The sequence below is a fragment of the Thalassospira alkalitolerans genome (genome assembly GCF_002115745.1).
Lineage (GTDB): Bacteria > Pseudomonadota > Alphaproteobacteria > Rhodospirillales > Thalassospiraceae > Thalassospira > Thalassospira alkalitolerans.
This window is the reverse complement of the sequence record NZ_JFKB01000007.1, coordinates 173,015-265,644: the sequence shown is the minus strand read 5'-3', so window position 1 is coordinate 265,644 and position 92,630 is coordinate 173,015. Positions and strand designations below refer to the sequence as shown.

Annotated in this window: 77 protein-coding genes (1 of these 77 cut by a window edge); 27 read left to right on the top strand and 50 right to left on the bottom strand. The window is 52.5% G+C overall.

Annotation, left to right across the window (positions count from 1 at the left end; translation table 11 throughout):
• Positions 1–236: 236 nt before the first annotated feature.
• Positions 237–1,280 carry a proline racemase family protein gene (locus TALK_RS12215; protein WP_085619229.1) on the top strand — a complete coding sequence of 348 codons (1,044 nt, stop codon included), beginning with the start codon at positions 237–239 and terminating at the stop codon, positions 1,278–1,280.
• Positions 1,281–1,382: 102 nt separating this feature from the next.
• Here the strand turns inward: TALK_RS12215 and TALK_RS12210 are convergent, their stop codons facing one another.
• The 5 genes from TALK_RS12210 to TALK_RS12190 all read right to left on the bottom strand — a co-directional run bounded on the left by TALK_RS12210 (position 1,383) and on the right by TALK_RS12190 (position 7,048).
• Positions 1,383–2,069, bottom strand: coding sequence for a GntR family transcriptional regulator (locus TALK_RS12210; protein ID WP_085619227.1), 687 nt, complete (start codon positions 2,067–2,069; stop codon positions 1,383–1,385).
• Positions 2,070–2,247: 178 nt separating this feature from the next.
• On the bottom strand, positions 2,248–3,249 hold the full coding sequence (locus TALK_RS12205) for a 4-hydroxyproline epimerase (protein ID WP_085619225.1): 1,002 nt from the start codon (positions 3,247–3,249) through the stop codon (positions 2,248–2,250).
• Between the two features lie 17 nt (positions 3,250–3,266).
• The gene (locus TALK_RS12200) at positions 3,267–4,562 is read right to left on the bottom strand and encodes an NAD(P)/FAD-dependent oxidoreductase (protein ID WP_085619224.1); all 1,296 of its coding nucleotides are present in this window, start codon (positions 4,560–4,562) and stop codon (positions 3,267–3,269) included.
• Positions 4,563–4,756: 194 nt separating this feature from the next.
• Complete coding sequence (locus TALK_RS12195; protein ID WP_085619222.1) at positions 4,757–5,653, bottom strand: dihydrodipicolinate synthase family protein; 897 nt, start codon at positions 5,651–5,653, stop codon at positions 4,757–4,759.
• 213 nt (positions 5,654–5,866) lie between these two features.
• Positions 5,867–7,048 carry a glycosyltransferase family 4 protein gene (locus TALK_RS12190; protein ID WP_169715018.1) on the bottom strand — a complete coding sequence of 394 codons (1,182 nt, stop codon included), beginning with the start codon at positions 7,046–7,048 and terminating at the stop codon, positions 5,867–5,869.
• Positions 7,049–7,187: 139 nt separating this feature from the next.
• Here TALK_RS12190 and TALK_RS12185 point away from each other — a divergent pair, with 139 nt between their 5' ends.
• Positions 7,188–9,275, top strand: a complete 2,088-nt coding sequence (locus TALK_RS12185; protein ID WP_085619218.1) for a bi-domain-containing oxidoreductase — start codon at positions 7,188–7,190, stop codon at positions 9,273–9,275.
• A gap of 17 nt (positions 9,276–9,292) precedes the next feature.
• Here the strand turns inward: TALK_RS12185 and TALK_RS12180 are convergent, their stop codons facing one another.
• On the bottom strand, positions 9,293–10,231 hold the full coding sequence (locus TALK_RS12180) for an AEC family transporter (RefSeq protein WP_085619216.1): 939 nt from the start codon (positions 10,229–10,231) through the stop codon (positions 9,293–9,295).
• A gap of 149 nt (positions 10,232–10,380) precedes the next feature.
• Positions 10,381–11,874 (bottom strand): glycerol kinase GlpK, encoded by a 1,494-nt coding sequence (gene glpK, locus TALK_RS12175; RefSeq protein WP_085619214.1) that lies wholly within the window; start codon positions 11,872–11,874, stop codon positions 10,381–10,383.
• Positions 11,875–12,147: 273 nt separating this feature from the next.
• Here glpK and TALK_RS12170 point away from each other — a divergent pair, with 273 nt between their 5' ends.
• Positions 12,148–13,251 carry a UDP-N-acetyl glucosamine 2-epimerase gene (locus TALK_RS12170; protein ID WP_085619212.1) on the top strand — a complete coding sequence of 368 codons (1,104 nt, stop codon included), beginning with the start codon at positions 12,148–12,150 and terminating at the stop codon, positions 13,249–13,251.
• A gap of 88 nt (positions 13,252–13,339) precedes the next feature.
• Entirely contained in the window at positions 13,340–13,852 is a 513-nt protein-coding gene (locus TALK_RS12165; RefSeq protein WP_085619210.1) for a hypothetical protein, read from the top strand.
• 85 nt (positions 13,853–13,937) lie between these two features.
• Here TALK_RS12165 and TALK_RS12160 read toward each other — a convergent pair whose 3' ends face one another.
• Complete coding sequence (locus TALK_RS12160) at positions 13,938–15,398, bottom strand: NAD-dependent succinate-semialdehyde dehydrogenase (RefSeq protein WP_085619208.1); 1,461 nt, start codon at positions 15,396–15,398, stop codon at positions 13,938–13,940.
• Positions 15,399–15,974: 576 nt separating this feature from the next.
• Here TALK_RS12160 and glpD point away from each other — a divergent pair.
• The 8 genes from glpD to TALK_RS12115 all read left to right on the top strand — a co-directional run bounded on the left by glpD (position 15,975) and on the right by TALK_RS12115 (position 24,617).
• Positions 15,975–17,516 carry a glycerol-3-phosphate dehydrogenase gene (gene glpD / locus TALK_RS12150; protein ID WP_085619204.1) on the top strand — a complete coding sequence of 514 codons (1,542 nt, stop codon included), beginning with the start codon at positions 15,975–15,977 and terminating at the stop codon, positions 17,514–17,516.
• Entirely contained in the window at positions 17,513–18,613 is a 1,101-nt protein-coding gene (locus TALK_RS12145; protein ID WP_085619202.1) for an ABC transporter ATP-binding protein, read from the top strand. The genes glpD and TALK_RS12145 overlap by 4 nt, the downstream gene beginning before the upstream one ends.
• A gap of 14 nt (positions 18,614–18,627) precedes the next feature.
• Positions 18,628–19,722, top strand: coding sequence for an ABC transporter ATP-binding protein (locus TALK_RS12140; protein WP_085619201.1), 1,095 nt, complete (start codon positions 18,628–18,630; stop codon positions 19,720–19,722).
• A gap of 13 nt (positions 19,723–19,735) precedes the next feature.
• Positions 19,736–20,608, top strand: coding sequence for a carbohydrate ABC transporter permease (locus TALK_RS12135; RefSeq protein ID WP_085619199.1), 873 nt, complete (start codon positions 19,736–19,738; stop codon positions 20,606–20,608).
• 1 nt (position 20,609) lies between these two features.
• Complete coding sequence (locus TALK_RS12130; RefSeq protein ID WP_085619197.1) at positions 20,610–21,413, top strand: carbohydrate ABC transporter permease; 804 nt, start codon at positions 20,610–20,612, stop codon at positions 21,411–21,413.
• Positions 21,414–21,438: 25 nt separating this feature from the next.
• A complete protein-coding gene (locus TALK_RS12125; RefSeq protein ID WP_085619195.1) occupies positions 21,439–21,711 on the top strand; it encodes a DUF2160 domain-containing protein in 273 nt (90 codons plus the stop codon).
• A gap of 138 nt (positions 21,712–21,849) precedes the next feature.
• A complete protein-coding gene (locus TALK_RS12120; RefSeq protein ID WP_139833813.1) occupies positions 21,850–23,604 on the top strand; it encodes an ABC transporter substrate-binding protein in 1,755 nt (584 codons plus the stop codon).
• A 137-nt stretch (positions 23,605–23,741) separates the two neighbouring features.
• The gene (locus TALK_RS12115) at positions 23,742–24,617 is read left to right on the top strand and encodes a tetratricopeptide repeat protein (protein ID WP_245829858.1); all 876 of its coding nucleotides are present in this window, start codon (positions 23,742–23,744) and stop codon (positions 24,615–24,617) included.
• A gap of 6 nt (positions 24,618–24,623) precedes the next feature.
• Here TALK_RS12115 and mobA read toward each other — a convergent pair whose 3' ends face one another.
• The 8 genes from mobA to aptA all read right to left on the bottom strand — a co-directional run bounded on the left by mobA (position 24,624) and on the right by aptA (position 33,658).
• A complete protein-coding gene (gene mobA / locus TALK_RS12110) occupies positions 24,624–25,280 on the bottom strand; it encodes a molybdenum cofactor guanylyltransferase (protein ID WP_245829856.1) in 657 nt (218 codons plus the stop codon).
• 216 nt (positions 25,281–25,496) lie between these two features.
• Positions 25,497–26,954: a dihydropyrimidinase gene (hydA, locus tag TALK_RS12105; RefSeq protein ID WP_085619191.1), complete on the bottom strand. Its 1,458-nt coding sequence runs from the start codon at positions 26,952–26,954 to the stop codon at positions 25,497–25,499.
• 145 nt (positions 26,955–27,099) lie between these two features.
• Positions 27,100–28,089, bottom strand: coding sequence for an ABC transporter substrate-binding protein (locus TALK_RS12100; protein WP_085619189.1), 990 nt, complete (start codon positions 28,087–28,089; stop codon positions 27,100–27,102).
• Between the two features lie 61 nt (positions 28,090–28,150).
• Entirely contained in the window at positions 28,151–29,326 is a 1,176-nt protein-coding gene (locus TALK_RS12095; protein ID WP_085619187.1) for an ABC transporter permease, read from the bottom strand.
• Complete coding sequence (locus tag TALK_RS12090; RefSeq protein WP_085619185.1) at positions 29,323–30,252, bottom strand: ABC transporter permease; 930 nt, start codon at positions 30,250–30,252, stop codon at positions 29,323–29,325. Before TALK_RS12090 ends, TALK_RS12095 begins: the two co-directional genes overlap by 4 nt.
• Entirely contained in the window at positions 30,242–31,033 is a 792-nt protein-coding gene (locus TALK_RS12085) for an ABC transporter ATP-binding protein (RefSeq protein ID WP_085619253.1), read from the bottom strand. Before TALK_RS12085 ends, TALK_RS12090 begins: the two co-directional genes overlap by 11 nt.
• Positions 31,034–31,284: 251 nt before the next feature.
• The gene (locus TALK_RS12080; protein ID WP_085619183.1) at positions 31,285–32,151 is read right to left on the bottom strand and encodes a nitrilase-related carbon-nitrogen hydrolase; all 867 of its coding nucleotides are present in this window, start codon (positions 32,149–32,151) and stop codon (positions 31,285–31,287) included.
• 175 nt (positions 32,152–32,326) lie between these two features.
• Positions 32,327–33,658 (bottom strand): omega-aminotransferase AptA, encoded by a 1,332-nt coding sequence (aptA, locus tag TALK_RS12075; RefSeq protein ID WP_085619181.1) that lies wholly within the window; start codon positions 33,656–33,658, stop codon positions 32,327–32,329.
• Positions 33,659–34,082: 424 nt separating this feature from the next.
• On the opposite strand from aptA, the gene TALK_RS12070 reads away from it, so the two are divergent.
• Both TALK_RS12070 and TALK_RS12065 read left to right on the top strand, forming a co-directional pair.
• Entirely contained in the window at positions 34,083–34,724 is a 642-nt protein-coding gene (locus tag TALK_RS12070) for a TetR/AcrR family transcriptional regulator (protein WP_085619179.1), read from the top strand.
• A gap of 188 nt (positions 34,725–34,912) precedes the next feature.
• Positions 34,913–35,668, top strand: a complete 756-nt coding sequence (locus TALK_RS12065; protein WP_245829854.1) for a substrate-binding periplasmic protein — start codon at positions 34,913–34,915, stop codon at positions 35,666–35,668.
• Positions 35,669–35,739: 71 nt separating this feature from the next.
• On the opposite strand, the gene TALK_RS12060 is transcribed toward TALK_RS12065, so the two are convergent.
• The 8 genes from TALK_RS12060 to TALK_RS12025 all read right to left on the bottom strand — a co-directional run bounded on the left by TALK_RS12060 (position 35,740) and on the right by TALK_RS12025 (position 44,805).
• Positions 35,740–37,017, bottom strand: coding sequence for a Zn-dependent hydrolase (locus TALK_RS12060; RefSeq protein ID WP_085619175.1), 1,278 nt, complete (start codon positions 37,015–37,017; stop codon positions 35,740–35,742).
• Between the two features lie 39 nt (positions 37,018–37,056).
• Positions 37,057–38,334 (bottom strand): NAD-dependent dihydropyrimidine dehydrogenase subunit PreA, encoded by a 1,278-nt coding sequence (preA, locus tag TALK_RS12055; protein ID WP_085619173.1) that lies wholly within the window; start codon positions 38,332–38,334, stop codon positions 37,057–37,059.
• A gap of 20 nt (positions 38,335–38,354) precedes the next feature.
• Complete coding sequence (locus TALK_RS12050; RefSeq protein WP_085619171.1) at positions 38,355–39,722, bottom strand: NAD(P)-dependent oxidoreductase; 1,368 nt, start codon at positions 39,720–39,722, stop codon at positions 38,355–38,357.
• Between the two features lie 403 nt (positions 39,723–40,125).
• Positions 40,126–40,995, bottom strand: a complete 870-nt coding sequence (locus tag TALK_RS12045) for an ABC transporter permease (RefSeq protein WP_139833811.1) — start codon at positions 40,993–40,995, stop codon at positions 40,126–40,128.
• 50 nt (positions 40,996–41,045) lie between these two features.
• Complete coding sequence (locus TALK_RS12040) at positions 41,046–42,116, bottom strand: extracellular solute-binding protein (protein ID WP_085619170.1); 1,071 nt, start codon at positions 42,114–42,116, stop codon at positions 41,046–41,048.
• Positions 42,117–42,141: 25 nt separating this feature from the next.
• The gene (locus TALK_RS12035) at positions 42,142–43,212 is read right to left on the bottom strand and encodes an ABC transporter ATP-binding protein (protein WP_085619168.1); all 1,071 of its coding nucleotides are present in this window, start codon (positions 43,210–43,212) and stop codon (positions 42,142–42,144) included.
• Complete coding sequence (locus TALK_RS12030; protein ID WP_085619166.1) at positions 43,209–43,994, bottom strand: ABC transporter permease; 786 nt, start codon at positions 43,992–43,994, stop codon at positions 43,209–43,211. Before TALK_RS12030 ends, TALK_RS12035 begins: the two co-directional genes overlap by 4 nt.
• A gap of 157 nt (positions 43,995–44,151) precedes the next feature.
• Positions 44,152–44,805, bottom strand: coding sequence for a TIGR00725 family protein (locus TALK_RS12025; protein ID WP_085619164.1), 654 nt, complete (start codon positions 44,803–44,805; stop codon positions 44,152–44,154).
• A 96-nt stretch (positions 44,806–44,901) separates the two neighbouring features.
• Between TALK_RS12025 and TALK_RS12020 the strand changes: the two genes are divergently transcribed.
• Positions 44,902–45,684, top strand: a complete 783-nt coding sequence (locus TALK_RS12020; protein WP_169715017.1) for a DeoR/GlpR family DNA-binding transcription regulator — start codon at positions 44,902–44,904, stop codon at positions 45,682–45,684.
• A gap of 81 nt (positions 45,685–45,765) precedes the next feature.
• On the opposite strand, the gene TALK_RS12015 is transcribed toward TALK_RS12020, so the two are convergent.
• A complete protein-coding gene (locus tag TALK_RS12015) occupies positions 45,766–46,221 on the bottom strand; it encodes an Lrp/AsnC ligand binding domain-containing protein (protein WP_085619160.1) in 456 nt (151 codons plus the stop codon).
• Positions 46,222–46,469: 248 nt separating this feature from the next.
• Here TALK_RS12015 and TALK_RS12010 point away from each other — a divergent pair, with 248 nt between their 5' ends.
• Together TALK_RS12010 and TALK_RS12005 are read left to right on the top strand one after the other, a co-directional pair.
• Positions 46,470–46,907: a universal stress protein gene (locus TALK_RS12010; RefSeq protein WP_085619158.1), complete on the top strand. Its 438-nt coding sequence runs from the start codon at positions 46,470–46,472 to the stop codon at positions 46,905–46,907.
• 54 nt (positions 46,908–46,961) lie between these two features.
• Complete coding sequence (locus tag TALK_RS12005; protein ID WP_085619156.1) at positions 46,962–48,509, top strand: alanine/glycine:cation symporter family protein; 1,548 nt, start codon at positions 46,962–46,964, stop codon at positions 48,507–48,509.
• A 65-nt stretch (positions 48,510–48,574) separates the two neighbouring features.
• Here TALK_RS12005 and TALK_RS12000 read toward each other — a convergent pair whose 3' ends face one another.
• The 3 genes from TALK_RS12000 to TALK_RS11990 are packed head-to-tail and all read right to left on the bottom strand — an operon-like array spanning position 48,575 to position 51,767.
• Positions 48,575–50,128, bottom strand: a complete 1,554-nt coding sequence (locus TALK_RS12000) for a DHA2 family efflux MFS transporter permease subunit (RefSeq protein WP_085619154.1) — start codon at positions 50,126–50,128, stop codon at positions 48,575–48,577.
• On the bottom strand, positions 50,125–51,270 hold the full coding sequence (locus TALK_RS11995; RefSeq protein ID WP_169715016.1) for an HlyD family secretion protein: 1,146 nt from the start codon (positions 51,268–51,270) through the stop codon (positions 50,125–50,127). The genes TALK_RS12000 and TALK_RS11995 overlap by 4 nt, the downstream gene beginning before the upstream one ends.
• A gap of 17 nt (positions 51,271–51,287) precedes the next feature.
• Positions 51,288–51,767, bottom strand: coding sequence for a MarR family winged helix-turn-helix transcriptional regulator (locus TALK_RS11990; RefSeq protein ID WP_139833810.1), 480 nt, complete (start codon positions 51,765–51,767; stop codon positions 51,288–51,290).
• 278 nt (positions 51,768–52,045) lie between these two features.
• Here TALK_RS11990 and TALK_RS11985 point away from each other — a divergent pair, with 278 nt between their 5' ends.
• Entirely contained in the window at positions 52,046–53,692 is a 1,647-nt protein-coding gene (locus TALK_RS11985; RefSeq protein ID WP_085619150.1) for a U32 family peptidase C-terminal domain-containing protein, read from the top strand.
• 86 nt (positions 53,693–53,778) lie between these two features.
• Here the strand turns inward: TALK_RS11985 and TALK_RS11980 are convergent, their stop codons facing one another.
• Positions 53,779–54,372 (bottom strand): DedA family protein, encoded by a 594-nt coding sequence (locus TALK_RS11980; RefSeq protein ID WP_085619148.1) that lies wholly within the window; start codon positions 54,370–54,372, stop codon positions 53,779–53,781.
• Positions 54,373–54,633: 261 nt separating this feature from the next.
• Between TALK_RS11980 and TALK_RS11975 the strand changes: the two genes are divergently transcribed.
• A complete protein-coding gene (locus tag TALK_RS11975) occupies positions 54,634–56,244 on the top strand; it encodes a hypothetical protein (RefSeq protein ID WP_139833809.1) in 1,611 nt (536 codons plus the stop codon).
• Between the two features lie 63 nt (positions 56,245–56,307).
• Here the strand turns inward: TALK_RS11975 and TALK_RS11970 are convergent, their stop codons facing one another.
• The gene (locus tag TALK_RS11970; RefSeq protein ID WP_085619144.1) at positions 56,308–56,724 is read right to left on the bottom strand and encodes a DUF3830 family protein; all 417 of its coding nucleotides are present in this window, start codon (positions 56,722–56,724) and stop codon (positions 56,308–56,310) included.
• Between the two features lie 597 nt (positions 56,725–57,321).
• Between TALK_RS11970 and TALK_RS11965 the strand changes: the two genes are divergently transcribed.
• Both TALK_RS11965 and TALK_RS11960 read left to right on the top strand, forming a co-directional pair.
• A complete protein-coding gene (locus tag TALK_RS11965; RefSeq protein WP_085619142.1) occupies positions 57,322–58,455 on the top strand; it encodes a type III PLP-dependent enzyme in 1,134 nt (377 codons plus the stop codon).
• Between the two features lie 11 nt (positions 58,456–58,466).
• Positions 58,467–58,973, top strand: coding sequence for a GNAT family N-acetyltransferase (locus TALK_RS11960; RefSeq protein WP_085619140.1), 507 nt, complete (start codon positions 58,467–58,469; stop codon positions 58,971–58,973).
• 69 nt (positions 58,974–59,042) lie between these two features.
• Here TALK_RS11960 and TALK_RS11955 read toward each other — a convergent pair whose 3' ends face one another.
• The 7 genes from TALK_RS11955 to TALK_RS11925 all read right to left on the bottom strand — a co-directional run bounded on the left by TALK_RS11955 (position 59,043) and on the right by TALK_RS11925 (position 70,996).
• Entirely contained in the window at positions 59,043–63,902 is a 4,860-nt protein-coding gene (locus TALK_RS11955) for a VCBS domain-containing protein (RefSeq protein WP_085619139.1), read from the bottom strand.
• A gap of 245 nt (positions 63,903–64,147) precedes the next feature.
• A complete protein-coding gene (locus tag TALK_RS11950) occupies positions 64,148–65,713 on the bottom strand; it encodes a YbaY family lipoprotein (RefSeq protein ID WP_245829852.1) in 1,566 nt (521 codons plus the stop codon).
• A gap of 116 nt (positions 65,714–65,829) precedes the next feature.
• Positions 65,830–66,918: an ABC transporter ATP-binding protein gene (locus tag TALK_RS11945; RefSeq protein ID WP_085619135.1), complete on the bottom strand. Its 1,089-nt coding sequence runs from the start codon at positions 66,916–66,918 to the stop codon at positions 65,830–65,832.
• A 1-nt stretch (position 66,919) separates the two neighbouring features.
• Positions 66,920–67,969 carry a carbohydrate kinase family protein gene (locus TALK_RS11940; protein ID WP_169715015.1) on the bottom strand — a complete coding sequence of 350 codons (1,050 nt, stop codon included), beginning with the start codon at positions 67,967–67,969 and terminating at the stop codon, positions 66,920–66,922.
• A 5-nt stretch (positions 67,970–67,974) separates the two neighbouring features.
• The gene (locus TALK_RS11935) at positions 67,975–68,823 is read right to left on the bottom strand and encodes a carbohydrate ABC transporter permease (RefSeq protein WP_085619131.1); all 849 of its coding nucleotides are present in this window, start codon (positions 68,821–68,823) and stop codon (positions 67,975–67,977) included.
• A 1-nt stretch (position 68,824) separates the two neighbouring features.
• Positions 68,825–69,625 carry a carbohydrate ABC transporter permease gene (locus tag TALK_RS11930; RefSeq protein ID WP_211274809.1) on the bottom strand — a complete coding sequence of 267 codons (801 nt, stop codon included), beginning with the start codon at positions 69,623–69,625 and terminating at the stop codon, positions 68,825–68,827.
• A 132-nt stretch (positions 69,626–69,757) separates the two neighbouring features.
• A complete protein-coding gene (locus TALK_RS11925; RefSeq protein ID WP_085619129.1) occupies positions 69,758–70,996 on the bottom strand; it encodes an extracellular solute-binding protein in 1,239 nt (412 codons plus the stop codon).
• A gap of 126 nt (positions 70,997–71,122) precedes the next feature.
• Here TALK_RS11925 and TALK_RS11920 point away from each other — a divergent pair, with 126 nt between their 5' ends.
• Complete coding sequence (locus TALK_RS11920; RefSeq protein WP_169715013.1) at positions 71,123–72,334, top strand: ROK family transcriptional regulator; 1,212 nt, start codon at positions 71,123–71,125, stop codon at positions 72,332–72,334.
• A gap of 30 nt (positions 72,335–72,364) precedes the next feature.
• Here the strand turns inward: TALK_RS11920 and TALK_RS11915 are convergent, their stop codons facing one another.
• From TALK_RS11915 to TALK_RS11900, 4 genes are all read right to left on the bottom strand, one after another.
• Positions 72,365–73,255: an SMP-30/gluconolactonase/LRE family protein gene (locus TALK_RS11915; protein ID WP_085619125.1), complete on the bottom strand. Its 891-nt coding sequence runs from the start codon at positions 73,253–73,255 to the stop codon at positions 72,365–72,367.
• 358 nt (positions 73,256–73,613) lie between these two features.
• Entirely contained in the window at positions 73,614–74,441 is an 828-nt protein-coding gene (locus TALK_RS11910; protein WP_169715012.1) for a capsular polysaccharide export protein, LipB/KpsS family, read from the bottom strand.
• 161 nt (positions 74,442–74,602) lie between these two features.
• Complete coding sequence (locus TALK_RS11905; protein ID WP_085619121.1) at positions 74,603–75,646, bottom strand: cupin-like domain-containing protein; 1,044 nt, start codon at positions 75,644–75,646, stop codon at positions 74,603–74,605.
• Entirely contained in the window at positions 75,636–76,712 is a 1,077-nt protein-coding gene (locus TALK_RS11900) for an MvdC/MvdD family ATP grasp protein (protein WP_139833808.1), read from the bottom strand. Before TALK_RS11900 ends, TALK_RS11905 begins: the two co-directional genes overlap by 11 nt.
• 746 nt (positions 76,713–77,458) lie before the next feature.
• Here TALK_RS11900 and TALK_RS11895 point away from each other — a divergent pair.
• From TALK_RS11895 to fhuB, 4 genes are read left to right on the top strand one after another with little or no spacing between them, the layout of a single operon-like run.
• On the top strand, positions 77,459–78,235 hold the full coding sequence (locus tag TALK_RS11895) for an ABC transporter ATP-binding protein (protein WP_085619117.1): 777 nt from the start codon (positions 77,459–77,461) through the stop codon (positions 78,233–78,235).
• A gap of 10 nt (positions 78,236–78,245) precedes the next feature.
• A complete protein-coding gene (locus TALK_RS11890) occupies positions 78,246–79,175 on the top strand; it encodes an iron-siderophore ABC transporter substrate-binding protein (protein ID WP_085619115.1) in 930 nt (309 codons plus the stop codon).
• 4 nt (positions 79,176–79,179) lie between these two features.
• Positions 79,180–80,118: an ABC transporter substrate-binding protein gene (locus TALK_RS11885; protein WP_085619113.1), complete on the top strand. Its 939-nt coding sequence runs from the start codon at positions 79,180–79,182 to the stop codon at positions 80,116–80,118.
• Positions 80,115–82,100, top strand: a complete 1,986-nt coding sequence (fhuB, locus tag TALK_RS11880) for a Fe(3+)-hydroxamate ABC transporter permease FhuB (protein WP_085619111.1) — start codon at positions 80,115–80,117, stop codon at positions 82,098–82,100. Before TALK_RS11885 ends, fhuB begins: the two co-directional genes overlap by 4 nt.
• Before the next feature lie 36 nt (positions 82,101–82,136).
• Here the strand turns inward: fhuB and TALK_RS11875 are convergent, their stop codons facing one another.
• The 9 genes from TALK_RS11875 to kdgD form a co-directional block, all read right to left on the bottom strand.
• On the bottom strand, positions 82,137–82,562 hold the full coding sequence (locus TALK_RS11875; RefSeq protein ID WP_085619110.1) for a hypothetical protein: 426 nt from the start codon (positions 82,560–82,562) through the stop codon (positions 82,137–82,139).
• A gap of 68 nt (positions 82,563–82,630) precedes the next feature.
• Positions 82,631–85,039, bottom strand: coding sequence for a TonB-dependent receptor (locus TALK_RS11870; RefSeq protein WP_245829850.1), 2,409 nt, complete (start codon positions 85,037–85,039; stop codon positions 82,631–82,633).
• 88 nt (positions 85,040–85,127) lie between these two features.
• Positions 85,128–86,198: a FecR family protein gene (locus TALK_RS11865; protein WP_085619243.1), complete on the bottom strand. Its 1,071-nt coding sequence runs from the start codon at positions 86,196–86,198 to the stop codon at positions 85,128–85,130.
• 75 nt (positions 86,199–86,273) lie between these two features.
• Positions 86,274–86,798 carry an RNA polymerase sigma factor gene (locus TALK_RS11860; protein ID WP_085619108.1) on the bottom strand — a complete coding sequence of 175 codons (525 nt, stop codon included), beginning with the start codon at positions 86,796–86,798 and terminating at the stop codon, positions 86,274–86,276.
• 140 nt (positions 86,799–86,938) lie between these two features.
• Positions 86,939–87,733: an NAD-dependent epimerase/dehydratase family protein gene (locus tag TALK_RS11855; RefSeq protein WP_085619106.1), complete on the bottom strand. Its 795-nt coding sequence runs from the start codon at positions 87,731–87,733 to the stop codon at positions 86,939–86,941.
• A gap of 33 nt (positions 87,734–87,766) precedes the next feature.
• Positions 87,767–89,050: a TRAP transporter large permease gene (locus tag TALK_RS11850; protein WP_339859394.1), complete on the bottom strand. Its 1,284-nt coding sequence runs from the start codon at positions 89,048–89,050 to the stop codon at positions 87,767–87,769.
• Positions 89,051–89,056: 6 nt separating this feature from the next.
• Positions 89,057–89,602 carry a TRAP transporter small permease gene (locus TALK_RS11845; protein WP_085619102.1) on the bottom strand — a complete coding sequence of 182 codons (546 nt, stop codon included), beginning with the start codon at positions 89,600–89,602 and terminating at the stop codon, positions 89,057–89,059.
• A gap of 105 nt (positions 89,603–89,707) precedes the next feature.
• On the bottom strand, positions 89,708–90,700 hold the full coding sequence (locus TALK_RS11840) for a TRAP transporter substrate-binding protein (protein ID WP_085619100.1): 993 nt from the start codon (positions 90,698–90,700) through the stop codon (positions 89,708–89,710).
• 201 nt (positions 90,701–90,901) lie between these two features.
• A complete protein-coding gene (kdgD, locus tag TALK_RS11835; RefSeq protein ID WP_085619098.1) occupies positions 90,902–91,828 on the bottom strand; it encodes a 5-dehydro-4-deoxyglucarate dehydratase in 927 nt (308 codons plus the stop codon).
• 287 nt (positions 91,829–92,115) lie between these two features.
• On the opposite strand from kdgD, the gene TALK_RS11830 reads away from it, so the two are divergent.
• Positions 92,116–92,630: the 5' portion of a 2-keto-4-pentenoate hydratase gene (locus tag TALK_RS11830; protein WP_085619096.1), read on the top strand. The gene runs 250 nt beyond the window's last position; 515 of the gene's 765 nt are visible here — the first part of the coding sequence; it begins with the start codon at positions 92,116–92,118; its stop codon lies beyond the right edge, outside the window.

The following is a 92,630-nucleotide window of genomic DNA, read 5'->3' as shown; positions in this document are numbered from 1 at the left end:
CAAAACCTGTAAACACCTTTTTTAAGAAAAAGTGACAGAATTCGCGAGACGCAAAGATTTTGCGTGAAAGTACATATAAGTTTCACTTTTATGACCCGCAAGGGGGGGAGTGTAACGCCAAAACCCGGACGAACGCCTATTGCGCAGATGTTCAAGGCCGCTAAGATGCACTGATCCTGCCATCAACACGTCAGAAACCACGTTGATTGCGGCCATAAAAATTCCGGAACATCGAAATGATTCGCACAAAAACCGATAATTGCCCCCTGCCGGAACGACAATCCCCGATAAAAGTCATCGATATGCATACCGGTGGCGAGCCACTTCGGATTATCACATCAGGATATCCGACAATTCCGGGTGACGATATTCTGGCCAAGCGTCGATATGCCCGTGAGCATCTTGATCATCTGCGCAAGTTTCTAATGTTTGAACCGCGCGGCCATTACGACATGTATGGCGCGGTTCTGATCGCCCCCAGCCTGCCGGATGCCGATCTGGCGGTATTGTTCATACATAACGAAGGGTATTCGACCATGTGCGGCCATGCCATTCTGGCCCTTGGTCGCTATGCCGTTGATTACGGGATGGTCACGCCGGTTGAACCGATCACAAACGTCAATATTGAATGCCCTTGTGGATTGGTCCGGGCCGAGGTCGAAGTTACAAAAGGGAAAACCGGGGCCGTTCGATTTAAATCCGTGCCGTGCTTTATGTTTGCCGGTGATCAGGTACTAACACTGGCCAATGGCAAAACATTCAAAACCGATATCGGATATGGTGGTGCGTTCTATGCCATTCTGGATGCCGAGCAGTTTGGGCTAAAAGTTGGCGTATCGCCGGTACGGGAATTGGTCGATATAGCGCAATCGGTGTGCGAAACGGTGAATGCCAACATCAATCTGAGCCATCCTGACCATAAAGATCTGGCATTCCTGTATGGTGCGATCCTGACCGATGGCAAGGACGCATGGTCAGAGGAGCCGACACGTAATATATGTGTGTTCGCCGACAACCAGGTTGATCGTAGCCCGACCGGATCAGGTGTCAGCGCCAGACTGGCCATTCAGCATGCCAAGGGATTGATTGCCCCCGATATGACACGGCACTTTCACAGCGTGATCGGATCAGGGTTTGCCGGACGGGTTACCGGGACCACACAGTGCGGTTCCTTGCCCGCAATCATCGCCGAAATATCAGGCCAAGCTTATTACAGCGGCGAAGCGACGTTCTGGCACGAAGAAGATGACGGCATCGGACGCGGCTTCATCGTGCGTTAGGGCATCGCTTAACAATGCCCTGCTCCTAAAAAAGAAAGGGATGCGACACTTGCCTCATCCCTTTTCCATTTTCGCGTGATGCAAATATACGTTCGTCTGCGATTAGCTGGCCGTGCCATCACTCGGGCGCGCACCACGCAGGCAATCTATCAGGCTGGTTTTCGAATTATCGATGTGGGATGCAAGCAATTCGACCGCACAATCAACATCACGTGCCTTGCAGGCATCCAGAATATGGTGATGCTCGCGTTCTGCCCGATCAGTTGCCCCGGAAAGGGCCAATTGCGCCTGTGTAAAGCGGACCGTGTTATTGCCAATCATACGAACGATTTCAAGGGTCTTGGGACGGTTCGACGCACGATAAAGCCGATCATGGAATTCACGGTTAAGTTCGCCCCATTTGGAAATATCGCCAGACCGGAAAGCTTCGTCGTAGACGGCCAGAATATCTTCGATTGATTTGATGTCTTCAGGCGTCATGCGCGGCACAGCATGACGGAGCAATTCACATTCCAGCAATTTGCGGGCTTCAAACAATTCTTCGATCTCGTCCAGCGACAAATGGGCGACAATTGCCCCTTTATGCGGCTGAAAAGACACCAATCCTTCGGCATCAAGGCGCTGCAAGGCTTCGCGGACCGGAATACGCGACACATTATACTCGGCCGCAATCGCATCCTGACGCAACTGGAACCCGGCGGGGAAATCACCCGACAGAATGCGGGCGCGCAGATCCTCGGTAACCTGATCGGTAATGGTGCGGCGGGTAAAGCGCGGTGATGCGGTCATTTGTGCTCTTTATATTTGTCCAGCGCGATGACGAGCGGCTCAAGGTCCCAAAACATCACCGCCCGTTTCCACGGTCTGAAGCTATTCATACCGAGGCGTTGGTTTTCGCGCAATATAATTGCAACCCTGCCGCTACGGCATCCCAGCCTTTGAAGCAGAGAATGCCTCGGTATCGCACTTATTTCACAACAAACCCATGGGCATAGGGATCGCGATCATCAATAAAGATCGTGTTGTAACCATGCTTGCGGGCCCAGCCTTCAATGCCCGGCACCACCGCATCATAATCACCGACCTTTGTCTGTTCGACGACAGAAACGCGGAACTGTGATCCAATAATGCTTTCATGCACCAGTTCATGCGCCGGATTCCACTGCCCCTTGCCAACCAGCTGAGCCAAACGGGCAGATGATCCCGTTCCACAAGGTGAACGATCAATCCCTTTGTCGCCATAAAACACAGCGTTGCGATGCGTGCTTTCGGGCTGGGTTGGTTTGCCTGTCCATTGGATATGGGAAAGCCCCTTGATATCGGGGTGAAGCGGATGGACAAATTGGGCAACTTCGTTCAGACGGCGACGAAGTTCGGGACTAATACGTTGCAAATCGCCAACGGTATAATCCGCCATATCGCGGAAGTTTTCCTGTGGCTCGACAATCGCATAAAAATTACCGCCATAGGCCACATCGACTATGATTGGACCAAGATCAGGGCAATCGACTTCGATCCCGGTTTTATACAGGAAGGATGGCACATTGGTCAGCTTAACCGATTCCACATAATCGCCGACCTGTTTGTACTCGGCAATCACAAGCCCTGCCGGGGTTTCCAAGCGTAAAACGCCCGGTGTTTTCGGTTTTACCAAACCTTCCTCTATCGCCATGGTCACCGTACCGATGGTGCCATGGCCGCACATCGGCAAACAGCCCGACGTTTCAATAAACAGGATGGCAACATCGCAATCATCGCGGGTTGGCTCATACAGGATCGATCCCGACATAATGTCGTGGCCGCGCGGCTCAAACATCAGCCCCGTGCGGATCCAGTCATATTCAGCCAGAAAATGCGCCCGCTTTTCAAGCATGTTAGCGCCTTCAAGCTTTGGCCCGCCCCCTGCAACAACCCGCACCGGATTGCCACAAGTATGTCCATCAATACAAAAAAAGCTGTGTTTTGCCATTTGGGGCGACCTTGTCCTTAGAAACGATCAATACGATACGGGGTCATGTTAAGTGGCGCACTGTCACCATTAGCAAGATCGGCAATCAGGCGCCCTGTAGTCGCCCCCATGGTCAGGCCAAGGTGACCATGGCCAAACGAGAAGAAGACATTGTCATGCTTTGGGCTTGCAGAAATGACCGGCTTTGAATCGGGCATTGACGGGCGGAAGCCCATCCATTCGATACCGCCTTCGGAATTCAGCTTGGGCAGGACTTCGCGACCCTTGGCAAACAAAGCCTTGGCGCGATCATAATTCGGAGCAGCAACCAGCCCGCCAAGTTCAACCGCCCCCCCAACGCGAATACCCATTTCCATCGGGGTCAGGATGATGCTGTCATCGGCACTAATCACCGAACGTGATAATTTGGCATCACGATAGGGAACAGTGGTGTTATAGCCCCGCTCCGTATCAAGCGGCACACCATTGCCCAGACGCTTGGCAAGCGTTTTTGACCATGCGCCACAGGCAACGACTAGCGTATCAAATATAATCTGATCCCCGCTTGCGGTCATGACGGCACGCGGTTTGCCATCGCGATAAACGAAATCGGTAACATCAGCAGTCTGGAACTTGCCGCCGCGATCCAGAAAATGTTTGTACAGACCGGTGACGATCTTGAACGGATCAAGCACACGCCCCCAGTCTTCCTCGATCACACCACAGGGGAAGATCGGCGCAAGACCGGGTTCGAGGTCTTTGATCTCGTCCTTGGTCACATCACGAATTTTAATCCCGTTGCGACGCCGCAAGTCGATGCTGTAATCAGCCGCGCGGCGACTTTTTTCGCTGCGATAAACCGCAAGAGCGCCTTCTTTTATAAAGACAGCATCGCCAAGACCGGCTTCGGCAATGACCGGTTCATAATCTTCCCAAACACGATTAAGAATGGCCGCAATTTCGACCGTGATTTGTTCGACGCGTGGTTTGCGACTTGCCGCAAGAAACCGCAGCAACCAGGGCATCATTTTCGGCAAATATGCCCAACGGATCGAAAGCGGGCCATAGGGATCCATCAACCAGCCCGGCACATTCATCAATGTTCCCGGCATGGCAATCGGCGCACATTCACTGACTGCGATGCCCCCGGCATTACCAAAGGAAGTCCCCCGCCCCGGTTCCCCGCGATCAAGGATCGTCACCTCGAACCCTTTTTTTAAAAGTGCCAAACCGACATTGACGCCAACAATACCCGCACCGATGACAACGGCATGTCTGGCGGTCGTTTCAGAGGATGCAGGGGATGTGGAGGATGCTTTGGGTGGCTTTGACATTTCGGGGCCTCGCCTGAATTGATGTGCGTATTGTTGAAGTTTGGTTTGCTGCGGATGTCATGTCGCTGGTTTCAGATGGCAGCAAACTCCCTTGCGATGATCACAAGAGAGTTCACTGTTGCCACTAAATCACACACACATGCAATCACGCGTTGCAGGTCGGATGCAATAAATACGTTGATTCCAAACCGAAATCAGATTTTCGGGCGCGTATCGATGGCTTTTTGGATGGTTGCGCGGATGCGTTCCATTTCCTCGCCCACCAATGGCAAGCGCGGCGCGCGGACATGGGCTTTGCCAACCCCCGTCATCTCCTGAGCAAGCTTGATGTATTGTACGAGTTTGGCATGGACATCCATATGCAGAACCGGGGTGAACCAGCGATATATTTCAAGAGCTTGCTTATACTTTCCTTCGGAAAGCAGCTTCCACAGGGCAACAGATTCCTTCGGGAAGGCATCGGTAAAACCGGAAATCCAGCCAACCGCGCCCAGAACCTGTGTTTCCATGACAAGATCATCCATGCCACAGAACAGAACAAACCGATCACCGCAGGCATTGTAAATATCGGTGATACGACGCGGATCGCCCGAGCTTTCCTTGATCGCGACAAGGTTTTTAACATCGGCAAGCTGATTGAATTCTTCCGGCTTGATGTCGATGCGATAAGCACCCGGATTGTTGTAAATCATGATCGGCAGCTTGGTCTTCGCCGCAACCGACCGGAAATGTTCAATATTCTCACGCGGATCAGCGGTATAGATCATCCCTGGCAAAAGCATCAGACCATCAGCACCAAGTTCTTCGCATTTCTGCACGTAACGAATGGCCGCCGGGGTTGAATTTTCGGCCACCCCGGACAGAACTGGGATGCGCCCTTTGGTTACCTCGACAGCAAGCTTTAGGACCGCAATTTTTTCGTCCGCTTCGAGGGCAGCGTTTTCACCGACCGACCCCAGCATGACAAGGCCATCAACACCGGCCGTGATCAGGGCTTCGATTTGATGGGCGGTCATATCAAAATCAATTGAACCGTCTTCGAACATCTGGGTGGCAACGGCGGGGAATACGCCAGTCCAATTTACCTGCATGGAAAAATAACCTCCTGATTTGGCCAGACCCCCGGAAATGGGCAGACCGCTTGACCATCAACGCCCGCATGATTACGGACCAGAATGACTTGATGTATATTGTATACAAAAATTCAAATCCGATGGCAATGCGGAATTTTGCCCAAACTTAAAGGCCCCGGAAACCGGAGCCTTTTCAATTCGATAGTATCAACCTTGCTTCAAATCTTAGGATTAGGACCGGCTTGGCGCGACTGACACGCTGCTTGGCTCGCACGTAATAACATCAAGCGTTTTTCGAATGATAACAGCGTCGCAAAGCTCCTGCTCGACCATGGTGCGAGCATTACGCCCAAGTTCAAGGCGCTTTGCATCATCTTCCATCAATGTTTCAATGGCATCGGCCAAGGCAGGCGCATCACGCAACGGCACCAAAAGTCCCGTCTGATCCTGTTTTACGATTTCACGACACCCCGGCACATCGGTTGCCACTATGGCAAGACCGCAGGCCGCAGCTTCGAGCAATGATTTCGGCAACCCTTCGCGCCAGGATGGCAAAACAGCCAGATCGGATTGACGCAAAAGATCGGCAATGTCGCGACGCTTGCCCAACCACTCAACCAAACCATCCTGTTGCCAAGCAGCAAGACTTGCATCATCAGCACTGTCCGGATTTGCCGGATCGGCATCCCCAACCAACAGGATGCGATAATCCTGCCCCCTGTCTTTCAAAATGCGGGCAGCCTCAACAAGTTCGGCCAGCCCCTTGGACCATAGCATCCGGGCGACGAAAATTGCCGTTTTGCGCGGATCACTTTTCGTACCCACCGCAGATGGCGAGAATAGCGAAACATCCACCCCGGACCCCCGGATCAAAGACAAGCGGCTTTCGCGAAAGCCAAGCCCGCGCATCAGGGTAAAATCATCTTCATTCTGAACGATGACATGGATCGACTTGCACCGCGCATAAAGCCACAACAATACCGAAACCACAGAACGCACCAAGCGCGCCTTTCGCCCGTTTGAAACAAACATAAAGCCAAGTCCGGTGACCATATTGACCGACCGGCGCGCACCAACCAGTAATCCGGCAAACGCCGAAAGGACAACGCACTGAATTGCGATATTTACAATGACATCAGGATTTTCACGACGGATCAAACAGGCAAGTGCCTTGATTGTCTTAAGTGACTTAAGGGGACTAAGCCCACCACGGGCAATCGGCACATCAACAACACGGAAACCTTCGGCGCGCAGTTGTGCTGCTGCCTCATTGGCATTGCAGGCCACAACGACATCATCCCCACGGACAAGTGCGGCGCGCCCCAAACCAATACGGTGCGAAACAAAATACCAATCCTCACCACAGACAAACAATAACTTGCGCCTATGTTTTGCAGAGACAGTTTGTTGCATGTTTGCCGGTTCCATTATGAGGTTATTGGCTTTGCTAAACGCCCATCAGGCTTCCGTCAATGACGGATCGACGCGCCGGTGACGATATGATTTAATTCTGCCAACAAACTTCACCCTTAACCTGCACCAGGATCGCGCCATGACGGACATGAAGGCACTTTTGCGATTTCCCGGTGAACGACGGATTGCCATCGCCGATTGCCCAATTCCAACCTTGTTGCCCGGTACGGTTCTGGTTAGGACCGAAATATCGGTCATTAGCAACGGCACCGAACGACGGCAAACCCGACAAACGCAAAGCTCGCTGGTACAAAAGGCATGGCAACGCCCTGATCTGGTTGCCTTGACAATCAACAAATTACGGCGCGACGGATTAAGTGCGGCTGTGAATGCAGTTAACAACCGGCTTAACACCCCGATGCCAACCGGATATGCCAATTGCGGAATTATCGAAGCGATCGCATCGAATGTGACAGATTTAAAAGTCGGTCAATCGGTTGCCTGTGCCGGGTTGGGTTATGCCAATCATGCCCAGTATAATATTATCCCGCGCAATTTGGTTTGTGCCGTACCCGGAACGGTTACGGCACAAAATGCTGCCTTTACGACATTATACGCCATTGCCCTGCATGCAATTCGGCAATCAGAGATTGCAATCGGTCACCAAGTTGGTGTTGTTGGATGCGGGATCATTGGGCAACTTGTGACCCAGACGGCAATGACGGCGGGTGCCATTGTCACAACAATTGATCCATCTATGGCACGCCGCACCCTGTCAAAGACTGTCGGAGCCATCGAAACATTTAGCGAAATCAATCTCGTTACCCCGGACAAGTTTGATGTGATCTTTCTGTGCACGGATGATAACGGCACAAAAAAACTGATCGAGGCGGCGACACGTCTTTGCCGGGATCGCGGGATAATCGTTTGTGTTGGCGACGTTGCGGCCAATGCAGCACGCGAAACGCTTTATCGCAAGGAACTAACAATCCGCCAGGTACGGTCCTATGGCCCCGGCCGATATGATCCGAATTACGAAGAACTTGGCCATGATTATCCCATCGGGCATGTCCGTTGGACCATCAATCGCAATATGCAGACGGCCCTTGCCCTGATGGCCTGCGGCAAGCTTGACCCTGCACCACTTATTACCCATGAAATTGAGCTTGAGGATGCGGCAGATTTCCTTTCAAAACCGTCTTCACTCGATAACGTTGCAACCCTTATTCAATACAAGCGATCACCACCCCAAAAACCTAAAAATGACGCATATCCGGCAACAACACCGACCAGCGGCACCATCCGGATCGGATTGATCGGTGCGGGTCATTATCTTGGTGGAACATTGCTGCCCCGCCTGACGCACCATCAAGGCGTTGCCATTCGCATGGTTACATCACAACGCGGCCTGTCGGCATTGGCAATCACCCGCAAGATTTCTGGTGCAACTGCCGTTTCCAATGCGGATGAAATCTTTGCCGATGACACCATCAATACCGTTATCATTGCAACCCGCCATGACAGCCACACCGATATTGCCGCCAAGGCATTGAAAGCTGGCAAGCATGTCTGGCTGGAAAAACCGCTTTGTGTAAACCACGAACAGATCAACACCCTGAAAGAAGTCGCAGCCCAAAACGGGCCACAGGTCTTTATGATCGGGCACAATCGCCGTTACGCACCAATGGCAACGATCCTGAAAACCCATTTGCCAAACAGCCCAGTACAATACCGATATCAGGTTAGAACCAGCGACCTGCCCAAAGACCATTGGCTGCATCAACCTTCACAAGGCGGCCGCACAATCGGAGAAATCAGTCATTTCATCGATCTGATCTGCTTTCTTGAAGGCACGACACCAATCGAATTACGGTGCGAATGGATTGATCGAAAGGCGGGTGACAGCATCTGGCATTTTGTCTTTGCTGATGGATCACGTGGCGAGGTTTCCTATCTGCAAAAGGCAGGGAAAAACACACCGAAAGAAGTTCTGGAAATATCCGCCCCCGGCTTTGATGCCAAACTTACCGATTGGCGCAAACTTGATATCCACGGAAAATCACCCCTGCACAAGCGCAACTGGCTTGGCCCGAACAAGGGCCAAAACGATGCCATCACATGCTTTATCCGCGCCATCCGCGATGGAGCACACGATACAAGGATGCCCGGCTTGCACGCGGAAATCAGTCTTATGGACATGATCCTAACCGCAGCAGAAAACAGTTGATCGATCCGGCTACCACCCTATGGAGCGGCGTAAAGCACAAGCAGAGGCAAGGTAATCACACTGATCAGCGTTGTGATCAGGATTGTTGTCGATGACCGATCAATACAAACGTTATAGCTGCCCGCAATGATCGCAACATTGGCACCAGCCGGAAGGGCCGCAATCAATGTCACAATCGTTAGCCAAAGCGGCTCAAGATCAAAAACAAAATGCCCAACGGCAAACACAACAAGCGGCTGGATAAACATCTTTGAAACCGTGCACAGCAAACTGGCACTGATATTACCGCGAACCGACTGGCCATAAAGCCCTGCACCGACAAGAAGCAAGGCAATCGTCGGCCCAGCCGTCCGGAAACGTTCCAGCGTGCCATCAACCATTTCAGGCAACCGCAATTTGACGAGCGAGGCAATCGTACCAAGGATAATGGCGATAATGATCGGATTACGTAAAACGCGTAAAACACTGTGACCGACACTTGGCAGCCAATGCCCGCCAGATGAGCGTGAACCTTCGACAATCATAATCGTCAGACCAAGCAGGGTCAGCGGATGGATCGACAGGATAATCAAAAGCGGCACAAGGCCTTCTTCGCCGTAAACGGCCTGGATCAGCGGAATACCCAGAAGAACAATGTTGGAAAACACACCGCCAACAGCGGTTACCGCCGCCTCGTCGGTGCGGGCCTTAAGAAAGCTTCGCGCGATAAAGAACACCAGCGCGAAATTCAACAGAACGCCGATATAGTAACTTCCCCACAGCCGAAGATCGAAATGTGCACTGATATCGGATTGCGACAGGGTCTGAAACAGCATTGCCGGAATAAAGGCATTCATGGCGATACGCGCCAGAAACGGGATACCCTCGCGGCTGATGATCCGAAAACGGGTCAAGCCATAACCACACAGGATCGTCAGGAAAACAGGCCCGACTTTTCCGACAATCAGATCAAGCATTATTCCCCTGCCCGGCTTTGTGATTTCATATGAGGTACGGGGTAATCGAACCCGTAAAAGAAAAGGCGACGCATTTCAGCGTCGCCCGATATTAACCAGCAAATTCAATGCTGACCAGCCTGTTAAATCACATAACAACCGGCAATGGATTACGATGGATCGGTTTGAACCCGTTTGACCGCATCTTTCCACCCGGCCAACAGATGATCGCGGCGCCTACTTTCAAGGTTGGATTTGAATTCGGCATCAAGGTGCCAATTCGCAGCAATATGATCAAGATCGTGATAAATACCCGCTTGCAATCCGGCAAGATAGGCCGCCCCAAGGGCTGTGGTTTCCGTCACCATCGGGCGCTGAACCGGAATTTCAAGGATATCAGACAGATATTGGCACAGCCAATCATTGGCAACCATGCCGCCATCAACCCGGACCGCCTTTGGGGAAACCCCATCTGCCGCCATGGCTTCAAACAAGTCAAAGGTCTGATAACAAACGCTTTCAAGTGCCGCACGGACGAATTCGCGTGGTCCGGTATCACGCGTCAGGCCGAAAATGGCTCCGCGTGCATCCGGGTCCCAATAAGGTGCACCAAGACCGGTAAATGCCGGGACAAGATAAACCCCGTGATTATCATCAAGTGATTTAGCCAGTCCTTCGCTTTCGGCCGCGGATTTGATAATGCCAAGCCCATCCCGCAACCATTGCACCGCCGCCCCGGCAACAAAGATCGCCCCTTCGATGGCATAGCTGGTTTTACCGTTCAGGCGGTATCCCACAGTGGTCAGCAACCGATGTTGCGATGTCACCGCCTCATCCCCGGTGTTGAGGATCACGAAACAGCCGGTGCCATAGGTGCTTTTGATATCGCCGGGTTCAAAACAACATTGCCCAAAAGCCGCTGCCTGCTGATCACCGGCCATGCCCAGAACCGGGATTTCACGCCCGAACAGCGCTGCATCAACCATCCCGAAATCAGCCGCGCAATCCTTGACCACCGGCAACATTGCCTTGGGCACCCGGAAGATGTCGCAAAGCTTATCGTCCCAAGCATTTTTGCGGATGTTGAAAAGATTGGTCCGTGCCGCATTCGTCGCATCGGTCGCATGGGATGTGCCGCCGGTCAGACGCCACAACAGAAATGAATCGACCGTGCCAAAAGCAAGGTCACCTTGCTCGGCGCGGGCGCGGGCGCCCGTCACATGATCCAAAATCCATGCAACTTTGGTTGCCGAGAAATATGGATCAATCAAAAGACCACTTCGATTATTCACATCTGCTTCAAGCGCCGGATCGTGCTTTTTCAATTCATGGCAAACCAATGCCGTGCGACGATCCTGCCAGACAATGGCGTTATAAACCGCCTTGCCAGTTTTTCGATCCCAGACCACCGTGGTTTCGCGCTGATTGGTGATGCCGATGGCGGCAACATTGGCAATATCGACATGGGACAACGCTTCGCGGCACACCGCGACCACAGTATTCCACAAATCTTCAGGGTCATGTTCGACCCAGCCGCTATTGGGAAAATGTTGCGGGAATTCCTGTTGCGCGACCGCCACCGAGCGTCCATTGGCATCAAAAACAATGGCGCGCGAACTTGTGGTGCCTTGGTCGATCGCCAGAATATAGCGCGTATCGGTCATTTTGGTATTCCTCCCAAGCCGACAGTTGATCTGCCGTACTGTCACAGCCCATCGCGACAAGTGATTTTCACCTCGTCGTCGGCCGGTTCAACTGATTTTGTCTTTCTATTTAGAAAACATTTGACCGAAAAAACAATTCGTTTTCGAACATTTGATCAAATTTCTTGATCCGCAGCCCATCAAGTTTGGCAGCACGAATACAAAAATGCTATCAAAGACAATCAGTTACAACACAGTATCCCGGCTCGATCATTCATCAGGAAAATTACCGCAATGATCATTGATCTGGTCTATGGCACCCGTCCCAACCTGATCAAGGCTGCCGCCCTTTATCTGGCTTGGCAGGAAAAACGAGATGTTATGCCGTTTGCATTGCGTCTGATTGATACAGGCCAACATTGGGACCCGACGCTTTCGGATGGGTTACGTATGGCCCTTGGCCTTCCTGCCCCGCATTACCGATTGGGAATCGGACAGGCAGGCATTGATCGTCCTGCCATCATTGCAAAAGCCAGCGCCGCCTATTGTACAATCCTGCGAAAGTCCCCTGCTCACGCCACCATCGTGATTGGCGATGTGAACGGATCGCTGGGCATTGCCAAGGCGGTAAAGTCCGCCCCAAACGACAAGATGCCCCTAATCCATCTTGAAGCCGGTTTACGTGGTGGTTTTGATGCAATTGCCGAGGAAACCAACCGCATCAAAATCGATGCCCTGTGCGATATACATTGGGCACCAGATACCTCATCTGTCGAAAACCTGCTTGCCGAAGGGATCACGGCCAATCATATCCACCAGGTCGGCAATATCGTTATCGATGCGATGGTGCGTTTTGGCGGTCAGAAGATCGAGGGACCATCGCTCGATAAGGGCAACGGCCCCGTGCTTTTGACACTTCATCGAGCAGAAAACATTGATGATATCGTTCGGCTTTCATCAATCATAGAAGCCATCATCACCCTTTCAAAAAACACCAAAATCATCTGGCCGCTTCATCCGCGTGCGCAAGATGCTCTTGCGCAAAGCGGTCTGTGGCGCCGCATCCGTGATACGGCAAACATCCAGATTAGCGCGCCAATGCTTTATCCGGCATTCCTGAGCGCGCTTGCTGATTGCGCCTGCGTGATTACGGATTCCGGCGGGATCATTGATGAATGCGCATGGCTTGGAAAACCGGGTTGTATCCTGCGTCCCACCACTGAACGGGCTGCAACGCTGCGCGCATCCGGATTGCGCTTGTGCGAGCCCGCCAATCTTGAACAAACCGCAATTGATTTAATCAACAACCCCGATCCGCCCGCGCCCTATCGTCCGGAATACTGGGATGGCAAGGCGGCAGACCGCATGCTGCAGACGCTTATGATGCTTGCCCGGTAAATTTTGCGCCCTAATAGCGGCACGGGATTTGCAACTGCAAGACGAAGGTTTCCGTTTTATCGGCAGTATTTTCCCATGGAGGATCGGGATGGCATTATTTGACACCCTGATGAGCATCACCAACACCGCGTCCAGCGCCAAAAGCACCTATGCATCGGCCAAGACCATTGCTTCGAATAGCCAGCCCCTGCCCGAGGACGACAAGGAAGAAAATTCCGAGATCGCCTATATCAAAGAGCATGGCTTCACGACCTATGTGAAAGAGATCGAAGACCGCAAGATCGAAGAAATGCGCCGCAAGATCCTGCAATCCATGGGACTGGACGAAAACGCGCTGTCCGAAATGAGCGCGACCGAGCGTCAGGCCCTTGAAAAAGCCATTGCCGATGCGATTGAGCAAAAGCTGAATGGCGCGACACTGGTCAATCAGCAAAATAGCGGTGACGAAACTCCGTCCGAGCACCGTGACCGCATGCAGGCCGAAATTGCGTTTAACCCGCGCATGTTTGACGTATTCACCAGTCTTCAGTCGGAACTATCAGACGGTTCGGTTCAAGCCATCACCCCCGATGACAAGAAAGAACAGGATGACGCCGCCTGATTGGCATATTCCTAGCAAGATGCACAAAGGGCGCTGCAATAACGCAAGCGCCCTTTGTTCTTAAAATCGAAAATGCCCGGAAAGCTTAATCGTCAATGCCCGCCATGCAGACATATTTGACTTCGAGGTAATCTTCGACACCGTATTTCGATCCTTCGCGACCGATCCCCGATTGCTTGTAACCACCAAACGGGGCGACCTCGGTCGCAATCACACCAGCATTGACACCGACCAAACCACTTTCAAGCCCTTCGGCCATTTTCCAGATACGGCTGATGTCGCGCGAATAGAAATAGGACGCCAAGCCGAACTCGGAATCATTGGCCATTTCAAGCGCTTCATCATCGCTATGGAAGCGGATCAGCGGTGCCATCGGACCAAAAGTTTCTTCACGGAAAACCAGCATATCGCGGTTGGCATCGGCAATCACGGTCGGCTCAAAGAAGCTGCCGCCCTTTGCATGACGTTTACCACCAGTCAGAATACGACCGCCCTTTGACAGGGCGTCTGCGATCTGGTTCTCAACCTTTTCAACAGCCTTTTCCGTGATCAGCGGGCCAAGAACAACGCCGTCCTCGGCACCATTGCCAACTTTCATTTCTGATACCTTGGCGGCATATTTTTCAGCAAACTCGTCATAAATCGCGTCATGGATGAAAAAGCGGTTAGCACAGACACAGGTCTGGCCGCTATTGCGGTATTTCGACGCAATAGCCCCATCGACGGCCGCATCAATATCGGCATCTTCGCACACGATAAACGGCGCATTGCCGCCCAGTTCAAGACTGATTTTTTTGACCGTATCGGCACATTGGCGCATCAACAAACGACCAACGGCGGTTGACCCGGTAAAGGTCAGCTTGCGAACCGTCGGGTTTTCGGTCATTTCGGCACCGATTGTCTTGGCATCGCCAGTAACAATCGACAAAAGCCCCTTGGGCAAACCGGCGCGTTCGGCCAAAACCGCCATGGCAAGGGCCGAAAACGGCGTTTCGATTGCCGGTTTGACAACCATCGCACAACCAACCGCCAATGCCGGCGCGGCCTTGCGCGTGATCATTGCAGTTGGGAAGTTCCACGGCGTAATCGCCGCACAGACACCAACCGGTTCCTTAAGCACGATCACACGTCGGCCCTGCGCGAACGTCGGGATCACATCACCATAGATACGTTTGCCTTCTTCGGCAAACCACTGCAGGAACGATGACGCATAGGCAATTTCACCACGTGCTTCCGCCAATGGTTTGCCTTGTTCGGCCGTCATCAGGCGGGCGAGGTCTTCCTGATTTTCCATCATCAGGTCATACCATTTCATCAAAACGGCGGACCGTTCCTTGGCCGTGCGTTTCTTCCACTGCTTTTGCGCTTTTTCCGCGACATCAATCGCATGCGCAACCGCATCACGGCCCAGAACCGGCACAGTGCCAAGCACTTCGCCAGTTGCCGGGTTGGTCACCTGTTCGGTCTTGCCATCAGGTGCATCAACCCATTCACCGCCGATATAGGCCTGCTGGGTGAAGAGTGACGGGTCTTTAAGAGAAACCATAGGAATGCCTCCGAAATATTGCTTTTGGGATCGACGCAAGAAAATCATGACCATGATCTAGTTCGATCCGTGATGGTTGCCACATCTTCGCAAGGAAAAAGCAGGTTTGGCAATCGCAAACACCTTGGCGACGACGCTTTGCAACAAGATTGCGTGGATGATGCGATCCATCCCGTTTTTTCGCAGAACCGGCCAAGATCATTCAATTCCATGTGCCCAACTGCCATTTCCGGGCAAAGGTTGCATTAGAAACACATCTTTTGGGCGCGTGGTTTGTGCCCAGCCGGCACAACCTATGCTGATTATTTTTTTTCGGATTCAAACGATTCTCGACAAAACCTCTGATCGAAACAGTGCGAGTTCAACACAAACGCCAAGATCATCCACAGGTCAACCGAACAAGTATCTCCATAAATACAACAACTTAAACCCTACTCACCTTATTTCATTCGCGAAAATTAAAATTCTAAATAATTTTCGCTTGCAATTATTTTTGGTGGTTCGTAACGTTTTTGAAAGAATAGAACGACAGTTGAGAACATCTGTCACAAATCAGGGCAATCAGGGAGGAATCGGTTGCTCAATTCCGAGACATACGACATTGCCATTATCGGCGGCGGCATCAATGGCGCAGGCATTGCGCGTGATGCTTCTGGCCGCGGCCTTAAGGTCTTTCTTTGCGAAAAGAATGACCTTGCGAGTGCGACATCGTCGGCCAGCACCAAGCTGATCCATGGCGGGTTGCGCTATCTTGAACATTACGAATTCCGGCTGGTCCGCGAGGCCCTGATTGAACGTGAAGTGCTTTTGAATGCTGCCCCGCACATCATCTGGCCCCTGCGTTTCGTTCTGCCCCATGTCAAAGGATTGCGTCCGGCATGGATGATCCGGCTGGGCTTGTTCCTGTATGATCATCTTGGCGGTCGTAAAAAACTGCCCGGTTCCAAAGGTATTCGCCTGAAACAGCATGTTGCCGGTGCGCCATTGATGCCCGGCATGGAAAAGGCATTCGTCTATTCCGATTGCTGGGTACAGGATGCCCGCCTTGTTGTCCTTAATGCGATGGATGCCCGTGATCGTGGTGCCGATATCCGGGTTGGCACAGAATGTATTTTTGCCAAACGCCAAGGTGACCTTTGGTCCGTGACGGTCCGCGATCATGCGGGCGAGCACGTGATCAAGGCCCGTTCACTGGTGAATGCATCCGGTCCATGGTGCGCCGAAGTTTTGGAAAATCGTGTCGAAGCCAAAAAGAAACAGGGCATTCGCATGGTTCAGGGCAGCCATATCGTGGTGCCAAAACTGTTTGACCATGATTATTGCTATATCTTCCAGAACCCGGACGGGCGCATTGTTTTTGCCATTCCCTATGAACAGGATTTTACCCTGATCGGCACCACGGACCGCGATTACAAAGGCGATCCGTCCAAGGTCGCGATCAGTGCGGATGAAACAAAATATCTGTGCGAACTGGCCAACACCTATTTCGCACATAAGATTTCACCAACCGACGTCGTTTGGGCCTATTCGGGTGTCCGACCGCTTTATGGCGATGGATCAGAAGACGCATCGCAAGTCACCCGTGATTATGTCCTTGAAATTGACAATGGTGACAAGGGTGCGCCGCTACTGAACATCTATGGCGGCAAAATCACCACCTATCGCAAACTTGCCGAAGCCGCGATGAGCAAACTTTCCCCCTGTCTCGGGGTGGATGATGATCGCTGGACCGATCAGGTGGCACTTCCGGGCGGCGATATGCCCGACGGTGATTTCGACAGCTATCTTGCTGCAACGCAAAAGAAATTTCCGTGGATTCCATCTGCACAACTCTACCGCTACGTGCGAAACTACGGCACACTGATCCATACCATCATTGGCGATGCATCCGACCTTGCGGGGCTGGGTACGCATCTTGGTGATGATATTTACGAATGCGAACTGCGCTATCTGGCGGATCAGGAATGGGCACGCACAGCCGAAGACGTTTTGTGGCGTCGATCCAAACTTGGCCTGCATCTGTCAAAAGATACCCAAACCGCCATTGCGCAATGGTTTGCAACTGCAACGAAATCGAATAACGCCGTGAAAACGGGCGAAGGAACAAATGTGAAATGACCCTTACGCTTGAAAACATAACCAAGACCATGGGGGCGGAAACCCACATCGACGACGTGTCAATATCGCTGGAGCCGGGATCGTTTAACGTCCTTTTGGGACGGACGCAGGCAGGCAAGACAACGTTGATGCGCATTATGGCGGGGCTTGAACCGCCAACCAAAGGTCGCATTCTGGTTAATGGGAATAATGTTACGGGCATGCCCGTCCAAAAGCGCAATGTCGCCATGGTCTATCAGCAATTCATCAATTATCCGTCGATGAACGTCTATGACAACATTGCATCCCCCTTGAAATTGCAGGGTGTAAACACGGCCGAAATCGAACGTCGCGTAAAATCCACCGCCGAGTTGATGCATATCGAACATCTGCTGGATCGTCTGCCACAGGAACTTTCCGGTGGTCAGCAACAACGTACCGCCATGGCACGTGCCATGGTCAAGGATTGCACCTTGTTGCTGCTTGACGAGCCACTGGTGAACCTGGATTACAAATTGCGCGAAGAATTGCGCGAAGAAATTCCGAACCTTTTGGCCAAACGCGACACCATTGTTGTCTATGCCACAACCGAACCGATGGAAGCTCTTCTTTTGGGCGGGAAATGTGCCGTCATGCACGAAGGCCGCGTAACCCAGTTCGGACCAACCACACAGGTTTATCACAACCCGGCCTATGTCGAGACCGGCCTGATTTTCTCCGATCCGCCGATCAATCTGGTCAAGGCCGAAATCCGTGACAAGGCGCTTTATCTGGCAAGCGGCCATCAGGTTCCACTTGCCGGGCATTTGTCGAACCTTGCGAACGGCAATTATACCATCGGTGTGCGCGCCAACCATCTTTCGGTCGATGCAACCGGGCCCGATTGCATTGCGATGCAGGGACAGGTCGAACTGGCCGAAATCACCGGTTCGGAAACCTTTGTCCATGTTCACTTCAACGATGTTTCGTGGGTGATCCAGGAAGAAGGCGTTCACAACCCGCGGCTTGGCGAAGCCACCACGTTCTATGTCGATCCCAAACGTCTGTTTGCCTATGACGCCAATGATCGCCTTGTGGCAGCGCCGCCTGTTGAAATTCAAAACGGCAAGGCCGCCTGAGGGAATGAATTAAAATGGCACGTATCGATCTTAAAAACCTTGCGCATTCATACTTTCCCGATCCCAAATCGGACGAAGACTATGCCCTTCGCCGGATGGAACATGTCTGGGAAGATGGCGGTGCCTATGCCCTTTTGGGGCCATCAGGCTGTGGCAAGACCACATTGCTTAATATCATTTCCGGGCTTCTGGCACCGTCCGAGGGACAAGTCCTGTTTGACGGCAAGGATGTTACCAATTTGGCGCCCGAAGAACGCAATATCGCACAGGTTTTCCAGTTCCCGGTCATCTACGACACCATGACGGTTTATGAAAACCTTGCCTTTCCCCTGCGCAACCGTGGTGTTGATCCCAAACGGGTTGACGAACGGGTTCGTGAAATCGCCGAGATGCTTGATCTTACCGGAAAGCTAAAGCAAAAAGCGCGCGGCCTTGGCGCCGATGAAAAACAAACCATCTCGCTTGGTCGTGGTCTTGTGCGCGATGATGTGTCGGCCATCCTGTTTGATGAGCCACTGACCGTGATCGACCCGCATCTGAAATGGGTATTACGCCGCAAATTAAAGGAAATTCACAACAAACTGCGCCCGACCATGGTTTATGTCACCCATGATCAGGTCGAAGCCCTGACCTTTGCCGACAAGGTCGTTGTCATGTATGGCGGCAAGGTCGTGCAATTGGGCACTCCGCAGGAACTGTTTGAAAATCCGGCCCATACCTTTGTCGGTTATTTCATCGGCAGCCCGGGCATGAACATCTTACCGTGCAATATCGATGCCGGTGCGGCCTGGATCGATGGTAAACGCATCGCCCTTTCCGATCACCACATGAATGCCATTTCCAAGGCATCAGGCCCGATTGAACTTGGCATTCGTCCCGAATTCCTGCGCATCGACACCGATAACAGCACCGAAGGCGACGACGGAATCGAGGTCAATATCATCAAGGTCGAAGACCTCGGCCAATATAAAATCGCGACCACCCGGTTCGGCAATGCCGAACTGAAGGTCAAGATTGGCGAAGATCAACAGATCCACGGCCAAAGCGGTATCCTTCGGTTTGCACCGAAATGGACCAAGCTTTACGCCGACAGTCAGCTGGTCGCATGAGGGGGATGGGGAAATGAACAAGATTACCAATAACAAGGCATGGTTCCTCGTCCTGCCGGTCTTCTTTATCGTCGCGATTAGCGCGATCATCCCGTTGATGACGGTGGTGAACTATTCGGTTCAGGATATTTTCGATCCGCAAACGCGCTTCTTTGTCGGTACGGACTGGTTCCGTCAGGTTCTTGAAGACAGTCGCCTGCATGATGCCCTGATCCGTCAGATCGTCTATACCGGCAGCGTCCTGTTTATTGAAGTTCCGCTGGGCATCGGCATCGCGCTTACCCTGCCGCGCAAGGGTTGGGGTGTGTCGGCCTGCATGGTTCTTTTGGCTCTGCCGCTGCTTATTCCATGGAACGTTGTCGGCACCATCTGGCAAATCTTTGGCCGTGCGGATATCGGGCTTGGCGGCTATACGCTGAACCTGCTCGGGATGGATTATAATTATAGCCAGAACCCAATGGATGCCTGGGTCACCGTACTTGTCATGGATATCTGGCATTGGACCAGCCTGATTGTTCTGCTGTGCTATGCGGGGCTGCGGTCGATCCCGGACGCCTATTATCAGGCGGCAAAGATTGACGGCGCATCGAACTGGGCCGTGTTCCGGTTCATCCAGTTACCAAAAATGCAATCAGTCCTCGTGATCGGTGTCCTGCTGCGCTTTATGGACAGTTTCATGATCTATACCGAACCCTTCGTCCTGACGGGCGGCGGACCGGGTACTGCCACCACATTCCTCAGCCAGTTTTTGGTGACTGTTGCAGTCGGTCAGTTCGATCTTGGTCCGGCGGCCGCATTCTCGCTGATCTATTTCCTGATCATTTTACTGGTTTGCTGGGTTTTCTATACCGTCGTGATGAACGCCGGAAAGCGGGAGGAACAATAAAATGCGGTTCCAAAAACGTCATATCGCACTTCTTGTCTATATCGTGTTCCTGTTGCTGCCGATTTATTGGCTGTTCAACATGTCGATCAAGACCAATACCGAAATCCTGGGCGCTATGACCCTGTTTCCCGACAATCCGACACTGGCAAACTATGCGACCATCCTGACCGATCCGGCATGGTATTCGGGCTATATCAACTCGATGATTTACGTCGGGATCAACGTTGTGATCTCGCTTCTGGTGGCATTGCCTGCTGCCTATGCATTTTCGCGCTATAACTTTACCGGCGACAAGCATCTGTTCTTCTGGCTTTTGACCAACCGCATGGCACCACCGGCTGTTTTCCTGCTGCCGTTTTTCCAGCTTTATTCAAGTGTCGGTCTATTTGATACCCATATCGCGGTTGCCCTTGCACATTGCCTGTTTAACGTGCCGCTTGCGGTTTGGATCCTCGAAGGCTTCATGTCGGGTATCCCCAAGGAAATCGACGAAACGGCCTATATCGACGGTTATTCCTTCCCGCGCTTCTTTACCACCATCTTCATTCCGCTGATCCGTTCAGGCATCGGTGTGACGGCCTTCTTCTGCTTCATGTTCAGCTGGGTTGAACTGTTGCTGGCCCGCACCCTGACATCGGTTAATGCCAAACCGATTGTGGCGACGATGACCCGTACTGTTTCGGCATCGGGACTTGATTGGGGTGTTCTGGCGGCAGCAGGTGTTCTGACAATCGTGCCGGGTGCGTTGGTGATCTGGTTCGTTCGCAACTACATCGCCAAAGGCTTCGCGATGGGCCGCGTGTAATCGGAAAACAGGAAGGAATAAAACAATGACTTGGATGGCCTGGACCCCGATTACCGCCGTGTTCTTCACCTGCATCTTTCTGACGCTGATCGGGATGGGAATTTGGCAGGCAATTTCACCGACAATTCCGCGCCGTGGCTTTTTGCCGCTGGAAACAACACGCGGGGATCGCCTTTTTATCAGTTTGCTTGGTGCGGCTTATATCCATCTTGGCTTTATGGTCGTTAGTGACGCCAGCATTTGGATCGCCTCAATCATCGCCCTTGTGTGGCTCTTTCTTGTGATGCGCTGGGGTTAGAAAATCAAAGAATAGCCGGGTGTCCTACTGCCCGGTCATTCCTGTTCACCATTTGCCAGACCGGGTATCGGTCTTCCCCTGTTCTGGCAAACCGGATTTTTCCGGAAACTCAAAGGAAGACAACCAGGGAGGAACGATATGATCGTCAAAGCCAAAGGCTCCTCTGCCATAATCAAAGGCAGTGCAGTTGCGGTTGCACTTGGTCTTGCCGTCTTTGCCAATCCGGCATCGGCAGACCAATACACCGACGCGGCAAAAAAATGGATCGATAGCGAATTCCAGCCGTCGAGCCTGAACAAAGATGCCCAGATGGCCGAACTTGATTGGTTCATCAAAGCAGCCGAGCCGTTCCGCGGCATGGAAATCAACGTGGTGTCGGAAACCATCACCACGCATGAATACGAAAGCAAGGTTCTGGCAAAGGCCTTCTCGGAAATCACCGGGATCAAGCTGACCCATGACCTGATCGGTGAAGGCGACGTAATCGAAAAGTTGCAGACCCAGATGCAATCTGGCCGCAACATCTATGACGCCTACATCAATGACTCTGACCTGATCGGCACGCATTCGCGTTACGATGCGGTTATTCCGCTGACCGATTTCATGGCTGGCGAAGGCAAGGCGGTTACATCGCCAACGCTTGACCTTGAAGATTTCATCGGTCTGTCCTTTACCACGGGCCCGGATGGCAAGCTTTATCAGCTTCCGGACCAACAGTTCGCGAACCTTTACTGGTTCCGTTATGACTGGTTCCAGCGCGCAGACCTGCAAAAGCAGTTCAAAGACAAGTTCGGCTATGACTTGGGCGTTCCGGTCAACTGGTCGGCCTATGAAGACATCGCCGAATTCTTTACCAATGACGTCAAAGAAATCGACGGTAAAAAAGTCTATGGTCACATGGACTATGGCAAAAAAGACCCGTCTTTGGGGTGGCGCTTCACCGACGCATGGCTTTCGATGGCTGGCGCTGGCGACAAAGGCATCCCGAACGGTCTTCCGGTTGATGAATGGGGTATCCGTGTTGAAGGCTGCGCACCGGCAGGTTCCAGTGTAACACGCGGTGGTGCGGCAAACGGCCCGGCGGCTGTTTACTCGCTGACCAAATACATCGACTGGCTCAAAGCCTATGCCCCGGCAGAAGCCGCAGGCATGACCTTTGGCGAAGCCGGTCCGGTTCCGGCACAGGGCCAAATCGCCCAACAGATCTTCTGGTACACTACCTTTACCGCCGATATGGTCAAAGAAGGTATCCCGGTTGTGAACGAAGATGGCACGCCGAAATGGCGTATGGCGCCGTCCCCGCATGGCCCGTACTGGGAAGAAGGCATGAAGCTTGGCTATCAGGATGTGGGTTCCTGGACCTTGATGAAGTCGACCCCGCCAGAACGTCGTCAGGCAGCATGGCTTTATGCGCAATTCGTAACAGCAAAAACCACGTCGCTTAAAAAGACCCTGACCGGTCTGACCCCGATCCGTCAGTCTGACCTGGATACTCAGGCCATGACCGACATCGCTCCGCAGTGGGGTGGTCTGGTCGAGTTCTATCGCAGTCCGGCACGTGTTTCCTGGTCGCCGACCGGCACCAACGTTCCCGATTACCCGAAACTGGCGCAGCTCTGGTGGCAGAACGTTGCCGAAGCTGTGACCGGCGAACGGACCCCGCAAGAAGCCATGGACAATCTTGCCAGCGCCATGGACAAAGTTATGCAACGTCTGGAACGTGCAGGTATCGGTGGCGATTGTGCACCGAAACTGAACGAAGAACGGGATGCCCAATACTGGTTCGACCAGCCGGGCGCACCGAAACCAAAACTCGCCAACGAAAAGCCGCAGGGTGAGACCGTCAAATATGACGATCTGATCGCGGCATGGCGTGCGGGCCGCGTCAAGTAACGGCCCACTGGGGGTGCCGGGGGCATTTATCGTTCCCGGCCGTCCCATCTGATTTCTGTTTTAGCAATTTTTCCAAAACACCATTTCGCACATATAAAATCGTCCCCGATAAACGGGGCTTATCCTGTGGGGCAGACGTGATTTATTCTTTTAAAACAATACGGCCTTCAAGCCCGATTGCTGTTTTTCTTGGGCTGGCAATTGCCTTTACCGGCATAGCAACCGCAACCACCGCCATTGCAGCATCGCCGCTTGACGAAGGCATGACGTCATATCGTCACGGCAATTTCGAAGATTCTGCCAAAACATTTACCCCGCTGGCCCAACAGGGCAATGCAACGGCGCAATATTTGCTGTCTTGTCAAATGATCAACGGCATTGGCGTTTCAACAGATCAACCGGGCGGCTGGACGATGATGGAGGCCGCAGCCCAAAACGGCCATCCCGATGCCAATATGGTTCTCGCCCGCCGGTTGGAAGCCACAAATGGCGCCCAAAACGATATCAAATTGCATTACACCATCGCAGCTCAGAAAAACCAGACTCAGGCCATGCTATGGCTTGCCCTTGATGCCATTGATCAAGGCGATGATACCACCGCGCGTAATTTCCTGACCAAGGCATGGGACGAAGGCGATCCGCGTGCAGCAACCTTGCTTGCCACCCGCTTTGCCGAAAATGACGCCGAACGCATTGAATATCTATCGGCAGCAGCAAAAATGGGGGAACTGCGTGCCGCGGCTTATCTGGCCGAAATATCACGGGAACAGGATGACCGCGTTGGAGCGGTCGGCTGGTGTGCGATTGCATCCGGCCTGCCCGGCCATGCTGCCAATGTCGATTGGAAAGAAATCGGTATGGCCGTCGAAAAGACCTGTGCGCAGTATGATGAAGACCTTAAACCGGCCGCACGGGCGCAGAACCGCAGCAATGTTGATCAGTTCCTGGCTGATTTCTTTGCCGGGTATAAACCTTGGAAACCTTGGCGGCCCTGCACGATACGCGAACCCTAAAAAGGTTTACCGATCAGCTAAACCGATCAGACTGGCCAAAACCGCCTCCACCGCCGTCAAATCATCCGGGGTGTTGATATTGGTAAAAGGTGCGGCTTGACCCGCCCCGACAGGAAAATCGACCCCAACCGCACCGACTGCGCGCAATGCACCGCCCACCCGGCGGTCATCGGATGCCAATTGCCCCGCAATGATTTCGGCAGCATCCCGATGCCAGACCGCCGACAGAAAATGATCCCGCCCAACATGGCTGGCAAAGGCCGCAGGTTTACCGGCATCAATTGCGGCGCCAATCAACCGACTAACCATATCATCGGGCACAATCGGGCAATCGACCGGAAATGTTGCCAGCCAGTCAACACCATCGGGCAATGCGGGCAATGCGGATAATCCACCCAAAACACCGCCCAACGGCCCCTGCCCCGGTTCGGGTTTGTCAACAACGACCAACAGGCTAAATTCCGCAAACAACGATACGTCTTCATTACTTGAAATCATCAGATGATCACATTGCCGGGATGCGGCATTGATAACATGCGCGATCAACGGTCTGCCTGCGAGCTTGCGAAACGGCTTGTTCCCGCCCATGCGCTGTCCCTTGCCCCCGGCAAGGATCAAACCGGCGACTTTGGGAATAACGGGTATATTGGGTTGCTGTGACACGGCAGGTTCCGTCTGTATGGATAAGAATTTATCAACAATTGGCCCTGTTTTCCTTCTCGCCGATATGGAGCGCGAAGACAATGACGGTTTTGCTTTTTCTGTGACCGCAACAATCATCAGACAAATACCGCCCGCCCTGTGTCCACCAGTCGCAAAACAAGACGGGCGGCCCGAAAGCCGCCCGTTTGTCTGGTTTTAATTGTCTGATGATTTCGATCAGACGCCGGCAGGCATATTTTCAGCTTTGCGTTCAACCTTGCGCGGCGCAGTGATTTCTTTCCATTTGGAAAGCGCCTTATTCACCGCAGGATAGGCATCCCGACGAATAAATTCACCGTCCCCACATTTGGCAAGGACGACGCCTTCTTCGGCGGCAATACGGCCGCGGCTGATGGTGTAGCGCGGAAGGCCGGTGACTTCATGGCCTTCAAACACGTTGTAATCAATGGCTGATTGCTGATGATCGGCCGTAATGGTTTTCGATGCTTTCGGGTCCCATACCACCAGATCGGCATCCGCACCGACAAGGATCGCGCCTTTGCGCGGATAACAATTCAGGATCTTTGCGATATTGGTCGAGGTCGCGGCGACAAATTCATTCATCGTCAAACGACCGGTATTGACCCCATAGGTCCACAAAAGCGGCATACGGTCTTCAAGACCGCCCGTACCATTCGGGATTTTGGTGAAATCACCAACCCCGAAACGCTTTTGCTTGGTGGTAAAGGCGCAATGATCCGTGGCAACAACCTGAAGGCTGCCCGATGCCAGACCATTCCACAGGCTGTCCTGATGTGATTTGTTGCGGAAAGGTGGCGACATCACACGACGGGCGGCATGATCCCAATCTGCATTGGCATATTCGCTTTCATCAAGCACCAGATGCTGGATCAGCGGTTCACCAAACACACGTTTACCATTCTGACGCGCCCGACGGATGGCTTCGTGGGCCGGTTCGCAAGACACATGCACGATATAAAGCGGCACATTGGCCATATCGGCAATCATGATGGCACGGTTACAAGCCTCGCCCTCGACATCGACAGGCCGGGAATAGGCATGGGCTTCGGGTCCGTTATTGCCCGCGTCAAGCAAACGTTGCTGAAGGGTGGCAACCACATCACCGTTTTCGGCATGCACCAATGGCATCGCGCCCAGTTCCGAACAGCGCGAGAACGATGCAAACATTTCATCATCATCGACCATCAACGCGCCCTTATAGGCCATGAAATGCTTAAAGGTGTTGATACCCTTTTCCTCGACAACAATTTTCATCTCGTCAAAGACCTGCTCGCCCCACCAGGTCACCGCCATGTGGAACGAATAATCGCAAACGGCCTTGGTCGATTTATTGTCCCACGCCTGAAGCGCTTCAAGCAGCGATTGGTTTGGTGATGGCAGACAGAAATCGACCACCATGGTCGTACCACCGGCAACCGCGGCCTTGGTGCCGCTTTCAAAATCGTCTTCGGAATATGTGCCCATAAAAGGCATTTCAAGATGGGTATGCGGATCAATCCCGCCGGGCATGACATAGCAGCCGTTGGCATCAATAACCTTGTCCCCGGTCAGGTTCTGGCCAATAGCGGCAATCTTGCCATCTTCGATCAGGATATCGGATTTATATGTCAGATCGGCGGTAACGATGGTTCCGCCACGAATAACCATGGACATGGGTGGCTCCTTGTCTTTGTCGTCTGTCTTGATGACCGGAAAGTTGCGGGACGCCCCGGCATTCCTGCCCATTCGCATTTATCGTCTTCAAAGGGATCGTTTGCCCGGCAGGTTTCTATCCCTGCCGGGCAACAGGATCGGATCGTTACATCGACGCCTTGTCGGTAACAACATGGGTCCATGCGCCTTCCGGCTTTTTGGTAATCACCGGATCAGAACCACCCGACAGCAAGCTGTCGACGGTCCGCTGATAGGCTGCTTCGTCAAGTTTGCCACTGGCATCACCCAGAAGTTTGCCAATTTCCTTCATCATGCGGATCTGATGTTTTTCGGTTTGAGCACCAGTCGCATCGTTTTCAAGAATGATGTTGGCGGCTTCTTCCGGATTGGCCTTGGCATATTCCCAGCCCTTCATGCTGGCTGAAACAAAGCGGGCCATCTTGTCGACAAAGGCCGGATCCTTGAGGTTGTCTTCAAGAACATAAAGACCGTCTTCAAGGGTCGCGACACCCTGATCTTCATATTTAAAGACCTTTATCTGATCTTCGGTAATACCGGCATCAATCACCTGCCAATATTCGTTATAGGTCATGGTCGAAATACAATCGGCCTGTTTCTGGATCAAAGGATCAACGTTAAAGCCCTGCTTAAGGACCGTAACGCCCTTGTCGCTGCCATCGGTCGGAAGACCAAGTTTCGACATCCAGCTCAGGAACGGATATTCGTTGCCAAAGAACCAAACACCAAGCGTCCGCCCCGGAAAATCTTCCGGGCTTTCAACACCGGTTTCCTTAAGGCACGTCAGCATCATGCCCGATTTGGCAAAAGGCTGTGCGATGTTAACAAGCGCCACACCCTTTTCACGTGACGCCAGAGCAGACGGCATCCAGTCAACCACAACATCGGCACCACCACCGGCAATAACCTGCGGCGGGGCAATATCCGGGCCGCCCGGATTGATCGTGACGTCAAGATCGGCTTCGTCATAGAAACCCTTGTCCTGTGCCACATAATAACCGGCGAATTGTGCTTGGGTTACCCATTTAAGCTGCAAGGTTACTTCATCTGCTGCCATCGCCGAAAACGATGTCAAACCAATGCCCAACCCTAGCGCAGTCGCAAATATTTTCTTCATTCGTCGATGTCTCCTCAAGGTTACAGTCAAGTCCTCCCGACGGATCGTCTTTTTGATGCCTTTAATGGCGACGTACCCGAAATGACGGATGCCATGATGTTGCCTTGCGCTCGGCAAAGGCCACAGCTCCGTAAAAGGCGGTCCCCGCCAGGGCCGCCAATGCAATTTCAGCCCAAACCATATCGACATTCATCCGCCCGACCTCGGTCGAGATACGGAAGCCCATGCCAACGATCGGGGTACCGAAAAATTCGGCGACGATTGCGCCAATCAGTGCAAGCGTCGAATTGATTTTAAGCGCGTTGAAAATGAACGGCATTGCAGCAGGCAGCCGCAACCGCAAAAGCGTTGACCAATACCCTGACGCGTAAGTCGCCATCAGGTCTTTTTCAAGTTTCCCCGCCGCATTCAACCCGGTCACAGTATTCACCAGCATCGGGAAAAAAGTCATGATCACAATCACGGCGGCCTTGGATTGCCAGTCAAACCCGAACCACATCACCATGATCGGCGCAACACCGATAATCGGAAGGGCCGAAACCATATTACCCAAAGGCAATAGCCCGCGTTTCAGGAACGGCACCCGATCGACCGCAATCGCAACGATAAAGGCACTGCCACAGCCTATGACATAGCCACTGATCACCGCCTTGATAAAAGTCTGATAGAAATCAGCCGCAAGTGTATCGGTCGAATTGATGAACCGCACACCGATTGCACTGGGTGCCGGTAACAAGACCTGTGGCACACCAAAACCGGCAACGATGACTTCCCAAACGAACAGCAACCAAATACCAAAGGCGATGGGCACCAGAATATTGGCTGATTGCTGTTTTGCTGTTTCCAAACTGCGATAGCGCGCAACCACGTCAATCCCGCGCCAGACAAACGCCCAAAGCGACAGGATAAACAACCAGAACCCGCTGGTCGCATGCCCGGCAAGACCATGATCATAAAGGGCTGTGACCGCCTGCCAGCAACCAAAGACCGCCACCGCCAAAATGATCGCGGCATATTGAATTTTGCCAACGCCAAGCCAGGTAAAAGCCGCCCCGACAATGACACACAGCGCCATCGCAATCGCCAACCCCGGAATATCACCGACAAAGGCAATCTGTTTGCCGGTCTCGGCATCAATTCCGGTTAAAGGAAAGATCAAAGACAACAGCGCCGCAGTCGCCGCCACCAGACAGAATTTATCAAGTTTGACCGAATGCGTCCCGGTTACCTGTTTCATGATCTGGCCCCCATCCGTACAAGAACACGACGTTCACACCAGCCAACCAGCACCACCATAATTGCGGCAACGAATGCCGCCGTCAAAAGTGCTGACCAGATTTGAATGGTTTGCCCATAATAAGACCCGGCCAAAAGCCGCGCCCCAAGTCCGGCCTGCGCCCCGGTTGGCAATTCGCCCACAATCGCACCGACCAGACTGATCGCAATCGCAACCTTCAGGCTGGCAAACAAATAAGGCATCGCCGATGGCAGGCGCAGCGACCAGAATGTTTGCCATTTCGAGGCATTATAAGTCCGCATCAGATCAAGCTGGATCACCTGCGGGGAACGTAGCCCTTTGACCATGCTGATGGTTACCGGGAAAAAGCACAGATAGGTCGAAATGATCGCCTTGGGCACCAGCCCCTTAAGACCGATTGCGCCCAGCACCACAACGACCATCGGCGCAATCGCCAGGATCGGAATGGTTTGTGATGAAATTACCCAAGGCATCAGGCTTTTTTCAAGTGTCACCACATGAACAATCCCAATCGCCAGCAAAATGCCAAGCGCCGTACCAAAGACAAAGCCCAGAAGGGTCGAGGAAAGCGTCACCCAGGTGTGATAAACCAGCGAGCGTTTGGACGTGATCTTGGTCGCAAAGATGGTCTTGTACATTTCCTGCGCCACCTGATGCGGGGCCGGAAGGATCGGGCGTTCCTGTGCCAGGGTATCCTCGATCAACTGCATCTTCGTCCATGTTTGATCGGCACGGTTATATTTATCGATCTGGGTCGGCGCATTCATCAGAACCGCACCGCCATACCAAATCACAAACAGTGCCATCAAAACCACGGTGACCGGACCAGCCTGCCCCGACATCATCCGCGACCACAGCGACGGCCCCGCAATCGCACCATTCATCGTTGCGGTGTTACTCGTCATAGCTATGCCCCGCCCGCAATCCTTCACGTACACGATGGGCCACTTCAAGGAATTCCGGTGTTTCGCGGATATCAAGACCGCGATCCTTGGGGAAATCGGTTTTGATCACGTCAATGATCCGGCCCGGGCGCGGTGACATCACAACAATCTTGGATGACAGATAAACCGCTTCGGGGATCGAATGCGTCACAAAGGCAACCGTTTTATTGGTCCGCGCCCATAGTTTCAAAAGCTGTTCATTCAAATGATCGCGGACAATTTCATCAAGGGCACCGAACGGCTCATCCATCAACAACAGATCGGCATCAAAACTTAGCGCACGTGCAATGGATGCCCGTTGCTGCATGCCGCCCGAAAGCTGCCATGGGAATTTCTTTTCAAAGCCGTTTAATTCAACAAGTTTAAGCGCCTCATGCCCACGACGAATGCGTTCTTCCTTGGAAATTTCCATGATTTCCAGCGGCAGGGTCACATTGCGTTCAATCGTGCGCCAAGGCAGCAATGCCGGGGCTTGAAACACATAACCATAGGCGCGATTTTCACGGGCTTCCTGTGCGGAAACGCCATTGATCGAAATATCACCGCCCGTGGCTTTTTCAAGATCGGCAATCACGCGTAAAAGCGTGGTTTTGCCACAGCCGGACGGACCGATAAACGAAACGAAATCACCACGTTCAATGGTTAAATCAACATCAGACAGGGCATAGACCGGCCCGTCAGCGGTTTGAAAGGTCAGTGACAGCTTTTGAATATCAACAACTGCGTCGGTAGATGCGGGCATTTTCGCCACATTATTGACGACTGCTTTTAACGTCATGGGGTATCCCCTGGTCGAATGTCTCTCTCGCTTCGCCCCGGCCGTGATGGCCTAAGACGAAACACAACAGTGGAAAGCCTCCCTCAGGGTCGTTGCCCTGAAACCTTGCCGACTTGATTATTTTCCGGTCGTTGCCGGATTGCGGGTCAAATGCCCATTTTGTCGATCAAGGCAAAACAGCGAACAGCACAAATGCACCGTTCACCGCAGAATTTCTAGTTCCCGTCGGTCAAACGGGTATAGGTTGAAGGCCGACGATCACGGAAGAATTGCCAGGAATTTCGCACGTCACGCACCATGGACATATCCATGTCATGAACAATCAATTCATCCTGATCGCGTGATGCTTCTTTTTCGATCTGGCCGCGCGGATTGACGAAATAGCTTTGGCCGTAAAATTCGCCGATATTCCACGGTTCTTCACGTCCAACCCGGTTGATCGCCCCGATATAACAGCCATTGGCAACGGCCGATGCGGGTTGTTCCAGCTTCCACAGATATTCCGAAACCCCGGCCACCGTGGCCGACGGATTGACGATATATTCCGCCCCGTTCAGTGCCAAGGCACGCCAGCCTTCGGGGAAATGACGATCATAACAAATATAAACGCCAAGCTTGCAATACTGGGTATCAAAGACCGGCCAATCCGAAGCGCCCGGCTTGAAAAAGAACTTTTCCCAAAAACCGGCAACCTGCGGGATATGCGTTTTGCGGTATTTGCCAAGATAACTGCCGTCGGCATCAATCACGGCAGCGGTATTATAATAAACGCCCGTCATATCCTGCTCGTAGATCGGAACAACGATGACCATCCTGTGCTTTTTGGCCAGTTCGCACATCAATTGTGTGGTCGGGCCGTTCGGAATTTCTTCAGCGGCCGCATACCATTTCGCATCCTGACTGGGACAGAAATAGGGCTGGGTAAAGACTTCCTGAAAACACAGAACCTGCACGCCCTTTTTACCTGCCTCTTCGATATAGGGCAGATGCGCGTCGATCATGGTCTGACGAATTTCGGCGGGCGACTGTTCGGTCGAGGCCTTAAGCCCCATTTGAATCAATCCGCCTCTCAGCATAGACATCCGAGATACCTCCTTGATCTGATATATGCCATCTGTCGACTTTTGCCGATCTTGTGGCTTTGTCAGTTTGCGCCCCCAATTCCCGTGATGGGGCGCAAACCAAAAATATTGAAACGTAACGTTTCCCATGGGCCAAAGCCCTACCCTGCCCGCATCGGGGCAGAGTTAAAAACCCTTAGTCGATTTCTTTAAGCACGTCGCGCAACGTTCCGAACAACTGATCGATATGCGATTTTTCAATGATCAGCGGCGGCGACAGGGCAATGATATCACCCGTGGTGCGGATCAGAATGCCTTTTTCAAACGCCTTAAGGAACGCATTAAAGGCGCGTTTGGTCGGGAATCCTTCGATGCTTTCAAGTTCAATCGCACCGATCAGGCCAAGGTTACGGATATCCTTGACCATCGGCAGATCGGCCAAGCTATGCACCGCATCTTCCCAATATTGGCCCAATTCCTGACCCTTGGTGTAAAGACCGTCTTCTTCATAGGTCTCAAGCGTCGCAAGACCCGCCGCACAGGCAACAGGGTTGCCGGAATAGGTATAACCGTGGAACAGCTCGATCATGTTTTCCGGGCCGGTCATGAACGCATCATGGATAGTATCGGTGGCAAACACAGCGCCCATCGGAATGGTACCGTTGGTCAGGCCCTTTGCCGTGGTAACAAGGTCAGGCTGAACACCAAAGTAATCAACGGCAAACGGCGCACCAAGGCGGCCAAAACCGGTAATAACCTCGTCAAAGATCAAAAGAATACCGTGTTTGGTGCAGATATTGCGCAGACGTTCCAAATACCCCTTTGGCGGGATCAGAACACCGGTCGAACCGGCAACCGGTTCGACAATCACAGCCGCAATGGTCGAGGGATCATGCAACGCGCAAAGACGTTCAAGATCATCGGCCAGATCGGCACCATGTTCGGGTATGCCGCGCGTCATGCCATTTTGTTCGGGCAAATGGGTATGGCGAATATGGTCAACACCCCCCAGCATCGTGCCAAAGGTCTTGCGGTTGGTTGGAATACCCCCGACGGAAATACCGCCAAAGTTCACCCCGTGATAGCCGCGTTCACGACCAATCAGGCGGGTCCGCTGGCCTTCGCCGCGTGCGCGATGATAGGCAAGTGCAATTTTAAGCGCGGTTTCAACCGATTCAGAACCTGAATTGGTATAGAAAACATGATTAAGATCGCCCGGCATAAGCTGTGCCAAGCGGCTGGCAAGCTCGAATGCCTTGGGATGGCCCATCTGGAATGCCGGGGCATAATCCAGTTCATCCATCTGGGCTTTGACGGCTTCGACGATCTTGGGGCGTTTGTGACCGGCGTTGCAGCACCAAAGACCGGCGGTACCATCCAAAATCTGGCGGTTATCGTCGGTCTGGTAATACATGCCTTCGGCACTGACAAGCATGCGTGGGGCCTGCTTGAACTGGCGGTTGGCTGTAAACGGCATCCAAAATGCCGAAAGATCGTTCGGACGGCTAACTTTTGTGGTGGCTGTCATAGAAAAAGGTCTCCCGTACCTTTCTTGTGCATCCCTGACATCGTTTTGGCAGAACAAATCGATGCCCGACTTTATTTAACGCCCCTCATTCCCGATTGCGCGACTGGTCGCACACAGGGCGGTTTGGGCGGCACCGGTTTAACGGCGCGTAAAAATCGTTAGCATGAGACGAACCCATGCACTAGAGCTTTAAGTCACTTGGGATTTGTTTCGAATTTTCGACTGCCAAATGCCATTTCTGCGACCCTGATTTTTGTTTACGGCACCAAAATTCTGTTTATCTTTCACCGGCGCCATCCAAGGTCTTGGACAATTCCGGTTTGGTTTGGCGCGTATTTTGTGCTTGCTTTTTAGTATCTAAAGTAGAGATTATTTTAACCTGACCAAACGGTCAAGATAAATGACGTAATTTCGGGGAACGTGAATGACTGCAAGAAAATCCGGGCAGAACGGGGCACATAAAGCCGCCATTCGTCAGGAAAACGAAGCGCAAATTCTCGCCGCTGCCGAGCTGGTTTTTGCCGATTACGGCTTTAAGGGTGCGACCACCGCAAGGATCGCCGAAATTGCCAAAGTGCCCAAGGCAAATGTGCATTACTATTTCAGCACAAAAGAGGCGCTTTATCGCCGCATCATGGAAGATGTCTGTGACCATTGGCTTCAGGCGGCATCAACATTTGATAACAGCACAAACCCGGCCGAAACGCTGCGTGGCTATATCGAAGCCAAAATGGATTTATCACGTGCCCGGCCACATGGTTCACGCATCTGGGCCCATGAAATCATTCGTGGTGCGAAATTTTCATCCGATTACATTTCGACCACAGTCAAATCATGGCTTGATAGTCGCGTCGTGGTGATCAATCGCTGGATCGCCGAGGGCAAGATGGACAAGGTCGAACCCTATAGTCTGATGTATATGATTTTCGCCACAACCCAGCATTACGCCGATTTTTCCCGCCAGATTGAAATCTTTAACAACAACAATCCACTAAGTGATGAACAGTTCACGGATGCCAAGGAAAACGTTGTCCGCATCATTTTAAAGGGTGTCGGTTTGGCATGATCTGCAACTGCTAATTTATGTATTCAGATCCACCACCCCACACTTCCGGATAGTTGAAAGAAGCCGTTACACGGCTAACCTGAAATCATAGGTCTTCATCAAAATCTCCGGAGCAAAAGAACAACATGGCCACAGGGCGCAGTTTGTTACAGTGCACCGCTCGATTTACAATGATTTCAGCTTGCATATTGGCTGGCACCGTAATGGCGGCAATCCCCAATCATGCCCAAGCCGCATCGAATGAATGCACCAGCATGGTGGTTGGTGGCGCATTTGGCTGGGAACCTGTTTCCTATTACGATGCCATGGAACGCCCGCAAGGCATTGCGATTGATATTCTTCGCCAATACACACAGGAACATGACATCCCCCTTCAGGTTCGCTTTGACATCCCGTGGAACCGGGCGATGCGCATGCTCGAAGCCGGTGAAATTGATGCGATGGCCGGTGCCTATTTCACCCAGGAAAGAGACGCGACTTTCATCTATTCCCTGCCCTTTGCGTCGGATGACATCATGGTGTTTCAGCACGTTGACCGTCAGTTTCCCGTCACCAGCATTGAAAACCTGATCGGACACCCTGGCGCCAGACCGCAGGGCGGCAGTTACGGCGATTTCATTGATCGTTTTGCCCTTGAACGGCTTGATATGATCTATTCACCGACCGGCAACCGAATATTCGATATCCTTTTAAATGGCAGGGTCGATTATGTATTGCTTGGTCGTTATGACGGCTTGGCAAATATTGCCAAAGACGGCATCGAAGATGTCATGCACATGGTCGAACCACCCATGATTAGGAATCAGGTTTACTACCTGTTTTCCAAAAACAGTCCCTGTGTTTCCCATATCGTTCAGATTAATGATCTGATCCGCGAGCTCGACAAAACGGGCCGATTGGACGATCTGGCCCGACTTCATCAACCCGCCTCAAAAAACAACTGAACCTATCGCAAAAAAAGACCGGCACAAAGGCCGGTCCAGTCTGGAGTATGGGATAGGTGATCGCAATCCGCCTAGGCCGATTGCGTCATCACTGTTTCATCGGCCTTGGCCAAAACGGCATGCAGCAAAACCTGTCCGCCTGCATCTGACCAGTGCTTGTGAACTTCCTCGATCTCGTTGTGGCTAATACCATCAACGCACGGGATAAAGATCATTGCAGTCGGGGTGACTTGCGCAAGATAACAGGCGTCATGCCCCGCACCCGACACGATTTCGCGTGCCGAATACCCACCAATTTCGACCCCGCTCCGCACCGCATCGACACAGGTTTTATCAAAGGGTACCGGCGCGTAAGAAAATATCTGATCAATTTCGGCCGTCAGGCCGATATCATCGGTGATCACGGCAACGCCTTTGCGAAGTGCCGCATCCATTTCGACCAGAACCGCATCGACAGGATGACGGAAATCAACCGTCAAAAACACATGCCCCGGGATCACATTGCGTGAATTTGGATGGATCTGCATCATGCCAACCGTGGCACAGGCCAGCGGCGACCGATCCAGACCAATCTTGTTAACCAGATCAATAATCCGGGCCGCCCCCAACAATGCGTCCTTGCGGGTTTTCATCGGTGTCGGACCGGCATGGGCTTCGACCCCGGTCAGATTGATTTCATACCAGCGCTGTCCCTGTGCATCGGTAACAATCCCGATATCCTTGCCTTCATCTTCAAGGATCGGACCCTGTTCAATATGGGCCTCGAAATAAGCCCCCATCGGATGGGCATCGATGGTGGGGTCATCATCGCCCAAATATCCGATGCGCTTAAGTTCCTCGCCCATGGTTTTGCCATCGACATCGGCACGTGAATGGCCGTAATCAAGATCAAAAACCTTGGCAAAGACGCCCGATGCAACCATCGCCGGGGCAAAGCGCGACCCTTCTTCATTGGTCCAGCTCACGACCTCGATCGGGGCTTCGGTTTCGTATTTGGCTTCGTTCAGCGCACGGATCACTTCAAGTCCGGATAAAACGCCATAAACACCATCATATTTGCCGCCAGTTGGCTGACTATCAAGATGGCTTCCCATCACGATCGGTGGCAAATCGGGGTTTTTGCCTTCGCGACGGGCAAAGATATTACCCATCTTGTCAATCCGGATCGAACATCCTTCGGCCTTGCACCATTTGATGAAAAGGTCGCGGCTTTCACGATCCAGATCGGTCAGCGCCAGACGGCAAACACCGTCCTTGGCCGTTTTACCAATCTTGGCCATTTCCATCAGGCTATCCCAAAGCCGGTCGCCATTGATCGACAGGTTACGAACATTTGGTTGAACAGTCATAAATCATTCCTTCTCATTGCGGGTGGCGCAGATAACAAATTATTCAGCAGCCTGTTCCATCGTGTTCAGTGGATGTTCCGGCCATGTCATATAGGGTTTGTCGGTCGGGACGGGTTCCATGGTGATGCAATCTGGAACCGGGCAGATGTGATAGCAAAGGTTACACCCAACGCATTCCTCGTCAATGACGACGAATTCGCGATGGCCGTCTTCCTTAACATTCATTGCAATCGCCTGATGCGATGTATCCTCGCACGCAATATGGCAACGACCACATTCAATACAATTATCAGGGTTGATCACCGCCTTGGTATCGTAATTCATGTTCAACTCGTTCCAGTTCGCGACCTGCGGCACCGCCGCACGCGTGAACTGTTCGACGCTGGTGTAACCCTTGTCATCCATCCATTGGCTCATGCCATCTATCAGGTCATCAACAACGCGGAAACCATAGATCATCGCCGCGGTACAAACCTGAACCGCATTCGATCCAAGCGCCATAAATTCCACCGCATCTTTCCAGGTGGTAATGCCACCGATCCCGGAAATTTGCAGATCGCGTGTTTCCGGTGTGCGGGCAATTTCGGCAACCATGTTAAGCGCAATCGGCTTAACCGCCGATCCGCAATACCCGCCATGCGTACCCTTGCCATCAACCACCGGCTCGGGAACCATGCTGTCAAGATCAACAGAAATGATCGAGTTAACAGTGTTAATCAACGAAACAGCATCCGCTCCGCCCTTTAACGCCGCCTCGGCCGACCACAAGATATTGGTGATGTTTGGCGTTAATTTGGTAAAGACCGGAATATCAACCGCGTCCTTGACCCAACGCGTGACCTGTTCAACCATTTCAGGCACCTGACCAATCGCCGATCCCATGCCACGTTCGCACATGCCATGCGGGCAACCAAGGTTAAGCTCAATCCCGTGCACACCGCTTTCGGCAATCTGCTGGGCAAGGTCCTTCCAGGCGCGTTCTTCAATCGGGGCCATCATCGACCCGATGATGACATGATCAGGATATTCCACACGGCATTCGCGGATTTCCTGAAGGTTGGTCGCCAGCGGCCGGTCGGAAATCAGTTCGATATTATTAATGCCCAGCAAACGACGGTTCTGGTCGTGATGCGCGCCATAGCGCGATGACACATTGACCACGGGGGGATCAATCCCCAGCGTTTTCCAAACAACACCACCCCATCCCGCCTCAAACGCACGAACGACGTTGTACTTTTTGTCCGTCGGCGGTGCGGATGCCAGCCAGAACGGGTTCAGTGAATCGATCCCGGCAATTTTACAGCTTAGATCAGCCATTTTCTCTCTCCCTTTCTGGCTTATGCGGATTTCAGGAATGCATCGATGGCAATCGCGGCCTGTTTGCCGTCTTCGACCGATTGCACAGTCAAATCTTCACCACTTTTAATGCAATCCCCACCGGCAAAGATGCCAGGGGCGGTTGTCTGGTATTTGTCATCGACGACGATTTTGCCGCCGGAAATCTCCATGCCGGCAAGGTCGTCGGTTTTGATTTTTTGCCCGATGGCTTTCAGGATCTGATCGGCACGGATGTCAAAGGTTTCACCGGTCCCGACAAGTTTGCCATCGCGGAGTTCGGTTTTTTCGAACTCCATGCCAATCAACTTTCCATTGGCCTTGATCGCAACCGGCTTGGCCCAATAACGCACGATAACGCCGTTGATCTTGGCCAATTCCTGTTCAAACTCGGTCGCCGACATATGTTCAGCCCCGCGACGATAGACCAATGTGACTTCGTCCGCGCCAAGGCGCTTGGCCTGAACCGCGGCATCGATTGCGGTATTGCCGCCACCAATCACGATCACATTATGACCAACCGGCATGTCCGATTTCGGTTCGGTCTGGCGCAACTGTTCGATAAAGGAAATCGCATCATCGACACCGTCAAATGCCTCGCCCGGAAGGCCAAGGTTATTGCTTGATCCAAGGCCAACACCGACAAACACGGCATCATAACCATCGCGCAATGCCCCAAGGGTAATGTCACGCCCCAATGCCTTGCCGTATTCAATGCGAATGCCGCCAATCCCCAACAGGAATTCAACCTCTCGCTGGGCGAAATCATGGGTCATTTTATAAGCCGCCAATCCGTATTCGTTCAATCCGCCCGGCTTTGCCTTGGCTTCGAACACGGTCACGTCATGGCCCAGCATTGCGGCGCGATGCGCACATGAAAGCCCCGCCGGACCGGCACCGACAACGGCAATCTGTTTGCCGGTTGCAGCCGCACGTTTGAACGGATGGGGCAATTCATCGCGCGCCATCAAATGATCGACAGCAAAGCGTTGCAAACTGCCGATTTCAACGGCGACGTCTTCGGAAACATTCCGCACACAGGCCTGTTCACACAAAACCTCGGTCGGGCAGGCACGCGCACATGTCCCACCCATGATATTGGCCGACAAAATAGTTTTTGCCGCCCCATCCGGGTTCCCGGTGCTGATTTTGCGAATAAAACTTGGGATATCAATGGATGTCGGGCATGCGGTGACGCATGGCGCGTCATAGCAATACAGACAACGATTGCTTTCGGCCATGGCCTGCAAGGTGGAATAGGCCGGATGCAGATCGGAAAAATTGCTGTCAACATCACCGGTTACGGATGCGTGAGCACCACCGGGCATTGCACCTGATTTCGAAGCTTGCTTGGCCTGCAAGTTAGTCATGTTTTGTCTCCCTGCCAAAAAGGCGTCCTCTCCTGGCGTCAGCGAGAGACAAAACAAGAATGACATCCTAAATGACCAAGTTCGCCCCGGAAAACCCCAATGGGGACCGGATGTATTTATGGCGTATGTGAACGGGCGGGCCCGGCCAACTCTGGGTCTTCTAACAATGACATTCTTGGCGTATCCGTCCGGCTTGCGGCCGAACTATTTCCCAGTATTTGATCTGTCGTGTTTTTATAAGCATCGGGTTATCCCCGGTTGATTACACGTACAGATGCCTCTCTCTGACAGATACAGCATGTCCAATCCTGATCATTTGGTCAAGATTAAAATACATACCTGTTTCCATCACCAGAAAACAGTCCGATCAGACAACGGCGATTGCGTTGGAATTTACGGTGTATCAGCCTGCCACCATGGCTGATTGCACCGATTTTCCGCCTTTGGCAGATCTCGATCCCTTACGCGCAGTGACGGTTTCAGCCACCGTAATGACCAAAATGCAGATCGACATCAGAACCACCGATATGGCCGAGGCCGCCGGAAGGTCGTTACCGGTTTCAGCAATCTTGGAATACAGCACCAACGGCAGAATATTGACCTGGGTCCCGACCAGCGCAAGCGCCGTCCCATAGGCCCCAAAGGCAACAGCCGATGTCAGACAGAATGCCGAAATAAATCCCGGGACAAGCTGGGGCAACAGGATATCAAAATGTGCGCGAAAGCCCGACGCCCCCATTGATTTGGCCGCCAAAATCTGGCTGTGGTCGAAATTGATCAGCGGCGGCAACAAGATCATGACCACACGCGGGATCAAATAATATGAATAAGCAAAACCAAGTCCAAGCGGCGAAAAAATAAACCCGCCAATCACTGCCGGATCGGCACCAAGCTTGGCAAGAAGCGTGGTTACAAACCCGGCCCGGCCGAATGTCAGGATAAAGCCATAGGCAATGACAAGCCCCGAAAATGTCAGAGGCAGGGAAATCACAAACATCATGGCGGCACGAAATCTTTCAGATTTCCGTGCCATATGCAGCGATACGAAATACCCGATCACCAGGGAAAAAAGCGGTGCGGAAATCCCGATTGCCATACTCCCCCGAAGCCCCGACCAAAAGATGGGGTCGGCGGCGACCCTGCCAAAGGCAGCGCCGCCATCCGACAAAGAGTCTCCAACAACAAAGATCAATGGCAAAATGAAGAACACCGCAAGAAATACCGTTGCCGGTAAAGCAAGCCAGAGCAGTATATGCGCGCGGCGTCCCATCATTTATTCAATCTCCTTGTCGTGTGCATCTCAGTCTGTTTCTGAACAGCGTCTTAGTTACCGAGAACAGCCTTGGACCAGCCACTATCGATTGCAGCTTTAAGTGCGGTTGCCTTGACAATGTCCATTGGCCGGATCTGAGGGGCATCAGGCATTTTCTCCGCCACATCCGCCGACAGTTTCACCCCCGGAACCGACGGACGAACAAAGCCCTCTGCAAAAGTCGCCTGACCTTCATCGGTCATGATGTAGTTCAGCCAGAGTTTCGCCGCCGACGGGTTCGGTGCATTCTTGACCATGCTGATCGCATAGGGGGCCGCAGCAGAGGCTTCTTTTGGGATGACAACGTCAATGTCGTCCCCCATGCCGTCCTTGTATTTAGCTTTCAGACCGTCATTCTCGTAACCGATCCAGATCGGAATTTCACCCTTGAGGAACTGGGCATAAGGCGTCGCACCAACTGTGCGCAGCACATTACCCGCTTTATGCAGACGACCAAGAAAATCGATGCCCGGCTCGATGTCATCCATGCTGCCACCATTGCCAAAGGCCGCGGCAAACACGACAACCTGTCCCTGACCGGTCGACCGCGGATCAAGATACACGATCGAATTATGATATTCCGGCTTCAAAATATCCGCCCAGCTTTCCGGTGTTTCCTTGACCAGTTTCTTGTTGACCAAGAAGGCCACATTAAGCTTGTGAATGGCGAACCATTTACCATCCTTTTCACGCAGCTCGTCCGGCAGCTCGTTGAAATTAACCGGCTGAAATGGTGCAACCACATCCTTTTCCACCGCATCAAGTGCCGAACCGGCAAAGTAATATGCGGTATCTGCCTGCGGACGATTGCGGGCCTTGTCCAAAGCAACGACCGTCGCGGCCGATCCAAGATCGTTATAAACCATTTCAACGCCCGGATAGCGAGACTTGAAATTCTTGAACTGCGCAGCCCAATTAGCCCAGGTTGGGCCGGTATCGAACGAAACGACCAAGCCTTCTTCTCTGGCTTTTCCGTAAAGCTCCTGTTCACCCTGATACAGTTCCGGACCGTCAAAGGCGCTGGCGGTGGCCGGAACCAGTGAAAGTGCAGCGACAACCGCTGCCTTGATCTTGAATCCCATTGCTGTCTCCTGCTGTCTGAAAGGTCTATGCTGGAAGAACCCGAACATCGTCCGGGGAGATCGTGACACCGGAAATGATGCCTCGGTAACCTGTTTCACCCGTGATCACACCATCGCCAACCACCAGGTCATAGCGCCGAACCGCCCCCAAGAAACGGTCCTGTGTCAGCGTGCCATTGAACCTGTTGATCGGACGACCGGGCTGTTTGTCTTCCTGCCGGGGCCCCTTCCCCTGCCCGTCATCATCGGTGATCGGCATAACCGCCTCGGGCCGGATCAAAAGGGTGACCGCCGCACCGATCTGCCAGGCAGAAGCAACACACTCAATGTTGCCAAATGCGGTTGCGACCAACGTCGGAGACACAACCCTGCCTGGCCAAAGATTGGCCTTGCCGACAAAAGCCGCGACAGTGGTATCAACAGGTGCATCATAAAGCTCGCGGGGTGGTGCAAGCTGCAGCAGCCGCCCTTCATGAATCATCGCGATCCTATCGGCCATCGACAGGGCTTCTTCCTGATCATGGGTAACGTGAATGGTGGCGATATTGGCCGCACGCTGAATATGGGTGATCAAATCGCGCATATCGGTACGCAAGCCAGCGTCAAGGGCCGACAACGGTTCATCAAGCAGCAGCGCCTTTGGCTTGTAAACCAGCGCACGCGCAAGCGCGACGCGCTGCTGCTGCCCGCCGGACAAAGTCCCGGGCAACCGATCCCCCGCATTGGCAAGACCAACCTCACGCAAAGCATTTCGGGCCCGTTCGATCCGTTCATCGCGACCAACCCGACGCAATTTCAACGGATAGGCAATATTTTCAAGCACCGTCATATGCGGAAACAGGGCGTAGGATTGAAATACGATGCCAAGATCCCGATGCTGGGCGGAAACCCCCCGTATGTCCTGCCCCGCAATCAGTATCCGACCAGCCTGTGGCTCCATGAACCCGGCCAAAAGTTTCAAAAGCGTGCTTTTTCCTGAACCGGACGGACCGATCACCACAAGCAGTTCGCCCTTGCCGACCTCAAGGCTGATATCCGACAAACCGCCTTTGCCAGTCGCATAACGATAGGTGACATTGTCAAAACGAATGGTCATGCGCGAACCTTTTGGCGAAGCTGTGCAAGATGCGCCCCGGCAGCACCACCAAAGGCCGCCAACAGGGCAAGAATGATGAGGATAACCGTCGCCGCACAGGCAAGGCCGGTGGCCCCGTAAAAGGCCTGCAACAACACGACGGGATAAGGACGCGACAGAAAACCGGCCACGAGGTTCGATATCTGGAATTCACCGATAGAAATCGCCGTCACCATCATCAGCCCCGACAAAAGGCTATAGCGCAGCGACGGCAAGACGATGTCACGGAACCGCTGCCAAAAACCGGCCCCCAGCGTTTCGGCGACCTTTTCCATATCGGCAATGCCAAGCCGATCCATATCGCCCAAAAGCGTCGCGACGAGATAGGGCAGCGTCAGAACTATATGGGCGCAAATCAGAAGCCAAGTCGTCCCCAACCAGGGCAAATAGTCGCTTGAGAAGACGATGATAAAACCGAAACCCAAAACCAGTTCCGGCACAGCAACCGGCAGCAGCGTAAATATTCTGGCTGCCAGCCGAACACCGCGATTTGCCGCCGAAAAAACGGCATAGGCAAAGGGAACCCCCAGCACCACATTGACGACGCAAGTTGCCGCAACCACTTCGAGGCTGGTCATGAATGCCCGTCGGAAACTCGCATCGCCAATCACCTCGCGATACCAATCCAGGGTGAACCCGGTCGGCAGCAAACTGTTGGTCCAGCTTGTTCCAAACGAACCGACCAGCAAAAGCGCGATCGGTGCGATCAGATAGAGGGTGTAAAGAAAGGTCACCAAACCCATGCAAACAGTCCTTCGGGAAAATCCGGTCTTGTTCGGCAAATAACAGACATCTGTCCGACAAGATCGGCCCGACGAACATCATGCGAGGGCCAATTTACAGAGTGTAAGAATTTACACCAATGTAAGTTTTATGACATTTAAGATAACACAATCAGGATCAAGCATCATCCCGATCCAAAACCCCAAGAAAGGCACAGGCAATACCGGCCATAACAGCAGGAACATCCTTGCAGCGCACAATATCAGGAACTTCAGGCGCACTCGGCAGGGCAAAGACCGGACGATTGTAATGCAGACCATAAGCCATCTCGGTAATGGTGCCGTACCCCCCTCCGACCGCGACCAGAACACGCGCCGAACGCGCGATCACCGAATTACGAGTCGGCCCGATTCCAGTCGCCAACGGTACGCTTACATATGAATTAGCAGTGTCAAATTCATCTCCCGGCAACAGACCCAGAACCAAGCCCCCCGCCTGATACGCCCCGCGTGATGCGGCCTCCATGACGCCTGTGCGCCCACCGGTCAGCAATGTATATCCAACATTGGCAAGTGCCGCCCCCAATGCTTCGGCATCGGAGCATTCCTGATCACTGGCGTCCTTTGCACCGATCACAGCCACCGGAACCTGACGCACCTTTTGCGTCTCAAACAACCAGCGCATTGCGTCTTCTGCCGATACAGGGCGCAAATCACCCGCACCTTTATCGACCGACACGGATGCATCATCTATCCAGCAAAGCCCCCAAGGATCAAATATCCTTCCTTCGCAACGCAGCAACATTTTTTCCGTATCAATATAAATTGGCATGTTGCAATATCCTTTTCTGATCAAAACCCAGCGCCCAGATATGTAAGTTAATTTACATTCATGTGCCAGCGAAGATTAAAAGGCCGGATCATAACATTGCCGAATACACCCGAAACCGAAACCAGCGTTAACATACGCCAGCGCGATATCCTGCATATCGTTCGCAATCAGGGCTTTGTCACACTTGATGCGCTGGCTGAAAAGTTCGACGTATCGACACAGACCGTGCGCCGCGATGTCATTGACCTAAGCAAACAGGGTCTGTTGCAGCGCTTCCACGGTGGGGCGGGCCTGCCCAACAACATGGTGCGGCTGGGTCACGAGCAAAAAAATCGCCTTTCACCCAAGGCCAAGCAACTTATCGGCGAAAAAACCGCCCAATTAATCCCCAACGGGTCGGCGGTTTTCCTTGATGTCGGCACCACGGCCGAGGCAGCGGCACGCGCCCTTGGCAATCATCGTAATCTTCGCATCGTCACCAACAGCCTGCTCTGCGCTTCTATCGTTTCGGCACAATCCCATCTTGAAATCCATGTGATTGGCGGCATCGTGCATGGCAACGACGGATCACTGGTCGGCCCGGAATCCGGTCAGTCTCTACGCCGCTTTGCGCTCGATTACACCATTATCGGCTGCTCCGGACTGGATGAATTTGGCGCACCACTTGATCATGACCGGCAAAAAGTGGCTATCAAACATGCGGCAATCCATGCGGCACGACACAGCATCCTGATTGCCGATCAGTCCAAATTCCACGCCCGCCCCTTCATGCGCATTGCCGAACCGACCGATTTCAAAAGCTTCGTGACCGATCATACTCCACCAGAACATATTGCGTCGGCCTGGCATGCGGCTGGCGCCAACATCATCGTCGTCTGACCCATTACGTGCATGACGATGACAGTTCGAACAATATGCCGAACCGGGAATTCGCCGGTATGATCGAAATCACGATCCGCCTTAAAGCGAATAACTGTCTTTGACCGCCTCCATCACGACAAAGGTCGATGTGTGCGAGACATAGGGCAATTCTGAAATCTTTTCCCCCAAGACACGACGATAATCGCCGATATCGCGGCTGCGTACCTTGATCAGATAATCAAAGGCGCCTGCAATCATGTGGCATTGCTCGATTTCGGGAATTGCGCGCGCGGCTTTGTTAAACGCATCAAGCGCCTCGGTCTTGGTATCTGTCAGGATCACCTGAACGAATGCGATATGGCTGGCACCCATTTTTTCCGGATGCAAAATGGCGCGATAACCAAGGATATGTTCGCTTTCTTCAAGCCGTCGCAACCGAAGGGCGCAGGGCGTTTTTGAAAGCCCCACACGATACGCCAGATCCGTGACCGTAATCCGGCCATTAACCGCCACTTCGCGCAGGACGGCCAGATCAATCTTGTCCAAGACTCCCATTTGGTCCCCCTAATGTAATCTTTTTCCCTAACAACCAAGAAATAATAAGTGAAATTACCCAAGGATCAAATCAACTTTAGGGAAAATTACCTGTCATAAAGTCGTATCATTGGTTGAAGGCAGCCCAACGGCGAAATAGCGGGTGATAAAACCCGCGGCCGCATGTTGCCAAGAAGACCGGACCAAGTCCGGCGATATGGGAGTGAACAAGCCGACAACGAACAACTATCGCAAAAAGGGACTTCACCATGTCAGAGACAACACCGATCCTGATCGGTTATGACGGTACAGATGCCTCAGACCGCGCCGTCCAGTTCGCCGCGAACCGCGCCAGTGCCGAAGGTTGCCCGGTTCATGTCATTCATGTTCTGGAATGGTCGCCATACAGCTTTCTGTCGACCAAAGAACTTGAAGAACGTCATCAACGCCGTACCGAAGAACTCTCTCGTGCCGAGGCCACCATTGCCCCGGCACTTCGTGTTTTTACCGACCGCAACATCCCCGTAACGTCCGAAGTCCGTTATGGCCATTCCGGTGAATTGATGTGTCAGATCGCCACAGAAAAAAAGGCGACACAGATCGTCATCGGCCGCAAGGGCGGCACGGCTCTTGGTGCGCGGCTTATGGGCAGCCTTGCCCTGACACTTGTGCAAGCCAGCCCCGTGCCCGTCACCGTGGTGCCCTGAACACCAACAGGTTTGCAGTCAAAAACATAAAATAATCAAAATCGGAGAGTTCTCATGTCTTGCCAGAAATACGTCCCGGCATGGGCCGCAGGCTTAGCCACATCCATTTTCCCATTCATGACGATGGCGCAAGAAGTAACACTTGATCAGCGCATCAATGAAACCATTGCCCCGGTTTCAAATGTCATTGCCAGTATCATTTTTTATTCTGTTCCCATCGGTGACACCAACTTCCCCCTGATCGTCGGCTGGCTGGTGCTTGCCGCTGCGATCTTCACCATCTATTTCGGCTTTGTGCAGTTCCGCAAATTCGGGCATGCCATTTCGCTAGTCAAAGGCGATTATTTCCATCCCGAAGACGCTGGCGAGGTTACCCATTTTCAGGCCCTTGCCACCGCCCTTTCGGGCACTGTCGGACTTGGTAATATTGCCGGTGTGGCCGTTGCAGTTTCCATTGGCGGGCCGGGTGCAACATTCTGGATGATCCTTGCCGGGTTAATGGGCATGGCATCGAAATTCACCGAATGTACGCTTGGCGTGAAATACCGCACCGAATTGCCCGATGGGCGCGTTTCGGGCGGACCAATGTATTACCTGTCCAAAGGCTTGGCTGAAAAAGGCAAACCGGGCCTTGGCAAAACACTGGCGATCATCTTTTCCGTCTGCTGCATCGGTGGTGCTGTTGGTGGTGGTAATATGTTCCAGGCCAATCAGGCGTTCCAACAGATGGTCAATGTCACCGGTGGCGACAGCAGCTTCTTGGTCGGCAATGGCTGGTTGTTTGGTTTGGTTATGGCCGTGATCGTTGGCTCGGTCATCATTGGCGGCATCAAATCCATCGCCAAAGTCACCGAAAAAATCGTGCCGTTCATGGCGGTTATTTATGTCACCGCCGGTCTTGTCATCATCATCAGCAATATCGGCATGGTCGGTCAGGCCTTTAGCGACATCTTTGTCGGCGCCTTTACCGGTGCCGGTGTCGCCGGCGGGGTTGTCGGTGCGCTTATTCAGGGCTTCAAACGTGCAGCCTTTTCTAACGAAGCCGGTATTGGTTCTGCTGCGATTGCACATGCGGCTGTCCGGACCAAGGAACCGATCACCGAGGGATACGTTGCCCTGCTTGAACCGTTTATCGACACGGTGGTGATCTGCACCATGACTGCCCTTGTCATCACCATCAGCGGTGAATTGAATTCCGGATTGACGGGTGTCGAATTGACATCGGCGGCCTTTGCCTCGGCCTATACCTGGTTCCCGCTTGTTCTGGCATTGGCCGTTGTACTGTTTGCCTTTTCCACCATGCTGTCATGGTCCTATTACGGGCTTAAATCATGGACCTATCTGGTTGGTGAAGGCAAAGGCAAGGAGATCGTCTTTAAACTGTTCTTCTGCCTGTGCGTTATCGTCGGAGCCAGCATGAGCCTTGGCCCTGTGATCGATTTCTCGGATTCCATGATCTTTGCCATGGCCATTCCAAACGTCATTGGTCTTTACCTGCTGATGCCCGTTGTCCGCGCAGAAATCAAGCAGTATTGGGCCAAGATCGACAGCGGTGAAATCCGCAAGGTCGATAAAGCAATCACGGCCAAAGCCCAAGCCTGATCCTCTCTCACTAAAAAGCCCCCCCCTGCTGCTAACAGGGGGGGGCTTTTGGTATTTGTGGTACTCTATTCCATGACTTCGATATGATCGTCCTTGCCCGGCACCTTGCGTTTGGGCCCATGCATCAAGAGCAAAAGCGGCACCACGCCAATCACGATCCACATCATCGCCTGAAAGTCATCCAGATAGGCAATCGCGCTGGCCTGCTTTGTCACTGCCGCGTTTAGCAACACCACACCGGTAGTTGTTTGCCAATCCCAGATATCAGGCAACCACGGTGACTGCATTGCCAATCTGAACGGCGTTAACACCGCGGCCAAGCTGGCATGCACCACCTGCGTGTTTTGGGTCAGCATGGTGGTCATCACCGAAATGCCGATGCTTGATCCGATATTGCGCATCAAACTGAACATCGCCGTGCCTTCGGTGCGGTAATGCGGATCAAGGGTTGCAAAGGTGATCGTGCTCAGCGGCACGAAAATAAAACCAAGTCCGATCCCCTGAATAATCCCGGTTCGGATGATGGTGAATTCACTGACATCCGTCGTAAAGCCCATCATCTGATATAGCGACAAAGCTGTCATAAACAGGCCAAACAGGATCAGAATTCGGGTATCGATCTTGCCGACAAGTCGCCCGACAAACATCATCGCAATCATGGTCCCCACTCCGCGTGGGGCCAATAATATGCCCGCCGTTACCACCGGGTATCCCATCAAATTTTGCAAAAACGGCGGCAGAAGGGCCAATGTCGCAAGCAACACAACACCGACGATAAAGATAAAAAGCAACCCGATGACAAAGTTGCGGTCGGTAAACAGCCCTGGCTCCAGAAACGGGTTCTTTGCCGTGAACATATGCACAATGAACATATAAAGGCATACCGCTGCCAATCCCGTTTCAATCAGGATTTCAATCGACGAAAACCAGTTCTGGCTTTCACCGCGATCCAGCATCATCTGCAATGCGCCGATTGAAAGGCTAAGCAACGCAAAACCGAACCAGTCAAAGGACAGACCATTGCGCTTATCGGTTTCCGGGACAAACGCCATGATCCCGCCAAGTGCCAAAAGCCCGACCGGCAGGTTGATATAAAACACCCAGCGCCAGTTATAATATTCCGTCAGATACCCGCCCAATGTCGGCCCCAAAATCGGCCCCAACATCACCCCCATACCCCACATCGCCATGGCTGAACCGTGCTTTTCCTTGGGGTAAGTATCTAACAAAACCGCCTGCGACAGTGGCACAAGCCCGGCCCCGAATGCGCCTTGCAGCAACCGGAACATCACCATTTCAGGCAAGGATACGGCCGCGCCGCACAGCATGGAGGCAATGGTAAAACCGGTTACCGACACCAAAAAAAGCTTCTTGCGGCCAAACCGCGCGGCCAAAAACCCGGTCGGCGGCGTCATGATCGCGGCGGCAACAATATAAGAAGTCAGCACCCAGGAAATCTGATCCTGGGTGGCCGCCATACTGCCCTGCATATGCGGCAAGGCAACATTGGCAATGGTGGTATCAAGTGCCTGCATGATGGTGGCAAGCATGATCGAAACGGTGGTCAGACCGCGTTCAAGCGGCGTGGTCGTGCTGGCCGCCGTCGCGGCTGCACTCATTGCAGCGAACCTTCGGTGCCCGCTTCGGCCTGATTGATCCCGATCCAGCCCAGCGCGACCGTGGCAAAGGCTGGAATTTCGCGTTTGTGATGGGTATCAACCTCGATCTCGGTGCTCATACCGGCGCGCAATTCCGGGCCGCCGTTTTCAATATCAACGGCAATCCGCACCGGAACACGTTGCACAACCTTGACCCAGTTTCCCGTCGCGTTCTGGGCCGGAATAACCGAAAATTCCGCACCTGTTGCCGGGGCAAGCGAATGAACCGCCCCATGCCAAACCTTGCCCGGATAGGCATCGACCGAAATCTCAGCCTCCTGCCCCGGCTTAAGATAGGTCAGGTCGACTTCCTTGAAATTGGCGTCGATCCAGATGACGTCACTTGAAACCAGACTTGCCATCGCCTGCCCGGCTTTGACATAAGCACCTTCTTCGGGCTTGTTGCTGATCACACCGCGAAACGGTGCGGTGATTTCGGTATGGGTCAGGTCAAGTTCTGCCTGCTCCAGCGCGAATTTGGCTTGTTGATATTGCGGCAAATCCTCGACCGGGGTGTCAAAACGCCCGCCCAATTTTGCCAATGTGGTTTTCATTGCTCGCTGATCCAGAACAATGCGCTGTTTCGCAGCCAAAAGGGCGTTTTGTGCCTCGTCCAATGACGCCTGCGACGTCACATTGCTTTTGCGAAGGGCCAATTGGCGATCAAACTTCTTTTTGGCGAAATCCAGATTGATCTTCGCCAGTTCAAGGCTGCCCTGAAGTTCTTCATAACTTTGTCTCAGGGCCTCGATTTCCTGCCTGGTGGCGGCAAGATCGGCATGCGCACGTTCAACCGCAATCTGAAAAGGTCGCGGATCAATGCGGAACAGAACATCGCCCTTTTCCACGCGCTGGTTTTCATGGATCAGGATCTCTTTGATCGGGCCATCGATCTGCGGGCTGATGGCGACCATATCGGCATGGATATAGGCGTTTTCAGTGCCGATAAACCGCCCGCCAGAATAATACCAGTATGCACCGCCCGCGATCACCGCAAGCGGGCCAACCAAAAGCAACACCGGACGCAGCCAGCGTTTCTTGCGTTTGGCAACATTTTGTTCGTTACCGGCGGATGCGCCAGCATTTTCCAAATTCTGTGTCATGGTCATGGGGCCTTGGGTTATTTGTCTGCCGATGCGGTTTCCGTCTGACTTTGCGCCTGTTCGGCGCGTGTCAGATTGTCGTACATCTGGCCAAGTGCGGTGACGAGTATTTCTTGGGTTTCCGGCGACAGGCCTGCCAGTGCTTCTTCACGTGTCTTTGCGGCATGCACCCAAATCCGATCAATCAGCGCGCCTGCCCGCTCCGTCAGATAAAGCAGAACAGCACGCCGATCACTTGGATCAGGACGACGTTCAACCAAACCTTGCTCTTCCAGCTTGTCGATCAGACGTGCCGTCGTTATGGGCTGAATTTCCAGCATCTCGGCAAGGGTAACCTGCCGAATGCCTTCGTTCCGCGCAAGATAGGCCAAGGCCTGCATCTGCGCCTGAGTCAGGCCAAAATCATGGGCGCGCCGCATGAAATTACGACGCATCAAACGCGTCACATCCTTCATCAGAAAACCGATATTCTGCTTGGGATCATGAAAAGACGGCACCTTTGTGCCTCCGTCAATTTTAAAGATGATTTGTATATAATAAGCAATATATACTATTTTTAATTTTGACCACAAGTTAGATATTTTCGCTCCGCCCTGCAGTCGATGAATGGCTGGTGCCCCCATCGCCTGCTTTGCTTTTGCCCCGAAATATGCGATTTTGATCGGCAATAGATGCGCGTTTGTGTTATGAACCGCGCAAAAGCTCGACTGACTTTGATATAAGTCGGATCAGGCAGAGAGTTTCCCGCATTTCCCGAAAAGAAGACCCGCAAGTGATGAGTGATCAACCGCACCGTTCCGAATTACTGATGCCCGCAGGCTCGCTCGAAAAGCTGAAAGTGGCCGTACTCTATGGTGCGGACGCCGTTTATATGGGCACGCCTGACCTGTCGCTTCGGGTTAAAAGCCAGATGTCGCTTGATGATGTTGTCGAAGGCATCGGTTTTGCGCATGAAAATGGTGTTCGCGTTTATCTGACGCTGAACCTGTTCTCGCACAACAAGGATATCGACAAACTGCCGGAATATGTCGATACGGTGCGCAAGGTCAAACCCGATGGATTGATCGTTGCTGATCCGGGCGTGTTCATGTTCGTCCGCGAACATGCGCCCGAACTTGACCTGCATGTCTCGACCCAGGCCAATGTCTGTTCCTGGCAAAGCGTCAAATTCTGGCAAAGCATCGGGGCAAAGCTTGTCGTACTGGGCCGCGAGGTTTCATACGAGGAACTGACCGAAATTCGCGCCAAATGCCAAGACATCAAGATCGAGGCCTTTGTCCATGGGTCGATGTGCATGACCTATTCGGGTCGTTGCCTGTTGTCGAACTTCATGGCCGAACGTGGTGCGAACCAGGGAGCATGTGCCAATTCGTGCCGCTGGAAATATAAAGTCCACATGAAGCTTAAGGACGGCACGGTCAAAGAACTGCACCTGACCGAAGAAAACCTCGAGATGTTTGATTTCTTCCTCGAAGAAGAAATGCGTCCGGGCGAACTGATGGAAATTCAGGAAGACGAACGTGGCTCATACATCCTGAATTCACGTGATCTTTGCATCATGCCGAAACTTGAAGACTACCTTAAAATCGGCGTCGATAGCCTTAAGGTCGAAGGTCGCGGCAAAAGCCCGTATTACGCCGGTCTGGTTGCCCGTGCCTATCGCATGGCGATTGATGACTGGTACGAAGACCCGGAAAACTGGTCAGCCGAACCTTATATGAAGGAACTGGCGACCATTCCGAACCGGGGCTATACCCTTGCCTTCCACGACGGCCGCCTGACCAATTATGCCCATGGCTATGACACCAACGTTAATGTGGCTGATTGGGAATTTGCCGGGGTCATCGAAGAAGTTCAAGATGATGCGTTTATCATGACGGTCAAAAACCGCATGTTGGTCGGTGACGTGATCGAAATCGTCCCGCCACGGTCGCGTCAGACCGTTTTCATCCGCATGTATGAATTCATCGATGCCAAAACCGGCAATATCGGCGAAGCGGTCCACGCCAACACCCAGCCGCGCATCCGTCTTCCGTTTTCCCTGTTTGAACAGGAAGACCCGGAATTCCTGCGCACCGAAATTCTGCCGATGACCATCGTGCGCAAGGAAAAAGCCCTGTCCGAAGACGAATGGCAACGCCTGAAACTCGATCAGGAAGCGCATCGGATCGAAATGGGCAAAGGCAACGAAGAACGTTACGACGTCAAACGCGAAGCGCTTCAAACCGCCCTTGATGATCGCCAAAAAGAACGCACCTTCCGCACCCCGCGTGTCGGCACCAAGGGCTGTTGTGGCCGGGGTTGCAATGGCTGCCTGATCTTCTGGCACGACGAAAGCTACGCCAAAGCCCGCGAAATCCTTGCCAAGCGCAAACAGGGCGAGATGCTTGAAAGCGACGGCAAGACGATTGCTGCGGAATAGTCGCAACAACTCTGATCCAAAATAAAACGGCAGCATTTCAAATGCTGCCGTTTTATTTTGCCCGGATTAATCCGCACAATGAATGCTTAATCGGCCACCTTCATCGCCCGGGCTTGCAGCCGGTCAATCCGGCGAAGCGCCAACCAGCCCACCGCAACAAATACCACCAACATCGCCATCCCCGCCAGCGCCAGATTATATTCAAGCAACTCGACCATACCCGCACCAAAGCTATAGCCAAACATGAAATAAATTCCGATCCATGCCAGCATAGAGACAACGCTTAACACCAAAAAACGGCCCAAACCCATGCTGCTCATACCGACCGGAAACACCCCGATCGACCGGATCGAATTCGGATAGCGGCAGAGCATGATATAAGCCACACCATAATGCTCAAACAGGCGCATCGTCTTGCCAATCATGATGCCAACAGCATCCGGCAACTTGCCAACAATTGTATCACCATACCGCCGCCCGATGAAAAACCGCACCATATCGCCAACAAATCCTCCCGCCACCATCGCGGTCAGCGACGGCACCAGCAACAGACTTTCCATCACAACAAAAATACCGACAAAGATCGGCAGAAAACTGCTCTTGCTGACGCAATAGGTAAAGATCAGCGTATAGACCAGTTGCTGATGATCATGAATCCAAAGATTGATCGTCTCGAACACTTCAAATCTCGCCTGCTTGGACAAAAGGTTTGAAGGCTTCTAGATCAGTCAGGTCATATAGGCGAGTGTGCGGCTTCACACTCCGCTCCTTTCATCCTAGAGAAAACCAACTAATCATCGGAACAAGTTATTGTGATTAAACAACGCTTAACAGCAGCCTTGAATACGAATGGCTTGAAACATACAATCTCAAAATAATTTATAATAGTAAATCACTCAAAAATCGCATCCTATTAGGGAATTCAGCGGGGTAACGTATTGTTGGAAGATGTCCTTAACAAAACTATAATCAACTCAACAAGGTCGATTAAGGAACATGAGGTACTCAGATTCTCAGCCACAATTGGTGACGCACCAAATGAAACAACTGTAGATATTGCGCGAAAGGAAGTTCTCCGCTGGACTGAGCGGCGATGCGGAGGCGAGTTACCTGTTTCAGCTTGGAACTTTGAAAGCTTCGAATACTTCACGGGAGGTAGAACAAGTGTTGGAGTCCGAATTGAAGGAGAGTCATCAGACATTTGGGGTATCAGAGCCGACGACCCTGACAAAAATATCGCAGGCAGAACATGGACGACCGAGGCAATTGTTGGTGCGAAAAATGGGGAGGTTGCGAAGCTAAGTCTTCGGTTGTTAGTCTCCACAGCAGAACCGGACCTGAACATCACAGCTCATACACCAGGTTTAGCTCAACAAATTTCCGATAAATGCGGGCTATTCATTGACCGTTGGCGAATGTCGCCTAAACCGTGGGTCATTGATTCTGAATCAAGCTTAAACAATTTAGTAGAAATGCTTTTCGATGAAAATAGAACATTTCCTGTATTTGTTTTATCCGTTCCAGATGTAACATCAGATGCCAACCGTACAATCATAAACTCTGAGGCATTAGCAAAGGCAACATTGGGGATAGGTCGAGCAGCAATACTACACTCCAACTATACATGGAAACTAACTAACATAGTCGGAAAATCTCGTTCCGTTTTTGGGGGAGCGGTCCGTGTATACATGCCTAAGTTTTCTATCAACTCCGATCCTTTCGATCATAAACTTTTCCTCGCAGAACATCTTCGAACAGAAGACGGGATAACTGATTGCTCAAAGTGGTTGCGTAATTTTGCCGCGACAGAGAGTTTGAAGAAGAAAGGCCTCGGTAACGATCCTCTCAAGTTTTCAACCTTGCGAGACGCTAGTCTGAAAACGAAACAAGAACGTTTAGCGTTGGATGGAGCGGCAGACAGCGCACAGCTATCTGCCGCAAATGAGCGTATCGCTGCTCTTGAGAAAAATATCGACGAAGAAATAGCAACGCAAGAATACTTTGCAAAAGAGCACGCCGCAGCAGAAGCACGAGCAGAAGATGCAGAGAGACTTCTTATCGCCTCAAACCAGAGAATTCAATTTCTTGTAGAAAAACTACAAGAAAAAGGGGCTGCGCAAGAGGACGAAACAGAACTGCCCTCCGATTGGTCTGAGCTTAACGATTGGGTCGACGCTAACCTAACCGGTCGTCTCGTGCTTTCACCATCTGCACGCAGGGGCATAAGATCTCCCAAGTTCAGAGATGCCTCGCAAGCAGCAAGATGCCTCCTTTGGTTAGCATCTCACTGCAGAGACAGTCATATTAACGGCGGGGATGGTAGCCTAAGAGAACATCCAATTGAAGACGGGATACGGAACGCGCATTGCGGAGGTGATCGATATGAGACTAAATGGCAAGGGCGTACTTGCACAGTCAATTGGCATGTAAAGAACGGAGGCGATACAAGAGACCCGGAGAGGTGTTTGAGGATTTATTACTTCTGGGATCCCGCAACTTCTCAAGTTGTCGTTTCGGATATGCCTGCTCACCGCAGGACTGGTGCCACCTAATTAAAATTAGCAAGGTCACTTTTGCACACTTAAGAGTTTCCTGAAACTGATGATTCACTTCACTTAATGTGCCAACTCAAACCGGATCGGCTGCGCGCCTTCCCAAAGCGTCATCTTGCCAAGCTTTTCAAGGTCATCAATATTGCTGGTCACCGTAATGAAATGGTTGCCCGCAAGCTGGCCCATTTTTGATGCAAAATGCACCCCGCCATAGGCCAGAAGGATTTCGGTTTCGCTGATCCCGCCGGGATAAAGAATGATTTGGCCCGGTGCCGGATAGCTGGTGTGGTTTTCATAATCGACACCAAACTGATAATCGCCCAGCGGCATCCAGACGCCCTCACCACTCCAACGCACATGCACCGCCTTGCTTTCAAACGGCATGCGATCCATGAACGCCTTGCAGGTTTTAGGCGCTTTTTCAATTTCCAGCACAGCATCAAAGCTGAACGGCCCGGCGGTAATTTTAATTTTGGTCATTATGCTTTCCAAATCAGTGACGCGATGCGTGTTGTGCCCCCGTCAGATATCAATTGAATTAAGGGCTACATGGGCATGCGCGCCGGGTCAATTGCCCGTCACGGGATATGCACAAATTGCAAAGCCTCATGTTAAAATCTGACACTTCACATTCCAACGCTTCAAAAAACCGGCCTTTTGCGCCATTTTTGCCCATAATTACAATTTAATCGTCGATCCTGCGGTTAGTTTCATGAAAAACGACCGAAAATTTCACTTGCATTAAAGGTGCAACAGGCGTAAATGCGGACTTGCCCAAAGTCGCACGTGCCTGTGGTGGTCCTGCTTAAAGAACCCTGTAGGACTTACTTAAAGCAACGACGGTGTAGGGCTTTTTTGGTCTCAGGTGGTTGTCCAAATCCACCGACGCTAAAGAGGCACACCATCATTGCCCACGTGCGGACGGGGAACCCCCATCCACAGCGAGGCAGACTTCGCACGTTCCGGTAGGCACCGGAGCTTTTCAGCCTGTCGGTAGTCCGCGTATAGCGCCTCCACCGCGCCTAAACGCATCAGGTACCGCAAGCTGCCATATCGTGGAATGGGAAGAACGCCCCAATGGCAACGCAGCGTATTATTGATTTCCTCGCCCAGAACCGACCAGAAGGTCCGTGCCTGGTTGTTGATCTTGACGTGGTTCAGCGCAACTACGAAACCTTTACTCATGCCCTTCCAGACAGCCGTATTTTTTACGCCGTCAAAGCCAATCCGGCACCGGAAGTCCTAAGCCTGCTTGCCAATCTTGGCAGCAACTTTGACACCGCATCTGTCGTTGAAATCGAAATGGCGATGGCCGCGGGTGCAACGCCGGATCGCATTTCCTTTGGCAACACCATTAAAAAAGAACGCGACATTGCGCGCGCCCATGAATTGGGTATCCGTCTTTTTGCGGTGGATTGCGTCGAAGAAGTTGAAAAAATTGCCCGTGTTGCCCCGGCTGCACGCGTATTTTGCCGCATTCTGACCGACGGTGAAGGCGCTGAATGGCCGTTATCGCGCAAATTTGGTTGCGCGCCGTCCATGGCACTCGAAGTTCTTGAACATGCCCATCACCTTGGCCTGCATGCCTATGGCGTGTCGTTCCATGTTGGATCGCAGCAGTGCAATCTTGATGCATGGGACAAGGCACTTGGCGAAGCCGCATCGATTTTCAACACCCTTGCGGATCGCGGCATCCAATTGTCGATGGTCAATATGGGCGGCGGTTTTCCGACCCGTTACCTGCGTGACGTTCCAAAAACCCATGCTTATGGCGCGGCAATTGTTGACTCGCTGCACACCCATTTTGGCAATCACATGCCCGAAACCATTATCGAACCGGGCCGCGGCATGGTCGGTGATGCGGGCGTGATCAAAGCCGAAGTTGTTTTGATTTCGCGCAAACATGCCGATGATCCGATCCGCTGGGTTTACCTCGACATTGGTAAATTCGGCGGTCTGGCCGAAACCATGGACGAAGCCATCCGTTACCCGATCACAACCATCCATGATGGCGGCGATGTGGCGCCTTGTGTTCTGGCGGGGCCAACCTGTGATTCTGCCGATGTGATGTACGAAAAGAAACCCTATGATCTGCCGATTGCCCTGACCATCGGTGACGAAGTTCTGATCGAAGCAACGGGTGCCTATACCACCACCTATTCCGCTGTGGCGTTCAACGGGTTCTCGCCGTTGGCGTCCTATGTGATCTAGAGATCGCATAGATGATCGTGATTGATCGCGAAAGCAGCTTTTCGCATGTCGAACGCGAAAAACTTCTGGATCGTGTGATGGGTCCGGCGCGCTTTGGCAAATCATCCGAAGCCTTGCGCCGCGGCCGCCTGCCGGCCGACGGTCTGGCGTTTGTCGCACACGACGGCAAACACATGATCGGTACGGTACGTCTGTGGAATGTCCAAGCCGGTAACAGCGGTTCTGCGCTGTTGCTGGGGCCGCTTGCGGTTGAAAAGGTCTATAACGGCTCGGGCGTTGGCGCGGGTCTGATGTATGCAGCACTCAATGCGGCCCAATCAACCGGTCACCGTTCGGTCCTGCTGGTCGGCGATCCGGATTACTACGCGCGTTTTGGCTTTCATGCCGCATCTGCCAACGGCCTTGCCATGCCCGGCTATTTTGATCGCCACCGGTTCCTTGGCATCAACCTTGGCCCCGAAGATGCCCTTTCGGGTTCCACCGGCATCCTTTCGGCAACCGGCCAATTGGCACACTGATACGACCATAATTTGATGAAAAAGCCCCGCAGCACTGGCTGCGGGGCTTTTCTGCTTAAGTGCTTTGGGTCAGCTACTTTGCCAATTTGCCGCAATGACAACCTGCACGTTATCGTAGTCACTGTTATGACTAATGCTGCCCATACTGATAGCATCAACTCCGAACACAGACATGGCATCAACCAATGCCTGAACATTACCTCCGTCAAGATAGGCGCCAGAATCAAGTTCGATCTGATCAACATGGTTCGTACCGCCCCCGGAAAACCAATCCGCCACGGTCAAGCGATCCTGTGATCCAAGCATCTGAATAACAAGATCATCATCTTGCTGGAATAACCAAACATCTTCTTCTTCCAAGCCTGTTCCGAGTGAAATTTGATCGCTGTTATCGGCATCATTAATTTGATCAATGCTGTCGCCAAGGCCAAACATGAATGTATCGGCACCACTTCCGCCCGTCAGAACGTCATTTCCAACGCCCCCGGATAGAGTGTCATTACCCGCACCGCCCGATAGATTGTCATCGTTCTCGTTACCAGCAATGACATCATTCCCATTTCCGCCAATTAACGTATCTCTGGCCTTATTGCCCTCAAGTACATCATCACCCGTTCCTCCCGTGATCGTGCGGCTATAATCAACAGCACCAAACCCACCTTGTCCATCACCAAAACGCGTCCAAATCCTGCCTTCACTGTCGCTAATCAAAGCATCAATGTTGCCATCACCGTTCGCGTCATAGAAGTCGAGAGAAAAACCTTCATCAAGCGTATTGACATCAAGATCGGGATCTATGGCCCAAGTGATGTCAGCATTGATATTAAGCTCATCAGTTTCGATCCAGCTCACAGGCTGATCCGAATAGTTATCCGAGTTCAGGAATACATCCCCAATTGTTCCACCAAGTTCCGCAAATGAACTTTCAACGAAAAGAGGGACCGCCAAATCAGAAAGAGTTGTACTCGTATAGAATTCCATCCCATCTCGGGTGTAGACAACACTGCCGTCATCCCGACGCTCTATCCCAAACACCTCTCCGGAATGATAAGAACCAAACAGGTATTGCTCTCCATCTTCATACACAGTCACAACACCATCCGGTCTAAGATAAACGGCATAGCTATAACTCAAAAACTCCTGCTCACTGACCTCGGTCGAGAACCCAATCAAGCGCCCTTTATCTGTCTCAGTCGCGACAACAGACAAACTTCCCGCCCCTTCAAGCTGCTCAAAGGCATGTGCGCCGACACTCCATCTAACAAAAGTTGCGCCCGATGCTGTTCTATCGAACATTTTGCTCAATCTGGTTTGCAGTCCTGTCCCCAAAGCATTGATCGGATCAAATCCACCATTACTATTTCCAAGATGGGTCCATAGACGTCCATCCGCATCATTTAAGATCGCATCAACAATTCCATCACCATTCAGATCGGCATAATTCGTTTCGATGCCTTCGCCATAGGACGCGATGTCAACATTGCTGGTTGTGGGTATCCATCCAACCTGGGTTACGTCATCCCCATCAGCACCAATTGAAACGTTGCCAGTGGTTCCCCCCGGCGTATGTATGACCGTTTCAGCAAACAATGCTTCAGTTGGAGGAGAAATGACCGAGCTCGTATAAAGCACTTCACCATTTTGAATATAACTGACGACACCGTTCTCATCTTTAACGATGCTCAATTCATCTGCAACACCGAGAGATCCGAACCGCCCTAACTCTTCACCATTCTCTGCTACCCCAAGCAGGCCATTACTCCAAATATGGAAAGCATAAGTTACCGCGCCTGCACCTGGCTCATTTGACAATCCAATAACCCTATGTGCGCCCTCATAAGGGGTAGTCAATATTAAACGACCATTACCAACAAAACTTTCGAAAGAATGAGCAACCGCATCCCAGCCATTCATACCCGATGTTTTGGTTAAAGGGCCACGCAAAGGTTCAATATCACCAAATGACCCTGCACTATCGCCCAACCGAACCTTAAGCCTGCCATTCTCATCGCTTAGCAATGCATCGACGTAACCGTCACCATTGAGGTCATGATACGATACCGAAACATCTGCACCAATCTCAGCATCTGGCAACACCAAACCATCGCCCGCTTCCTGAAGGGCACCAAAGTCTCCTTCCCCGTCCCCAAGCCTTGTCCAAATGCGACCATCCGATGCACTCATTAATGCATCAACATTTCCATCACCGTTAACATCCGCATATTTCGTTGTGATACCCTCATCGATCATCCCGGTGTTGATTTCTTTCTGAGTTATCCAGTCATCAACAACATTCGTTTCCCCGTTTACAGTAACGTTTACTTCACCAATTGTTCCGTTCGGATGTAAAATTCCACCTTGAACATACAACGGCATATCCAAAGGTGAGTTCAGTGCCTTTACGTAAATAACCTCGCCATTCTTGGTGAAGGCAATAGCTCCATCATCTCGCCGTTCAACTCCGAAAACGTCTCCGGGCTGATATGTCCCAGAAGGTCCATTAACTGGATAACCAACACCTGGAGTGGACTTTGTAAAAACAGTAAACCTTGATTGACTCTGATGCAGATAAATACCGTAATCTATTGTATACTCGCTCATTGCAGCCCTAGGCGAACTGGTAAAACCAACTTTCCTACTAGTTGTCGTTTCAGTTGCGACAACAGTCAAACTAACGGCACCAGAAACGGATTCAGGCGAATAAGCATGCTTCCACCCCACATAAGTAGGGGACACATTTGTTAAAACAGATGAATTACCTATGCCCAATGCCTGAAGATCTTCGAAACCACCTGCTTGATTGCCAAGTCGCGTCCATAAGTTACCACCCGATGAGCTAATCAGGGCATCTGCGTATCCATCCTGATTAATATCGTGATAACTGACACTAAGGTCTTCGGAGAACTGACCTAGAATTGATCCAAAATCATAAGATTGTCCGGCTTCAAAAGAACCTGAATCGTCCCCGTTTCCTGACCGGCTCCAAAGTACGCCTATTGCCGAATTAAATATCGCATCGACATTACCGTCACCATTTACGTCCGCATAATGCACATCAAGATCTTGCCCTAACACGTCAGATTCCGTCCCGTACCCGACATATTGAGCAACACCAAATCCGCCGCCGCCATCCCCCAACCGGGTCCAGACCCGGCCAGTGCCATCGCTGAGCAATGCGTCAAGATTTCCATCATTATTTGCGTCGGCATAATTTACTTTGAGAGCACCATCAAAGACGTTGCCAATTGCCAAAGCAACAGTGCCTTCGCGACTAACACCCTGCGTATCCGTGACACGATACGTAAAGCTGTCTTCACCAACATAGCCACCATTTACGGTAACGCTTGCAGTACCGTCAGCATTTACAATAACACTGCCATTGGTCGGACCATTGATCAGCTCAAAATTAAGCACATCACCATCAACATCCGTACCATGAAGAAGATAATCAATGGTACCGGCTTCGCCCATTGAGATGAAACCGCCCAAGACGACCGGCGCGTCATTCGTCCCGTTTACAGTGATGTTGATTGTCGATTGCGCGGTGCCACCGTTACCGTCACTAATCTCGTAAGTGAAACTGTCGATTTCAGCCTGCCCTGCCGCCAGCCCCTGAACGGCTTCTCGCGAATTATCCAGTTGATAGCTATATGAACCATCAGCATTAATAACAATCGCGCCATAAATACCCGAAACCGTTTGACCAACTTCAGAAACACCCCCCGCAACAGACACAACTTGCAGCGCATCGCCATCCACATCGCCATCATTGGCAAGAACGTTACCCGTAACCGGTGCGGTGGTCACATCCTCGGTAACGATCATAACATCAGCAACCGCAGACGGCGCATCATTACGACCTTCCACAACAACTACTGCAGATGCCCCAACCGACGCCCCCCCATCAGAAACAGCATAATCAATATCAATGGTAACACTTTCGCCTTCCGCCAGATCATTGAATTGCGCCGGATCAAAAACCAATTCGCCCGTTACTTGGTCAAGAGAATAAGCCAACTGCCTTCCATCACCGACGGTGACCGTTGCACTTTGTATACTTAAAACATCACCATCAGCATCCGATGCGTTCGACAGAAGATTAATGACAGCAGTTTGTTGATCCTCGTCAAACATCGCCTCTGTCTGCCCGATAATCACCGGCGCGTCATTGGTCCCGGTAAGGGTTACGTTCACGGTTGTCGATACGATCCCCCCATGCCCGTCATCTATGTTCAAGATAAAGCTTTCGACAATTATCTGACCTTCGGCCAAATCATCAAGCGCACCATCCGAAACAACATAGTTCCACTCAACTACGCCCGTTGCAGACGCGCTAAGCGTTGCCGTCAACGCCCCTCTTGGTCCGGATGGAGGCGTTACTGAAATTGAATGACTATCGGACAAATCCGAATCCGAAAACTCAACAGTTCCACTGGCTGCATGATTAACGGTATCTTCGCCGGCTTCACCATTTTCAAGTTCGGTAATGACAGCCCCCGGCGAGGCAACAACAATTTCCGGCCCGTCATTCTTGCCAGTAATTGTTACAGTCACTTCCTTGGAAGTTTCGCCTCCCAGATCATCAACAAGAAGCAGCGTGAAAGTCTCTGTAACACTCTCTCCTTCTGCCAGGTGATCAATGGCACCATCATTGACCGAGTATTGCCAAAGCACCAACCCCTCTCCATCATCGGTTGCTGTATCCATTACAAAAGATGTGAATGAACCAGAGGGCAAAACAGGACTGACAACAGTAATGCTATGAGACCTGGAAATATCTGCATCGCTAAAATTAATGAGCCCAGCTGTCACATGGTTCTTTTGAGACTCGCTAGGGACACCATCGGCAAGTTCATTAATTGCGCCGACGTCGCTACCGGTGCCCCATAAAGAAGACACTGTAACGTTTTCATTTTGCTGAACGCTCATACTATTTCCTCCTGAAATGCCAAAGCAACGGATCCGGTTGTGAATACACAAAGAGTTTCCCTAAAACACGGCAACCCTATGAAACTATTATTTTTAATATCACACCCTCTTCATCAGGCACACTTTAAAATTGCATAACATTCCTATCCAATCACGTAAGCCCAACAATTTCAGCAATCCTCAAACACCAAAAGCCCCACAGCGATTTGCTGCGGGGCTCTCTCTTTTCCAGATTGCTTTAAAAATCAGCTACTACAGGTATTATGCGACAACCAGCCAATGAAGATGCCGTTATGTTCAACCCGCTGATGGCGGAAACATTCGCCGTCCGGATAGGCCCCGGTGGCGGGGGTGAAACGCACCGCCCCCTCGTCGGGCAGGCGATTGGTTGTGGCATCGACCAATTCGGTATGCACATCACCAAGGCCGCCGGACGGTGCCAGACAATCATAACGACTGCCATCGCCGTTGATTGTCCGTATCCCGACCATACCGTGGTCCATCGGCCATGCTTTTAAAATGGATGTCAGATCATTGCTTGATACCGCAAGGCAAGCATTGATTGCCGGCATCAAGGCCGTAATCTGGCGGGTCCATTCCGGGTTATCCGGTTTTTGCAAATCATCAACATCAACAACCGGGAAATTGCCCGGTGCCAGCGCAAGACCGGTAATTTCGGCCGAAACAGCACATTTGGTCGAACCATCTGGCCCGGTCCATGTCGCGTCCTGCCCCTTGCCGCGGATCGAATACATTTCATTGGCATAACCATATCCCGACCCGGTGCGCTGAACGCGCAGGATCAGTGGATCACGGCCAAGGAACTCGATCACGGCCTCGCCCTTGCGGCCTTCGAAGGTGGCGTTAAACCGGCTTTTATCATCGCAAACAAAAGTCTGGCGCCCGGTAACCGGTGCCAAGGCCGCCTCGCCAAGTGCCGCGCTGATCCGCGCCAGGGCAACCTTGCTTTGTGCCATCGCCCCGCTGACTTCATGTTCGTTCGGGGTTCCGGGCGTGCCATTGACGTTTTTTGTACCACCGGCAAACCGACCGATGGCAAAATCAAGCTTCAGGGCGTAATCAAGAACTTCGCCATCCACCGCACCGCTGTAATTGATACGGTTGGCATCCTCGGCAAAGTGCAGGATTTTGCCATTGCGATAATAGAATTTGACGTTGGACTGGCCATATTTCCCCAAATCACGGTGTTCTTCGACATAAACCGGTTCGCCATCGCCCGTGACATAGGCTTTAAACGTGACCTTGCTGTCACCGGCATTATAACGGCCCGGAAGAACCCGAAGATCAGGCAATTGTGTGGTGATCGCGGCAACATCGCGGGCAACATCGGAATGACCGCCATTGCGCGCTGCCGCCGCCGATCCCGGCCCGGCGCGCCGGACCAAAACCTGCACATCATTGGGCGCATTATCGGTTAAAACGCGATAGGTCTGATCATTGCGAAACAAAAGATCACCGTTTTGGGTGACAATATTTGCCTCGATCACGTAACGGTGGCTTGGATCGATCCGCTTGGCGTCATAGGGCAGGATGAACACCATCGGCGGATTGCCCGCCGGATTGGTAATCGATGAAATTTCAGTTCCCGGCGCATCACCACTTGATGCATCAAGAAGTCGCACGACAAGGCTCGCACTATCAGGTGCCAGCGCGATCTTTTCGTAAAAAACAACAGTCCCGGTCACCCGGTCCCGGTCCGATTGCAGTCCGGCACACCCCGTGACAAGGGCGACAACCCCGATCACAAATACCGTCCGCAACCTTCCCCAAATCCATGAAGAGAGTTTCATTATAGCCTCAGTTTGCTCGTGTTATTTTTTGGGTTTTGTCCCCTTTGCGCAATCGTGAACGCAAACAACAAGAAAACCAAGGCCAAAAAGCGGCGGAACTGCCGATTAAAGTTATGTTATTTCGATATATCCAACCGAACACCATCCGCATCAAAAAGATGCCAGTTTTCCACCGCGGCAACCGATAGGCTAACCCCATCCCCGATACGAACCGGCACAATCCCGGCAAGTCGGACATTGATATCAATCTGCCCCGGATCGCCAAAGCCGCAATCAAGCTGAACAAAAGTATCCGATCCCAGATGCTCAACCGAAAGCACATTGCCCCGAAGAACCGCCGAAGCATCATCGGTTGCCAACACAAAATGTTCCGGACGAACACCAACCGTCACCGCCTGATCAGGATCAAGCGCGCCGGGCAATGACAAAGCCATCCCCGCTGGCAGAACCAAACGACCATCGGCATCACTGCGTGCCGACCAAAAGTTCATTTTTGGTGATCCAATAAACCCGGCAACGAACTGGTTAACCGGGTGCCGATAAAGGTCTAGCGGTGATCCAACCTGCTCAACCACGCCATCACGCAAAACCACGATACGGTCGGCCATGGTCATGGCTTCGACCTGATCATGGGTGACATAAATCATTGTTGCGCCAAGTTCACGGTGCAAGCGCGCCAGTTCCATACGCATATCAACCCGAAGCGCCGCATCAAGATTTGATAACGGTTCATCCAACAGGATGATTTTCGGATCACGCGCCAAGGCCCGGCCGATTGCAACGCGCTGGCGCTGGCCACCCGATAATTGTTTTGGGGTTCGGTCAAACAACGGCAACAATTGCAGAACGTCACCGATCTCGCGGGTTTTATCGGCAATCTCGCGTTTGGATTTACCCGCCATTTTAAGCGGGAAACCAATATTTTCCGCGACCGTCATATGCGGATAAAGCGCATAGGATTGAAACACCATGGCAATATCGCGGTCCGATGCGGGCAAATGATCAACGCGGCGATCCCCCAGATGAATTTCACCGCCCGATATTTCCTCCAGCCCGGAAATCATGCGCAACAGGGTCGATTTACCACAGCCCGACGGGCCAACGAAAACCACAAGCTCCCCATCCCCGACCGAAAGGTCGACGCCCTTGATGATGTTTGCCGTCCCAAAAGTCTTGGTGACATTTGATAATGATACCGACGCCATCTCAGCCGTTCTCCACTTGATCGAAAGTCATGAAATCTGTTTTTGATTGATTTTCCGGATCCAGCAAGGCGCTTATTGGCGCGCATAAATCGCCAAGTCCGGGATAATGGCGCGGATGGCTGGCGATGGTTTTACCCGCCACCTCGATCCCGGCGCGCAGGCAATCACCAAGCCCGGCACCACGTTGAAACGCCAAAAGGAACCCGGCATTAAAGCAATCACCGGCCCCCACAGTATCGACCACATCGACCGCGCCAGATACCGCCGCACTAACGATATCATCGCCCATACAGGCCGACGCCCCGTGACGCCCGCGCTTGACGACCACAATCGCGCCGGGTGCGAGCTTTTTGGCAATTTGCGCAATATGAAAATCAACATTGGTGGTAAAGGTTTCACCGTCAATGCCCAGCAACCCTGCGGCCTCGGCATCGTTGATCAATAAGATATCAACCATCGGCAACCAGCCAAGGACATGATCCTGAACCGCATCGGTCCAGCCCCCGGTCGGCCATGCCGTATCAAGGGCGACAATCGCCCCCGCATCACGCAATTCGCCCAGCAAATCGGTGCAATCGGGCACCAGCCGGGGCATCAGGAAATTACCAACCAAAAGCGCAATCGAACCGTCAAGTTCCGCATGCGACAACATTTTGCGCACCATATCGGCGTCAAACAAAGCACTATGCCCTTCGTTCGACAAAAAGGTCCGTTCCTTGTCGGAATGCGTCAGGCCAATGGTGACCGATGTCACGGTGTCGCTTTGATGCCAATGTTCGGCAAGCGGCCCAAACTGGGATTTAAGCCAATCGCCCATTTCATCGCGACCAATATTGACCACCATGCGCTGATTGGCACCAAGTGCCATCAAGGCCGCCCCGAAAATGCCGCCGCCGCCGCCAACCCGCATTTCGTACTGCGGATAAACCGTTTCGGTGCCACGATCGGGCCAATCGTCAATCGGGCCCAGCAACTGATCAACATTGATCGTGCCAATCGAAATGATTTCGCGTTTCGGATCGGGGCGCATGCCGGTGATAGAATTACGCATGCTATTCATCCCTTAACACTGCCGCTGGCCAAACCGGAAACCAGGGTTTTCTGCATGAAAAACGCCAGAACAACCGGTGGCACGGCGGCCAGAATTCCAGCCGCTGAAATCAGGCCATAATCAGCCACACGCCCCGCCGCCAGATCGGCAATCGCCACCGTGATTGTCTTGGCACGGATATCGTTGGTGAACAGCAGACCATAGAAAAACTCATCCCAGGCCAGCAAAACTGCCATCATCACCGCCGCGCCCAATGCCGGGCGCGCAATCGGCAGGATCACATACCAAATCGCCTGAACCCGATTGGCCCCGTCAATAATCGGCGCTTCGTCAAGATCGCTTGGGATGGTGTCGAAATTGCTTTTCAACAGCCATGTCGTAAACGGCAACAGGATCGAACAATACACAATGATCAGCGCGAAATGGGTATTGAGCAGCCCCAGCGCATTCATGATCGTATACATCGGCAAAACAATCGCCACGGGCGGCAACATAAAGATCGCGATCACGGCATAAAGCAGGTTCTTGCGACGCTTTCCGGGCAGACGTGAAAAGCTGTACGCCGCCGGAATGGCTGCGGCGATGGATACCCCCGTCGCCGCAAGCGCGATAATCACGCTATTGCGGATCCCATAAAGGAAGCTTTGCGATGGGGTATTCTCGGCATAGATCAAAAGGCTGCGGTAATTCTCGAACGTCGGCTCGTCGGGCCACCATTGCAGTGGCAAGGTCGTCAGATGGGTTGATGAACTGATGCTCATGATAAACAGCCACAAAACAGGTGTGGCAATCACCAGCGCCAGCAAAGCCGCCCCCAGATAGACACATATTTTCTTGTTCCGGGATGCTTGCATTTTAAACCTCCCCCTGCTTGCGGATCAGATACATATAACCGGCAATCAGGCTGGCACTGATCAGCACCACAATCAGGGCATAGGACGCCCCCGATCCGACCCGCATATAGGCGAATGCTTCCTGATAGACATAAAAACTGACAGTTTTTGTGCTGCTGGCCGGGCCACCGCGGGTCATGACATAGATAATGTCAAACACCTTAAATGCCTCGATCGTGCGCAGCACAAGCGCCACACTAAGCGGCCCCATAATCGCCGGAAGCGTAATCCGCCAGAACCGGTTCCACACACCTGCCCCATCAAGGGTCGCGGCCTCATATAAATCCTTGGGAACGGTTTGCAGGGCAGCAAGGGCAATCAGCGCGACCAGCGGAAAGTTTTTCCACACGTCGGCCAGAATAACCATATCAAGTGCCGATGCCGGATCGCCCAGCCAAGAACGATAGGCATCAAGCATGCCAAATTGCAAAAGCAACGCATTCAGCGCCCCGAAATCCGGGTTATAGATCAACCGCCACATCATGGCATTGACAACAGTCGGTAATGCCAGCGGTAAAATCAGCATCGCGCGCAACAATGTCCGGCCTTTAAAAGCCTCGTTCAAAAGCAACGCTACCAGCACACCAATCACCATTTCCACACCGACGGAAATCACGGCAAAATAGGTCGTGTGCCAAATGGCTTCGCGGAATTTCGACGACGATAATGCGCGAATGTAATTGTCAAACCCGACCCATATGCTGGTCATATCGGGCGCAATCAATTTTGCACCGGTCAGGCTGAAATAAATTGTTTTGATCAACGGGTATCCGCTGACCCCGAGGATGATAACAATCATCGGGGTCAGCAGCAGCCACGCCGTCACCGTTTTACGATGGGAAATCATAGCGGTGGTTTCGGCTCCGGTTGGAAGTCGTATGTATACGAAAAACGATTACTGAATATCGCCAATCGCCTCGGCCGCACCGTTCAGGGCATCCGCCGGGGTTTGCGTCCCCAGCATCGCATTCTGAAGGGCTTCCTGCAAAACCGACGATGCTTCCTGATAGGCCGCCATGGTCGGGCGCGGCGCCATCACGGCAAGGCTGGTTTTCGCCGCATCAACAAACGGCTCCTGCCCTTTGATCACATCAGGATTGCTGTACGATGCTTCCCATACCGGCAGGCTCAGCTTGGCATATTGGTCCTGCACCTTCTGCGAGGTCAGGAACTGGATATATTTCCAAGCTTCTTCCTTGTGCTCACTTTTGGTCGGAATACCAAGGCCCATCGAACCGTTCACGGCCGATGCTGTCGAAATTCCGGCGGTTCCCGGTGCCGGGGCAATGCCAACATGACCGGCAACCTGGCTTTCGGCCGGGTCATTGGCAAGGTTGTACATATATCCCCAGTTCAGCGCAAAAGCCGCCTGTCCGCTTGAAAACACCCGACGAACATCTTCTTCAAGATATTCGCGTGAGTTCGGGTTGGTCAGACCGTCATCAATCGTATCAACCATATATTCAAGTGCCTTCAGGCCACCACCGGTATTGAATGCCGGTTTGCCATCAGCATCAAGAAACTGACCGCCCATACCCGAAAGGATGGTGGTGTAATCGCAAATCGCGGCTTCAGACTGTGACCAGGACCAAACCAGCGGATAATCAACAATCCCCTTGTCCTTGATCGCCTTGGCCTGACTTTCCAGTTCAGCCCATGTGGCTGGCGGAGTATCAAAACCGGCCTTTTTCAGCATTTCCTTGTTATAGAACAGGAACTTGGTATCGGCGATCCATGGCATACCATACAGGCTGCCATCATATTCCACCGTGGTCCATGCTCCGTCCAGAATGCCCTTGCGGGTATCAGCATCAACGCGGTCCGTCACGTTTTCAAGCAACTGATACTGCGCAAATTCAGCGGGCCAGATCACGTCATACAACACAACGTCATAGCCATTGGCACTTTGCGACAGGACGATCTTGTCATGCAGGGCCTCGTAAGGCACCAGTTCGACATTCACATTAACACCCGGATTGGCCGATTTGAAATCCTCGGTCATGTTGCGAATGTCATCTTCGCTATAGGCTGCCTGCGCCATAAACAATGCATTCAGCGTAACTTCGGCATGTGCGGCACCGGAAACGGCAAAGACGCCGAAAACAGCCCCTTTTAGGATATTCTTGATCTTCATGTATTTATCTCCCTGATGAATGAGATACGAATTGATCCAATGACAACCTGTTTGAACACAGGCTTTATTATTAATTCAATTTGATGTAATTAATAATATATAAGAATGGGGAGGGCAATGGCGAAGATGAAAAAACAATCTACCAGCGTGACAGGCACCAACCTTTTGCACGCCAAAAACCATAATCGCCGCGCCATTTTGGATGCGGTTCGCCGCCATGATGGCCTGTCGCGGGCCGATATCACCCGCCTGACAAATCTTTCCGCCCAAACCATTTCAAATCTGGTCGGCGAACTTGAAGAAGCCGGTCTTTTGCTTGCGGGCGAACCGGTGCGCCAAAAGCGCGGCCAACCGGCCCGCCCCTATCGGCTTAATCCGGACGGCGGCTATGCCATCGGGTTTCAGTTAACCGGCACGCAAATCGATGCGGTTCTGGTCGATCTGATGGGCGAAGAACGCTGCCAACTCAGCCGCCCGGTCAATCATCCCGACCCGATGCAGGCCGTCGATCTTTTGGTCGCCGCCAGCCACGATATTATTGCAAAGTCACAACTTGATCCGGCGCGCAATATCGGGATCGGCGTTGCCATGCCCGGCCCGGTCGGCATTGCCGGACCAACCGGCATCGCGCCGGGATGGGAAGGTTTCGATCTGGCCGGCATCATGAGCGAAAAGGCAGGATGCCCGGTATTTGTTGAAAACGATGCCGATGCCGCCGCCGTTTCCGAAAAACTTTACGGCACCGCGCGTGAACTGGATAATTTCGTCTATATCTTTATCGGTCACGGCCTTGGTGCGGGCCTGTTCCTTGATGGCCGGATCATTCATGGCGCCAAAGGTGGGGCAGGTGAAATCGGCCATATCCCGATCGAGGCCAATGGCCGCCCGTGTGATTGCGGACGCAAGGGATGCCTTGAACGCTATGTCTCGTTACTCGCCCTTTACGAAGAATTCGATGCCGCCCATCGCGATGATCTGATCAATGATCAAAGCCTGACCCATATTGCCGCCCTGTCGCCCGATGACGGCCCCGTGCGCAACTGGATTAATCAGGCCGCCCCGCATCTGAACACCACGCTTCAGATTATCTCAAGCATGTTGAACCCGCAGGCCGTGATTCTTGGCGGATTATTGCCTGACCCCATCCTGCGCGCCTTGTGGAAAGAAGTCATCCGCCTGCAAAACACCAGTGGCCCGACACCAACAGGTGACACCCTTCCGATCCTTATCAGTGACGGCAACACCTATTCGGCTGCACGCGGTGCCGCCGCCCTTCCAATCTATCAGGAAATGATCCCCGACTTTCAGAACATGCTAAAAGTCAGGGACAACGCATAAGGCAAAGCACCCCGGCAAGCCCAGGCACGTTCAACCGGCAAATCGGGTACATTCCTGCCCGGCAACATCGGTCTCAATCGACAGCAACGCCCCCTCAAGCGCGTTGCCATTGCCTTCCAGCCCAACCGCGGCCGAGGTAATATAAAGCGTTTTCAGGTTCAATCCGCCAAACACACAACTGGTTGGCTGGGAGACCGGTAACTCAACGATACGATCAACCGAGCCATCAGGCGCAAACCGGATCAAACAATTACCGCCCCAGCGCGCGTTCCAGATATAACCATCCGCATCCATCGCCGACCCATCCATATTGCCCCGATCATGGGGGCCAAAAAATGGTTTGGGATTGGATGGCGTGCCTGTCGCCATATCGAAATCATAGACATCCAATGTGTTTTTGATCGTGTCGCCAAAAAACATCTTGGTGCCATCGGCTGACCACAACAGCGTATTTGAAATACCAATATCAGCACCAAACCGTTTGCTATCACCATTGGCGGCAACCCGGTTTAAGGTGCCGGTTGAAACCGTCACCGGCAGGTCCTCGCCGTTCGGACCGATGTTATTTTCCATCGTGCCATGCCAGAACCGCCCCATCGGGTCAACGCGCGCCTCGTTCGACCGGTTGCCGGGGTGATCGGCATCGGGCGCAACAAACGGGGTTGTCTGCCCGCTTTCAGCATCCAAAAATGCCAACCCGTCGGCCAAGGCGACCAAAAGACCACCGCCAACACGCGGCACAATCGCTGAAACCGGCTGATCAAAGGTCCAGCTCCGCGATCCACCATCGCCGGGGCGCAGGGCAAAGGCGGTTTTCCCGACAATATCAACCCAGTACAGAACGCCATCCTTGGCATCCCAATGCGGCCCCTCGCCAAGAGTACAGCGTAAATTCGGCAGGACTGTTTTGACTTTAGACATAGTATCTCCCTGATATTCTGGCGGGTTCGCCCCGTTTTGACCTATCCCTTTAATGCAAACCGGCGGGCAACAAAGTCACAACCGAGTGCGGGGAAATCGTTATGTCTATTGCTATCGCGAAAGGATAAAACTGAAAAGTCATTTTGTATGATGATTAAATAGGCTGCATTTGTCCCCTGAGCGCAATGCCCAGTATTTCAAACAGGAATTCGGGATTTTCGCGCAGAAATGCCTGAAAACAAAATCACTCAAAACCACTCTTCTGCTTCGTTGTATTTTTGAATTTCAGTGCTTGAATAAATGCAGACATTACTCGAAACCTGCCGGTTGACGATGTCAGATAACCGGGGATCAGTTATCACACACGCATCGTAAGCAACCTGTCCAAACGAGATACCAGGCGAGAACTGATCAGCGCCAAATCGGATTGGCGAACATCAATAACATGCCTTGTCAGGTAATAATAAACCCAAACATATGCGCGCGATCTGGCATCTTGGGCATAGCTATTAATATAAAGCAGCACATCGTCCAGATTTGCGCCATTTGCGCGAAATGTGAACGTGTCATAGTCACTTCGCCCAAACGTAACGACCGGCTTACCATGAACAAGCGCCTCGAAACCGCATCCCGAATTGATGGTGATGACGCCAGCAGATTGTTCAATGAGGCTATGCACATTTTCCTTGGCCTCATAAACATTGGGCCTGCTGGTCCAACTTTCTATTGCCGCCAATACCGCCGGGTCATCCTCATAGGGATGAGCCTTCAAAACGATCGGCACGCCCCTATTGACTGCCCATTTCGCAACCTTGTTCAGAAAATCCAGAACACCGATGTCAGAGTGGCACTGAATGGCGTCATCGGGGTTTAATTGCATTGGAACAAACAAATACCCCTTAGGGGCTGCGATTTTTCCGGGGCGCGGCTGGGAAAATTTCGAAACCCCGCTGTCTAACCACATCTTACTAAGGCCCCTGCAATAAGCCGCAGCAACAACACGGTCGACTTTGGCCGTTTCGTCTTCCAGATCGCTTAAACTGGCTTGAAGTGGCCCCCAACCTTCATGATCAAGCGTAAATGTCCCATTGATGTACATCTCCATATAGAAGACATCACCATCCCGGGTTTGATTGCGCGATAAATGCTCATAAAGAATCTTTGACCCACCCGGCATCGGGCGCATGTCGTGTTCCCAAGGCGCCGGGCTTAAAGGCGACCAGGATTGCTCACGGACTTCGTAGCCAAGTTTTTCGAGAGAACTGAACAAAAGCCTTTCAAAGCTTAGGCACAAATGATCCTTTTTTTTGCGCTTAAGGTTGCGCACACAAGCAATCGGTTTCTGCGTCATGCTTGGTAATGCCGTGTCAGAAATGACAGGATAGATGGATCTGTTCGAGATTGTGCCGCCCAGTCTGGAATAACCGCTTCCGCCTGAAAGCTCGGATGCTGAACAATGCGCGATGCCAGCTTCGGCAAATTGGTAACCGCCATTGACTGAAACCATTTTCCGAAATTCAAATGATCCACACTGTCCTTGGCAACGCTAACGCCAGCAGTAAGCCCATAAGCACAATGAAGCCAGCCAGATGGCAAAAACAACAGATCCCCCGGCTCCAAGACACATTCAAATGGATGGGCATCCATAAGGCGTGGAAATCGCTTAAGGTCCGGCTTTCTTGGATCGACACCGGAGCCACCTATTGTAAATCCGAACCGGTCTACCTTTGCGACCAGATGCGCTTCAGCAGGTGAAAACAACACCAGCTTTTTCCGGCCAATAACCTGCGAAAGATAAGAATGGGTGTGATCGTGATCGTTATGAAGCTGCGACAGCGATCCTTTCGGCCCGATAAATGCAAATGTATGTTTATTGAAAAGACCACGCTTGGTTTCCGGCATCAACCGGTCAAGCAGATTTCTGCTCCGCATAAAATAAGGCTGATGGAAATGGTCAGCGATACTGGAAATCTCTTCCAAATCCCATGACACCAAATATTGCGGCCCGTCTGGTACTGCCGCGGAATGATCAACAGGATCCCCCGTCTCCGGGTCCACATAGTCAAATCCATGGGGCACACGTCCAGCAGGGTCGCGCTCATCGGTGATATAATCGATGTAATCTCCAAGACGCCCGGTCATCCGGACCGGCGATTCAAAAGAAGCCGCCGTTTCAACAGCGATGTGGCCGTAAGTTTCTTTCAACCAGTCGAACGTCCAATCTTTGCAAGACCAATCCTGTGTCGCATCGGTTACAATAAAGGGCGTGCCACAATCACCGATGCCCCCACCCAGCAATTCATCAATATCAGTTGCAGCAAGCTTCGACATGCGCGGAACCAACTGACCATGCTCAAACCACAGACCGTTTGTATCTTCGCTAACCGACATCACTTACCTCCTGATTGGCCCCAATCAAAGCCGCAGAACCAACACCTGAAAATGTACGAAAATTGGCAGGGAAGATGTCAACCCGTCGTGGCAACCGCCCCGACAACACACCCGCAATCGCATTTGAAATCGGCATATGTGTAGATGTTTGCACCCAACCGAACTGCCCGACCGGGTTCACTTCCAAAAATACGTATCTCCCCTCTGGCGTAAGGATCACGTCAATTGCGCCATAGTTCATCTGCAACCGATCAAGAAGTCGCAGAATGTTATCTCGTAATTGCTTCGGAAGATCATAGGGTTGCCAATGCCGATAAAGCTCGTCATGTGCGCGTCGCCAATCCGTTTGCCCATGCGCCAAAAGCCCGGAATCCACAGCCGCACAAAAGACCTCGTATCCCACAACGGTAATACGAAGCTCCAGGGCTTTTGGGATATCCTCCTGAAAGGTCATCGGACATATGGACAGGCTTTCGATCTGATTTAGATGCTCTGCCTCAATACGGTTGGTCATGACAACTTTCTCGCGGTTATCCTCACCGCGAACACCGAATGAAGACAGCATTTTGGCCACGACGCGACCATCACAAGATTTGATGAACTCTCTTGCTTCAACCGGATTATTCGTAGTCAGGGTACGAGGAACATCGATACCAAGCTCCGCGGCAACAGCAAGCTGGAATGGCCGGTTGCGCGCCCTCTCCACAGCCGCCGGATCATCCAGATGAAAGCAGGGCAACAGGCTGATTGCAGTATCAAACGAGGCAGCACTCTCGCGCAGAATACCCTGGATCATATCGTCGGGAAGATCCACGGATGTAACCGGTGCGGCATTATTGCGGCGTCTGTGCCATACAGCCGTAATTTCGTCCGCATGCACAATTCGTCCATCGATTTCAATGTGGGATACACAACCACTCGAATCATTCCCGACTGACATACGAAATTTCGCGGGAATTCTGTCTACTTCATAGCTAAGAACCTCTGCCCCCTCTCGGAGCAGAGCCTCGTGGACGGCCTTCGCCGTCCACGAGTCTTCGACATGCGTTACAGTCAGGATCGTCATCTCGCTTAACCCCCTAAATGCAACTATTAATTGTGTCGAAAAAATTCATCGAAGGATCAATCGTCTTTTTTCTTGGACGTTGTGCCAAGGCTGGCATTGGATTTTTTGTTGCTGTCACCTGCATCTTCCAGGAAAACAGCAAAGAACGGTTTGATGTTTGACATTGTAGTCTCTCCTCTAAAAGTTGCTACAATTACAAAAAATCATCTATGAGAATAATTTGTCAACATATTACACAATTAAAAATTGAATTTCGTTTACTTACAGCGTCTTATTTTCAGAGAGATATACACGTTAAACGGGAAAATCTGCCCCCAACCAACCTGAACACTGCGACGCGACAAATGCTGTCTACGGAGTCTGGCATCCATGCTCCTCCCGTTTCCAATGCCCTTCTGCAATGGGCTCCGCCCGAAAATAAGACGCAAAATTTTCTCGTCGTGCCGTTTGCAACCGCCCAAATACGTAGGGCTAAACGACAAAAAGACATTTCTTCGCGAAGGATCAAAAAGGATCGGATTGCCTCTAGCTTTGACACCAGCACGCCATGCAACGACGTTTGGGCGTCATAAAACCGTGCCCACTTGTGTCAAAGCACAGATCAGACCGCTGACGCGCCCTGCAATCGCAACTCGGTTGCATTTTTATCGAGTTATTGATAGGCATTCTCATGTTCATACGCTCTGCCTTGTCAGGCGTAACCGAAGGCACCCTGAAAGTGCCGATTTCTTGCGAGTTCCCGCCCAATGTTCGATCTGAAAAATGTCTCTTTCCAAAGCGACGGCAAGAACCCGAAAACGCTGCTGGGCGATATTACGGTGTCATTCCCGACAGGCGAATTCAGTGCGATTGTCGGGCATAACGGATCAGGCAAAAGCACGCTTTTGAAATTGCTGGCGCGCAAGAACAAACCTGCTTCGGGGCAAATTACCCTTGATGCGACGGTTCTTGGCGATCACAGCACGCGTGATTTCGCGCGCAAGGTCGCCTATCTGCCGCAAAACCCGATTACCCCGACCCATCTTAGCGTGCGCGAACTGATTGCCTTTGGCCGGTATCCCTGGCGCGGCGCGTTTGGCCGCTACCGGGCCGAAGATCACGAAAAAATCGATCAGGCCATGATGCTGACCCATGTGACCGGCTTTGCCGATCGCTTTGTCGCCAGCCTGTCAGGCGGGGAACGCCAACGGGTCTGGCTGGCCATGCTTTTGGCACAGGATGCACCGGTTCTGTTGCTCGACGAACCGACCTCCGCCCTTGATGTCGGCCATCAACGCGACATTCTGCAACTGATTGCCAGCCTGAAATCCGAAATCGGCCTGACCGTCATTGCCGTTCTGCACGATATCGACATGGTCGGACGGTTTGCCGATCATATCCTTGCCCTGCGTGGCGGTCAGACCTGCTGGCAAGGAACGGCGGGCGATTTCATGCAGACCAAAACACTTCGCGACATTTTCCAGACTGAAATCGGGGTGATCCGTCTGCCAGATTCCCCCCATTCCGTCAGCTATATTGCATAAGGCCCAAATCATGCGAAACCGTCTGATCACAAGCTTTGCCAGCACCTGCATGCTCTTGACCGGCACCATGTTCGCCGCCCCGGCATCGGCCGAGACATATACCCACGAAATGGGCACGGTTAATTTCGCATTCCCCCCGACACGCATTGCAGTTACCAACTGGGCCTTGACCGAAAGTGTTCTGGCTCTTGGCATTGATCCGGTTGCCATTCCTGAATCTGATGCCTATCGCGATTGGGTCGTCGAACCGGCATTGCCCGACCATTTTGCCGATCTTGGCACCCGTGTTGCGCCAAATTTCGAAGCCCTGCGCGACAGCCGCCCGGAAGTCATCCTGATCAGTGCCGAAATCGCCATGGCCTATGACAAGCTATCTGCCTTTGCGCCGACGGTGGTCTATTCGATATACAACACAGATGCGCCGGCCATCGACAAGGCCGAAGAATTGCTGCGCCATATTGGCAAACTGACCGGACTCAGCGACAAGGCCGAAGACGTCATTGCATCTGCCAACCAGCGCATTGCCAAGGCCGCCCAGCGTATCCGTGCCGTGATTGGCGATGACAATGATTTCGCAATTGTCCGCATCCTTGATGATGCACATTTCCGCATTCATGGCCCCACCTCGCTCTTTGGATCAACATTGGCCCGGATGGGCTTCAACAATGTCTGGAAGGGCGAGGTCAATGGATGGGGCTTCTTTAACGGCGACATTGCCAATCTGGCAAAACTTGGTCCGGCGCATTTCGCCTATATCGAACCGACCCCAAAACCGGAAAAAGCCAAATTGTTCAATTCCGCTGTCTGGAAGGCATTGCCCTTCACACGTAAAAATACCGTCTATCAAGTCCCGGCAAGCTGGACCTTTGGCGGCTTGTTATCCGGTGCGCGTTTCGCCGAACAACTGGCCGATGCCGTCACGACCGCGAACGGATCATAAGCCCATGATCATCCGCCTGTTTTCCCGATTTTCTGCACCGGTTTTCCTGATCGCCCTTTTGATCACCACCAATATGCCTGCGATGGCCGAACCGATTACCATTTCCCATGACCGCGGTGTTCTAACGCTTGAACACCCGGCAAAACGGGTGGCTGTCACCAATTGGGCCTTTACCGAAACCGTCATTGCCCTTGGCATTGATCCCGTCGCAATTGCCGATCCCGAAGATTATCATGATTGGGTCGCCGTACCGGAACTGCCAGCCGATTTTGTCAATTTGGGCCAACGGTCATCCCCCAATCTCGAAGCCTTGCGCGCGGCCAAGCCCGACCTGATCCTGATCAGCAAGGAACTGGAAATGGCGTATAACAGCTTTAACGCCATCGCGCCCACCATGGTTTTATCGATTTACAACAACGACAAGGATGCCCTGCCAACCGCGCGCGAGGTCATGGAAAAGATCGCCATCGCTATCGGGCGCGAAGATGCTGCAAAGACATGGCTGGCGGCAACGGATCTTAAATTTGCCGAATACGGGGATCGCATCCGGGCGGCAATGCCCAAGGGCCATGACCTTGACATCGTCAACTTTGTTTCCCCGACGCATATCAGTCTGTATGGCCCGCCATCCCTGCCGGGAACCGTCTTGCGCAAAATGGGTTTATCGATTGCCTATCAGGGGCCAGTGACCAACTGGGGCGCTGCCAAAGGCGGGCTGGAAATTCTGGGTCCACAGGCCCAAAATACGCTGGTTTACCTCAACCCCGTGCCCGACGTGATCCGTCAAAAAGTCTGGACCTCGCCGCTTTGGAAGATCCTTGATTTCGTCCGCAATGACCGGGTCTATGAATTGCCGGTGGTCTGGGCCTATGGCGGCATGCCATCGGCTTTGCGCTTTGCCCAGCTTTTGACCGAAAGCCTTGAAAGCGGCCCGGTTAAATGACGCTGCCCATTCATCGTATACCGGCGTTACTATGTCTGGTTCTCGCACTGGCAACCGTTGCTGTCTTTGTCACCGACATTCTGCCCTTTGCCAAAATCGATGCGATTGGCAAGGTGCTTTTGGCACCTGATGAAACCGATTTCGATCAAATCCTGTTTCATTACAGCACCCTTCCCCGCCTGATCATGGGCTTTTTATGCGGCGCGGGTCTTGCCCTTGCCGGGGCCGCAATCCAGACCGTTTTGCGCAACCCGCTTGCCGCACCGACAACACTTGGTGTTGGGGCCGGTGTTGAATTTGCCTTAACCGTCTTTTTGCTGCTTGCCCCGGCGGCGGCCGCGCCGTTTCAGGAAGCCGTCGCGCTTACCGGGGGCATGTTGGCCCTTGGCACGGTTTATCTGATTGCGGCACGTCGCACCAATGCGACACTTTGGCTGATCCTCGCCGGGATGATTGTTAATCTGCTATTGCAATCAGGCACCCAGATTTTCCTGCTGTTTAACGAGCAATACCTGCAATCGGTGTTTATGTGGGGGGCCGGTGATCTGGCGCAAAATGGCTGGGAATCCACCATATTTGTCCTGCCACGTGTGATTATCGGCATGATTGCGATCTTTGCCCTCTCGCGCCCGCTTGATCTTTTGGCACTGGGCGATGACACCGCCAGTTCGCTTGGTGCCAAGGTCACCCTGCTGCGTATTGTCATTCTGGGCTTTGCCGTTTTCATCACCGCATCAATCATTTCGGCCGTCGGCATGATTGGCTTTGTCGGGCTGGCAATCCCCGCCGCCCTTCGGATTGCCGGGCTGACCCGATCCCGCGATTTGATGATCTATTCGTTGTTTGCCGGGGGCTTTGCCCTGTTATGCATTGATTTTATTGTTCGGCAAATGAACGGCATTGGCGGCGATATTCTGCCCACCGGCGCGGCGACCGCCCTTTTTGGCGCGCCGTTTATTATCCTGATCCTGCGCAAGGCCCGGATCATGCCCGGCCAGCAAAGTGACGACCACCATCAAGACCAACAGATTATTTCAAAAAACACGCTAAGCCTCGCCCTGTTTGCGACCCTTCTGGCGGGCATCATCCTGTCACTATTTGTGTCGCTGAACCAAAATGGTCTGGCGTTTCTAAACGGTGCCGATGGCTTTGGCGATATCATCACCCAGCGCGCCGAACGTACCTTTGCTGCAATTATCTGTGGCGCGGCACTTGCGGTTTCGGGCACCCTGATCCAGCGGGTCGGGCGCAATCCATTGGCCAGCCCGGAAATTACCGGCGTCAGTTCGGCAACCGCATTGGCAATGATCATTGCCTTGGTCTTTTTCGGGTTCGGGCAACGTGCTGAACTGATGATGATCGGGGCGGCAGGCGGCATTGTATCGCTGATGGTGCTGTTGCTGCTCTGCCGGAAATTCAGCCACGCACCGCATTATTTGTTGTTAAACGGTTTGGCCCTGACCGCTATTCTGGGGGCACTTGTACGCATCGCCCTAACACGCGGCGGCACCCAAACCAGCATGCTGATTTCCTGGCTGGCGGGCACAACCTATTTCACCAGCATGACCGAAGTCATGGTTGTCGCAGGGGTAACCGCTGTTCTGCTGACCGTTGCCATTATTGCCCGTCGGCCGCTTGAACTGGCGTCTTTTGGCGCGGATCAGGCAACATCGCTTGGGCTTGGCATTAACGGTTTTCAGTTCATGATCATGTTGCTCGCCGCAATCCTTGCCGCCAGTGCGACCCTTCTTGTCGGACCGCTTAGCTTTGTTGGATTGATGGCACCGCATCTGGCACGCATCGCCGGATATCGCTTGGCCGGTGGTCATTTGCTGGGCGCGGTTTTAATCGGGGCCAATGTCATGATGGTCGCCGAATGGCTGGCGCGAAACCTGCTTTATCCGCAACAACTTCCGACCGGGTTGATTGCCGCCCTGATCGGCACGGGGTATTTCCTGCTGCTGGCAATCAAACGGCGCTAGGTCTGCAACAGCAACAGCTGTCCCAAGACCTGATACCTAAAACGCACCTTTTGGTGCTGGTGACACAGGCCAATTTTCCGCCATCACAAAGGCCTCTTCAAGGCTGTCGGCATGTTTAAGGGCAAAGGGCAGCATCTTGGCAAAATTGCTGTTTTCAACATGCGCGGCATGCCCATCATGGGCATCGGGTTCAACCCGGATCGCCCCACACAGGAATTGCGATAACCTGCCTCGGTTCTGCTTGAACCAGGCGGCTGCCTGTTTGCGGGTTTCGTGATCCTGATCGGCTTGACCATCTACCGTCATGATCAACACAACGGGTAAAACCGGTACGGATGATGTTGTCTCGCTTGCTGAAAGATCATGTAACGCACGGATATAAGCAGCGCCATCGGCAACGCTTTGCGGGCCTGACATTTCAAACAACACAACATTGGCCACCGGTCGCGAATATCGAAACATGTCTCATCCCCCAACAAAAAGAAATGCCCGGCGAAAATCCGCCGGGCAATCATCAGACATATTCGCAATCAGAATTCGCGTCGAAAACCGATCATGATGGTCCGGCCAAGTCCCGCAACCGAATAGCCACGAAGTGCGGTGGCTGCCGGATTTTCATAGCTGCTATCAAAGATATTTTCGATCCCCATCCGTGCCGTTCCGCCCAGAACCGGATAATTGGCCGACAGGTTGAAAACAAGGCTTGGCTTCATGGTTTTGTTTTCGATCTTGGTGCGCTTGGCGGTATAGGTGCCGTCAAACCGCATGTTCAGATCCCCCCAGACATCGCTGTCAACATAACCGGTAAACCGAAATGGCGACGGAATGCGGTTATTCGGCAGCCAGCTATCAAGATCGCTATCATTGTTGGTGTCATAACGGCCTTCAACATAGGATGCCAACGCACCGACATAGGTATCGTCGCTGATGTCATATTCCGCTGTCAGTTCCGCCCCCATGATGCGTTCTTTTTCCTGACTCAGCGTATTGGTCGTCGCATCGAAATTATTGCCTTTGTCATTGGTGCTCATATAGACCGCACCGGTGGTGCGAAAATCGGACGCCTTGTAACTTGCGGCAAGTTCCCACGTCTTGACCTTGGACGCATCCATATCGATCGAGGCAAAGCTAAGCGGCACGCCCTGCACCCCGGCACGGCGTGTATAGGCCCCGACATCTGGCACAGAAAAACCTTCGCTATAACCAAGCGAGGTATCAACCCGGTCTGTCCAATGCACCACCGCAGATGCATTATAACTGACGGCACTGTATTGGGCATTACCGCCCGTAAACTGTGAGGCGCCAAAATAGGCCTGCCCAACACCGCTGACATAGCGCATGTAATTAGGCCGCAGGAAATCCTTGACCGTCAGGTCATATTTTTCATACCGAACCCCGCCCGAAAGATCGACATATTCGGTGACCGGCGCACTGAGCTGCCCAAACACCGCCTTGCCGTCCTGTTCCATCGGCGCGCCGATATCACGACCACCAACCGTGCGATATTTAACACTGTCATGGGTCAAATCCCCGCCCCAGGTCAGGGTCAAGCCGTCATAAACCGGATCAAGCCCGGTATCGGTCGACAGTTTCAACCCATATTTTTCCGTATCAATCACCGACTGGCCAAGCGGATCTTCGATCGATGTATTATCGGGCAACGCGACAAGCGCAAAGTTATAGGTCGAATGATACTGCGCACGGGATGCCTGTTTGTAACCGTCGTTGTAAAACAGTTTAAGGTCACCCTGCCCAAAACGGCCAAAATCATATTCATAACCGGCGGTGATATATTCGCTTTCATCTTCAAGCGGCTGACCGTTATAGGCCGCGCTGTAATTGACCGAAACCGGATCGGTCGCGACATTGGTGTAATATTCCGGGTCCTGACGGAACCGGACAATTTCGGTTGAAATGAAAACCCGGTGTCCTTCGGTCGGTGAATAGCCAAGCTTGCCAAAGACATTAAGGTTTTCCGCATTGTCAAAGCCGCCCTGCCCCATCAACGCATCCGATGGCATCTGATTGCCATAGCCGTCATAGGCATTGTCGGTCATCGATCCGGTGATGCTTGCGGCGTAATCAATGGCGCCAATGCCACCGCTTCCTGAAACGGTCAATGACGGTGCAAGGCTGTCACCCATATCCTCGGTAAAGGATTTCACATGGCCATCGATAACAAAGCTTTCTTCGCCTGCCTTGCCGGTTTTGGTCACGATATTGATCGTCGCCCCGGTCGCGCCATCGCCATTCATCGCATTCGAACCGGGAATAACTTCGATGCTTTCAATCTGTTCGGGATCGATCATCGAAAGAATACGGCTGGAATTGCGCAAGGGCGTGTTGCGGGGAATGCCATCAACCAAGACCTGCACATCACGCCCGCGGAACGTTTCCGAACTGCCGGTCAGGCTTTGATCATCCAACATGAAACCCGGTACGGTATTGCGGATCACATTCGTAATGTCGCTGGTTTTGGCAAGATGGGTTTCGATCTGATCGCGCCCGATCACCACAACCGATGGCGACATGGATGTGATTGATCGTTTTGACCGGGTTGCCGAAACCACGATGTCTTGCAAAACGATTTCGCCATTATCAGAATGAGATGCCGGAACGATTTTGACACTGTCGTCACCGATGAATTCAAATTCATAACCACTGCCTGACAGCAACGCCCCAAGCGCCTGCTCGGCGGTTAAATTGCCTTCAACCGGGGCGGCCACCGCACCGACAAGGTCCCCCTGCACGATCAATTGCAATCCAAATTCCGCCGCCAGCTGATCAAGCCCGGTCCGAAGGTTCGATGTTTCAATACGGATTGTATGAACGGTATTTGCGTCCTGTGCGGTTGCCTGCACGGCAGTGCCGATCATCATGATCGATACCAGCGCGCTTGTTCCCAACAGGCGCATCATTGCATTTCGTTCGCGTTTCAAGATGAATTCCCCCACCATTCTGGATAATAATGCAAATCACTATTATCCTCATGACGAATGGGTTTCGGGATTGAGGAGGTTATTTTGATTATTTTTTTGAAATCAGGTGAAAACCACCCGGATATGCCCGATTTTCAAGGTCATAAGCCGCCATCAATGCCGCCATTGCACTGTCAGGCTTGCCCAGATCAAAGTTGCCGGTCACGGAAATCTCGCCCATCCGGGGATCAATGATAAAGTTCTGACCGGGCAAAAGCGGTGAAATACGCGCAATCAGTTCTTCAAGCGGCATGTCATTAACCATCCAGCGGCCATTGCGCCATCCGGCAATGCGATCCGTGTCACGCATGCCATATCGCATGTCGCCCTTTGATCCCTGCCAGGCCGCACGCCCGGCGGAAAGTTGCGCCAAACGCAATCCCCCCTCGCTTTCGCGCAGATCAACAACACCTTCGCTGACTTCAACCCGTGCATGACCGCCCCATTTGGACGCGCCAAATGCCGTGCCGACCGCCTGTGCCGTAATATCGTTCAGCCGCACACGCAAAGGACGCGTGCTATCATGCGCAACCTGAATATAAATACCGCCGTCAAGAACCACGATATCGCGTGACGATGCGCTGTAATCAATCGCAAGCCGCGTCCCCGGTTCCATCCATACCTGCGATCCGTCTGCCAATTGATGGATTTCGGCTATGGCGCTGGCATCGCTGGCCGCAATCAAATCCGGATCGGGGCGAAGCCCGCCCAGAACAAACAGGCCAATAATCATCACCGCAATGGCGGCTGCCAATTTCGGACGCAACCGACGCTTTGCGGATCGCATCCCGGGCAATCGGCCCTGTCCGCCTTCCAATGCGCCAAGCCGTTCCAGATCGGCCCGGATGCCTTCCAGATCGACTTCTTTTGGCTCTGGTGTTTTTTTTGGCTCTGGTGTCTTGCTTGCCGAAACCGGCTCGTCGGCAACTGCGATTTCCATGCTGCGCCATGTCTGGCGCGCGCGCATCAACAGTCGAACATTATTGGCATCTTTGGCCTGCCAATTTTCAAACGCCACCTGTTCACGGCGTTCAAGATCACCGTTATCAAGCCGGATCGCCCAAAAATCAGCAATATCTTCATTGCTTTGGCAGTCATCAGGATAGCGAAAATCTGTCATGGCAGTGGCGGGATCCGGCAATTGATCAAACAGGTTGATATGTAAAAGACGAATGGCGTCGCGCAAAGAGGATATTCAGTTTTCATGTCGCGCCAACACGGTTCGACAATGTTTAAGCGCATGACGCAAGTGCTTTTCGACCATATTGCGGCTTATGCCAAGAATATCTGCCGTCTCGCCCGGGCTCAGATGATCACGTTTGCACAGCAAAAACGCATCCCGACATCGCGGCGGCAAATCATCAATCGCCCGCCCGACAATGGCAAGACGCTGCCGGTCGGCACTGATTTGTTCGGGTGTCACACTCCGCCCTTCCGTATCGGGCATATCTGCCAGATCGGCCGGGTCGGCAAATTCAAGTGGATTGCGATTATGACGGCGCAACGTATCAATCGCCAGATTGGTTGCCATCCGCATCAGATAGGCTGGCGGATTTTCAATATCGCGTGGATCGACATCGCGCTTGCGCAGTTGAACATAAAGATCATGCAACACATCCTGACTTTCATCCCGCGCGGGCAGGTATTTCTGCACCTGACGCAAAAGACGGTCATGATATTCCTGATAAATTCCGTCCCAGAAACGGTCCCTGACCGTCATCTAAACCACCGCCCAATCAATAATGATAACGGTTATCATTTTCATCAATGCTTATACAGGGCACGGATTTATGGTCAATCCAAAAAGCAAAAAGGCCCGCTTGCGCGGACCTTTCACAAAGCCAAATCGGGTCGGACACTTCAGTCTTCGAAGTGTCCTTTGGCGGCAAAACCGCCACCCTGATAAATCACGGCCGGATCATGACGATCCTCGGCCGGGAATGCGGCTTCGATTTCGTCACGGAAAATGTCGGAATTATCCTGCGGTTGCCAGCCGATAAAATCAGCATGATCGTTGTTCCACCATTTGGTGCGATTGTTCGAGACACCATACATCACCAGATGGCCGGTCATCGGCGCATCAAACACCGCCTTCATCAGCGAAATAAAGTCACGCGGGCTCATCCAGGTTGACAACATCCGGCGATCGCGCGGTTTTTCAAAGCACGACCCGATCCGCAAGGACACAGTTTCAACATCAAACTTGTCGTAATAATAGCTCGCCAGCGCTTCGCCATAGCATTTGGTCACGCCATACAGGCTGTCAGGCCGCAGTTCGGATGTGTCGTCAAGCTTGGTCGTGCGCTTGTGAAAACCGATGGCATGGTTTGAACTGGCAAACAGGATGCGGGGTTTGCCGTTATTACGCGCCCCTTCATACAGGTTATAGGTGCCCAGGAAATTGGCCTGCAACAGATCATCGAATGCGGCCTCGATTGAAATGCCGCCCAGATGAATGATGCCATCGCAATCCTTGGTCAATTCATCAACCGCGGCACGATCCGAAAGATCACAGGTCACAACCTCTTCACCCGGACCAGCCGGGCCCATATCCGCGATATCGGACAGCCGTAAAATATCGGCATAGCCTTTCAGGCCCTCGCGCAGGATTTTCCCAAGGTTGCCAGCAGCACCGGTTATCAGCAAACGTTTCATCGTCTTCCTCTTTGAATGCATCATTGCCCGCGATTAACTGCCACCAAATACAAGATTTGGCAGCGTCAGCGAAACCGCAGGCACATAGGTCGTCAATAACAGGGCGGTCAGGATCGCCAAATAGAACGGCCAGATCGTCATCACGGCCTTTTCAATCTTTACCCCGCCAATCGCACAGCCAACAAACAGGCACGATCCCACCGGCGGCGTACACAGGCCAAGGCCCAAGTTCATCATCAAAACCATGCCAAACTGGATCGGGTCCATGCCAAACTGCACTGCCAGCGGCAGGAAGATCGGCGTACAGATCAGGATCAATGCCGCCATATCCATGATCATCCCGGCAATCAGCAACATGACATTGATCAGCAGCAAAACCATTATCGGATTATCAGTAATCGATGTGATCATTCCGGCCAATGCATCGGGCACCCGATAAAATGCCAGCATGTAACCATAGGCCGACGCACAACCGACCAGCAGCATCACAAGGGCAGTTGTCTTGGCTGATTGTTTGACTGCGGCAATAAACCCGGCCCAATTCAGTTCACGATAGACAAAACCGGTAATGATCAACGCATAGGCCACCCCGATGGCACCGGATTCCGTAACGGTGAAAACACCGCTTAAAACTCCGCCAACAATGATGACGGCGGTAAAGAACCCCGGAATGGCCCGCATGGCCGTCTTGCCAACAACCCGCCAGCCCGGAAACGGTTCCGCCGGATACCCATGTTTGATTGCCACCAGCCAGGTCGCAAGACCAAGCAACAGGCACATGATCACACCGGGCACGACGCCCGCCATGAACAGCTTGGATATCGAAATCCCGCCCCCGGCCGCAACCGCATACAGGATCATGTTGTGGCTTGGCGGGATCATGATCCCGGCAATCGATGATGTCACCGTAACGTTCACCGCGTAATCCGCGCGATAGCCTTCCTTTTTCATCACCGGGATCAGGATCGACCCAAGGGCCGATGTATCGGCAACCGCCGACCCGGAAATACCGCCAAACAGCATGGATGAAAAGACGTTAACAATGCCCAATCCGCCCCGGCGACTGCCGACCAATGCGGTTGCAAATTGCACCAAACGATTGGCAATGCCACCATGAAGCATCAATTCACCGGCAAAGATAAAGAACGGAATGGCCAGCAACGAAAAGGTACTGATCCCCGAACCGATGCGCTGAAACGCAATCAGGGTCGGCAAACCTTCAACAAAAAAGGCCGCAAGGGCTGCAATACCAAGGGCAATGGCAACAGGCATACCAATGACAATGCCAATGGCAAACAGGCCTAAAAGAATGGTCATGCCCATTTATTCAGCGTCCTTATCAAGCAGGTCGTCACTATAAAATCGACTTTGCGCAATGGTTTGCCAGCCGGTGATGATTTTCAGGATATGCACCACGCTGTAAAACAGGATGCCGGCCCCGCAAACGGCCATCGGCACCGATCGCCAACCGTCCGAAATATGAATGATCGGCATCTGTTTGGACCAGTTAAACGCCACCAGATCAATCCCGCCCATCAGCATGTAAAAACCAAACACCACCATCGCTGCATAGCCAATGGCGGCCATGACGGCCGCGGCCTTGGGCGGGAGCGAATCCCGGAAAAAAGACACCGACAAATGGCTGTTATCGCGCATGCCTGCGGCGGCAACCGGAAACGTAATCAGAACGATCAGGATCAGGGAAAATTGTTCGACCCAGGTGGGTGTTTCATTCAGGACATAACGCCCGAAAACAAGCCATGCAAAAGCAGGGATCAGAGCAACAAGGGCAACCCCGCCGATCAGGTTGAGGATTTTGGCAAGTCCGCCCCCCAAGCGGTCGAGCATCTCGGTAATTTTTAAAAGCATGCAAACGCCGCCAGAAGATATAGATGAAAGAATTAACGCAAAGCAACCGACCAAAGCGTAAAGAAGGGCGGCGAAAATGTCGCCGCCCTAACAAGGCTTGATCGATTATTTTTGGGCGTCCTGGATTGCCTTGACCAGACCGGCAAGATCCGGATTGGCTTTGATGAAGTTGTCATAGACCGGCTGCATTGCGGACTGGAAAGCATCCTTGTTCGCAATTTCGTTAACTTCGATACCAGCCGCGACAACCTTTTCTTTGGATTTTTCGGCACGTGCAGCCCAGGAAGCGCGCTGCAGGGTGACCGATGCATCCGCGGCATCATGGACGATTTTCTTTTCATCGTCGCTCAGCCCGTCATAAACCGCTTTGTTCATGCACAGGCATTCCGGCAGGATCAGATGCTGGGTGACCGAATAAAATTTCGCAGCTTCGAAATGGCCCGAACTGTCATAGGACGGATAGTTGTTTTCCGCACCGTCAATCACACCGGTTTTCAAAGACTGGTAAACTTCACCATAGGGCATCGGGGTGGCGTTACCACCAAGGGCAGCAACCATCTGAACATACAGATCGTTGCTCATCACGCGGAATTTCAACCCTTTAAGGTCGTCTGGCGTGTTGATCGGGTGCTTGGTGTTATAGAAAGAACGCGCACCGGAATCATACCAGCCCAGCGGTTGCAAACCGGCTTTGATCAAGCCATCGGCAATCTGCTGACCGGCCGGGCCATCCATGACGACATGCATGGCATCGACGCTTTTAAAGATGAAAGGCAGCGAAACAACGTTGGCTTCGGGCGCAACTTCACCCAACGGGCCAAGATTGAAAACCGCCCAATCAAGACCGCCAAGACGAACCTGCTGGATCGCATCAGGCTGATCGCCCAGAACACCACCGTGATAGACCTTGGCTTCAAGTTCGCCACCGGATTTTTCATTGATGATGCGGGCAAATTCTTCCATGCCTTCCGAAACCGGATATTCCGGCGGATGGATGTTCCAACCGCGCCATTCGCGGGCCTCGGCACCGGTGGCAAAGGCAACTGTCATCGCCGCTGCGGCAATTGTCAGCGTCGTGTTTTTCAGAAATGTGTTCATTGGTATTCCTCCCGTGACTTTATGTCATTTAACGGTAAAGCCGTGTTTTCCCTTGTGGGAATAATTGTTGTCAGAAAACCTTATATCTTGTCACTTGTAACAACAAGCCAAGCTTTCCTGACAACCGAATATTGCGCGCCACTTATTGTTTCAGCGTCACAAGTTTGCACCCCGACAGAACCACCTGTCAGAATTTCCAGCCTAGTCTGCCGTCAAGGCGTCCTCGCCAAACGCCTTGCGGATAACATCGGCCAGCATGTCGTGCTCTTCGCGGGTAAGGTCGGTCAACGGGCTGCGAACCGGACCGGTATCGCGGCCAATCACCCGCATACCGGCCTTGACGATCGAAACGGCATAGCCTTTGCCGCGATCACGCACTGCCAGATACGGATAGAAAAAGTCGAGAAGGATGCGGTTCATCGTCGCATCATCATCCCGCGTCAGCGCATCATAAAATTCCAGCGCCTGCTTGGGCAGGAAGTTGAAAACCGCCGAGGAATAAGTCGTCACACCGGCGGCCTTGTAAGCCTTGGCAAAAACTTCGGCTGTCGGCATCCCGCCGATATAGGAAAGCCGATCCCCCATGGTGATGCAAACACGTGTCACCAGTTCAATATCACCATGCCCATCCTTGAACCCGACAAGGTTCGGACAAACGTCGCAAAGCCTGGCCAGCGTATCGACATCCAGGATCGCATTATCGCGGTTATAGACAATGACACCGATTTTGACCGCATCGCATACGGCCTTGACGCGCTCAAACATGCCTTCCTGCTTGGCCCCGATCAGGTATTGCGGCAGCAAAAGCAACCCGTCGGCACCGGCCTTTTCACATTCACGCGCCAGCTCAACCGCCATCGCCGTGCCATAGCCACAGCCCGCAATGATCGGCGTATCGCCCGAAACACTCTTGGCAACGCGGACGGCTTCAACAACTTCGGCCGGTGTCAGCGAGAAAAACTCACCCGTCCCCCCCGCCGCAAACAGGGCCGCGGCCGGGTATTGTGCCAGCCAGCCAACATGGGCGCGATAGGTATCGAGATCCAGCGCCCCATCCGCCTTGAACGGCGTAACCGGGAAGGAAAGAAGCCCGGCACCAATTGCCGTTTTCAGATCCTGATAATGCATAAAACGTCCTTCAATTCATAATCTGCGACATAACCTATGACGATTCTATAAATTCATCATATCATTGTGTCAATCATATTACTTATCGACTTTAGTTTGGCATCAAAACAGTAAACACCGGCCCTTCCAAGGGGAAGCCAGACAAGGTTGAAGTCATCATACGACTGAAAATTCCGTCAAACAGTCGCGACTCCCTGAAATTGATATGATGACTTTGCCGATTTGCGCCGTTAATCTGGGAAAAAGCCCCTAAACCAAACGAATAAGCACAAGGATAACCACACGGAATGACTGATATCACCAAGGCAAGCCGGATTTTGGCGGATGCATTCACGCAAAACACATTGATTGATCCGCTGCCCGGCGATGCCACCCCCGCCGATTTCGACACCGCCTATGACGTCCAGCAGGCAACCCTTGCCCTGACCGGCGCCAAACAGACCGGGTGGAAACTTTCGGTTGCCACGCGGTCCGCACAGGAAAAACTGGGCCTTGATGGCCCGCTGGTTGGCCCGTTACTGGAAGGCCGGATCATCGGCGATGACAGCACGATCACCACAAATGACGTGCATTTCCCCAATATCGAAGCCGAAATTGCCGTCGTCATGGCCAGCACGCCCGACGCCGATACCAACGCCGATACGATATTGGACCATATCCAAAGCGTGCATCTGGCCATTGAAATCGCCGACCGTCGCTTTACGATCAAACAAGGGCCCGTCGCGACACTGGCCGATTTGAATTCAACCGGCTATCTGGTTCTGGGGCGTGAAATTGCCAGTTGGCGGGATATGGCGTTTTT

What these genes read in the sequence shown, in the direction of transcription:
- TALK_RS12215 (WP_085619229.1), top strand. Translation starts at nt 237, where the DNA reads ATGATTCGCACAAAAACCGATAATTGCCCCCTGCCGGAACGACAATCC.
- TALK_RS12210 (WP_085619227.1), bottom strand. Translation starts at nt 2,069, where the DNA reads ATGACCGCATCACCGCGCTTTACCCGCCGCACCATTACCGATCAGGTT.
- TALK_RS12205 (WP_085619225.1), bottom strand. Translation starts at nt 3,249, where the DNA reads ATGGCAAAACACAGCTTTTTTTGTATTGATGGACATACTTGTGGCAAT.
- TALK_RS12200 (WP_085619224.1), bottom strand. Translation starts at nt 4,562, where the DNA reads ATGTCAAAGCCACCCAAAGCATCCTCCACATCCCCTGCATCCTCTGAA.
- TALK_RS12195 (WP_085619222.1), bottom strand. Translation starts at nt 5,653, where the DNA reads ATGCAGGTAAATTGGACTGGCGTATTCCCCGCCGTTGCCACCCAGATG.
- TALK_RS12190 (WP_169715018.1), bottom strand. Translation starts at nt 7,048, where the DNA reads ATGCAACAAACTGTCTCTGCAAAACATAGGCGCAAGTTATTGTTTGTC.
- TALK_RS12185 (WP_085619218.1), top strand. Translation starts at nt 7,188, where the DNA reads ATGACGGACATGAAGGCACTTTTGCGATTTCCCGGTGAACGACGGATT.
- TALK_RS12180 (WP_085619216.1), bottom strand. Translation starts at nt 10,231, where the DNA reads ATGCTTGATCTGATTGTCGGAAAAGTCGGGCCTGTTTTCCTGACGATC.
- glpK (WP_085619214.1), bottom strand. Translation starts at nt 11,874, where the DNA reads ATGACCGATACGCGCTATATTCTGGCGATCGACCAAGGCACCACAAGT.
- TALK_RS12170 (WP_085619212.1), top strand. Translation starts at nt 12,148, where the DNA reads ATGATCATTGATCTGGTCTATGGCACCCGTCCCAACCTGATCAAGGCT.
- TALK_RS12165 (WP_085619210.1), top strand. Translation starts at nt 13,340, where the DNA reads ATGGCATTATTTGACACCCTGATGAGCATCACCAACACCGCGTCCAGC.
- TALK_RS12160 (WP_085619208.1), bottom strand. Translation starts at nt 15,398, where the DNA reads ATGGTTTCTCTTAAAGACCCGTCACTCTTCACCCAGCAGGCCTATATC.
- TALK_RS12145 (WP_085619202.1), top strand. Translation starts at nt 17,513, where the DNA reads ATGACCCTTACGCTTGAAAACATAACCAAGACCATGGGGGCGGAAACC.
- TALK_RS12140 (WP_085619201.1), top strand. Translation starts at nt 18,628, where the DNA reads ATGGCACGTATCGATCTTAAAAACCTTGCGCATTCATACTTTCCCGAT.
- TALK_RS12135 (WP_085619199.1), top strand. Translation starts at nt 19,736, where the DNA reads ATGAACAAGATTACCAATAACAAGGCATGGTTCCTCGTCCTGCCGGTC.
- TALK_RS12130 (WP_085619197.1), top strand. Translation starts at nt 20,610, where the DNA reads ATGCGGTTCCAAAAACGTCATATCGCACTTCTTGTCTATATCGTGTTC.
- TALK_RS12125 (WP_085619195.1), top strand. Translation starts at nt 21,439, where the DNA reads ATGACTTGGATGGCCTGGACCCCGATTACCGCCGTGTTCTTCACCTGC.
- TALK_RS12120 (WP_139833813.1), top strand. Translation starts at nt 21,850, where the DNA reads ATGATCGTCAAAGCCAAAGGCTCCTCTGCCATAATCAAAGGCAGTGCA.
- hydA (WP_085619191.1), bottom strand. Translation starts at nt 26,954, where the DNA reads ATGTCCATGGTTATTCGTGGCGGAACCATCGTTACCGCCGATCTGACA.
- TALK_RS12100 (WP_085619189.1), bottom strand. Translation starts at nt 28,089, where the DNA reads ATGAAGAAAATATTTGCGACTGCGCTAGGGTTGGGCATTGGTTTGACA.
- TALK_RS12095 (WP_085619187.1), bottom strand. Translation starts at nt 29,326, where the DNA reads ATGAAACAGGTAACCGGGACGCATTCGGTCAAACTTGATAAATTCTGT.
- TALK_RS12090 (WP_085619185.1), bottom strand. Translation starts at nt 30,252, where the DNA reads ATGACGAGTAACACCGCAACGATGAATGGTGCGATTGCGGGGCCGTCG.
- TALK_RS12085 (WP_085619253.1), bottom strand. Translation starts at nt 31,033, where the DNA reads ATGCCCGCATCTACCGACGCAGTTGTTGATATTCAAAAGCTGTCACTG.
- TALK_RS12080 (WP_085619183.1), bottom strand. Translation starts at nt 32,151, where the DNA reads ATGTCTATGCTGAGAGGCGGATTGATTCAAATGGGGCTTAAGGCCTCG.
- aptA (WP_085619181.1), bottom strand. Translation starts at nt 33,658, where the DNA reads ATGACAGCCACCACAAAAGTTAGCCGTCCGAACGATCTTTCGGCATTT.
- TALK_RS12070 (WP_085619179.1), top strand. Translation starts at nt 34,083, where the DNA reads ATGACTGCAAGAAAATCCGGGCAGAACGGGGCACATAAAGCCGCCATT.
- TALK_RS12060 (WP_085619175.1), bottom strand. Translation starts at nt 37,017, where the DNA reads ATGACTGTTCAACCAAATGTTCGTAACCTGTCGATCAATGGCGACCGG.
- preA (WP_085619173.1), bottom strand. Translation starts at nt 38,334, where the DNA reads ATGGCTGATCTAAGCTGTAAAATTGCCGGGATCGATTCACTGAACCCG.
- TALK_RS12050 (WP_085619171.1), bottom strand. Translation starts at nt 39,722, where the DNA reads ATGACTAACTTGCAGGCCAAGCAAGCTTCGAAATCAGGTGCAATGCCC.
- TALK_RS12045 (WP_139833811.1), bottom strand. Translation starts at nt 40,995, where the DNA reads ATGATGGGACGCCGCGCGCATATACTGCTCTGGCTTGCTTTACCGGCA.
- TALK_RS12040 (WP_085619170.1), bottom strand. Translation starts at nt 42,116, where the DNA reads ATGGGATTCAAGATCAAGGCAGCGGTTGTCGCTGCACTTTCACTGGTT.
- TALK_RS12035 (WP_085619168.1), bottom strand. Translation starts at nt 43,212, where the DNA reads ATGACCATTCGTTTTGACAATGTCACCTATCGTTATGCGACTGGCAAA.
- TALK_RS12030 (WP_085619166.1), bottom strand. Translation starts at nt 43,994, where the DNA reads ATGGGTTTGGTGACCTTTCTTTACACCCTCTATCTGATCGCACCGATC.
- TALK_RS12025 (WP_085619164.1), bottom strand. Translation starts at nt 44,805, where the DNA reads ATGCCAATTTATATTGATACGGAAAAAATGTTGCTGCGTTGCGAAGGA.
- TALK_RS12015 (WP_085619160.1), bottom strand. Translation starts at nt 46,221, where the DNA reads ATGGGAGTCTTGGACAAGATTGATCTGGCCGTCCTGCGCGAAGTGGCG.
- TALK_RS12010 (WP_085619158.1), top strand. Translation starts at nt 46,470, where the DNA reads ATGTCAGAGACAACACCGATCCTGATCGGTTATGACGGTACAGATGCC.
- TALK_RS12005 (WP_085619156.1), top strand. Translation starts at nt 46,962, where the DNA reads ATGTCTTGCCAGAAATACGTCCCGGCATGGGCCGCAGGCTTAGCCACA.
- TALK_RS12000 (WP_085619154.1), bottom strand. Translation starts at nt 50,128, where the DNA reads ATGAGTGCAGCCGCGACGGCGGCCAGCACGACCACGCCGCTTGAACGC.
- TALK_RS11995 (WP_169715016.1), bottom strand. Translation starts at nt 51,270, where the DNA reads ATGACACAGAATTTGGAAAATGCTGGCGCATCCGCCGGTAACGAACAA.
- TALK_RS11985 (WP_085619150.1), top strand. Translation starts at nt 52,046, where the DNA reads ATGAGTGATCAACCGCACCGTTCCGAATTACTGATGCCCGCAGGCTCG.
- TALK_RS11970 (WP_085619144.1), bottom strand. Translation starts at nt 56,724, where the DNA reads ATGACCAAAATTAAAATTACCGCCGGGCCGTTCAGCTTTGATGCTGTG.
- TALK_RS11965 (WP_085619142.1), top strand. Translation starts at nt 57,322, where the DNA reads ATGGCAACGCAGCGTATTATTGATTTCCTCGCCCAGAACCGACCAGAA.
- TALK_RS11960 (WP_085619140.1), top strand. Translation starts at nt 58,467, where the DNA reads ATGATCGTGATTGATCGCGAAAGCAGCTTTTCGCATGTCGAACGCGAA.
- TALK_RS11955 (WP_085619139.1), bottom strand. Translation starts at nt 63,902, where the DNA reads ATGAGCGTTCAGCAAAATGAAAACGTTACAGTGTCTTCTTTATGGGGC.
- TALK_RS11950 (WP_245829852.1), bottom strand. Translation starts at nt 65,713, where the DNA reads ATGAAACTCTCTTCATGGATTTGGGGAAGGTTGCGGACGGTATTTGTG.
- TALK_RS11945 (WP_085619135.1), bottom strand. Translation starts at nt 66,918, where the DNA reads ATGGCGTCGGTATCATTATCAAATGTCACCAAGACTTTTGGGACGGCA.
- TALK_RS11940 (WP_169715015.1), bottom strand. Translation starts at nt 67,969, where the DNA reads ATGCGTAATTCTATCACCGGCATGCGCCCCGATCCGAAACGCGAAATC.
- TALK_RS11935 (WP_085619131.1), bottom strand. Translation starts at nt 68,823, where the DNA reads ATGCAAGCATCCCGGAACAAGAAAATATGTGTCTATCTGGGGGCGGCT.
- TALK_RS11925 (WP_085619129.1), bottom strand. Translation starts at nt 70,996, where the DNA reads ATGAAGATCAAGAATATCCTAAAAGGGGCTGTTTTCGGCGTCTTTGCC.
- TALK_RS11920 (WP_169715013.1), top strand. Translation starts at nt 71,123, where the DNA reads ATGAAAAAACAATCTACCAGCGTGACAGGCACCAACCTTTTGCACGCC.
- TALK_RS11915 (WP_085619125.1), bottom strand. Translation starts at nt 73,255, where the DNA reads ATGTCTAAAGTCAAAACAGTCCTGCCGAATTTACGCTGTACTCTTGGC.
- TALK_RS11910 (WP_169715012.1), bottom strand. Translation starts at nt 74,441, where the DNA reads ATGCGCCCGATGCCGGGTGGGTCAAAGATTCTTTATGAGCATTTATCG.
- TALK_RS11905 (WP_085619121.1), bottom strand. Translation starts at nt 75,646, where the DNA reads ATGTCGGTTAGCGAAGATACAAACGGTCTGTGGTTTGAGCATGGTCAG.
- TALK_RS11900 (WP_139833808.1), bottom strand. Translation starts at nt 76,712, where the DNA reads ATGACGATCCTGACTGTAACGCATGTCGAAGACTCGTGGACGGCGAAG.
- TALK_RS11895 (WP_085619117.1), top strand. Translation starts at nt 77,459, where the DNA reads ATGTTCGATCTGAAAAATGTCTCTTTCCAAAGCGACGGCAAGAACCCG.
- TALK_RS11890 (WP_085619115.1), top strand. Translation starts at nt 78,246, where the DNA reads ATGCGAAACCGTCTGATCACAAGCTTTGCCAGCACCTGCATGCTCTTG.
- TALK_RS11885 (WP_085619113.1), top strand. Translation starts at nt 79,180, where the DNA reads ATGATCATCCGCCTGTTTTCCCGATTTTCTGCACCGGTTTTCCTGATC.
- fhuB (WP_085619111.1), top strand. Translation starts at nt 80,115, where the DNA reads ATGACGCTGCCCATTCATCGTATACCGGCGTTACTATGTCTGGTTCTC.
- TALK_RS11875 (WP_085619110.1), bottom strand. Translation starts at nt 82,562, where the DNA reads ATGTTTCGATATTCGCGACCGGTGGCCAATGTTGTGTTGTTTGAAATG.
- TALK_RS11865 (WP_085619243.1), bottom strand. Translation starts at nt 86,198, where the DNA reads ATGACAGATTTTCGCTATCCTGATGACTGCCAAAGCAATGAAGATATT.
- TALK_RS11860 (WP_085619108.1), bottom strand. Translation starts at nt 86,798, where the DNA reads ATGACGGTCAGGGACCGTTTCTGGGACGGAATTTATCAGGAATATCAT.
- TALK_RS11855 (WP_085619106.1), bottom strand. Translation starts at nt 87,733, where the DNA reads ATGAAACGTTTGCTGATAACCGGTGCTGCTGGCAACCTTGGGAAAATC.
- TALK_RS11850 (WP_339859394.1), bottom strand. Translation starts at nt 89,050, where the DNA reads ATGACCATTCTTTTAGGCCTGTTTGCCATTGGCATTGTCATTGGTATG.
- TALK_RS11845 (WP_085619102.1), bottom strand. Translation starts at nt 89,602, where the DNA reads ATGCTTTTAAAAATTACCGAGATGCTCGACCGCTTGGGGGGCGGACTT.
- TALK_RS11840 (WP_085619100.1), bottom strand. Translation starts at nt 90,700, where the DNA reads ATGAACACATTTCTGAAAAACACGACGCTGACAATTGCCGCAGCGGCG.
- kdgD (WP_085619098.1), bottom strand. Translation starts at nt 91,828, where the DNA reads ATGCATTATCAGGATCTGAAAACGGCAATTGGTGCCGGGCTTCTTTCC.